This is a genomic window from Pseudonocardia sp., from assembly GCF_050246655.1.
Classification (GTDB): Bacteria; Actinomycetota; Actinomycetes; order Mycobacteriales; family Pseudonocardiaceae; genus Pseudonocardia.
In genome coordinates this window covers 1-99071 of record NZ_JBFWVQ010000010.1, presented here as the reverse complement: position 1 = coordinate 99071, position 99071 = coordinate 1, and the positions used below count along the sequence as shown (strand labels likewise).

Below are 99071 nucleotides of genomic sequence, written 5' to 3'. Positions count from 1 at the left end.
CGCGCCGAGCGGCCTGTCACCGGCGTCGCACCGAGCGGATGATCGTTGCGGTGCTCGTCGGCCATGGTCATCTGCGTACTCCTCACGTCAAGAGGATCTTGTTACACAGACCATCTGACAGGCCCTCGACCTGATCATCGGTGACGGTGCGCGGACGCCCCGGGCGCGGCTCGTCCAGCAATCCTTCCAGCCGCTGATCCAGGAACCGGTCGCGCCATCGACGGGCCGTGCCCACCTCGACCCCGACCTTCGCCGCGACCGCCGTGTTGCCCAGACCCTCCGCAGCGGCCAGCACGATCCGAGACCGCACCGCCACCGCATTCGCACTCCTCGCGCGACGCGTCCAGGCCGTGAGCTGGGCTCGTTCCTCATCTGACAAGACCACTGCCGGAGCAACAGGATGCGGCACCGACCAAACCTACACGGCTACAACAGAATTATTGACTCACGACACTAGCTGGCGAGCACCTCACCAAGCATGGCTGCCCGCAGCCGTGCGCGTGCGCTCCTCCGCGGTGGGCCACAGGTGCGCGTACGTGTTGAGGGTGACGGTCGCGCTGGAGTGCCCCGGCGAGCGCTGGACCGCCACCACGTCGCAGCCCGCGGCGATCAGCCCGGACGGGTAGAAGTACCGCAGGTCGTGCAGCTTGATCGTCGGGTACTTCGCGAGGTGCGAGCCCTCCGCCCAAGTAGCCCACAGTGTTCGGGTGCGGCGGGTTGCCGTTCTCGCCGTGAACATCCACCGGCCGGGCGCCCCGGCCGCGGAGGCGCGCGATGTGCCCGCGGACGATCGTGACCAGGCCGTCGGTGAGGTAGATGGTCCGCTCGCTGCCGTACTTGGCTGCGCGGACCTCGACGCCGCCGCCGGGCTCGCGCTGGACCTGGCGGTGAACGACGAGCCTGCGGTCGTCGAGATCGAAGTCCCCGACCTTGACGGCGGCGACCTCGCCGATCCGGAGCCCTCGAGGGCGGCCAGCACGACGAACGTGTGGAAGTCGCTGTCGGCGGAGTCAAGGCGGCGCCTGCGGCGCGGGCCCGCTTCCGTCTTCGCGCACTATCGCCTCCGGCCCGTGCGCAGGCCGGGCGGCCTCAAGCCGTGCGCGCTGAAATCTCGGACGATGGTAACGTGATTCGCGACTACGTCTCGCTGCGGCGCCAGGCCTCGTCCGCCGAGGGGTCCTTGAAGCGCCTCATCTCTGATGTCTTAGCAATAAGAGCGTCAACCCATGCTTTGGTTGCCGCTCGACTCTCTCCGCTGTGCCGTGGCAGTTTGTGAATTCGCATCATAGATGCTCTGGGCGTATCCTGAGTCCCCAGGCAGATCCCCACCGGGACGTTAACGGCAGAACATCCTTGAAGCAGCAGCTTATTGTTGAGAACGGCAACGAAGTCGGGTTCGATCACGACCTCAATACCATTGAGCATGAATCGGCCCTGGTCGATTACTACGCGGTTGGGCACCTCGAAGCTCATGCCGACGAGGAACTTGCCGTGATCTTCGCGGATCTCCAAGCGTCTGCCGGTGAGGCGGATGTCCCATGGTGACGTTGAGTAAACTAGTGCATTGTTCGCAATTCGAAGTGCCTGCTCGTTGAACTCATTAAACAGGTTGAGATGCAGGAGCAGGTGGCCGTCGCCTAGAACGAAGCCCAGCATGGGGACGTCGTCAATGACGAGCGCGGCCGTTGAGGTTCCGTACCCGGCGTCCTTCGTCGTGAAGGTGCATCCGCCAATACTTATCTCGCACTCCGTGCCCGAGTAATGAAGGGTGTAAGGCTTTGAGTGGCCCGTTCGGAGATTAAGCGGATTAGCGTTTGCTTCGGCCACCTTCTCGGGGGGTAACAGTTTCCCTGTCTTCTCGCGATGATGCTGATCGCAAAGTAGAGTGATTTCGTCCGCGACGTGACGCTTCACTGCTGCCCACTCAAGCATATGCTCATACTCGTATAGCGGCAATCCGCAGATGACGCATCCAAACCCACAGCGTTGCCGGACTTCACGCTGAATGGGGAGCGGAACCTTTCGCTGCTCAGGCTCCGGCTCAGTCTCATCTCTCATGGCCTACTGCTCTAACTAGTTCACTCAAGGACCGCGTCTTGCCCATGCCAGGTATGCATACCCCCGCACGCTGAGCACTGCACCACGTTGTTCTCGAACGTTGAGGTCTGGAACGACTCTGCGTCTGCGCTCATACTCGTTGGAACCAGCTCGCCCGTAATGGGGCATTTGATCATGATTCGTGCCATGAGTGGAGGTTACTCAGAGCGTGTGCAGCATGACTTGAGGGGGTTATGGGCCAGCTGTATGCAGTTGCGCCCTCGCCGGTAGATCCGGGTGAGGGCTGGCCGGACGTGAAGCTGTTGCGGCCCACCGTGCGTGGGCTGACACCGTTGCGGCGGAGCTCGTCCTCGACCGCCCTGACGAACTCCTCCTGATCCGGTCGCAGCCGCCCGCCGACACTCAAGAAGACCTCGTTCACACGCGCAGCATGGCCGGTCGCGGCCGGACGGTCACGGGCCGCGACCCGTGTCGCGCGGCCGGTCAGGCCCGCGGGATCCGCACGGTGACGTTCATCCCCGGCACGAGCGTCGTCCCGTCCCGGTCGGTGATCGCGATCCGCACGGGCACCACCTGGTCGATGCGGTCGAACACGGCCGTCGAGTTGTCCGGCGGGGTGCCGTCGACCGTGGCCGCGGTGCCGACCCCGATCTCCGCGACGACGCCGGCCAGCGAGCGGTCGGGGGCGGCGTCGGCGACGATCTCCACGGTCTCGCCGGCCCGGACGTCGCCGATGTCGTCCTCGTCGATGCGCGCGGTCACGTAGACCGCGGAGAGGTCGTAGACGACGGCGAGCCGGGCGCCCGCCTCGACGTGGGCGCCCTCGACGCCCTGGTTCATGACGACGGTGCCCGCCCCCGGGGCGCGCAGCACGACCTTCGGGCGCATCGAGCCTGCCATCTGGATGCGGCCGACGGCCTCGTCCTCGCGCACGGTCGCGCCGTCGGTGGCGCGCCAGTCCACGAGCGTGCCCGCCGTGGTGGCGACGATGGGCAGCTGCTCGCCGTCGACGGTCGCGTCGTCGGTGGTGACGTAGCGGTTGGTGTCGACGAGGTGCGCGGCCGCGAACACACCGACCACGAGGACCACCACGAGCGGGACGGCGCGGCGCCTGCGCCGCTGCGCCGGGGTGGGGTCCCCGGTGCGGCGGCGCAGCGTCATCGCCGCGAGCACGAGCGCGAGCAGCGCACCGCCTGCGACGACCGTGACGTCCCACAGGAACGTGCCGGTGATGAGCGAGGTGCTGCCGACCTCGTCGAGGGCGTCGATCGAGTAGGTCAGCGGCAGGACGTCGCTGACCGCCTGCAGCCAGCTCGCCATCTGCTCGCGCGGGACGAAGAGCCCCCCGAGCAGGATCTGCGGGATCACCACCACCGGCATGAACTGCACGGCCTGGAACTCGGTGGTCGCGAAGGCGCTCGCGAGCAGTCCGATCGCCATCCCGAGCACGGCACCGGCCACCGCGACCAGGCCGACGAGCAGCGGGTTGCCGGGCGTGGACAGGTCGAGCAGCAGGTAGGCGGTGAGGCAGGTGACGACGGCCTGCGCCGCGGCGGCCAGGGCGAAGGCGATGCCGTAGCCCAGCAGCAGGTCGAGCTTGGCCATCGGCGTGGTGAGCAACCGCTCCAGGGTGCCGCCGGTGCGCTCGCGCAGCATCGCGATGCTCGTGACGAGGAACATGGTGGTGAACGGGAAGATCCCGATCAGGGTGAGCGCGATCCCGTTGAACTGGGTCTGCGAGTCGAACATCGCGCTGGTGAGCGCGAGCAGCGCGCTCGGCACGACGAGCAGCATCGCGATCGTGCGGTGGTCCCCGCGCAGCTGCAGCAGGACGCGCCGGGCCGTCGCCGCGACGATGCGCGGGGTGAGGACGCGGGCGGGTGCTGGCGCCGGTCCGGACGGGACGGCGGCGCGGGGCTCGGGTCGCCCGGGCGCCGCGGGGGCGGTCGGCCGGGGCGCGGCGGGCGCGGTCACGGCGCCACCCCCGCGCGGGAGCCGCCGGCACCGGCGGCGCGGATGGTGCGGAGGAACGCCTCCTCGAGGTCGTCGGTGCCGGTGCGCGCCCGCAGCGCGTCCGGGGTGTCGTCCGCGACGAGGTGTCCCTCGCGCATCAGGACGAGCCGGTCGCACTGGCCCGCCTCGTCCATGACGTGGCTGGAGACGAGCAGCGTGGTGCCGCCGGCGGCGAGGGCGTGGAAGCGCTCCCACAGCTCGCGGCGCAGCACCGGGTCCAGCCCGACCGTCGGCTCGTCGAGCACCAGCAGCTCGGGCGCGGCGAGCAGGGCGCAGGCCAGCGACACCCGCGTGCGCTGGCCGCCGGAGAGCGTCGAGACGCGCTGCGTGGGGCGGTCGGCGAGGTCGACGTCGGCGAGCGCGCGGTCCGCGGCGGACGCCGGCACGCCGTAGACGGCGGCGAAGTAGCGGACGTTCTCCCGCACGGTGAGATCGCCGTAGACCGACGCGGCCTGCGTGACGTAGCCGACCCGGGCCCGCAGCGCGGCGGTCCCGGCGGGCTCGCCCAGCACCGCGACCGCGCCACCGTCGATCTGCTGCACGCCGACGACGCAGCGCATCAGCGTCGTCTTGCCGCAGCCGCTGGGGCCGAGCAGGCCTGTGACCCGCCCGGCGGGAGCGTCGAACGTGAGACCGTGCAGGATCCGCCGTCCGCCGAGGACGACGACCAGGTCTCGGACCGCGACCGCGTCGACCATGGCGACCCCCCTGTTCAACAGGTGATGAAATAATAGTCGCTGGTCGATGGATGGTGCTACTGGCGATACCCCTGGAGGAAGCGCCCGATCGTGGTGATCGCGGCGGTCAGCTCGTCCGCCTCGGGCAGCGTGACGATCCGGAAGTGGTCCGGGTCCGGCCAGTTGAAGCCGGTGCCCTGCACGACGTGGATCTTCTCGGCCAGCAGCAGGTCCAGCACGAACCGCTCGTCGTCGCGGATCGGGTGGACCTCGGGATCCAGCTGTGGGAACGCGTAGAGCGCGGCCGCGGGCTTCACGCACGAGACGCCCGGGATCGCGTTCAGCGCGCGCCAGGCCGCGTCCCGCTGCTCGCGCAGCCGGCCGCCCGGCGCGACCAGCGCGTCCAGGCTCGTGTCGGCGAGCGCCGCCTCGACGACGAACTGCGCCGGGCTGTTCGGGCACAGCCGCATCCCGGCGAGCATCGTGAGGCCCTCCAGGTAGTCCCGCGCGTGCTGGCGCGGCCCCGAGACGACCAGCCAGCCCGCCCGGAACCCGGCCACCCGATGGCTCTTCGAGAGCCCGCTCATCGTCAGGCAGAGCACGTCCGGAGCCAGCGCCGCGATGTGGTGGTGCTCGCCCTCGAAGACGATCCGGTCGTAGACCTCGTCGGCGAGGATCATGAGGTTGTGCCGGCGCGCCAGGTCGGCGATGCCCTCCAGCAGCTCGCGGGAGTACACCGCGCCGGTGGGGTTGTTCGGGTTGATGACGACGATCGCGCGCGTGCGGTCGGTGATCCGGGCGGCGATGTCGTCCAGGTCGGGCTGCCAGCCGTTCGACTCGTCGCAGCGGTAGTGCACGGCCGTGCCGCCCGCGAGCCGGGTGACGGCCGTCCACAGGGGGTAGTCCGGGCTGGGGACGAGCACCTGGTCGCCGGTGTCGACGAGCGCCTGGATCGCCATCCCCGCGAGCTCGGACACGCCGTTGCCGAGGTAGACGTCGTCCGCGTCCAGGTCGGCGACACCGCGCGCGGTGTAGCGGGCGACGAGCGCCTCGCGCGCCGGGCGGATGCCGCGCGAGTCGCTGTACCCGTGGGCCGTCGGCAACCTGCGGACCATCTCGTCGAGGATCGCGGCGGGCGCAGCGAAGCCGAACGCCGCCGGGTTGCCGATGTTGAGGCGCAGCACGCGGTGGCCCGCCGCCTCCAGCTCGTTGGCCCGGTCCACGACCGGGCCGCGGATCTCGTAACAGACCCCGGTGAGCTTGCTCGACTGACGGAACTCCACGCCCGCAGCGTACGGGGGCGACCCCGTCAGGAGCGTGCGGCGGCCTGCGCGTCGACCGCCGTGTCGATGGCCTTGTCGATGGCGGCGGCGAGTTCGACGTCCAGGCCGGTGACGCCGCCCGCCGAGTGCGTCGAGCAGCGGAAGTGCAGCGTGCGCCAGCGGATGTCGATGTCGGGATGGTGGTCGCGCTCCTCGGCGACCACCGCGACCCGGTCGACCACGGCGATCGCCGTCGGGAAGCTCGGCAGCTTCGCGGTACGGACGATGGCGTCGCCGTCGCGGCGCCACTGCGGCAGCTGTCCGAGGGCTTCGGTGATCGCGGCGTCGTCCAGCAGTGCGGCCATGCCGCCATCCTGCCGCGCCCGGGCCGCCATGGCAGCCCCGGGCGGCTGCCTAGGGTGATCGCGTGCCCGTGCTGCGCGCCGTGACCGACATCGACGCCCCGCCGCGGCTGGTGGCGGGCATCCTGCGGGACATGGACGCCGTCGCGGAGGGGCTCGGCAGGCTCGGCCACACCGCGCGGGCCCCGGCGCGGATGCTCGTCGCTGGCGACGAGGTGGCGTTCCGCGCGCGGCTGTGGCCGGGCGTCCGCGTCCCGCTGCGGACCCGCGTCACCGGCGTGTCGGCCGACGGGATGGTGTCCGAGCTGGTCCGGGGGCTGCTGGGTGGCCCGCTGCTGGCGCTGGAGCACCGCATCACCCTGCTGGCGCGCGGGGACGGTACGACGATGATCGACGAGCTGAGCTGGCGCGGGCTCCTCGGCGTCGCCGACCCCGCGGTGCGCCGCTTCGGAGCGCAGGCCCAACGTGCCCGCGCCGACGTGCTGCGCGCGCGGGCGGCTGCGGCGTGCCGTCCGCCGAACCGCGTGGTCGTCGGCACCGCACTCGTCCGCGACGGGCGGCTGCTCGCCGCGCAGCGGGCCGAACCGGCATCGCACGCCGGCCGCTGGGAGCTGCCCGGCGGCAGCGTCGAGCCGGGGGAGAGCGAGCCGGACGCGGTGGCGCGGGAGTGCCGCGAGGAGCTCGGGACGGACGTCGTCCCCGGGGCGCGGCTGGGTACGGACCTGCCGATCTCCGTGGGGCTGCTGCGGGTGTACGCGGCGACGCTCGCGCCCGGCGCACCGCCACCGCAGGCTCTGGAGCACGCCGAGCTGCGCTGGGTGGGCCCGGGCGGGATCGATGCGTTGCCGTGGCTGCCCGCCGACCGGGCGCTGCTGCCCGACCTCGCCGCGCTGCTGCGCGGGTGAGCTCACCGCCCCACTCATCGCTACGCCCGCTCGACGGCCGCGCGGAGCTGTGCGAGCACGGCCTGCGGGTGCTGCGCGAGGTGGTGCCATTCGCAGCGCAGCAGCGTCCAGCCCTCGCTCGCCGCCGGTGGCGCACCGGGCCGCCACGCCCAGCCCCGCACCGCGACGACCACCCGCGCGGGCGGGAGGAGGGCCGTGGCCCCGTCCCCGGGCGGGCCGGTGCACCACCCCGGCAGGCCGCTGCGGTGCAGCAGGCCGTCCAGCAGCGTGCGGGCCGCGGCGCCCGCCCGGTCGGCCGCCGCGTCGAGCAGCCTCCCGGCCGCCGCCGAGCCGTGGGCACCGAGCCGGCGCCGGTGCGCCGCGACCACGGCGGGGAACGCCACGTGCTCCTGCAGCGCCCGGTCGAGGAGGGGCGCTCCGCGCTCGCCCGCCTCCGCCGCGGCCTCCAGCACGGCCAGCGGCGCCGCCGCGACCGGCACGCCGCGCACGACGGTCCGGTCCGCCGCGGCGACACCGCGGCGGCGCACCCGCACGCCGGGGCGGGGCCGCGGCCGCCGCGCCCGCGGCACCGTCACGTCCACCGTGGCGGGCGCGACCGTCACGATCCCGTGCCACCACGCGGCGGCGCTCCCCGCCAGCACCGCCCCCTCCCCGGCCCAGTGCAGCGCCGCGCGGACCCGGGCCTCGTCGCCGAGGAGGTGCCCCGCGGCCAGGTAGACGCGTGGGTGCAGGGGCCGCCAGCGGCGGGTGCGCAGCCGGTGGTCGACGGCGTCGGGGGAGAGCCCGGCCGCGAGCGCCTGCGCCCGGGTGATCACCCCGGCCTGCCGGGCGAGCAGCATGTCCAGGGCGGTGGAGGGGACGGTGGAGGGGACGGCCGTGCGCGGCACGGCGAGCGGCGGAGCGGTCGGCATGACCCCACCGACGGATCCCGTAGCGTCCCGGTTCCGCCGAACCGGGAATCCGTCGCGATCGTGAACGAACCCTCCGGACCGGGCGTGACCTGCGCCACCGGCTACCGTGAAGTGTGAGCACTGCAGGTTCCCTGGTCGAGGCGGCACGAGAGGTGGCACGAGACGTGACCGACCCGCGCCGCCCCACCGAGGCGCGCCCCGAGCTGCGCAACATCGCCATCGTGGCGCACGTCGACCACGGCAAGACGACGCTGGTCGACGCCATGCTGCGCGCGTCGGGGGCGTTCGGGGCCCGCGCGGCGGTCGTCGACCGGGTGCTCGACTCCGGCGACCTGGAGCGCGAGAAGGGGATCACGATCCTCGCCAAGCACACCGCGATCACCTGGGACGCGATGACGGTCAACGTCGTCGACACGCCCGGGCACGCGGACTTCGGCGGCGAGGTGGAGCGCGGCCTGTCCATGGTGGACGGCGTCCTGCTGCTCGTGGACGCCTCGGAGGGCCCGCTGCCGCAGACGCGCTTCGTGCTGCGCAAGACGCTCACCGCCGGCCTGCCGGTCGTCCTCGTGGTGAACAAGACGGACCGGCCGGACGCCCGCATCGCCGAGGTCGTCGACGAGAGCCTGGAGCTGCTGCTGGAGCTCGCGGACGAGCTGGAGCTCGACGAGGCCCTGACGGCCCGGCTGCTGGATCTCCCGGTCGTCTACGCCAGCGGCCGCGCGGGCCGCTCGAGCCGCACCCGGCCCGCGGACGGCACCGTGCCGGAGGGGACGCTCCAGGACCTGTTCGACACGATCCGCGAGCACGTCCCGCCGCCGGCGGACGACCCCGCCGCCCCGCTGCAGGCCCACGTCACGAACCTGGACGCCACCAGCTTCCTCGGCCGCATCGCGCTGTGCCGGGTCCGGGCCGGGACGATCCGCCGCGGCCAGCAGGTGGCGTGGTGCCGCGCGGACGGCACCGTCACCCGCGTCAGGATCACCGAGCTGATGCGCACCGAGGCCCTCACCCGCGTCCCGGCCGAGGAGGCCGCCGCGGGCGACCTCGTGGCCGTCGCGGGGATCCCCGAGGTGACGATCGGCGACACCCTCGCCGACCCGGAGAACCCCGTCGCCCTGCCGCGCATCCACGTCGACGAGCCGGCCATCGCCGTCACCGTCGGGACGAACACCTCCCCGCTGGCCGGGCGCGACGAGCACCCCGGCACCAAGCTCACCGCACGGCTGGTCAAGGGCCGCCTGGACGCGGAGCTGGTGGGCAACGTCTCCCTGCGGGTGCTGCCCACCGCCCGGCCCGACGCCTGGGAGGTGCAGGGTCGTGGCGAGCTGGCCCTCGCGGTACTGGTGGAGACGATGCGCCGGGAGGGCTTCGAGCTCACCGTCGGCAAGCCCGAGGTCGTCACCCGCACGATCGACGGGCGGCTCCACGAGCCGTTCGAGCAGCTCTCGGTGGACGTCCCGGGCGAGCACCTCGGCGCCGTCACGCAGCTGCTCGCGGGCCGCAAGGGCGAGATGCGGCACATGGTGCACGGCGAGACCCGGGTCCGCCTGGACTACCGCGTGCCCAGCCGGGGGCTCATCGGCTTCCGCACCGAGTTCCTCACGATCACCCGGGGTGCGGGCATCGCGAGTCACGTCTTCGACGGCTACGGCCCGTGGGTGGGCGAGCTGCGCACGCGGCTGCGCGGGTCGCTGGTCGCGGACCGGCCGGGCCCGGTCACCGGGTACGCCGTGGACCAGCTCGCGGATCGCGGCGTCCTGTTCGTCGGGCCGGGCACCCAGGTCTACGGCGGCATGGTGATCGGCGAGTACACCCGCGGCGAGGACCTCGAGGTCAACATCACCCGGGAGAAGAAGCTCACCAACATGCGCTCGTCCACGGGGGACGAGCTGGTGAAGCTCACCCCGCCGACGATCCTCAACCTCGAGCAGGCGCTGGAGTTCTGCGCGCCGGACGAGTGCGTGGAGGTCACGCCGGACGCGGTGCGGGTGCGCAAGGTCGAGCTGGACCCCCACGCCCGCAGCCGCCAGCGCGCCCGCGCCCGGCAGGCCGGCTGAGGCGGCGCCCGTGCCCCGACGGCCGGTGTGGGCGGCCCCGCACGGCGGGGCGGCGGGTCCGCTCCGGGCCGGCGCGGGTGCTGCGGCGCCCGGTGCCGCACGGCGGCGTGCCCGGCTCGCCGCGCTGCTGCTCCTCGTCGTCACCGCACTGCTCGCGGCCTGCACCACCGGGCCCACCGCCCCCGAACCGCCCGTCCCCGAGCCGCCCGCAGGCGAGCCCGGGCAGCCGGTCGAGCCGAGCCAGCTCGTCGTCGCGGTCGACGACCTCGGTGCCGGGTTCAACCCGCACCTGCTCGCGCACCGCTCGCCGACCACCACCGCCGTGGCCTCGCTCGTGCTGCCGTCCGTGTTCCGGCCGGACGGCACCGGCGCACTCGAGCTGGACACCACCGTCGTGACCAGCGCCGAGGTCATCAGCCAGGACCCCTTCACGGTCAGCTACGAGATCGATCTGCGCGCCTCCTGGTCGACCAACGCCCCCATCGCCGCCGAGGACTTCGTCTACCTCTGGGAACGCATGCGCAGCGAGCCAGGGGTGGCGGACGCCGCCGGCTACCGGATGATCACCGACGTCCGGTCGCGCGCCGGCGGCAAGGCCGTGGACGTCGTGTTCAGCGAGCCGTACCCGGACTGGCGGCTGCTCTTCTCGGGACTCCTGCCCGCGCACATCCTCAAGGACGCCCCCGGCTCCTGGACCGGCGCGCTCACCGCCGGGTTGCCGGCGTCCGGGGGGCCGTTCCGGATCGTGACGGTCGACCGCGGCCGCGGCGAGATCGTGCTGGGCCGCAACGATCTCTACTGGGCCACCCCGACGACGCTGGACCAGCTGGTGTTCCGCCGCCTCGACCCGGCCGGCCTGCCGGGGGCGCTCGCCTCGGGTGACGCGGACGTGGCGCTGACCGGCGACGACACCGGGCTGCGGCAGTCACTGAGCGGGATCGTGCCCGCTCCGAGGGTGCAGCGCGCCCCGCAGCCGTCGGTCACCCAGCTCGCGCTGCGCACCGACGACGGGCCGCTCGCCGACGCCGGGGTGCGGCGGGCCGTCGCCGCGCTCGTCGACCACGAGGCGCTGCGCACCGCCGTCGCGCCGGACGCCCTGCCCGCGGACGCGTTCGGCCGGGCGCCGTCGCAGGCCGGGTACGCGGCCACCGCGCCGCCGCCACCGGACCCCGCGGAGATCACGCGGCTGCTCACGACCGCGGGCTGGACCCGCGGCGAGGACGGCTGGGCCGTCGACGGCGAACCGGTCGGGCTGGTCGTCGGCGCGGCCGCGGAATCGCCGACCGACGTGCGGATCGCGCAGCTCGTCGCGGCCCAGCTGCGGGCAGCGGGGCTCGGGGCCACCGTCGTCGCGCCGCCGGGCGTCGCGCTCTACGCGCAGCGGACGGTGCCCGCCACGGCTCCGACGACGGCTCCGACGGCTCCGACCACCCCGGTGACGACGGCCGCGCCCGATGCGGAGCCGCCCACCCCCACCCCGAGCGCCGCGGCGGTGCCGGAGGGCAGCGGCGCCGGGGTGCAGGTCGACATCACCGTGCTGTCGCGGCCCCTGGACGACACCCCGGGTCCCGAGCTGGCCGCCTCCTACCTGTGCCCGCCCGCGAGCGCGCTCGTCCCGGACCCGCCGGAGCCCCCCGGCGGCTCCTGCATCGCGCAGCTGCGACCGCTGTACGTGGCGCTCCTGGCCGGTGTCGGCGGCGACACGATCCGCGACCTCGTCGAGCGCGAGCTGTGGGCGCGGATGCCGGCGTTGCCGCTGTTCCAGCCCGTCACGCTGGTGGTGAGCACCCGGGCGGCGGACGCGGCCACCGGGATCGGCCCGGGCCCGCTCACCACCGGCCCGACCACCGGCGCGGAGCGCTGGGCCGAACCCGAGCGCTGAGGCGTCCGGGGGGTGTCCGGCGGCGTCCGCATAGGCTGTCCGCCGTGACGACCCGGACCGCGCGGCGCGTGCTGTTCGTCCACGCGCACCCGGACGACGAGTCGCTCGCCACGGGCGGCACCATCGCCCGGTACGCCGCCGATCCCACCACCTCCGTCACGCTCGTCACCTGCACGCTCGGCGAGGAGGGCGACGTGATCCCGCCCGAGCTGGCGCATCTCGCGGCCGGGGAGGCCGACCAGCTCGGCGGCTACCGCATCGCCGAGCTCGCCGCCGCCTGCGCCGCGCTGGGCCCGGTCGACCAGCGCTACCTCGGCGGGGCGGGCCGCTGGCGGGACACCGGGATGGCACTGGCCGGGCACGGGATACGCGCCGCGCTCCCCTCGACGCTGCACCCCCGCGCGTTCGCCTCGCCCGAGGCGTTCGATGCCCAGGTGACGGCGCTGCGCGAGATCCTCGACGAGGTGCGCCCGCAGGTCGTCGTCAGCTACGACGCGGCGGGTGGCTACGGCCACCCCGACCACGTGCGCGCCCACGATGTCACCGCGGCTGCCGTCGCTGCGTGCCCGCACGTCCGGAAGCGGTACGCCTGCGTGCGCGGCCGCGCGCAGCTCGACGCGGGCCTCGCCGCGCTCGCCACCGTGGCGGACCTGCCGTTTCGGCTGCCGGGGCCGGACGAGCTCCCGAGCGTCGACGACGCGCTGATCACCACCCGGGTCGAGGTCTCCGCATTCCACGGCCACCAGCTCGCCGCGATCCGCGCGCACGTCACGCAGGCCTGGGCGCACGACGGTCCGCCGCCCAGCTACGCGGTCAGCAACGGCGTCGCCCAGCCGATGCCCGACGACGAGGAGTACGTCCTGCTCGACGCCCCGCCCGGCGGTCCACCGGAGACCGACCTGTTCGCGGGTGTCGCGTGATCCTCCAGGACCCCGCCGAGCGCCCCGTCGAGCAGCGGGACCGGACCCGCGAGGTCTGGCTCGATCGGGTCGCCATCGGGGTGCTCGTCCTCGACGGGGTTCTGGTGGGCATCTTCGGGGCGCTGTTCAATCCCATCTTCTACGGCGCCGTGCCGCTGCCCATGGGCGCGATCCTCACGATCCTGATCCTGCCGTGGCTCGTGGCACGGGCCGCCGAGATCGACCCCCGGCGCTGGGTGGCCGCGGCACCGTTCCTGGCGTGGGCGGTGACGGTCGGGGTGCTCGGCGTCGTCGGCCCCGGTGGGGACGTCGTGCTGCCGGCGACATGGCAGTCCCTGCTGCTGTGTGCGGGCGGGCTCGTGGCCGGCTTCGTCGGCCTGCGGCGGGCCGGCGCGGAGGACTGGTGACCCGTGCTGGTCCGGGACGGGGTGATCCGGGGTACCGGAACGGGTAGAGCACGATCGTGACCACGACGCGCGGTACCCAGGGACCGATCAGCGACGCCGCCATGGCGGGGGCGCTGCGGACGTTCGTGCGCGCCACCCGGCCCGTCCTGGACGGGCTACGGGAGTCCGACCCGTTCGGGCTGCGGCAGCGGGTCGTCGCCGATCTGCCCGCCGGCACGGCCCGCGGGCTGGCGCAACGGCTCCTCGACTTCCTCGCCGCCGTCGAGGTGCCCGGCACCGCCGCGTGGGCGCAGATGGACCGGGCGCAGCGCGTGCACTGGTGGGTGCGCCGGGTGGGGCGGTTCACGACGGCGGTCGCCGCCGTCCCCGGGCTCGGCGGGGCGCTCGCGGCCAAGCTGCCGGTGGCGAAGGCCGTCGGCACCGCGGGCCAGGGCCTGCTGCTCGTCGCCGTCGCGGGGGAGTACGGCGTGCGCGAGGAGCGCCACCTGGTCGCGATGCTCGGCGCCGTGATGTTCGGCCGGGACCTCGACACGTCCCACGAGCTGACGGCCGCGGAGGAGTCGGCGGCCGAGGCGGGAGCCGCGGAGATCACCGCCCCGCTGCGCGGGCAGCGGCCCAGCCTGAAGCGGCTCGCCGGTGCGATGTGGTCGCTGGGCCGGGCGCTGTTCGCCGTCGAGGACGAGCTGGACAAGCGTCCACACGGCCGCTTCTACCACGGCATGCTCGCGATGGTCCCCGTGGTCGGGGCCTTCGGGAAGTACCTCGGGGAGTGGTCGGGGCTCAAGCGCGCCGCCCACCGGGCTGAGGAGTGGCTCGCCGCGCACCCTCAGGCGGCCGGCACGCGGTAGCGGTAGCGGTGGTGCTCGCGGCACCCGAGCCGGTCGTAGAACGCGCGGGCCTGCGTGTTGTGCAGCGCCACCTGCAGGACGGCCCAGCGCGCGCCGTGCCGGTCGCCCCATGCCGCCAGCGCGGCCGTGGCCGCCCGGGCGTTGCCGCGGAGCCGGGCGTCGGGAACCGTGACGAGACGGGACAGGTGCAGGTGGTCCTCCACCAGCGCGCCTCGGGCCGCCGCGAGACCCGGGACCAGGGCGAACACGGTCCGCAGCGGCGTTCGGGTGCGCTCGGTGGGGGCGGCCGTCGGCCCGCCGCCGAGGTCGGGCGGGGCCGGGTCGCCGGCGGTCGGGTCGAGGACGGCGTGCTCGGCGGGGAGCGGATCGCGGCCCAGCGCGAGGTGCCACCAGCGGGCGTCGGGGTGCTCGAGCAGCGTGACGGCGGGGGCCGGGTCGGCCGGGTCGGTGGCGGCCGGGTCGGCGAGGTCGGCCGGGTCGGCGAGGTCGGCGAGATCACCGACGAGCACCGCCACCTCCGCGCCCGCGGCGTGCCCGGCGTCGAGCACCCACCCCTCGTCCGCCGCCATCCGGTCCCACGGCGAGCCGATCGGCGCCTGCACCCGCGGCGCGATCCCGTGCTCCGCGGCGAACCTGCGCACCTCGGCGAGGGCCGCGGGAAGCGGCAGCCCGGGGTCGCCGACGGCGATCGCCGAGTTCGCCCGCCCGGTGAACCCGCCCGCGGCGCGCAACCGCCACGCACCCAGCGGCACGTCGACCGCGGCGGGCCAGGCGTCGGCGCACAACCCCTCGAGCCTGGCCACCGCCGCCCACGAGGCCCGTCGCGGCACCGGTGGCGGCACCAGCCGCACCGCCACCACCGCGGCCCGCGCCACCCGGACCGGTCCGTGGCGGGAGTGCACGATCACCGCGTCCGGGCCGCCGTCCGCGAGCTCCCCGACCGCGTCGCTGAACAGCGCTCGACCGTCGCGCTCGCCGACCTGGTGACGCAGCGTCACACGCCGCCCGACCCAGTCGGTGAGCTGCTGCACGTCACCCGCCCCGGCTCCCATCCTGTCCCGGCCGCGATACATACTTGTCCTCGTCTCGACCTTGCCGTGATGGAGGACCACCCGTGACGTACGTTATCGCCGAGCCCTGCGTCGACCTGCTCGACAAGGCGTGCATCGAGGAGTGTCCGGTGGACTGCATCTACGAGGGCGAGCGGATGCTGTTCATCCACCCGGACGAGTGCGTGGACTGCGGTGCGTGCGAGCCGGTGTGCCCCGTCGAGGCGATCTACTACGAGGACGACGTCCCCGACCAGTGGTCGGCCTACACCAAGGCGAACGTCGACTTCTTCGACGAGCTGGGCTCGCCGGGCGGGGCGTCGAAGGTCGGCAAGACGCCGAACGACCCGCAGTGGATCAAGAACCTGGCGCCCGTCGAGCACGATCACTGACCTGTCGCCCGATGTGAGCCGTACCCTCCCCGACTTCCCCTGGGATTCACTCGCCCCGGACGCGGCGATCGCCCGCGCACACCCGGACGGCATCGTCGACCTGTCGGTCGGCACCCCGGTGGACCCGGTGTCGGACTTCGTGCGCGCGGCTCTCGCCGGCCCCGCGGCGGCGGAGCCCGGCTACCCGACGACACACGGGCCCGCCTCGCTGCGCGAGGCGATCGCGGGGGCGTTGCGGCGGCGGTTCGGCGTCGTCACCGACCCCGCGGCGGTGCTCCCCACGATCGGCTCCAAGGAGCTTGTCGCGTGGCTGCCGACGCTGCTCGGGCTCGGGGCGGGCGATCTCGTCGTCATCCCCGAGCTCGCGTACCCCACCTACGAGGTGGGGGCGCGGCTCGCCGGTGCGGAGTGGGTGCGGGCGGACTCGACCGTCGCCCTCGGCCCGCGCCGTCCCCGGCTGGTGTGGCTGAACTCGCCGTCCAACCCCACCGGGCGCGTCCTGCCCGCCGCGCACCTGCGCAAGGTCGTGGACTGGGCGCGCGAGCGGGGCGCGGTGGTCGCGTCGGACGAGTGCTACCTGTCGCTCGCGGGCGGGACGGACGCCGTCTCCGTGCTGCATCCGGATGTCTGCGGCGGGTCCGCCGAGGGGCTGCTCGCGGTGCACTCGATGTCGAAGTCGTCGAACCTCGCCGGCTACCGAGCCGGGTTCGTCACCGGTGAGCCGGCGCTCGTCGCGTCGCTGCTCGAGGTGCGCAAGCACGCCGGGATGATGGTGCCGCGGCCCGTGCAGGCGGCGATGCAGGCCGCGGCGTCCGACGACACCCACGTCGCGGAGCAGGCGGCGGTCTACGCGCGGCGGCGCGCCGTCCTGTGGCCAGCCCTCGAAGCGGCGGGGCTGACGATCGAGCATTCCGAGGCGGGCCTCTACCTCTGGGCGACGGCGGGCCGACCCTCCCGTTTGACGGTGCGGGATCTCGCGACGCAGGGTGTCCTCGTGGCACCCGGAGACTTCTACGGCCCCGCGGGCGCGCGGCACGTGCGCGTCGCACTCACCGCCTCCGACGAGCGGATCGCCTCAGCAGCGGCGCGGCTGCGCCGGGCGTGACTCCCACCCCGCAGCGGCGCGGGGTCGGGCGGGGTGGCTCCGGCCGCACCCTGCCGGACGACCCCGTCGCCGGGCCTGCAGCCCGCACGGTGCGCCCGGCCGTCGTCCTGCTCGGCGTGCTCGCGCTCGCCGCGAACCTGCGCGCCGCGCTCGCCGGGTACCCGCCGCTGCTGGAGACGGTCCGCGCCGATCTCGGGTTGTCGGCGGCCGTCGCGGGGCTCGTCCAGGCGGGCGCGGTGCTCATGATGGCCGTCGGGTCGTTCGCGGGCTCCTCGGTCGACGCCCGCTTCGGCCGCGAGGCGGCGCTCGGCGGCGCGGTTGCGCTGGTGGGTGTGGGCAGCCTCGTGCGTGGCGTGCCGGTCGCGGCAACGCTCATCGGTGGCAGCCTTGTGATCGGCTTCGGGATCGGTGTGGCGGGGGTGCTGCTCACCGGGGTGGTGAAGGAGCACCTCGCCGCCCGCGCCGGGGCGGCCACCGGCGGCTACGTGGTGGCGATGATGGTCGGCGCCACGCTGTCGAGCGCGCTGGCCGTCCCGCTCGCGGTGCTGCTCGGCGGCTGGTCGTGGTCGCTCGCCGTGTGGTCCGTGCCGGCCGTGCTCGCGGCGGCGCTGTGGGCACCGATCGCGGCCCGCACGCACCGGCACGCGGCTGCCACCGCCGCGACGCCACCGGCCGGTAGCGTCGAGCGGGCCCCGCGGCGCGTCCGGCGGCTGCCCTGGAACGACCGTCTCGCCCGGCTCACGGCCTGCTACCAGGCCGGGACGTCGACGATGTTCTACGGGTGGCTCACCTGGCTCGCGCCGTACTACGACAGCCTGGGCTGGTCGGCGGAGCGCGCCGGACTGCTGCTCGCGGTGTGGAGCGTCGGGCAGATCCCGGCCGCGCTCCTCGTCCCCGCGCTGGCCGAGCGGCGGCGACGATGGCGGTTCTGGGCGTCACTCATGCTCGCGAGCGCCGCCGTCGGGACACTCGGCGCCCTGGTGGTCCCGCTGCCGCCGATCATCGGGCCGTGGATCTGGGCGCTCCTGATCAGTTTCGGTCTCGGGGCGGGCTTCCCGCTCGGGCTCGCGGTCATCGCCTGGCGCACACCCCATGGTGCCGCGAGCGCGGCGACCAGCGGTTTCGCGCTGGGCATCGGCTACACCGCCGCGGGCGTCGCACCGGTGGTGATGGGCGTGCTCGTGGATGTCAGCGGCTATCCGGCCGCGATCGCCGTCCTCCTGCTCGCCGCCGCGGTGCAGGCGGTGGCGATCTGGCGGATCGGGGACCGCCCGGCCTGAGCCGGTGCCGCCTAGAGTGCGCCGGCGCGCGTTCGGACGTGTTCCCAGGCGTCGTGCCACAGCCCCCGCATCTCGATCGCGCGTGCGTGCTCCCGCTCGACGAGGCGCCCGGCGACGAACACGACGTGCGCGTCGACCGCGCCGTCGCCGACGAGCAGCCCGTCGAGCAGGCGACGTACGCGATCCTCGGCCACGCAGGCGTCCTGGTGTTCCCCGAGGACCTCCTGCAGGTCCGCCGTGGCGGTGAGCAGCTGCTTCACCGACCTGGCCTGCTTGCGCCCCATGGCGGGCTCGACCAGCTCGCCGGTGTAGCGGACCCGCTTGCCGTCGATACGGAGCGCATGCAGCACCTCGTCCGGGGGATCGTCGCCCGCGCGCTCGACGGCCTTGGCGAGGCGGCGGACCTCCTTGCGGACCAGATCGATCAGCTCGGGCCTGCTCTGCGTGGCCGACGGCGTGGGCAGCGGCAGCCGGACCGCGTCCGCGAGCCGCTCCACGAGCGCCGTGTAGCGGGGCGCGTTCAGCGCGGCCAGCATCGTGATCCGCGCCTGCGCATGCTCCGTCTCCAGCCCGCCGACCAGCACCTCCGCAGCGGCCCGTTCCCGGTCGGGAAGCGCAGCGGCCTCGCCACGCAGCCGCAGGAGCATGACGTCCAGGTCCCGGACGGGACCCAGGGCACGGCCCAGCCAGCCGAGCTCGGCGCGCAGCCCGTCCGCCCACGCGGCGTCGAGCAGCGGCCGGGCCGCCTTGAGCGTCGCCCGCATGCGGCGCACCGACACCCGCATCTGGTGGAGCTCCTCGATGTCCGTGCCGTCCCGCGTGCCGGGGTCGTGGCGCAGCATCGCGCGCAGCCGGAGGTCCAGGGCCGCGCGCACGTGGTGAGGCGCAGGATCGCCCGGCTTGGCGATCACCGGCTCGGGCAGGTCGAGTGAGTCGACGGCGATCACGCGGACTCGCGGCGGCGTGGCGGTGGGCACGAGCGTCGAGGATAGGGCAGCCAGGGTGCCTGTTCGCTCGATCACGGGCGATCCGACGCCGGGTTCAGTCGTTGGCATGCAGCACACTGTTCAGCGCGATGCCGTGGCCCTGCCGCGGGCGCGCCTCGACCGCACCGGTGAGGGAGTGCCGGCGGAACAGCAGCCCGTTCTGGCCGGACAGCAACCGGGCCGACGTGACGGTTCCGTCCGGGACCGTCACCTTCGTCCCGGCCGTGACGTAGAGGCCGGCCTCGACGACGCAGTCGTCGCCGAGGGAGATCCCGATCCCCGCGTTGGCTCCGACGAGGCAGCGCCTGCCGATGGAGATGACCTCCTTGCCGCCGCCGGAGAGCGTGCCCATGATCGAGGCGCTGCCGCCGAGGTCGGACTCCTCCCCGACCACGACGCCCGCCGAGATGCGGCCCTCCACCATCGAGGCGCCGAGCGTGCCGGCGTTGTAGTTGACGAACCCCTCGTGCATCACGGTGGTGCCGCTGGCGAGATGGGCACCCAGCCGGACGCGGTCGGCGTCGGCGATACGGACCCCGCCGGGCACAACGTAGTCCACCATCCGCGGGAACTTGTCGACCCCGAAGACGGTGACCGGCCCGCGCGACCGCAGGCGCGCCCGGACCGTCTCGAAACCCGGTACCGCGCACGGGCCGGCGTTCGTCCACACCACGTTGGCGAGCAGCCCGAAGATGCCCTCCAGGTTCGCCTCGTGCGGCCGGATCAGCCGGTGGCTCAGCAGGTGCAGCCGGAGGTAGGCGTCGGGGGCGTCCTTGGGCGGGTCCGCGAGCGACTCGATCGCCGTCCGGACCACCGTGGTGCGCACTCCGCGGGTGGCATCCTCGCCGACGAGCCCGGCCAGGAGCGCGGACGTGTCCTCCGCGTCCGGACCGAGCGCGGGAGCCGGGTACCAGGTGTCGAGCACGACACCCGTGTCGGTGACGGTGGCCAGGCCGGTGCCGCTGGCCTCTTCGCGGCGCGGTGCGATGCTCACGGGACGACGCTATCCCGCTGCATCGCCGCGTCGTCGGCCTGGTTCTGGTGCCACCGGGCCGAACCCGGCCCGCGGGGGCGGTGAACGGCTGGTCGGTCGAGGTGTCGCGGACCGGAGGCGCGGCTTCGCGTCGGCCCTGCTGGGGGGCTGGTGGGCTGCGTTGGACGCCGGTGCGCTGCGTTGGGGTCCGCTGGGCTTCGCAGGGCGCCGGTGCGCTTCGCAGGGGTTGTCCGCGGGCTTCGCAGGGTGCGGGTGCGCTTCGCAGGGGCTGCGGCGTCTGCGAACCGTGCCGAGTCTCTGCGAGGCTGGGGTGGGCTGGGCCACGGAAGAGGTCGGAGGTGTCCTGCGGGGCCTGCCGGTGGGCCGACCGATCAGGTGGGGGCGGGAGCATGGCGCGATGCGCCTGGCGATGGGCGGGCCCGCCAGCGCGCCGCCGGTGTCCGGGCCGCTGGACCGCCGCACGGTGACCGGGCTGCGGCCCCGCCGACCGAGCCGCTGCCCCGCCGTCCGGGCCGCTGGCACCGCCGACCGAGCCGCCGCCGGCCGCCCGCCGCCCGGGCCGCTGCACCGCCGTACGGTGCCCGGCCGCTGCACCGGCCGCACGGTGACCGGGCTGCGGCACCGCCGACCGAGCCGCCCGCCGCCCCGCCGATCGGGCGCCCAACGCCCGTGCACCGGCCCGGCCACGCCCCGGCGTACCGTCGACGCCCGTGATCACGCTCGACCTCACCGCCGATCCCGTGGCGCTCACGGCGGCGCTCGTGGACGTCCCGTCGGTGTCGGGCGAGGAGGCACGGCTGGCCGGTGCGCTCGAGGCGGCGCTGCGTGAGCAGGCGCCGCACCTGGAGGTCGCGCGGTCGGGCGCGGCGGTCCTGGCCCGCACGCACCTGGGGCGGGATCGGCGGGTGCTCCTCGCGGGCCACCTGGACACGGTCCCGATCGCGGATAACCTCCCGAGCCGGCGCGACGGCGACCGGCTCTACGGGTGCGGGACGTCGGACATGAAGGCGGGGAACGCGGTCATCGCCCACCTCGCGACGACGCTGCCCGCCCCGCGCCACGACCTGACCCTGGTGTTCTACGACTGCGAGGAGATCGAGGCGGCCCGCAACGGTCTCGGCCGCATCGAGCGGGAGCTGCCCGAGTGGCTGCGCGCGGACCTCGCGATCCTCGGCGAGCCGACGAACGGGGCGGTCGAGGCGGGCTGCCAGGGGACGCTGCGCGCGGAGATCCGCACGACGGGCAGGCGGGCCCATTCCGCGCGATCGTGGCTGGGCCACAACGCCATCCACCGCGCGGCGCCGGTGCTGGAGCGCCTCGGCCGGTACGAGCCGCGCGACGTCGACATCGACGGCTGCGTCTACCGCGAGGGCCTGCAGGCCGTGCGGATCGCCGGGGGTGTGGCGGGGAACGTCGTCCCGGACGAGTGCGTCGTCACCGTCAACTTCCGCTTCGCCCCGGATCGCGACGCCGCGGCCGCGGAGGCGCACGTCCGGGAGGTCTTCGACGGGTTCGACCCGGTCGTCACGGACCTGGCGCCGGGCGCGCTGCCCGGCCTCGCCGCACCGGCGGCCCGGGAGTTCCTCGCGGCCACGGGCGCGTCACCGTCGGCGAAGTACGGCTGGACGGACGTCTCGCGCTTCGCCGCGCTCGGCATCCCCGCGCTGAACTACGGCCCGGGCGACCCGAACCTCGCCCACACCCGCGAGGAGCACGTCGACGTCGCGCGGATCACCGAGGCGGCGGAGGTGCTGCGGCGCTTCCTCGCCTGATCGCGGTCACCGCCGAGCCCGCCCCTACCCTGGCGCCATGACCTCACTCCCGCCCCGTCGGGGCGAGAAGCAGCGCGGCCCGGTGGTGCTGCGCGGCGAGCGACGACACGAAACCACCACCACGGACCAGCGGCTACTGGACTCACGCGGGCCGTCCGACTGGGTCCACACCGACCCGTGGCGGGTCATGCGCATCCAGGCCGAGTTCGTCGAGGGCTTCGGCGTGCTCGCCGAGCTCCCCCGTGCCGTCACCGTCTTCGGCTCGGCCCGCACCCCCCGCGACCATCTCGAGTACGCCCAGGGCCGCGCGCTGGGCACGGCTCTCGCCGAGGCCGGGTTCGCCGTCATCACCGGCGGCGGGCCCGGCGTGATGGAGGCCGCGAACAAGGGCTGCTCGGAGGCGGGTGGGCTGTCGGTCGGGCTGGGCATCGAGCTGCCGTTCGAGCAGGGCCTCAACGAGTACGTGGACGTCGGCATCAACTTCCGCTACTTCTTCGTCCGCAAGACGATGTTCGTGAAGTACTCCCAGGCGTTCGTGTGCCTGCCCGGCGGCTTCGGGACGATGGACGAGCTGTTCGAGGCGCTCACCCTAGTGCAGACGAAGAAGGTGACGAAGTTCCCGGTCGTCCTGCTGGGCAGCGACTACTGGGGCGGGCTCTACGACTGGATCGCCAAGAGCATGCTCGACGGCGGCAAGATCGGCGAGAACGACGTCGGGCTGCTGCACGTCACCGACGACGTCGACGACGCGGTGGAGGTCGTCCACGCCGCGTACCGGGCTTGGGAGGCGGCGCACTGAGGCCCGGGGGTGCCGCGGGGCTCGCGGTGTGCGTGTACTGCGGATCGATCGAACCGGTCGATCCGCGCTTCCTGAAGCTGGCCGCGGATGTGGGCCGGGGCATCGCGGCGCGCGGCTGGCAGCTCGTGTCCGGGGGCGGCCGCCGTTCGATGATGGGCGCGGTCGCGGTGGCGGCGCGGGCGGGCGGGGCGCGCACGACGGGGGTCATCCCCGGGTCGATGGTCGAGCGCGAATGGGCCGACCACGACTCCGACGAGCTGCTCGTCACCGAGTCGATGCGCGACCGCAAGGCCGTCATGGAGACCCACGCCGACGCGTTCCTCGCGCTGCCGGGAGGCGTCGGCACGTGCGAGGAGCTGTTCGAGGTGTGGACGTCGGGCTACCTCGGCCTGCACGCCAAGCCGGTGGTCGTGCTCGACCCGGGCGATCACTACGGGGGGCTGCTCGACTGGGTGCGTGGGCTGCGCGACGCGGGCTTCGTCGAGCAGGCCGCGCTGGACCGGCTCGTGGTCACGCGGGAGGTGGACGAGGCGCTCGACGCGTGCGCCGCGCCGGTCCCCGAGCCGCGGTACCGGCCGTGACGTCCGCGCGCACACCGTGGCTGCCTGCTGCGACGGCGCCGCGTCCCCTGCTGCGCTTCCGGGGCCGGATCCCCGCCCAGGACCGGGCCCTGGTCATGGCGATCGTCAACCGGACGCCGGACTCGTTCTACGACCGTGGCGCCACCTACGCCGCAGGGGCCGCTCTGGAGCGCGTCGACCAGGCCGTCGCCGAGGGCGCGGACATCCTCGACGTCGGCGGGGTGAAGGCGGGGCCGGGAGCGGTGGTCGACCCGGTCGAGGAGATCCGCCGCACCGTCCCCTTCGTGGCAGCGGTCCGTGCCCGCCACCCGAACGTGGTCATCAGCATCGACACGTGGCGCGCGGAGGTGGGCCGGCTGGCCGTCGCGGAGGGCGCGGACCTGCTCAACGACACCTGGGCGGGCGCGGACCCGAAGCTCGCGGACGTCGCCGCAGAGGCGGGGGCGGGGATCGTCTGCTCGCACACCGGCGGCGCGACGCCGCGAACGCGGCCCCATCGGGTGCGCTACGCGGACGTGGTGGCGGACGTGATCGCCGAGACGGTCGGGCAGGCCGAACGGCTCGTCGCGCTCGGTGTCCCCCGCGAGGGAATCGTCATCGACCCGACCCACGACTTCGGAAAGAACACCTGGCACGGCCTGGAACTCCTCCGCCGATGTGACGAACTCGTTTCCACGGGATGGCCTGTGTTAATGGCGTTGTCGAACAAAGATTTCATTGGCGAAACATTAGGAGCGAGCTTGACCGAACGGCTCGAAGGTACGCTCGCGGCCACCGCGATCGCGGCGGGTGCAGGGGCACGGATCTTCAGAGCGCACGAGGTCGGGGCCACCCGCCGCGCGGTCGACATGGTCGCCGCGATCGTGGGCACCCGGAATCCGTCGCACACCGTTCGAGCACTCGCCTGAACGTGGAGAAGTGAACGGCAACGGCGCCGGGATGATCGACTCACGACTGGGAGGATCGATGGACCCCGCTATCGAGGACTGGTTCGCCCGCCGTACCTGGCAGACGCCGACGTGGACGGTTCCCGAGCTCGTCGCCGCCAAGAGGGGCCGCGACGTCTCGATCGTGCTCCCCGCGCTGGACGAGGAGGACACGGTCGGTGCGATCGTCGAGGCGATCATCCCCCTGACCACCGGCCCGGCGCCGCTGGTCGACGAGCTCGTCCTCATGGACTCCGGCTCGACGGACCGCACCTGCGAGATCGCCGCGGCGGCGGGGGCCCGGGTCGTCCTGCGCAGCGACGTGCTCCCGCACATGGAACCCGTCCCGGGCAAGGGCGAGGTCCTGTGGCGCTCGCTGGCCGCCACGACCGGCGACATCATCTGCTACCTGGACTCGGACCTGGTCGACTTCGACCCGGGCTTCGTCCCCGCGCTGCTCGGCCCGCTGCTCACCGAGCCGGGTGTGGAGCTGGTGAAGGGCTTCTACCGCCGCCCGCTTCGCCTGGAGACCTCGGACTCGGCCGAGACGTGGGGCGACAACGGCGGCGGTCGGGTCACCGAGCTCGTCGCGCGGCCGCTGCTGTCGGCGGTCTGCCCGGACCTCGGCGCCGTCGTCCAGCCGCTGGGCGGCGAGTACGCCGCCACGCGCGAACTGCTCGAATCGGTGCCGTTCGCCTCCGGCTACGGGGTGGAGATCGGCCTGCTGCTCGACACCCACTCCCGCTCGGGGGTGGAAGCGATCGCCCAGGTCAACCTCGGTGTGCGCAAGCACCGCAACCGCTCGCTGCTCCAGCTGGGGGTCATGGCCCGCCAGATCCTGTCCGTCGCACTCGCCCGCGGCTGCGTCGACGGGTTGTCCATCGACTCCGGGGCGGGGCTCACCCAGTTCGTGCAGGTCGGCGGCGAGTGGCTGCCGACGTCCACGGCGACGCGGACGGGCGAGCGCCCGCCGATGCGTGACGTGCTCGGACGCACCCGCGTGGCCTGAGCCCCGCCACGTCCGCCCCGGAAGTTGTCGGGGCGGTCGTGTATTCATGGCCTGTGGGCACCGCGCTGATCTACCTGCTGGTGGTGGTCGCCGTGGCGGCGCTCGTGTTCGCCGTGGCGGCCACGGTCTTCGGGCGAGGTGAGCAGCTCGCCCCACTGCCCCCGGGCGCTACGCCCACCCGGCTGCCTGTCGACGCCGTCACCGGGCGGGACGTGCGTGAGCTCTGCTTCCAGCAGGCACTGCGCGGCTACCGGATGGACGAGGTCGACTGGGCGCTCGGGCGGCTGGCCGACGAGCTCGACCGCGTCGTCGCGGAACGCGACGAGCTGCAGGCGCGGATCACGGCACTGCGCGCCCCCGCCTCTCGGGCCCGGACGGGCGAGCCGGAGGACCGGGCGTGACGGGGGTCGAGCTGGCGGTTCCGGTCGAGGTCGGGGTCCCGGCCGAGGTCCTCTGGCGCGCGGTCACGGACTGGGAGCGCCAGGGCGAGTGGATGCTCGCCACCACGGTGCGGCGCACCGGCGGCGACGGGCGCGCGCCCGGCTCGACGTGGAAGGCCGCCACGGGGGTGGGCCCGCTCGCGGTGGTCGACACGATCGAGCTGGTGGAACTGGTCGAGGGCGGCCCGTGGCGGGCCACGGTGCGGCACACCGGGAAGGTGGTCCGCGGGGACGGGATCTTCATCGTCGAGGCGCTGGGGCCGTCGCGGTCGCGGTTCACGGTCGTCGAGCGGCTGGACCTGCCCTGCGGGGTCCTCGGGCGCGCCTGCTGGGTCGCCGTCCGGCCGATCAGCCGGCTGGGCCTGGAGATCTCGCTGCGCAGGCTGGCCCGCCGGGTCGAGGCGGAGTACGCGGGCCGTGGGTGAGGCCGTCGAGCGCGTCCGCTGTGCCTGGGCCGGTTCGGCACCGGAGTACGTCGCGTACCACGACGACGAGTGGGGCCGCCCGCTGCGCGGGGTCACGGCGATGTTCGAGCGGATCAGCCTGGAGGCGTTCCAGTCGGGCCTCTCGTGGCTCGTGATCCTGCGCAAGCGGCCGTCCTTCCGCGCGGCGTTCGCCGGGTTCGACCCGGCAGCGGTCGCCGCGTTCGGCGAGCGGGACGTGACCCGCCTGCTCGCGGACGCCGGCATCGTCCGCAACCGCGCCAAGATCGAGGCGACCGTCCACAACGCGCGCGCCGTGCTCGACCTGGACGTCCCGCTCGACGACCTGCTGTGGTCGTTCGCACCCGCGGAGCACCCGCGTCCGGTGACGCTCGCCGACGTCCCCGCCGTCACGCCCGAGTCGACGGCGATGGCGCGCGAGCTGAAACGCCGCGGGTTCCGGTTCGTGGGCCCGACCACGTGCTACGCGCTCATGCAGGCCGCCGGCCTGGTCGACGACCACGTCGCCGGGTGCTGGCGCGCACGACGCTGACCGTCCGCAGCGGACGCGCGCGGCAGGACGCACGCCGTACCCCGATCGGCGTCGCGACACGCGCCGCGATCGCTCCGGTGTCACGTGTGGCGGACCGATGAGGAAAGATGTTGGGAAGACCAAACATCCCGCCGAGCGCTCTCCCCGGCGCACCGGCACCGGACCACTGTGATCGTGGAAGGAGCACACCATGGCGGCGATGAAGCCTCGCACGGGCGACGGGCCCCTCGAGGTGACCAAGGAAGGCCGGGGCATCGTGATGCGTGTCCCGCTGGAGGGCGGCGGCCGGCTCGTGGTCGAGATGTCCGCGGAGGAGGCCAGCGACCTGGGCGACGCCCTCAAGGCCGCGGCGAGCTGAACCACCCGCAGCGGCGGAGCGCGCGCAGGAGGGTCAGCCCACGAGCGAACGGTAGATCTGCACCGTGCGCTCCGCGGCCTGTGCCCAGCTGAACTCCCGCTCGGCGCGCTCCCGGCCGGCCGCCCCCATGGCGGCGGCGCGCCCGGGATCGGCGAGCAGCGCGTTCACCGCGGCTGCGATGCCGTCACGGAACTCGTCGACGGCGTCCTCGTCGTAGTGCACGAGCAGGCCCGTGGTGGAGTCGGCGACCACCTCGGGGATGCCGCCCACGTCCGAGGCGACGACGGCCGTGCCGCAGGCCATCGCCTCGAGGTTGACGATCCCGAGCGGCTCGTACACCGACGGGCAGACGAACACGGTGGCGGCCGAGAGCAGTTGCCGCAGCTCCGCGGTGTCGATCATCCGGCTCACCCAGACGACGCCGGGCCGCGCGGCCGACAGCTCGGCGACGTCGCGCTCGGTCTCGGCGGCGATCTCCGGCGTGTCGGGTGCGCCGGCGCAGAGCACCACCTGAGCCTTGTCGCTGATCGAGTGCGCGGCCGCGACGAGATGGCCGAGGCCCTTCTGCCGCGTGATGCGGCCCACGAACACGACGATCGGGTGGTCCGGGTCGACGCCGAGCCCGCGCACCAGGTCGCGTCCGTCGTCGGGCCGGAAGGCGCGGGTGTCGATGCCGTTGTGCACCACGTGCACGCGCTCCGGATCCAGCGCCGGATAGCAGTCGAGCACGTCGGCGCGCATGCCCGCGCTCACCGCGATGACGGCGTCCGCGGCCTCATAGGCGGTGCGCTCCACCCAGGACGACAGCCGGTAGCCGCCGCCCAGCTGCTCCGCCTTCCAGGGGCGGCGCGGCTCCAGCGAGTGCGCCGTCACGACGTGCGGCACGTCGTGGAGCACCTTCGCGAGGTGCCCGGCCAGGTTCGCGTACCAGGTGTGGGAGTGCGCGAGCTGCACACCGCCCAGCGTGGCGACCATGCCGAGATCGACGCCGAGGGTCTGCAGGGCCGGGTTGGCGTCCGCGAGCCGCTCCGGCGTGCGGTGCGCCCAGACGTGCGGCGCGGGCTCCCCGCGGGCGTCGAGGCGCGGCTCGCCGAAGCAGTGGACGTCGACGTCGACCAGCGCTCGCAGCGCCGGGACGAGGGCGCCGACGTGGACGCCCGCGCCCCCGTAGACCTCGGGCGGGTACTCGCGGGTCAGCACTCCGATGCGCACGCCGACAGACCGTAGGCCTTCCTCCGGCGACACACGAGACCCGTGCTCGTACCGGTTGGATTCGTGCGTTCGGCGCCACTAGGGTTCGGTCGTGTGACCGGCGTACGGCTCTCGCCCGCAACGCCCCGCGCACTGGCGTCCAACGTGCTCGGCATCGTCCTCGCGGGCGGTGAGGGCAAGCGGCTCTGGCCGCTGACCGCGGACCGGGCGAAGCCCGCCGTGCCGTTCGGGGGCAACTACCGACTGATCGACTTCGTCCTGTCGAACCTCGTGAACGCGGGGCTCACCCGCATCTGCGTGCTCACCCAGTACAAGTCCCACTCGCTGGACCGGCACATCTCGACCACGTGGCGCCTGTCGAGCGTGCTCGGGCAGTACATCACCACGGTCCCGGCGCAGCAGCGGCTCGGGCGGCGCTGGTACACCGGCAGCGCGGACGCGATCTACCAGAGCCTCAACCTCGTCTACGACGAGCGGCCGGACTACATCGCGGTCTTCGGCGCGGACCACGTCTACCGCATGGACCCGGGCCAGATGCTGCTCCAGCACGTGGAGTCCGGCGTCGGGGCCACGGTGGCGGGCATCCGGGTGCCGCGCGCGGAGGCCAAGGCGTTCGGGTGCATCTCCACCGACGAGAACGGCCGCATCGTGGACTTCCTGGAGAAGCCCTCGGATCCGCCCGCCGTGCCCGACGACCCGGACGTCACGTTCGCGTCGATGGGCAACTACATGTTCACCACCGACGTCCTGCTGGACGCCCTGCGCTCGGACGCCGAGGACGGCGACTCCGACCACGACATGGGCGGCGACATCATCCCGCGCCTGGTGCGCGAGGGGAACGCGGCGGTCTACGACTTCGCGGACAACGTGGTGCCCGGCGCCACGGACCGCGACTCCGGCTACTGGCGTGACGTCGGCACCGTCGACGCCTACTACGAGGCGCACAACGACCTGTGGTCGGTGCACCCGGTCTTCAACCTCTACAACGACCGCTGGCCGATCCGCACGGCGGCCGCTCCGCTCCCGCCTGCGAAGTTCGTGCAGGGCGGCATTGCGCAGGACTCCATCGTCGGCGCCGGGACGATCATCTCCGGCGCGATCGTGCGCCGGTCGGTGATCAGCCCGAACGTGATGGTGCAGGCCGACGCCGAGGTGTCGGACTCGGTGATCCTTCCCGGGGTGCGCATCGGGCGCGGCGCGGTCGTGCGCGGGGCGATCCTGGACAAGAACGTCGTGGTGCCCGACGGCGCGCTCGTCGGGGTCGATCTCGCGATGGACCGGGCCCGCTACACCGTGAGCACCGGGGGAGTCGTGGTGATCGGGAAGGGGGCCACCGCCCTGTAGCCGCGGCGGCCGAGGACGGTCAGGGTCGAGGTCAGTGCCCGTCCGCGGTCGACCAGCCGTGCCGCGGTGTGTTCGCCGCGGCGAGCAGCCCGTCACCGAGCGGCAGCAGGACCGGGACCAGCCGCTCGTCCTCGCGCAGCCGGCGCCCCACCTCGCGCACGGCGCGCGTGTCGGCGTCCTCGGCGGCGGGGTCCGCGACCCGGCCGCCCTGCAGCGCCCCGTGCAGCACCACGACGCCGCCGGGACGCAGGAGCCGTACGGCCTCGTCGAGGTAGCGGGGGTACTCGGCGGGGACGGCGTCGACGACCACCAGGTCGTACCCGCCGTCGGTGAGCCGGGGCAGGACCTCCAGCCCGAGCCCGTTGATCAGGCGGAGGCGGCCCGGCCCGTGCCCGGCCTCCCCGAACGCCTGCCGGGCGCTGCGCTGGCGCTCCGGGTCGACGTCGATCGAGGTGAGCACGCCGTCGGGTGCCATCCCGCGCAGCAGCCACAGCCCGCTCACGCCGACCCCCGTGCCGATCTCGACGACCGCCCTGGCCCCGACCGTCGCGGCCAGGAAGCACAGCCCGGCGCCCGCGCCCGGAGCGACCGGCCGGCAGCCGGTCTCGCGCGCGCGTGCGCGGGTGGCGAGCAACACGTCGTCCTCGGTGAGATAGCCCTCCACGTGGTCGCGGACGAGCCCGTTCTCGACGGGGACGGAGACGGCGGAGCCGGTCATGCGCACGAGGCTACTGCGCCGGTCGGAGGCCCAGGCGCGGCGAGCGGGCGTGTCGCGGCGTAATCAGGCCCACGTGCCCCTGAGCGCCCCCGGAGGGGATTCACAGGCTCCTCTCAGGCGCTTCTCACTCCTCGTTCACAGGAGTGGCCCACTCTCAGACGGGAACACACGGGAACACGAGCAGGAGGCTCGACGTTGACCGCTCGACGCGGCCTGCACTGGAGGAGCCGACCCCGATGACCAAAGCCCGGCCGATCCCGGACGGCGGCACCGTGCTGCCCGGCGAGGGGGCGGAGTGGGTCCCGCCGAGCTGGGACGAGATCGTGCGCGAGCACGCCGACCGCGTCTACCGGCTGGCGTACCGCCTCACCGGCAACCAGCACGACGCCGAGGACCTCACCCAGGAGACGTTCGTGCGGGTGTTCCGCTCGCTGGCGTCCTACCGGCCCGGCACCTTCGAGGGCTGGCTGCACCGCATCACCACCAACCTCTTCCTCGACATGGTCCGCCGCCGCGCCCGCGTGCGGATGGAGGCGCTGCCCGAGGACTCCGACCGGATCCCGGGCTCCGGCCCCGAGCCCGAGCAGGTCTTCTCCGACACCCACCTGGACCCCGATCTGCAGGCCGCCCTGCACGAGCTCGCGCCGGAGTTCCGCGCCGCCGTCGTGCTGTGCGACGTCGAGGGGCTGTCCTACGAGGAGATCGGCGCGACCCTGGGCGTGAAGCTCGGTACCGTGCGGAGCAGGATCCACCGGGGCCGCGCCGCCCTGCGGACCGCACTCGAGCGCAACCGGGCGGCGCGCACCGGGAACGACGGGCGACGAGAGCTGGAGGCGATCGGCAGATGACGGCTCCGCGTCGGCGTTTCGAAGTGGTCGCCCCGGACTGGGGGCAGACGCATCTGACGTCCGATGCCGTGGTCGCGTTCGTGGACGACGAGCTGAGCACGGCGGCCCACGGCCGCGCCCTGCGTCACCTGGAGTCCTGCCCGGGCTGTGCCTCGGACGTCGCCGAGCAGCGCCAGGCCCGCTCCGCGCTGCGCTCGGCGCGCGGACCGGAGCTCTCCTCCGCGCTGCTGAACGCGCTGCGTTCCATCCCGCGCGACACCGAGCTGCCCGCTCCGCCCGCCGGGCTCGCGGTCGACCCGGACGGCCATTTCGTGCAGCCGCTGCGGCCCGCCCGAGAAGCGCTGCCCACCGACGTGTCCGCCCGCACGGTCCGCTCCGGACCACAGATCCCCGGTCCGGTCCGGTCCGGCCGGGCGTCGCGGCGATGGGGTGCTGGGCTCACCGCCACGGGGATCGCGCTCGGCGCGCTGGCCCTCACGGGCGCGGTGATGCCGGCGGACTCGCCGGTGCGCGGCGTGTTCGGCGGCCCCGTGCTGGACTCCGGATCCACCGCCACGCGGTTGCAGGCCGCTCCCTCGCCCGTGGTGGGGCAGATCCGGCCCGCCGCGGTTCCGTTCGGGCGCGGCGGCGTCGCCAGGGGTGGGGGCGCTGCGGCCGGGCAGCCGGGCGACCCGGGCACCGAACGCGTGCTGCGCCAGCTCGACGCCCTGCCCGGCGCGCACCCGACGGCTCGCTGACCGCACCCGTCCGGGTCGTGCGCGCGCACGCGAACTTCACCCCGCGTGCGGCACCCTGGGAGGTGCCGGACGTGCCCGGCACGCCTGCGAGGAGGAGTTCGCGCCGACCATGAGCGACGACGCGCCCGGCCCGGTGCCCGGGACGGACGAGACCGGCACCGCCGCGGCGGGCGTGCCACCCCGCCTCGCGCCGCGCCCGCTGGAACGCCCGGCCGTCGACCCGGATGCCGAGGCGGCGTTCGGCCGCCCGGCGGGCACGGACGGCGGGTTCCAGCCCGCCGCCTTCCGCGCGGCGCCCGCCCCCGCGGGACCGCCGCCCCCGACAGCGCTCGCGTACGCGTTCGGCCGCCCCGACGGCGTGTCCGTGCCGCTGCAGCGCCCGCCGTCGAACGGCACGCGCACCGCGCGGCCCGACGACGAACCCCTGTGGGCCGACGGCTCCGACGGTGCCGCCACCGCCGACCCGTGGCGCGACCCCGCCAGCCACGCCGGCCTCGCCCCGCCCGTCCCCGAGCAGGCGAGCGCCCCTCCCGACGCGTCCGAGGGTGCCCGGCTCAGCACGCGCGAGCTGCTGTTCGGGCGCCGGGTGCAGCCTAGGGCGCTGGTCACCCTGGGCCTGATCGCCCTGCTCATCGGGGCGGCGGGCGGTGTTGTCGGGCGGGTCACCGCGGAGGGCGCAGCCGCACTGACCGAGCCGGACGCGACGATCACCCAGGCCACCGAGGCCAAGGAGCGACCACCCGGCTCGGTGGCCGACATCGCAGCACGCACCGTCCCGGCGGTGGTCTCGCTGGAGCTGCGGGTCGGCGACGAGGGCGGCACCGGCTCGGGGGTCGTGATCGACCCCGCGGGCTACGTGCTCACCAACAACCACGTGGTCGCGCCCGTCGCGGAGGTGCCGGACGCGCAGCTGGAGGCGATCTTCCACGACGGCACGCGCGCGAAGGCGACGATCGTCGGCCGCGATCCCAAGACCGACCTCGCCGTCGTCAAGGTCGCGGTGGCCAACCCGGTCGTGGCCCAGATCGGCTCGTCCTCCTCGCTGGCGGTCGGGGACGCGGTGCTCGCGATCGGGTCACCGCTCGGCCTCGTCGGCACCGTCACCACCGGCATCGTCAGCGCGCTGGACCGGCCCGTCCCGCTGGACGGCGGCGAGACCGACACCAACGCCGTCATCGACGCGATCCAGACCGACGCCGCGATCAACCCGGGCAACTCCGGTGGGCCGCTGGTCGACTCGACGGGAGCCGTCGTCGGCATCAACACCGCCATCCGCAGCATCGGCGGCGGCGGGGGCGAGGGCGGTTCGATCGGACTCGGTTTCGCGATCCCGATCGACGACGCCCGCCGGATCGCCGAGGAGCTGATCCGCGCGGGCTCGGTGAAGCACGCCGAGCTGGGGGTCAACGCCCGGTCCGTCGCCGACGACACCACGGATGGCGCGCAGGTGCAGAACGTCCGCCAGGGTGGTGCTGCTGCAGCGGCCGGCATCGTCGAGGGCGACGTGATCACGAGGGTCGGGGACCGGCAGATCGCCGGGGCCGACGAGCTCATCGTCGCGGTGCGGGAGCGGCGGCCGGGGGAGTCCGTGCCGATCGACCTGATCCGCGACGGCAGGCCGCTGACGATCACGGTCGTGCTGGGCTCGGACTGAGCGCAGGCCGATCGGCACCGGGAAGTAGGCTGGGAGCGTGTTCGAGTCCGTCGGATGGGGTGAACTGCTGGTCCTGATAGTCGCCGGCCTGTTCATCCTGGGCCCGGAGCGGCTGCCGGAGGCGGCCGGGTGGCTGGGCCGCACGATCCGCCAGGTGAAGGGCTTCGCCGCCGGCGCGCGCGACCAGCTCCGCGGCGAGTTCGGGCCCGAGTTCGACGAGCTGCGCAAGCCCCTGGACGAGCTGCGCGGCCTGCGCAACTTCAACCCGGGCAACGTCGTGCGCCGCACGCTGTTCGACGACGACGGCCCTCCGGTCAAGCCGAACGGGTACGCCCCTCCGCCCGGTGGCGGCAATGGCGGCAGCACTGGCGGCGCTGGCGGCAGCACTGGCGGCACCGTCCCCCGCCACCCCGCGGCCGGAGCGTCCGGCCCGTCCGCGCAGCAGCCGCTGGCCCCGAACGAGCGTCCGCCGCTGGACCCCGACGCCACATAGGCCCGCGTCGCGGGTGTCCGGTCGCGTCCATTCCATTCGCTTTACCTCCAAGTGGAGGTGGTGAGACCTGTGTCACGTTCGTACGCTCCGCGCATCCCACCCGCGGAAAGGATGCCCATGGCCGCCGCCACCGCCCCGTCACCAGCACGAATGCATCGCGTCGCCATCGCGAGCGCGACCGGCACGACGATCGAGTTCTACGACTTCTTCATCTACGGCACGGCGGCGGCTCTGGTGTTCGGGAAGGTGTTCTTCCCCGCACTCGGGCCGGCCGCGGGGACGATCGCCGCGTTCGCGACCGCCGGCGTCGCATTCATCGCCCGGCCGTTCGGCGCCATCCTGTTCGGCCATTTCGGCGACCGGATCGGTCGCAAGGGCACGCTGGTCGCGACCCTGTTGCTCATGGGCCTGTCGACGGTCGCCATCGGGCTGCTGCCGACCGCGGCGACCATCGGCATCGCCGCACCGATCCTGCTGATCGTGTTGCGGGTGTTCCAGGGCCTCGCGGTCGGGGGCGAGTGGGCGGGTGCGGTGCTGCTCACCGCCGTGTACGCCCCGCCCATGCGCCGTGGCCTGTACGCGCTGTTCCCGCTGCTCGGCCCGTCGCTGGCGTTCGCGCTGGCCAGCGCGACGTTCCTGATCACGGCGCTCACCATGAGCGACGAGTCGTTCCTCGCCTACGGCTGGCGCATCCCGTTCGTGGCGAGCCTGATCCTGATCGCGGTCGGGCTGTACGTCCGGCTCTCCATCGAGGAGACCCCGGTGTTCCGCGCGGCGGCGCAGAACAAGGCGCTGGCGCACAACCCGCTCCTCGATGCGCTGCGGGCGCAGACCAAGGAGGTCCTGCTCGCGGGCGGTGCGCTGACCATGCTGTTCGCGTTCTTCTACGTCGGCGTCACCTTCCTCACCAGCTACGGGACCACCCAGCTCGGGCTCAGCCGGCCGACCGTGCTGTCGATCGGCATCCTCGGCGGCGCCGTCATGGCGGTGTGCACGATCCTCTCGGCCATCTACTCCGACCGGGTCGGTCGCCGCAAGCTGATCATCGCCGGCAACGCGGCGGCGATCGTGGCGGCGCTGTTGCTGTTCCCGATCCTCGACATCGGGACGCCCTGGTCGTTCGCGCTCGGCCTGTCCATCGTGATGGGCCTGGTCGGCGTGGCGTACGGCCCGGCGGGCGCCTACCTGCCGGAGATCTTCGCGACCCGCTACCGCTACACCGGTGCGGGCATGGGCTACAACCTCGCGGGCATCCTCGGCGGGGCCGTCACGCCGTTCCTGGCGGCGGCGCTCGTGCAGAACTACGGCAGCTTCGCGATCGGGATCTACCTCGCGGCGATGGGCCTGCTCAGCCTGCTCTGTGTGCTCGCGCTGCATGAGACGAAGGACGTGGAGCTGCACGAGGCGGAGGCGGTCGCCTCGGGCTGACGGAGCACGACCGGACGGCCCCCTCGCCGCGGCGAGGGGGCCGTCGGGCAGCGTGGGATCAGCGCCGCACGGGTGAGATGTTGAGCGACATCCCCGCGAGCCCGCGGGCCCGGGTGGTGAGCTTGTCGGCCACCGCCGCGAGCGCCCGCGCGGACGCGGAGTCCGGCTCGGCCAGCACGATCGGCGTGCCGCCGTCGCCGCATTCCCGAAGCTGCGGCTCCAGCGGCACCTGCCCGAGCAGCGGGACGGGCGCGCCGAGCGTGCGACTGAGCGAGTCCGCCACCGTCTGCCCGCCGCCCGCGCCGAACACCTCCATGCGGGAGCCGTCGGGCAGCTCGAGCCAGGACATGTTCTCGACGACACCCGCGAGCCGCTGGCGTGTCTGCGCGGCGATCGAGCCCGCGCGCTCGGCGACCTCGGCCGCGGCCGTCTGCGGGGTGGTGACGACGAGCAGCTCGGCGTTGGGGATCAGCTGGGCGGTGGAGATCGCGATGTCGCCGGTGCCCGGCGGCAGGTCGAGCAGCAGGACGTCCAGGTCGCCCCAGTACACGTCGGCAAGGAACTGCTGCAGAGCGCGGTGCAGCATCGGGCCGCGCCAGACGACGGCGTCGTTGCCCGCGGTGAACATGCCGATGGAGATGACCTTCACGCCGTGCGCCTGCGGCGGCATGATCATGTTCTCGACCTTGGTGGGCCGCGCGGTGGCGCCGAGCATGCGGGGCACGCTGTGGCCGTAGATGTCGGCGTCCACGACGCCGACCGACAGCCCCCGCGCCGCCATCGCCGCGGCGAGGTTGACCGTCACCGAGGACTTGCCGACGCCGCCCTTGCCCGACGCGACGCAGTACACGCGCGTCAACGAGCCGGGCTGGGCGAACGGGATGACCGGGTCCGCGGAATCCCCGCGGAGGCTGCGTCGCAGCTCGGTGCGCTGCTCGTCGCTCATGACGTCCAGCTCGACCTGAACGCCGGTGATCCCCGCGACCTTCGACACCGCCTCGGTGACGCGCGCCGTGATCGTCTCCCGCATCGGGCAGCCCGCGACCGTGAGGTAGACGCCCACGTGTGCGAGTCCCTCCGGGGACACGGCCACGTGTTTGACCATGCCCAGGTCGGTGATCGGCTTGTGGATCTCGGGATCCTGGACCGTGTGCAGCGCGGCCCGAACGGCCTGTTCGACGGTGGACCGGTCGGTGCTGGTGGACATCACTCCATGCTACGTACGCGTGGCGTGTCGAGCCGTTCGGCCAGCTTCTCCAGCTCACCGCGCAGGTAGTCGCGCGTCGCCACCTCCCCGACGGCCAGCCGGAGCGCCGCCAGCTCGCGGGCGAGGTACTCGGTGTCGGCCTTCGTGCGTTCGGCGCGCGCCCGGTCCTCCTCCAGGGCGACGCGGTCGCGGTCGTCCTGCCGGTTCTGCGCGAGCAGGATCAGCGGCGCGGCGTAGGCGGCCTGCGTGGAGAACGCCAGGTTGAGCAGGATGAACGGGTACGGGTCCCACGCGTAGCTCATCGCCGCGATGTTGAGAACGATCCACGCGATGACGACCACCGTCTGGATCGCCAGGAAGCGGCCGGTGCCGAGGAACCGTGCGATGCGTTCGGAGAGCCGCGCGAACCCGTCCGGGTCCACCTCGAAGCGGCGGCGCCCGATGAGCGGCTGGTCCAGCCGCCTGCTGCGGGGGACGAGTTCAGGCATCGCTGGTCTCCGGCTTCTCAGCGCTCTCAGCGGGGTGGGCGCCGTTGGGCGACGGCTCGTCGTGCAGGTGGTCGCGCCAGTCCGGGGGGAGCATGTGGTCGAGGAGGTCGTCCACGCCGACGGCGCCGAGCAGGTGGTCCTCGTCGTCCACGACGGGCGCGGCGACCAGGTTGTAGGCCGCGAAGAAGCGCGTGATCTCGCTCAGCGGCGCATTCGGGCCCAGCCGCCCCAGCTCGTTGTCGATCACGCCCGCGACCAGCGCGAACGGAGCCTCGCGCAGCAGCCTCTGGGTGTGCGCGCAGCCGAGGTAGCGCCCGGTCGGGGTCTGGGTGGGCGGGCGGCAGACGAACACCATGCTCGCGAGCGCCGGCACGATGTCGGGGTTGCGGACGTGGGCGAGGGCCTCGGCCACCGTGGCGTCCGGGCGCAGCACGATCGGCTCCGGGGTCATGAGGCCGCCCGCGGTGAACGCCTCGTAGCGCAGCAGCCGGCGCACCGGGGCGGACTCGGCGGGCTCCATGAGGGCGAGGAGCCGGTCGGACTCGACGTCGGGCAGCTCGCCGAGCAGGTCCGCGGCGTCGTCGGGGGACATGGCCTCGAGGATGTCCGCGGCGCGCTCTGCGGAGAGGTGGGCGAGAAGCGCGCGCTGGTCGGACTCCGACAGCTCCTCGAAGACGTCGGCGAGGCGCTCGTCATCGAGGGAGTCGACGACCTCGTACTGGCGTTTGCGAGGCAGCTGCGCGAGAGCTGCTGCGACGTCGGCGGGCCGCATCGTCTCCAGGACCGACAGCAACCCCGCGGTGCCCTGGCGGTCGGTCAGGGAGAGTCCCTCGACGGACGTCCACGAGACGACGTGCACCTGCCCGCGCCGTGTCAGCCGCGACCGGCGGGTGCGCACCGCCAGGCGTCCCACGATCCAGTCCCGGGTGCGGGTGGGCTCGATCGCGGCGTCCACGACGACGGCCTCCTCACCCGACGCGCGCAGGCGGACGCGCGCGTCGAGCATCTGGCCGATCACCAGCGTCTCGTTGGGGCGCACCTGGAACCCGCGCAGGCTGACCGACCCCGTCGCGAGCGTCACCGCGCCCGGGTCGATCGCGGTGACCCGCAGCATCGGCACGAAGATCCGCCGCCGCGTGGCGAGCTCCACCACGAGGCCCAGCACCCGCGGCGGGCTCGCGTCCACCCGCAGCCCGGCGACCAGGTCGCGGATCTTGCCGATCCGCTCGCCGTCGGGCCCGAACACGGCGAGGCCCTCCAGCCGCGCGACGTAGACCCGCTCGGTGCTCATGGGACGACTCTAGGCCGCGACCCCCGCAGGTTCCCCGGCCGACGGGGCGGGGTCCGGGTCGGGCAGGACCCACGCGACGTCGACCTCCTCGCCCGCCGTGCCGGCGGTGTCCCAGGCGCCGCTGCGCCGCAGCGTGTGCAGGGTGGCGGTGGCGAGCCGGTCGAGGTGCGCGCGCAGCTCGGCGTCGCCGGGCGCGCCGGGCAGCCGCGCGGCCAGCCGGTCGCGGATCGCGGCCGCCCGCGCGACGAGCGCCGTGAGGTCCGCGGATCGGTCGGCCGTTGCGGCCGCCGCGAGGCCGTCCGCGATCACGTCCCGGATCTGGTGGGTCTCGCCGCGGGCGTCCGGGGCGACCATCTGCCGCCACGCGCGGCTCTTGTGCCGGTACTGCAGCATCGCCATGACGGCCTCGTGCCGGGTGAGGTCGGCGTCGCGCAGCGGTGTGCCGGGCCGGGCCGCGGCGCGCCCTCGGGCGAGGCAGCGGGCCAGGGACACCGCCGACGCCCAGCCGCTGTTGAGGCCGCGCCCGGGCCAGAAGTGGATCGCGTTGGCGGCGTCGCCGAGCAGGAAGCCGTACGTCCCGGGGAGCAGCTCCGCGCTGAATCGCGACCGGGCCGCCATGTCGAGGCGGAAGCCCGTGGCCGCGCCGACGTCGTCTTCGGCGATGTCGAACAGCCGCAGGCCGTCGCGCACGCGGGCCCACAGCGCGGACCCCGCCACCAGCGCCGGGAGCAGCAGCGCGCCGTGTACGTCGCAGCGGAACCGGTCGCCGCCTGCGCGCTCCAGCACGCACGGGGTGTGCCGCAGGCACGGCGCGAGCACTCTGCGGACCGGGTCGACCGCGACGAGCTCGCGCGCCTCGGCGCGGGTGAGCCGCATGTTGAGGTATCCGTCGCCGTCCACCGTGTTGAGCAGGAAGCGGTTCTGGGCGACCGTGAGCAGCACCGCGGCCGGGTCGGGCAGCCGGGAGCGGACGCGCAGCCCGAGCACCACGTCGCGGACCTGCTCGCCGCGCAGGGAGTACGGCGCGGGATCGGCGGCCCCGAAGCGGTCGGCGAAGTGCTCGCGCGTGGCCGAGCGGGCTCCTTCGCAGATCGCGAGCACGTGGGAGCCGCTGGTGGTGGCGGGATCGAACTCGCCGGGGACGAGCCGGATCCGGGACGCCGCGTGTGCCAGTTCCAGCAGCCGGTCCTCCACGTGGGCGATCCGGACGTTGCGCGGGCGCAGGCCGTCGACGGAGTCCGCGCCCGCGGGCCACATCTCGCTCCAGGCTCCCGGCGTGAACAGGTGCTCGCACACCGCGGGCGGCAGCGCGCGGAACTGGCGGCTCTGCACCGTGACGACCTGGCGCCGCCGCGCGTTGCCCTCGGCCACGGTCCGCCACCGGACCCCGCACCCGTCGCGCACCCACCGCGTGTCGTGCACCGTGATCGCGACGCGTGACCCCAGGAGGTGCTCCAGGGTGAGCGCGAACGCCAGTCCCACCGGCCCGCCCCCGGACACCGTCACCCGCAGCACGTCCACCTCGCCCACCCCACGCCCACCTCCGCTCCTGATCCGGGTCCGACCGGTTGTACGGGCCGCGGCGGGCGCAGGTTCACCGCCGGTCCGCGGGCGTACGGTGCGCACGTGCTGCGCTACGACGTCGTCGACGTGTTCACCGACCGCGCCTACGCGGGCAACCCCCTCGCCGTCGTCCACGGCGCGGAGGGCCTGCCCACCGCGGCGATGCAGGCGATCGCCGCCGAGTTCCACCTCTCGGAGACCGCGTTCCCGCTGCCGCCCACCACCGACGAGGCCGACTACCGGGTGCGGATCTTCACCCCGGCCCGCGAGCTGCCGTTCGCGGGGCACCCGAGCGTCGGCACGGCCTGGGTGCTGGCCCGCGACCGGGTGATCTCCTACGGCGAGGTCGTGCAGGAGTGCGGCGCGGGCCTGCTGCCGGTGGCGGTGGACTCCGTGGGGGCGGGGGTGCGCGGGGGGACACCGGAGATCGGGCCACGGCGCGACGGGTGCGAGCTCGCCGCCACGGTCGGGCTCACCGCCGACGATCTCGACCCGGACGTCGTGCCCGGGATCGCCGCCGCCGGCATCCCGTTCGCGTTCCTGCCCGTGCGGGCGCCCGCCGTCGCCGTCGCCCGGCCCGACGACGCCGCGGTCGCCGCCGCGACCGCGGACACCACGGGGCTCGGGGTGGTCGCCCTCGCCCCGGGCACGGCCCACCTGCGGATGTTCGGCCCCCAGGTCGGGGTGCCCGAGGACCCGGCCACCGGGTCCGCGGCCGTCGCGCTCGGGGTGTTCCTCGTCGACCGCGGCGTGCTGCCGGCCGACGGCACCTCCACCGTGACGATCGCGCAGGGTGCGGAGATGGGCAGGCCGTCGCGGCTGGAGGTCACGGTGACCGCCCGCGGCGGGGTGGCCGTCGAGACGATGGTGCAGGGGCAGGTCGTGCCGATCGCGCGGGGCGATCTCCTCACCCTCCCCTGAGTGTTCGAGATACCAATCACCTCGGCCGACGCTGAGGCGGGTGGCGTGCCAGCATCGTCGCCGACTCCTTAGCCGCAGACGGAGCCAAAGACGGAGAGGTCTGATGAGCACCAACCGCAACCGTGCCCGCCGTTCCTGCCTGGCAGTCCCGGGATCGAGCCAGAAGTTCATCGACAAGGCCCGCGGGCTGCCCGCGGACCAGGTCTTCCTCGACCTGGAGGACGCCTGCGCGCCGCTGGCCAAGCCGGGTGCCCGCAAGACCATCGTCGAGGCACTGAACGAGGGCGGCTGGGGCGAGAAGATCCGGGTCGTGCGCGTCAACGACTGGACCACGGAGTGGACCTACCGCGACGTCACCGAGGTCGTGGAGGGCGCGGGCGCGCACCTGGACGCGATCATGCTGCCGAAGGTGCAGACGGCCGAGCAGGTCGTCGCCCTTGACCTCCTGCTCACCCAGATCGAGCGGACGATGGGCTACGAGGTCGGCCGGATCGGCATCGAGGCGCAGATCGAGAACGCCCTCGGCCTGACGAACGTCAACGCGATCGCGACGGCGTCCCCGCGCGTCGAGACGATCATCTTCGGCCCGGCCGACTTCATGGCGTCGATCAACATGAAGTCGCTGGTCGTGGGGGAGCAGCCGCCCGGCTACGACGTGGGGGACGCCTACCACCACATCCTCATGTCGATCCTCATGGCGGCCCGCGCCCACGACAAGCAGGCCATCGACGGCCCGTACCTGCAGATCCGCGACGTGGACGGGTTCCGCCGCGTCGCAGGCCGCTCCGCCGCACTCGGGTTCGACGGCAAGTGGGTGCTGCACCCCGGCCAGATCGACGCCGCGAACGAGACGTTCTCCCCAGCGCAGTCGGACTACGACCACGCGGAGAACATCCTCGACGCCTACGACTGGTACACCTCCGAGGCCGGCGGCAAGCGCGGCGCGGCCATGATCGGTGACGAGATGATCGACGAGGCGTCGCGGAAGATGGCGCTGGTCATCGCCGGCAAGGGCCGCGCGGCCGGCATGGAGCGTGGCGAGCGCTGGACGCCGCCGGAGTCCTGAGGCGGGGCCGCGCCACCCGCGGTCGCCGGGCGCGTGCAGCCCTTCGTGCGCCGTGCAGACGTTCCGCCGTCCGCACGGTGACCCGGGGTGTGCACGGCGGCCACCGTCGGCCTGCGCCGTCAGATGGCGGGTCGGGGGGCGGGCGCGGTGAGAGGCTTCACAACCGAACGGGGAGGTACCCGCCGGTAGACGCGGGGGATACTCCGACGAACTGCCCAGCGCCGGGAGAGCCCCGGCCGCGCGACCCACGGAGGCGTCGATGGCACGGCTCGCCCAGACCGCCGGTCTCACGGACATCCAGCAGGAGATCCTCGCGACCGTCAAGACGTTCGTGGACAAGGAGATCCTGCCCCACGCGACCGCGCTGGAGCACGACGACACCTACCCGCAGGACATCGTCGACGGCATGAAGGAGATGGGCCTCTTCGGGCTCACCATCCCCGAGGAGTACGGCGGTCTCGGCGAGTCCCTGCTCACCTACGCCCTGGTCGTCGAGCAGATCGCGCGCGGCTGGATGAGCGTCTCCGGCGTGATCAACACCCACTTCATCGTGGCGTACATGATCACCCAGCACGGCACCGAGGAACAGAAGCAGCACTACCTGCCGCAGATGGCGGCGGGCGAGGTGCGCGGCTCGTTCTCGATGTCGGAGCCGGACCTGGGCTCGGACGTGGCCGCGATCAAGACGAAGGCCGTGCAGGACGGCGACGAGTGGGTCATCGACGGCGCCAAGATGTGGCTCACCAACGGCGGCACCTCGAACCTCACGGCGGTGCTCGTGCGCACCGACGAGGGCCGGCCGAAGCCCTACCAGAACCTCACCTGTTTCCTGGTCGACAAGCCCGTGGGCTACGGCGAGGTGGCGCCGGGGCTGACCGTCCCCGGCAAGATCGACAAGATGGGCTACAAGGGCGTCGACACCACGGAGATGGTCTTCTCCGGCCACCGGATCGCCGGCACGCAGATCCTCGGCGGCCTGCGCGGCGGCGGGTTCGCCCAGATGATGGACGGCGTCGAGGTCGGCCGGGTGAACGTCGCGGCGCGGGCCTGCGGCATCTCGATCCGCGCGTTCGAGCTGGCGATCGAGTACGCGCAGCAGCGCTCGACGTTCGGCAAGCCGATCGCGCAGCACCAGGCGATCGCGTTCAAGCTCGCCGAGATGGCCACGAAGGTCGAGGCCGCCCACCTGATGATGGTCAACGCGGCGCGCCTGAAGGACTCGGGCGACCGGAACGACGTCGAGGCCGGCATGGCGAAGCTGATCGCGAGCGAGTACTGCGCGGAGGTCACGCAGGAGTCGTTCCGCATCCACGGCGGCTACGGCTACTCGAAGGAGTACGAGATCGAGCGGCTCATGCGCGAGGCGCCGTTCCTGCTGATCGGCGAGGGCACCTCCGAGATCCAGAAGACGATCATCAGTCGCGGCCTGCTGCGCGAGTACAAGCTGTGACGAACCTGGCGAATCTCTGAGAAACCCCGGACGCCAGGGGCGCTCCGGGTGGGGGCTTGACACAATGGGTTGCGAGCCCTTTACCCGCGAGAACGCGAGGAGGTCTGATGACCGCACCGTTCGGCGGGCCCGCGCGTTCCGCCCCCGGCCTGCCCAACCTGCCCACGCCGCCCACCGGATGGCCGGTGGGCTCGTACGCGACCTACGCCGAGGCCCAGCGCGCGGTGGACTATCTCGCCGACGAGGACTTCCCGGTCCGCGACGTGACGATCGTCGGGGTCGACCTGATGCTCGTGGAGCGGGTCATCGGCAGGCTCACCTGGGGCCGGGTGCTCATGTCGGGCGCGGCCTCGGGTGCGTGGCTGGGTCTCTTCGTCGGCCTCGTGATGGCGCTCGTGAGCCCCGGGGCGTCCAGTGTGGCCGCCATCCTGGTCCCGCTCGCCATCGGTGTGCTGTTCGGGATGGTGTTCGCCGCCGTGGGCTACGGCACGAGCCGCGGCCGGAGGGACTTCACCTCCGCCAGCCAGATGGTGGCGGGCCGTTACGACGTTCTGTGCCAGCCCCGCAACGCCGAACGCGCGCGCGAGATGCTCGGCAAGCTCGCGATGGGGACCTCCTGACGCACGGCCTGACGTACGGGCTGGCGTACGGGCGATGGCGCGCATGCGCCACTATTCCGCGGTGACCTCTCGCGAGTCGGAGCCCGCCACCTCGGACGCGGCGGCGAACGTGGGCGGAGACCGGGTGGGCGACAAGGTGGGCGGCAACGTGGGCGGCGGTGTCGTGCAGGCGTTCGACGCCCACGCGCGCAGCTACGACAAGCTCGTGGCGGCGAACCCCGGGTACCACGACCACCTGCGGCTCACGACCCGGCGCATGGGCCTTCCGGACCGGGGTGCGGGGCTGCGGTTGCTCGATCTCGGCTGCGGCACGGGCGCGTCCACGGCGGCGCTGCTGGACGCGGCTCCGGAGGCCGAGGTCGTCGCGGTGGACGCCTCGCAGGAGATGCTCGCCCAGGCGCGGCGCAAGGTCTGGCCGCCGCGGGTGCGGTTCGTGTACGCGAACGCCGAGAACCTCGGCGACAAGGTCGAGGGGCCCTTCGACGGCATCCTCGCCGCCTACCTGCTGCGCAACCTCACCGACCGCGACGGCGCCCTGCGGATCTTCCACGACCTGCTCGCGCCCGGCGCGCCGTTGGCCCTGCACGAGTACTCGGTGCGCGACTCGCTGCGCGCGCGCTTCATGTGGACGTCGGTGTGCTGGACCGTGATCATCCCGATGGGGCGCGTCCGGGCGGGCAGCGCCGATCTCTACCGCTACCTGTGGCGCAGCGTGCGCGGGTTCGACGGGGTCACGGCGCTGTGCTCCCGGATGGGCGACGCGGGATTCGTCGACCTGCGGGTGCAGACGTTCCCCGGCTGGCAGCACGGCATCGTCCACACCTTCCTGGGCCGCCGCCCCGGCGGCCCGCCCCCGGGCACGGACGGCGAGGCCGCCACGCCACCGGAGGGCCTGCCCGCCGCGGAGGGGCAGGCCCCGGCCGACGAGGACGACTAGCGGGTGCGCACCGCGTAGCGCCGCTCGGCGTAGGCGAGGTCGTCGCGCCACAGCCGCCGCGCCGCGGAGGCCATCAACGGGCGCAGCAGGCCGCCGACGCGGCGGACGTGCGCGAACCCGGGCCGCGGCGAGTAGGCCACCGCCGCCTCGATCACGGCGGTGCGCGGCAGCCCGTCCGGGCCGGGACGCAGCGGCGTCGCGTGGGTCTCGACGACGCTGCCCGCACCGTCGCCGTCCAGGATCTCCATCGTGATCGTTCGGGGATCGGGGCAGGTGAACTCGGCGACCACGGGGACCCCGAGGCGGCGCCCGACGGTGTAGGCGACCTCGACGAGGAAGCGGTCCTCGACGGGATCGCAGTCGACCGCGGGTGCCGACAGGACCCGCAGGTTCGCGAACGCGTACGGATGGAACCAGGCACCGTGCCACGGGTCCAGCCGGTTCGCGAGCACGTCCTCCGGTTCGCAGCGGCCGACCATCGTCGCCACGGCCGCGACCGCGACGCCAGCGGGCGGGCGCGGGCCGAGTACGGGCGCGTCGGTGGGTGGGCCGTCGTCGCCTGCGGCGAGCCGCGCGCCGTCCAGCCGCACCCAGGCGAGGACGCCGTCGTCGTGGGCGGGGTGGGTGCGCCAGTTCGGACGGCCCTCAGGACCCAGCGCGAGCCCGTGCCAGCGGCAGACGAGCCGGCCGCCGTGCACCGCGGCGTCGCACAGGGGGGCGCCGAGGTGCGGGCACGCGCCGGGGCCGACGTGCAGCACGCCGTCCCGGCCGCGCCACGCAACGAGCTCCCGGCCTGCGACGACCCGCCCGAACGCCTTCCCGGGACGGATCTCCCGGCTCGCGGCGAGCACGAACCAGCCGCCCGACGGCCGTGCCAGCGCCCGCGCGAGCGCCGCGGAGATGACCGCGGGCCGGCACTCGCGCCACGTCGGATCCTGGTCGGTCCATGCGGGCCGGCGCAGCCGACGCAGGGGGTTGACCGGGCGGTCCGCGTTCACGATCTCCAGGCTATCGCGGGCGTCACAGCCACTGGTTGCGGCGGAACACCCGGAACAGCACGGCGCAGACGGTGGCGATGACGAGCAGCACCACCGGATATCCGTACTTCCAGTGCAGCTCGGGCATGGCGTCGAAGTTCATGCCGTAGATGCCGGCGATCATCGTCGGCACCGAGATCATCGCCGCGTACGACGTGATCTTGCGCATGTCGTTGTTCTGCCGCATCGTGATCTTCGCGAGCACGGCGTTGACCAGCGTCGTCAGGAGCTCGTCGAAGCCGCCCACCCGCTCGGTGACGGTGACGAGGTGGTCGTCGACGTCACGGAAGTAGGAGCGCACCTCGTGCGGGACGAGCGCGCTGTAGCCCTCGGTGAGCTTGCGCAGCGGCGGGCCGAGCGGGACGACGGCCCGGCGCAGGTCCAGGACCTCGCGCTTCATGACGTAGATCTGCTCGGCGTCCGTCGTCGAGCGCGGGGTGAAGACGCGGGCCTCCATCTCGTCGATGTCGTCCTCGATGGCCTCCACGACCTCGAGGTAGGTGTCGACGATGCGGTCCGCGATGGCGTGCAGGACGGCGGCGGGCCCGAGAGCCAGCTGTTCGGGGTCGCCCTCCAGCTTGCTGCGCACGTCGTGCAGCCCGTTGTGATCGCCGTGGCGGACGGTGACGACGAAGTCCGGGCCGAGGAAGACCATGACCTCGCCGGTCTCGACGAGCTCGTGCTCCGCGGTCGGTTGGGCCTGCCCGACGTAACAGACCGTCTTGAGCACCATGAACAGCATGTCTTCGTAGCGCTCCAGCTTGGGGCGCTGGTGGGCCTGGACGGCGTCCTCCACGGCGAGCTCGTGCAGGTCGAACACCTCGGCGATACCGGTGATCTGGTCGTCGGTGGGCTCGTGCATGCCGATCCACACGAACCCGTCACCCCGGCGGCGCACCTCGGCGAGCGCGCGGTCGTGGGTCCATCGCCCCGGCAGCCGGTGACCGTCCACGTAGACGGCGCAGTCCACGATGTAGGCCGAGATCGGCACCCGCAGCTTGGGCAGCAGCGGCTCCGAGCGGTTGGCGGAGCGGCGCGATCCGGCCGCGCGGATGGAGGAGAGTGCGGACACGGCGGAACCTCCGTGATCGGGACGCTCCCGGGCGCCTGGCCCGGGGACGTGAAGCGTGGAGCACGCGTCCCGACCGGATCCGCCGCTAGGCGGTCACCGTGGCGAGGACGCGGCAGGTACTGCAACCGGGTGCCTCGGGCACCGCGCACACCTCCTCGAATCACAGTTCGCGACCCGGACAGGCGTCCGGGCCGCGGGATAGATTACCCCGTCCGGTCGTTATGTCGGTTGTGGAGGCGGGAACGTTGCAGTTCGGGCGCTACTACGAGGAGTTCGAGGTCGGTGCGGTCTACAAGCACTGGCCGGGCAAGACGGTGACGGAGTACGACGACCACCTGTTCTGCCTGCTCACCATGAACCACCACCCGCTGCACATGGACGCGCACTACGCGGAGGAGACCACCGACTTCAAGCGCAACGTCGTCGTCGGCAACTACATCTACTCGCTGCTCCTCGGGATGTCGGTGCCGGACGTCTCGGGCAAGGCGATCGCGAACCTCGAGGTCGAGTCGCTCAAGCACACCAAGCCGACCTTCCACGGCGACACCATCTACGGCGAGACCGAGGTCCTGGACAAGACGCCGTCGAGGTCGAAGGACGACCGCGGCGTCGTCTACGTGGAGACGCGCGGCTACAAGCAGGACGGCACCGTCGTGTGCACGTTCCGGCGCAAGGTGATGGTGCCGAGGTACTCCTACGGCGAGGCCAGGGGCGGCGAGCAGCCCGGCCGCCCGGAGCCGCGGGTCTGACCCGTCGACAACGACGTTGCGCTGATCAACAAGCCCTGTCGATCAGCGCAGTGTCGTTCTCGACGGTCACCGGGGGAGCGCGTCCCACCTCGCCAGGACGTCGCGCAGCCCGTCGACGAGCGGGAGCGTGTCGAGGTCGGCGGCCGAGCACCAGCGGGCGTCGGCGGCGTCGTCGCCCGCCCGCAGGTCGCCGCCGGTGACCGCGCAGCGGTAGTCCGCGATGTCGTACGGCCCCCGACGCACGCGCCCGACGAGCGGGCCCGGCCGCACCGCCAGCCCGGTCTCCTCGGCCATCTCCCGGACGAGCGCCGCCGCGTCGTCCTCGCCCGGCTCCACCCGGCCGCCGGGCAGCGACCACAGGCCCCGGCCCGGGTCGTGCGCCCGCCGGATCAGGAGGATCCTGCCCTGCGCGTCGTAGGCGAGCCCACCCACACAGGGCACCGCCGCGTCGCGGGGATCACCGGGCCGTGTCATCGCCTATCACGGTACGTCCCCGGCACGGTGGGTATCGTGATCGCCACGCGTCCGGTACAACAGTGCGGGTACCGTGTCGGTCTGGAGCTCCCGTATGAAGAAGGTGGGCGTCGGTGAAGCTCAGCAAGCTGATCGGGGTGGCCCTGATCCTGCTCGTCATCTGGTTCATCGTCACGTCGCCCACCGTGGCGGCCAACACGGTCGAGAGCATCGGTGCCACGCTGGGCCGGTGGGCCACCAACGTGACGAGCTTCTTCACCCAGATCGTCACGTGAGGTAGTCGCCGTGCTCGCCCCCCGGGAGATCGACGAGTATCTGTTGCCCTCGGAGCGCAGGGTCATCCGGGTGCGCCAGCACTGGGCGGTGATGTTGCGGGACATCGTCGAGACGGCCCTTTTCCTCATCCTGCTCATCATCGCCCAGGCCTACCTCAGCGGCGGCAACAGCGTCTTCATCGACAACCTCGTGTTCTACCTCGGCCTGATCGCCCTATTCCGGCTCACCATCAGGGTCATCATGTGGTGGGTGGAGCGCATCGTCATCACGAACAAGCGGGTGATGATCTCGAAGGGGGTCCTCACCCACAACGTGGGCATGATGCCGCTGGGCAAGGTCACCGACCTCACGTTCCGCCGCACCTTCATGGGCCGCATCCTCAACTACGGAACGATGATCGTCGAGTCGGCGGGCCAGATCCAGGCGCTGAACAAGGTCCGCTACATGCCGCGCCCCGAGGAGATCTACGAGGCGCTCTCCGAGCTGATCTTCGGGGAGAAGGGGCGCACCCGCGCCAGCGGCATGCTCGCCAAGAGCAGCTGGCGCCGGCGTTTCTGATCGGGGACCCGGCCGGAGGTTAGCCTGGGCCGTGCCCATCCCCCGGATCGATCTCCACACCCACTCCACGGCCTCCGACGGCACGGACTCACCCGCCGGCGTCGTGGCCGTCGCGGCGGCCGCGGGCCTGGACGTCCTCGCGCTCACCGACCACGACACCACCGGCGGCTGGGACGAGGCCGCGGCGGCGCTCCCGGCGGGGATGCAGCTGGTGCGGGGCGCCGAGTTCTCCTGCGTGAGCCCGTGCGGCCGCCCCGGTGAGCGGGACGTGTCGGTGCACCTGCTGGGCTACCTGTTCGATCCCGGGCACGCCGCGATCGTCGCGGAGCAGGCCCGGTTGCGCGAGGAGCGGGTGCACCGGCTCCGGGGGATGATCGCCAAGATGGCGGCGGACGGCTACCCGGTCGACGTCGAGACGGTGTTCTCCTTCCTGCCGGACGGCGCGGCGGCGGGACGACCGCACCTCGCGCGGGCGCTGGTGGCCGGGGGCGTCGTGGAGTCGGTGAGCGAGGCGTTCGCGACGCTGCTCTACACGGGCAGTCCGTACTACGTGCCGAAGTCGGACACCCCGGTGCGTACCGCGATCGAGATGGTGCGTGCCGCGGGCGGCGTCGCGGTGTTCGCCCACCCCCTGGCGCGCCGGCGGGGCCGGGTCGTCGAGCCGTCGGTCATCGTCGAGCTCGCGTCGACCGGGCTCGCGGGCGTCGAGGTCGACCATCCCGACCACGTGCCGGAGGACCGGGCGCTGCTGCGCGCCCTGGCCGCCGATGTCGACCTCGTCGTCACCGGCTCCAGCGACTACCACGGCACCAACAAGCCCACCCCGATCGGCGCGGAGACCACCGCGCCCGCGGCGTTCGAGGAGCTGGTCTCCCGCGCGGCCGGGGTGCCCGTGCTCGCGGGCTAGGGTCCAGTCCCGGCCGTGTGCGAGCGCCGACCATCCTTGATCAGCCCGACGGCCGCAGCGCCACCAGCTCGGACCCGCGCTGCTCCAGCAGCATCTCCCCGCTCGTGGCCAGCATGACGGGCGCGCTCGGGTCCGGCCGCGTGACCGGGACGGTCCGCAGCACCCGCCCGGTGGCCGGGTCCACCACGTCGAGCCCCTCGCGCACCGGGACGAGCAGTTCTCCCGCGTAGCGGACGCCCGGTCCGAGGGTGCCGGGCAAGGTCCACTGCGGGGTGAGGTCGACGGCGCCGAGCGCGACCGTCTGCGCGCCGGTCCACCAGAAGGAGCGGGCGTCGTCCGAGGTCAGGGGGACCGGACCACCACCGAGGTCGGGGGCGAGGTCGGCGGCCGGTTCGTCGGCGCTGCCCAGCCCGACCGTCGCGACCGTGGCGCCGCTCGCGTCGAGCAGCAGGAGCCGCGGTGGCGCCGGCATCGCCACCGCAGTGCGTTCCGCCGACACCGCCACCACGACGGCCCCGGTGCCGGGCAGCGGTAGCGAGAACTGCGCGCTGGGTATCTCGGCACCGTCCGGGCCGTCCGAGGCGAGAACCGTGATCCGGTCCGACGGCTCCCCGGGGCAGCGCTCCACGACCGCCAGGTGCTGGAGGTCGAGGCGCGACGACCCGTAGCGGCAGCCGGTCCGCGGCTGCTGGCCCGGCTGCTCGGGCGCGGGCACGTCGCCGTACTCGAGGGTGCGCACGAGGTCGGGCGAGCGCAGCACCTCCATGTGGTCCGCGCCGGTGATCGCCGCCCGCTCGCCCGCGGTCTGCAGCGACGCCCCCGGCCGGGAGTCGCTCGTGCGCTGGGCCGCCCGGGCACCCGTGTCCGGGACCAGCGTGGTCAGCTCGCTGCACCACGCCTCGGGATCCGCGTCGTCCTCGTTGCGGTAGAGCGCGAACACCCGCCCACCGCCGTCCGCAGTGGGGAAGCCTGCGGCGGCCGAGCAGAGCGGGACGTCGCGGGTGTAGCTCCACGCCGCGGCGCCGGTCCGTGGATCGCGCCCGACGACGCTGCCGCCGTCCGCCGTCACGACGGCCGGGCCTGCCGCGAGCGGTACCCGGGTGGCACCGCTGCGCTCGCTCCAGGCCGGGACGAACCGCTGCGGCACCGACGACGGCTCCGGCGAGCCGGCCAGCGGCACGGTGGCGACGACCGACGTGGTGCCGGACTCGGGGCTGCGCATCCACAGCAGGACGGCGGCGCCGAGGGTGATCACCAGCAGGAGCGCGATCGCGACGAGATCACCCCGGCGACGCCGTTCCGCCCGGATCCTCGCCACCCGCCGCCGTACCGCCTTCCGATCGCCGGCCCCGGCGTGCGCCCTGCCGCCGCGCGGGGGCGCGATGCCGTGCCTGTCGGCGCCCGCCGCCGGTGCGGCGGTCGCCGGGGTATGCAGGCTAGCTGGCTGCGGCGTCCGGCGCGGCGGTCGACCCCGCCTCCAGGGTCTCGACGGCACCCGCCCCGTCCGCGGCACCGCGGCCCCGGCGGCGCGCACCGCCCCGGCGACGGCGGCGACGCGGAGCGCCCTCCTCGCCGCCGGTCTCCGGCCCGGCGCCCGACCGGACCGCCGACACGACACCGGCATCCGACGGCGTGCTCTCCGCGGCCGCTCCGGCCTCGGTGGTCGCAGCCGTGACTGCCGTGTCGGTGGGCGCATCGGCCACACCGGCGTCCGCCCCGTCGACGGCGACGCCGCCCCGGCTGCGCACGCGCGCGCGGCTGCGCTGCGACCGTGCCGGCGCCTCCTCGGCGGCCGGCTGGGACGCGCGCCCGGCGGGCTTCTCGCCGCGCCTGCGGTTGCGCTTGCGCCCGCCCTGGTCGCCCTCGTGGTCGACCCACTCGGCGTCCAGCCCGGCACGGGTGCGCTGCGCGCGCGGGAGCCTGCCCGTGACCTCGGTGGGGATGTCCAGGTCGGTGAACAGGTGCTCCGACGTGGAGTAGGTCTCCACGGGCACGTCGATGGCCAGGCCCAGCTCGTCGCTCACGAGCTTCCAGCGCGGGATCTCGTCCCAGTCCACGAGCGTGACGGCCACGCCCTCCTTGCCCGCCCGGCCGGTGCGCCCGATGCGGTGCACGTAGGTCTTGGAGTCCTCGGGGCACTGGTAGTTGATGACGTGGGTGACGTCGATGACGTCGATGCCGCGGGCCGCGACGTCCGTGGCGACGAGGACGTCCACCTTGCCGGACCGGAACGCCCGCAGCGCCTGCTCGCGGGCGCCCTGGCCGAGGTCGCCGTGCACGGCGGCGGCCGCGAAGCCGCGCTCGACGAGGTCGTCCGCCACGCGCTGCACGGTGCGCTTGGTGCGGGCGAAGATCATCGTCAGGCCGCGCTCCCGGGCCTGCAGCACCTTGGCGAGCAGCTCGACCTTGTCCATGGCGTGCGCCCGGTAGACGACCTGGCGCGTGCGCTCGTGGATGGAGCCCTGGTCGCTCTCCTCGGCGCGGATGTGCGTGGGCCGGGTGAGGAACGCCCTGGCCAGGGCGATGATCGGGCCCGGCATCGTGGCCGAGAACAGCATCGTCTGGCGCTCTTCGGGCAGCATCCGCAGGATCTTCTCGACATCCGGCAGGAAGCCGAGGTCCAGCATCTCGTCGGCCTCGTCCAGCACCAGCGCCTCGACGCGGCCGAGGACGAGGTGGCGCTGCTCGGCGAGGTCCAGCAGCCTCCCGGGGGTGCCCACGACGATGTCCACACCCTTGCGCAGGGCCGTGACCTGGGGCTCGTAGGCGCGGCCGCCGTAGATGGCGGTGACGCGCACGCCCAGGTGGCGGCCCGCGTCGGAGATGTCCTTCGCGACCTGCACGCACAGCTCGCGGGTGGGGACGACGACGAGCGCCTGCGGCACGTCGCGGCTGCGGTCGGCGGCGCGCCCGTCGTCCCAGCCGTCCGCGGTGGCGGCGGGCTTCTCCGCGGGCGGGGTGATCCGCTGCAGCAGCGGGACGCCGAAGCCCAGCGTCTTGCCGGTGCCCGTGCGGGCCTGGCCGATGACGTCCTCGCCGGCCAGGGCGAGGGGCAGGGTGAGCTCCTGGATCGCGAACGTGCGCTCGATGCCGGCCTCGGCGAGCGCGCGGACGATCTCGGGGCGGACGCCCAGCTCGGCGAAGGTGGGGGAGTCGGGACGCACGGGGGCGCCCGCCTGTAGCGGGTGCGCGTCCTCCGTTCCCTCCAGGTCGCTCGCGAGCGGTGCGTCGTTCGGGGTTTCGGTCGGGACGGACAGGGTGATCGCCTCTCTCCGCGCACAGGGCCGGTCGCGGTTCGTCGACCGCCGGCGCGCTGCGATGAGCGGGAAACCGCGCTCGGGCGGGAGAACCGACGAGGCGCTGTACGCACCATGTCGTGTGCGGTGCGGTGGTCCTCCGTCCCGGTGACCCGGGGTGACGGAGCCGGCCGTCCGCGGCAGGGACACGCGACTGCACGTGTCGCACGCGATGATACCCGGTCACCGGCCTCGGTGCCCATCCGCCGCGGTGCGCGGAGTGTGATGCGTCCGGTGTTCCTGGTCACCTGGGCAGGAGCGGCGGATAGGCTCGCCCCGTGGGGCTAGCGGGAACCACCGGGACGAGCGTGGGCGCGTCGGACCGGGCGGTCGTCGATCTTCTCGGGGTGCTCGCGTACGGCGAGCTGTCGGCCTTCGACCGGCTCTCCGAGGACGCCCGGTCCGCGCCGACGCTGGCGGGCCGGGCGGCGCTGTCGCGGATGGCCGCCGCGGAGATCGGCCACTACGGCCTGCTGGAGGAGCACCTCGCGGGGATGGGCGTCGGCGTCGAGGAGGCGATGTCCCCCTTCGTCGCGCCGCTGGACGCCTACCACGCCCACACCAAGCCCCACACGTGGCTGGAGTCGCTGGTCAAGGCCTACGTCGGGGACGGGCTGGCCGCGGACTTCTACCGCGAGATCGCGGGCTGGCTCTCCGGGCCGACGGCCGATCTGGTGCGCGTCGTGCTCGCCGACACCGGCCACTCCGCGTTCGCCGAGCGCGAGGTGCGCGCGGTGGTCGCGGAGAACCGGGAGGTGCGCGACCGCCTGGCCCTGTGGGGCAGGCGGCTGCTCGGCGAGGCCGTCACCCAGGCCCAGTACATCGTGGCGCAGCGCGACGAGCTGGCGGACTTCATCGTCTCGGGCTCGGGCGACCTCGCGGGCATCGCGACGCTGATCAAGCGGGCGCAGTTCACCCACGGCAAGCGCATGGCGAGCCTGGGCCTGAAGGGCTGAACGGTCCGGCGGGTTCGCTCACGGCGCACCGGCCGGGGCGTCCCGGGCGGCGCCGCTGGACTACCGTTGCGTCCGCAGGCTCTCGATGGAGCGACCCAGTACGACCAGGAGGTTCCCCCGTGGAGGTCAAGATCGGCATCGCCGAGAGCGGACGCGAGCTCGTGGTGTCCAGCGACCAGCCCGCGGACGAGGTGGCGAAGCTGGTCGAGGAGTCGTTCACCAGCAAGGACGGGCTGCTTCGGCTCACCGACGAGAAGGGGCGCCGGTTCGTCGTGCGCTCCGACCAGATCGCCTACGTCGAGATCGCGCCGGAGGACGTCCGCAAGGTCGGCTTCGCGGTCGGCTGACCGGCGCGGCGGGCCCGCAGTGCCGCGACCGCGGCTCGGGTCTCCTCGGCGACCAGGTCGGCGTTGATCTGCGCCCCGGCCGCGGCACCCGCGGCCGCCGCCGCTCCGACCTGGGCCACCGGGTCCGTGACGTTGCCCGCCGCCCACACCCCGGGGACGGCGGTCCGCCCGGCCGGGTCGACCGGCAGGTGGGTGCCGATCCCGCTCGGGTGCTCGACGGCGTCGAGCCCGAGCCCGGCGAGGAACTCCGTGCGCACCCGGGTCCGGGAGGCGACGGCGAGGGCGTCGCGGTGCACCGCCCGCCCGTCGCGCAGGCGCACACCGGTGAGGCGGTCGGCCTCGACGAGCACCTCCGCCACCTCGCCGTGGATCACCTCGATGTCGCGCGCCGCGAGCTCCTCGGCCTCCTCGTCGGTCGGCGGCCGGTCGTGGGCGAGGTAGACGACGTCCTTGCTGAGCTGGCGGAACAGCAGCGCCTGGTGCATCGCCAGGGGCCCGGTGGCCAGCACGCCGATCGCCCGGTCGCGCACCTCCCAGCCGTGGCAGTAGGGGCAGTGCAGCACGTCGCGACCCCACCGCTCGCGCAGGCCGGGCACGTCGGGCAGCTCGTCGACCAGCCCGCCCGCCACGAGCAGGCGCCGCGCGCGCACCGTCGTGGAGTCGGCGAGCGTGACGGTGAAGCCGTCACCGGCGCGGGTCGCCGCGGTGACGGTCCCCTCGCGGATGCGGCCGCCGTAGCCGCGCACCTCCTCGCGGCCCCGCCGGAGCAGCTCGGCAGGCGGCGTCCCCTCCCGGCCGAGGAGCCCGTGCACGCCCTCCGCCGGTGCGTTGCGCGGCACCCCCGCGTCCACGACGAGGACGGATCGGCGGGACCGGGCGAGCATCAGCGCGCCGTTCAGGCCGGCCGCCCCGCCACCGACGACCAGCACGTCCACCTGTTCTGTCATGTCGACCACCTCCGGGTGCCACCGTGCGCCCACACCGCCTCCACTGGCAACATTCGTTGCCGCTATGGCAACATCGCTCGCATGGACTCCGATCTCGAGGACGCCGTCGCCGCGGCCGGGCCCCGCCTGCGTGCGCTGCGGCGCCGCCACGACGTCACGCTGGAGGAGCTCGCGGCGCGCACCGGGATCTCGAAGAGCACGCTGTCGCGCCTGGAGTCCGGCGGGCGCCGCCCGACGCTGGAGCTCCTGCTCCCGCTGGCCCGCGCGTACGGCGTCACGCTGGACGAGCTCGTCGCCGCGCCGCCCACGGGCGATCCGCGGGTGCACCTGCGCCCGGTCGTCCGGGACCGGATGACGATGGTGCCGCTCAGCCGCCGCGCGGGCGGCATCCAGGCATACAAGATCGTGATGCCGGCCGGCCCGCCCGCCGAGCCCGACCCGCGCACCCACGAGGGCTACGAATGGCTGTACGTGCTCGACGGCCGCCTGCGGATGGTCCTCGGTGAGCACGACGTGGTGCTCGTGCCGGGCGAGGCCGCGGAGTTCGACACGCGGGTCCCGCACTGGTTCGGTCCCGCGGACGGTGGCCCCGTCGAGTTCCTCAGCCTCTTCGGTCGCCAGGGGGAGCGCGCCCACCTGCGGGCCCGGCCGCGCGACCCGTAGACAGGGCCGGTCAGCCGGCGAGGTCGGGCTCGGCGACCGCGTAGGGCGGTGTGCCGACCCCGGTGACGCGGTAGCGGCCCCACGGATCGCGGTCGCCGATGCGTGCGGCGGCCCGGCCGGTCGGGGTCGTGAGCACTGCATCGGTGGTCTGGTCCGGCAGCGTCGCGCCACCGTCGAGGGTCAGGCGGCCGTACCAGTGCAGGCGACCGTCCTGGGGTTCGTGGCGGGCGTCGAGCAGGGCACGTGCGGACAGCTGCGAGCCGCCGACGTGCAGCACGGCGGGCCCGGCGTAGCCGTCCTCATCAGACATCGCCGTCCCCTTCCGGGTCGAGGCCGGCGAGCCCGGCGAGGCCGCCCCAGATGAGCGCAGTGAGGTGGTCGGTGAGCGCGGCGCGGGTGATCGTGCGCCGCTCCAGCCACCAGTCCCCGGCGCTCTGCACCATCCCGACGAGACCCTGGGCCCACGCTTCTGCGCCGCTCGCGTCGCGCCCCGTCTGGCCGAGCCGCTCCCGGATGAGGCTCGCGAGGATGGCCGCGATCCGCTGGCGCACGTCCTCGGCGATCTCCTCCCCCATGGACGCCTCGATCGGGTGGTGCACGACGAACCGCCAGAGCTCGGGCTCGGCCTCGATGCCGGCGAGGAACGCGTCGACGGCGGCGCGGATCTGCTCGACCGGCGGGCGCTGCAGCAGCAGCTCGGGGGCGATGCGTGTGAACAGCAGCGCGGCGGCCTGCTCCCCGACGGCGCGCTGGAGGTCGGCACGGTCGGTGAAGTGGCGGTAGAGGACGGGCTTGGTGATGCCGGCCGCCGCGGCGATCTCGGCGACCGAGACGCCCGGGCCGTGGGCGCGCACCGCGTCCATCGCGGCCCGGACCATCTCCGCCCGCCGCTGTGCCCGGCGCTGCTCGCGCTCCACCTTGACAGGACTCGTCACGTGCGGCATGTTACCACGGGTAACAGTTACTGCTGGTAACAGGAAGTGCCGAAGGAGGATCCCACGATGGCGACCCGGACCGTCAACGACCGCGAGGCCACCGCGGCACGGTTGCTCCAGTCCTCCCTCGACCACTCCTACGAGCCCGCCATCGACATCGACTGGGCGGCCCCGCTCGTCGAGGGCCTGTGGGGGCTGCCGGAGCGGCGTTCGTCCCTCTACGGCACCGAGCTGTGGGAGGGGCTGACCGAGGAGCAGCGGCGCACCCTCACCTTCCACGAGGTGTGCAGCATCGCGCGCATCGGGCTGTGGTTCGAGATCATCCTCATGCAGATGCTGCTGCGCTACGCCTACGACCGCGATCCGCGCCGCGCCCACATCCAGTACGCCCTCACCGAGATCGCCGACGAGTGCCGGCACTCGACGATGTTCGCGAAGATGTGCTCGGCCTACGGCGTGCCGGACTACGCACCCCGGCCGCTCACCCACGAGCTGGGCAGGCTGTTCAAGACCATCGGGTACGGCCCGGCGATGTTCGGCGGCACGCTGTTCGTCGAGGAGATCCTCGACCAGATGCAGCGCGAGTGCATGCGCGACGAGACGGTGCAGCCGCTCACCCGCATGGTCAACAAGATCCACGTGACCGAGGAGGCCCGGCACGTCCGGTACGCCCGCGAGGAGCTGCTGCGGATCATGCCGAAGACCGACCGCAAGCAGAAGATGATCGCGCGCTTCCTCCTCGCGCGGATCGCCTACCTCGTGGCGCGCAACCTCGTGCACCCCGACGTCTACGCCGCGGTGGGCATCGACCCGAAGGCGGGCCACCGCGCCGCGCTGGCCAACCCGCACTGGCAGGAGACCCTGCGCTGGTCGGCCCGCAAGCTCGTGCCGTTCCTGCGCGAGCAGGAGCTGATCGGCGGCACGTGGGAGTTCCTCTGGCGGCGGGGCTACCTTGTCTGAGGAGGTGTCTGAGCACGTGTCCGAGCAGCGCATACTCACCTCGGACGGCGTCGAGCTGCACGCCGCGGTCGACGGGAACGGCCCGGTCACCGTCGTACTGGCCCACGGCTGGACCCTCGACACCCGCATCTGGGACCCCGTGGCCCGCCGCATCGCGGGATCCGCCCGGGTCGTCACCTACGACCACCGCGGCCACGGCCGTTCGGGTGCCGCACCCACCGGCACGATGACGCTGGAACGCCTCGCCGACGACCTCGCGACGGTGATCGTCGAGACCGCGCCCGAGGGCCCCGTGGTGCTCGGCGGGCACTCGATGGGGGGCATGGCCGCCATGGCGCTCGCCGAGCGCCATCCGGGCCTGGTGTCGCGCGTGCGCGGGCTCGCGCTCGTGTCGACCGCCAGCGGTGGCCTCGCCGGGCACTCCCTCGGCCTGCGGCCCCGCGCGGCGGCCGCCGTACGGGTGGTGGAGAGGCGGCTCTACGCCTCGAGCCGGTGGGAGCGGCGCTCCGCGCTCGGCAGCCCGCGCGCCCTCGCACCCGCGCTGCGCTGGCTCCTGCTCGGGCCCGACGCGGACACCACCGCGCGGCGGCTCACCTACGCGGCCGTCGCGAGCTGCCGCCCCCTGACGGTGTCGGGCTTCCGGCCCACCCTGGAGGCCCACGAGCGCGACGCCGCGCTGGCCGCGTTCGCGGACGTCCCCACCGTGGTGCTGGTGGGGAGCAGGGACCGGCTCACCCCGGTCTCGTCGGCCCGGCGGATCGCCGCCGCGCTGCCGTCGGCGGGACTGACGATCTACCCCGGCGCAGGCCACATGCTCCCCGTGGAGCGGGTGGCGGCCGTGGCGGCGCACCTGTCCGCCCTCGTCGCCGGGGCCACGCGAGTGGCGGACCGCGCCGGTTAGCCCGTCGGAGGCGTCTCGCCGAGCTCGTGCACCAGCGGGAATCCGGCGAGCCCCCGCCACGCGAGGCTCGCCATCAGCGCCACCGCGTCGTCGCGGGGCACCTCCTGCCGGGAGTCCAGCCAGTACTGCGCGGCGACCTGCGAGAGCCCGACCAGCCCGACGGCGAGCAGCCGGGCGCGGCCACCGTCCAGCCCCGCGTCCGTGGTGACGGCATCGGCGACCATGTCGATGCAGCGGTTCAGGGCGGTGGACACGACGGCGGCCGCCTCGGGCTCGCCGCGCAGGTCCGACTCGAAGACCAGGCGGTAGGCGCCGCCCTCGCCCGCGACGAAGTCGAAGTAGGCGGAAACGGCGCCGTGCACGCGCTCCTGGTTGTCCGTGGAGTGCGTGATCGCCTCGCGCACGCGCGCCACCAGCTCGTCCGCGTAGGTGGTGAGCAGCGCCCGGTAGAGCTCCAGCTTGCCAGGGAAGTGCTGGTAGAGCACCGGCTTGCTCACGCCGGCGCGCTCGGCGATGTCGTCCATCGCCGCGGAGTGATAGCCCTGCTCGGCGAACACGTCCCGGGCCGCCAGCAGCAGCTGGGCGCGACGCGCACCGCGGGACAACCGCGTGCCGCGCAGCGGAGCCTCCGTCATCCACGTTCCCCTTTCCGCCGCACGACGCCGGACCGGGACCAGATCCTACCCGGCGGTAGGCGGTGTGACCGTCACGAGCGTGAACTCGGCGGTACGAACCGTGTCGCCGTGGCGGAAGTCCAGGAAAAGGCGGTAGGTGCCCGACGAGGGCGTCTCGGCCGTGAACGCGATCAGCGGGCCCGCCCGGTCCTCCGGGCGCGGTGCGGTCGCGGTGTCGGGATGCACATGCAGGTACGCGAGATCGTCGGCCCGCAGCACGACCAGGTGGCCGAACGCGCCCAGGTACGGCTCCAGGTCGGTGACCGGGTCGCCGTCCCTGCTGATGGTTGCGACCAGCTGCGTGGCCTCGCCGCCGGTCAGGTCGCCCTGAAGCGTCACCTCGTAGCCGTCCACCGTTGCGGTGCGTGACGGCTCCGGCGACGGTGCGGGCTCGAACTCGCCGGGCACGAACAGGTCCGTGCCCAGGGTGAGCGCGGGTCCGCCGGTGGGGAGGAAATCCGCGAACACGCGGTAGACGCCCGCGACGGGCAGCGTGAGCGGCGTGCGCCAGGTGCCGTCCGGGTCCAGCTCGGGGTGCAGGTGCTGGAAGCCGGTGGCGTCGCGGCGCACGAGGACCAGGTGCATCCGCTTCTCGTGCTCGACGTCGAAAGCCGTGACGGGGGCACCGTCCGGGCCGGTGATCCGCAACGCCAGCTCGCCGGGGACGCCTGCGCGGAAGCTGCGCTGCGCGACGGCGAGCGTGTAGCCGGCGTCGGTGACCGCGAGCCCGCCGACCGCACCGCCGCCGCCCGGGGTGGGGCCGCCGTCGTGGCCGTGCGTCCCGGACTCCGCCGTCCCGACCGGTGCCGGGACGGGCGCCGCGGCGCCCGCGAGACCGCCCGCGATCCAGGCGAGACCGAAGAGCAGGGCGAGGGCGCCCGCGTACGCGGCGACCCTGACGGCGATCGGCACCCGCCCATCCTCCCTGACGGGGGGATCCGCCGATCGGTCGATCCACCCGCGGCCCGGGCGGTCGGCGGGCGCTGCATCCGGACGGTGACGGTGGCGGCCGTACCCCGGATGGGGGTAACAAGTCGTCTCGTGTCCCTCGAGTTGTCACTTCCCGTTCGGCGCGGCATCACCCGGCAGGTGCCGCGGCCAGCGCTCGTCGAGGCCGCCGCACTGCCCGAGCGCGACGACCACCAGCAGCCGTGGCCGGGTCGCGAGGTCACCGCGGGTGGCGTGACGCTGCACGTGCGCGAGACCCCCGGTCCGCACGGGCACGAGGCCGTCTACGTGCACGGGCTGTCGGGTTCCGCGACGAACTGGACCGATCTCGCGGCGCTGCTGCGCACCCGGGCGTCCGGCACGGCGGTGGACCTGCCGGGGTTCGGCCGGTCGCGCCCGCTGGCGTCACGGGACTACTCGCCCGCCGCGCACGCCGACGCCCTGCTGTGCTTCCTCGCGGGCCGCGGACGTCCCGTGCACCTGCTCGGCAACTCCCTCGGTGGCGCGATCGCGCTCACGGTGGCGGCGCGGCGTCCCGAACTGGTGCGCACGCTCACCCTCGTCTCGCCCGCGATGCCGGACCGGCGCCCGGACCCGCGCCGGCTCTCGGACCCGCGGATCGCCCTGGCGTTCCTGCCCGGCCGGATCGGGCGGCGGGCCCGGGCCGGGCTGGCCGCCGTCGACCCGCGGGAGCGCGCCGAGCAGATGGTGCGCGTCTGCTTCGGCGACCCCGCGCTGGCGCTGCCGCACCGGCTCGACGAGGCAGCAGCGGAGCACCGCTCGCGGGCCCGCCTGGAGTGGGCGGTCGAGGCGCTGGAGCGCACGACGATCGGGATGCTCGCGAGCTGGTGGATCGGGGAGTCGCTGTGGAGCGTGGCGGCCCGCGTCCAGGCGCCGACGCTCGTGATCTGGGGCGGGCGGGACCGGCTGGTCTCGCCACGCCTCGCGCCGCGCACCGCGGCGGTGATCCCGCGTTCGCGGCTGCTGGTCCTGCCCGAGGCGGGACACGTCGCCCAGATCGAGACGCCCGTGGACGTCGCGAGGGCGGTCGCCGCACTGTGGGAGGACGGTTCCGACTGGTGAGACAGGGTGGAAGGATGCCGGGAAGAGCAGAGGCGTTCCCGGCGTTGGCACCGGCGGGACCCGCAACGAACCCCGCAACGAACCGAGGAGTGACATGGCGCTTCCGCCGCTCGTGGAGCCGGCCGCCGAGCTGACCAAGGAAGAGGTGCAGCGCTACAGCCGCCACCTCATCATCCCGGACGTGGGGATGGCCGGTCAGAAGCGGCTGAAGAACGCGAAGGTGCTGGTCGTCGGGGCGGGCGGGCTGGGCAGCCCGGCGCTGCTGTACCTCGCCGCGGCCGGTGTGGGCACGCTCGGCATCGTCGAGTTCGACGTGGTCGACGAGTCGAACCTGCAGCGTCAGGTCATCCACTTCCAGTCCGACGTCGGCCGCCCGAAGGCCGAGTCGGCGCGCGACAAGATCACCGAGATCAACCCGTTCGTGCAGGTGAACCTGCACCAGGGCCGGCTGGACTCGTCCAACGTGCTGGACGTCTTCCGCGACTACGACCTCATCCTGGACGGCACCGACAACTTCGCCACCCGGTACCTGGTGAACGACGCCGCGGTGCTGCTCGGCAAGCCCTACGTCTGGGGCTCGATCTTCCGGTTCGAGGGTCAGGCCTCCGTCTTCTGGGAGGACGCCCCGAACGGCCAGGGCCTCAACTACCGCGACCTCTACCCCGAGCCCCCGCCGCCCGGGATGGTGCCCTCCTGCGCCGAGGGTGGCGTGCTGGGCGTGCTCTGCGCCTCCATCGGCTCGATCATGGTGAACGAGGCGATCAAGCTGATCACCGGCATCGGCGAGCCGCTCCTGGGCAGGCTGATGGTCTACGACGCCCTGGAGATGAGCTACCGCACGATCAGGATCCGCAAGGACCCGAACGCGACGAAGGTCACCGAGCTGATCGACTACGACGCGTTCTGCGGCGTGGTCTCCGACGAGGCGCAGGAGGCGGCCGCCGGGCACACGATCACGGCCACGGAGCTCAAGGAGATGATGGACGCGGGCAAGGACTTCGCGCTCATCGATGTCCGCGAGCAGAACGAGTACGAGATCGTCTCGATCCCCGGGGCCGTGCTCATCCCCAAGGACCGGATCCTGTCCGGCGAGGCACTCGCGGAGATCCCGCAGGACCGGCCGGTGGTGCTGCACTGCAAGTCCGGGGCCCGTTCGGCGGACGCGCTGGCCGCGCTGCACAGGGCCGGGTTCCGCGACGCCGTGCACGTGGGCGGCGGGGTCCTCGCCTGGGCGAAGCAGGTGGATCCGTCCCTGCCGACGTACTGAGATCAACTGAGAGACCTACTGAGCGGAAGACGCCGCGGTTGCTCCATTCCCGACATGCGGGCCGTCGTCGATCGTGACACGGTGGGGTGATGGGGTCGGGACGTCCGAACGGAGTGAACGCCACGGCCGCCGCGCTTCTGGGTCTCCTGCACGACGGCCCGATGACCGGTGGCCAGCTCGTCGCCGCCGCGGTGGCGCGGTTCGGGGCGTTCTTCACCGTGACCCGCAGCCAGGTCTACCGCGAGCTGCCCGCGCTCGCGGAGGCCGGGTTGCTGGAGCTCGGTGAGCAGGGGCCGCGCGCGTCGCAGCAGTTCGTCATCACGCCCGCGGGCCGGAAGGCCTTCATGCAGTGGCTGGCCGAGGGCGGGGGCGTCGAGGGGTTGCGCAGCCCGCTGGTGCTGCGGCTGCTGCATGCCGAGGCGCTGACGCCGGACCAGCGCGTCGAGCTGGTGGACGGGGCGCGTGCGGTGGTGGTGGGCAGGCTGTCCGAGGCGCGGGCCAGGGCGCGCGCCGAGAAGGACCCGTACCGCAAGGCGGTGGCGGACTTCACGGTGGCGCACACGCGCGCGATGGTGAAGCTGCTCGACGCGATCCCCACGAAGGACTGACGCTTCGCGGACGTACGCTGGAGCGTTGTGAACCCCGACGTCGCCGCCGAGCTCAAGGACATCTCCGCCACCCTGGAGAGCATCGAGGCGGTCCTCGACCCGCAGCGGCTGCGCGCCGAGATCGCGCAGCTCTCGGAGGAGGCCGGACGGCCCGATCTGTGGGACGACGTCGAGGCCGCCCAGAAGGTCACCAGCCGCCTGTCGCACGCCCAGGGCGAGCTGCGCCGCATCGAGGACCTGCGCCGCAGGCTCGACGACCTCCCCGTGCTCTACGAGCTCGCCGAGGAGGAGGGCGGTGCCGAGGGCGCCGCCGCGACCGCGGACGCCGACGCGGAGCGCGCGAAGCTGCACGAGGAGATCTCCGCGCTGGAGGTCCGCACCCTGCTCTCGGGCGAGTACGACCCGAGGGAGGCGCTGGTCACCATCCGCGCCGAGGCGGGCGGGGTGGACGCCGCGGACTTCGCCGAGATGCTTCTGCGGATGTACCTGCGCTGGGCCGAGCGCCACGGCTACGCCACCGACGTCTACGACACCTCCTACGCCGAGGAGGCGGGGATCAAGTCGGCGACGTTCCAGGTCCACGCCCCGTTCGCGTACGGCACCCTGTCGGTCGAGCAGGGCACGCACCGGCTGGTGCGCATCTCGCCGTTCGACAACCAGGGCCGCCGCCAGACGTCGTTCGCGGGTGTGGAGGTCACGCCGGTGGTCGAGTCGACCGACCACGTCGACATCGACGAGAAGGACCTGCGCGTCGACGTCTACCGCTCGTCGGGGCCGGGCGGGCAGGGCGTCAACACCACGGACTCCGCGGTGCGCCTCACGCACCTCCCGACCGGCATCGTCGTGTCCTGCCAGAACGAGCGCTCGCAGCTGCAGAACAAGGCCTCGGCGATGATGGTCCTGCAGGCCAAGCTGCTGGAACGCCGCCGGCAGGAGGAGCAGGCGAAGATGGACGCGCTGAAGGACACCGGCTCGTCCTGGGGCAACCAGATGCGTTCCTACGTGCTGCACCCGTACCAGATGGTGAAGGACCTGCGCACCGAGCACGAGGTGGGCAACCCGGGCGCGGTGCTGGACGGCGAGATCGACGGCTTCATCGAGGCGGCGATCCGGTGGCGCCGCCAGCAGCAGGCCGCCGCGAGCTGATCCGCGCGCTCGCGAGGCTACCCTCGCCTCATCGACCGCGAACCCGCTCGCCCGCTCGCCAGGATCGCCCGTCTGGGCGCGGCCCTCTCCGCGCTCACGCTGGTGCTCGTGCAGGGAACGTCGCTGGTCAGCACCCTCGTACTGGCCCGGCTGCTGTCGCCGGAGGAGGTCGGGACGTACGCGGCGGGGACGGTCCTCGCGGGGTTCCTCACCGTGTTCGCCGAGGGGGGCCTGCGCGCCGCGCTGATCCAGCGTGAGGCCGGGCCGTCGGGTTCGGTCGAGGACGCGGCGGACACCGTGTTCTGGGCGACGGCGGCGACCGGCGTCGGAATGAGCCTGCTGGCGCTCGCGGCCTCGCCCGTGGTGGCGGCGGTGTTCCGTAGCCCGCAGGCGGGGGAGATCGCCGCCGTCACCGCCGGGATGCTCGCCCTGCACGGGCTCACGAACGTGCCGGACGGGCTGATGCAGCGCCGGTTCAACTTCCGGCGCAGGCTGATCGTCGATCCGTTGCGTTCGGTCGTCTTCGGCGTCGTGACGATCGGGTGCGCGGCCGCGGGCATGGGCGTGTACGCGCTGGTGGTCGGCAACTACGCCTCGCTGGTGTCCTGGGTGCTCGGGACGTGGCTGCTCGCCAGATGGTGGCCCGGGCGCGGCCGGGCGTCGTACCGGCTGTGGCGGGAGATGGCGCACTTCGCCTACCCGCTGGTGATCCAGAACGTGGTGCGCAACGTGCGCGGCTCGGCGCAGACGGCGCTGATCGGGCGCGGGCTGGGGGAAGCGGCGCTGGGCCAGTACCGCTACGGGCGACGCCTGGGGGAGCTGCCGGGCACCGCCGTCGTCGAGATCGGCTCCTACGTGCTGTTCCCGGCGTTCTCGCGGCTGGCGGGGGAGCCGGCGCGGTTCCGGCGGGCGTTCCTGCGGACGCTGCGCTGGGTCTGGTTCGGTGCGGCGCCGGTGACGATGCTCGTGGTGGCGCTGGGCGAGCCCGCCGCCGTCGTGCTGCTGGGGGAGCGATGGCGGCTCGCGGGCGAGTTCATGGTCGCGATGGCGGGCTACGGCGCGGGCGTGGCCGTGCAGTCGGTGGCGCTGGAGGTCATCCGCGGATCGGGTCGCTCGACGCTGCTCAACCGGGTCTCGGCGGCGCAGCTGGTGCTCGGCGTGGGCCTGGTGTTCGCGGTGCTGCCGTACGGGCTGGTGGCGGTGGGCCTGGCGATCTCGCTGTCGCAGATCCTCGTCGCCGCGCTGGTGGTGAGCCTCGCCCGGTCCGTCCTGCCGTTCACGATGCGGGAGCTCGCGGCCCGGCTCGTCCCGCCTGCGGCGGCCGCCCTGGTGGCGCTCGCGCTCGTCGGGCCGCTGGAGTGGTTCGTCGGCCGCGCGGCAGAGCGGGGTACTGTGGCGGGGCTCGCGATCCTCGCCGGCGAGACACTGCTCTTCGGTGCGGTCTACCTCGGCGTCATGAGGCTCGTGGACGCGGCCGCCGTCGGAGAGCTGGTGGGCGGCGTCCGGCGGCTGCTGCGGCGGCGTTCGTCGGGCGGTGACAACGCGGGCGGTGACGGCGCGGACGTAGCACGGTGACAGTAGTTAATCTACCCTTACCCTGGCCTCACCACGGTATGTGACCATGGGTAAAGTGCTCTTTGAGCCTCGACGGCTGCTGTGGGCTGTGTTTCATTCGAAGGGGTCAAGACGCTGAGGATCCTCACGTACGGAAACGAGCAGCGGTTCGCGGTCCCCACCCCACGCGGCACCATGCGGGTGCACCTGCTGCCCGCCGACGACGCTGCGCTCGCCGCTCCCTTCTGGGCCGTGATCGAGCAGCGCCAGGAGGTGCACCGCCCTGCTGTCAGCTGGGCGTGGACGTCGGCGTGGCTGCGGCACTTCGGCGACACCGTGAACGCCCGCTTCGCGCTGGTCGAGCGCCGGGGCGAGCCGGTGGCCGCCGCCCTGCTCACGGTGTCGTCGCGCTCGCGGCTGGGTGCTCGCAAGCTCCACCTCGGCACGGCAGGCGAGCCCGCGGGCGAGGGCGTCTACGTCGAGTACAACGACGTGCTGTGCGCTCCGTCGGACCGTACCGACGTGGTGCACACGCTGCTGCACGCCATCCGCGAGGAACCCGGCTGGGACGAGCTGGACCTGCCGGGCATGCGGCCGGAGGCGGCGACGGCCATCGCGCGTGCGCTGCCGGCACGACAGACGCCGCAGGCCTCGTGGACGATGCGCCTGCAGCCCGACCAGCCGGTGCTGGACTCCCTGAAGAGCCCGGTCCGCCGTCTCGTGCGCCAGGCGCGGGAGAGCCTCGACCCCGGGCCGGCGGAGCTCGTGCGCGATATCACCCTTGCGGGTGAGGTCATGGACGAGATGGCGCTGCTGCACCAGGTTCGCTGGGAGGCCGCCGGCAAGCCCGGAGTGCTCGCCGGAAAGCGCCTGCGCCACTTTCTCGACGACCTCGTGCAGGAGTGGCTGCCGTCCGGCAGGCTCATGCTGCACCGGCTGCCGGACCCGTCGGGCAAGGCGCTCGGGTGCGTCATCGGCTTCGTCGAGGACGGGCGCTTCCTCTACTACCAGGCCGGGTTCCAGCGGTTCCCGGACAACCGCAAGCGTGCCGGGCTGCTCTGCCACGTCGAGTTCGCCGAGACGTGCCGCCGCCTCGGGATGCGGGAGTACGAGTTCCTCGCGGGCGACGCGCGCTACAAGCGCCAGCTCTCCGGGGACGAGGCGAACACGCTCTACTGGAGCACCTGGCGGCGGCCGTCGCTGCGCAACTCGGCGCTCGACGTCGCCCGGACGGTGCGCGACACCGCGCGCCGCGTCAGCCAGTAGGCGACCCCGCGGCGGGTCGGCCGGGACCGGTGGCCCGCGACGGCTACCGTGCGCGGCGTGATCCGCCTGGACCGTGTCACGAAGGTGTACCCGACGTCGACGCGCCCCGCCCTCGACGACGTCACCATGCGGGTCGCGCGCGGGGAGTTCGTGTTCCTCATCGGGCCGTCCGGCTCGGGCAAGTCGACGTTCCTGCGGCTGCTGCTGCGCGAGGAGCTGCCGACGAGGGGGCGGATCACGGTGGCCGGCATGGACGTCACGGCGCTCCCGCGGCGGCGGGTGCCGCGGCTGCGCCAGCACATCGGGTGCGTGTTCCAGGACTTCCGGCTGCTCGCGAACCGGACCGTGGCGGGCAACGTCGCGTTCGCCTGCGAGGTGCTCGGGCGGCGGCGGGCCGCGATCGACCGGGAGGTGCCCGAGGTGCTGGAGCTGGTGGGGCTCGAGGGCAAGGCTCTCCGGATGCCCCACGAGCTCTCCGGCGGCGAGCAGCAGCGCGTGGCGATCGCGCGCGCCGTCGTCAACAAGCCGGTCGTGCTGCTGGCCGACGAGCCCACGGGCAACCTCGACCCCGACACCAGCCAGGACCTCATGTTGCTGCTGGAGCGGATCAACCGCACCGGGACGACGGTCGTCATGGCCACCCACGACAACTCGATCGTGGACTCGCAGCGCAGGCGCGTGGTGGAGCTCGACGACGGCAGGGTCACCCGCGACGAGGCCCGCGGGGTCTACGGGGCGGCGCGGTAGCCGTGGGCCACCACCTCGTGGGGGAGTCACTCGTGGGGGAGTCATGAGAGCCGACGTCGTCGTCCGTGAGGTCGCCACCGGCCTGCGGCGCAACCTGACCATGACGGTGGCCATGCTGCTCACGACGGCGATCTCGCTCGGCCTGGTCGGCACGGGCCTGCTGGCGGTGCGCGTCATCGACCGCACCGAGGAGCTCTACAGCGCACGCGTCGAGGTGCAGGTCGCCCTCACCTCGGACCTGTCGGCCCGCGACACGGACTGCAGCCAGCCCGCGTGCGCGGCGCTCCACCAGCGCCTGGCGGCCGTGCCGGGCGTGGAGGCGGTGCGGTTCGTCAACCAGCAGCAGGCCTACGAGCGCTACAAGGAGCTGTTCGCCGGGCAGGCGCTGGCCGATCTCGCCGAGCCCGGGACGCTGCCCGCCTCGCTGCGCGTCAAGCTGCGCGAGGACCTGCAGGGGCCCGCGGGTGCGGCCGCCGTCCGCGCCGCGGTGGACGGCCAGGTGGGCGTGCGCACCGTCGTGGACCAGCGCGAGACGGTCGGGACGCTCTTCGACTTCCTGGCCGGTGTCCGCAACGTCACGTTCGCGCTCGCGCTCACCCAGGCCGTCGCGGCGGTGTTGCTGATCTCCAACGCGGTGCAGGTGTCGGCGTTCACCCGGCGCACGGAGGTCGGCGTGATGCGGCTGGTCGGCGCCACCCGCTGGTTCACCCAGCTGCCGTTCCTCGTCGAGGCCGTGGTGACAGGCGTGGCGGGGGCGCTGCTGGCCTCGGTCGCACTCGTCGTGGCGAAGTTCCTCCTGGTCGACGACCTGCTGGCCGGCAACGTCGGCACCAGCGTCGTCCCACCGGTGCAGCTCGCGGACGTGCTGTGGGTCGCGCCGATCCTCGTGCTGCTCGGCGCCGGGGTCGCCGCGCTCACCGGCTACGTCACGCTGCGACTTTACGTGCGCTTGTAGGAGTATTTACCTTCCGGGTGAAAGGAAGGGGTGAGGTGTGCTCGACATCAGCGTGACGACATGGCTCGTGACGATCGGGGTGATCGTCGCGCTGCTGGCGTTCGACCTGGTCCTGGCGGCGATGCGGCCCCACCGCGTCGGGTTCGGCGAGGCCACGGCGTGGTCGCTGTTCTACATCGGGGTGGCCGTCGTGTTCGGCATGTGGTTCTGGTGGGCCTACGGGGGGCAGGCCGGCACGGAGTACTTCGCCGGCTACATCGTCGAGAAGAGCCTGTCGGTCGACAACCTGTTCGTCTTCGTGATCATCATGTCGACGTTCGCGGTGCCCGAGGAGCACCAGCACAAGGTGCTGACGTTCGGCATCGTGCTCGCCCTGATCATGCGGGCGATCTTCATCATGCTCGGCGCCACGCTGCTGTCGCTGTTCTCGTTCATGTTCCTGGTCTTCGGGCTGCTGCTGATCTACACGGCGGTCCAGCTCTTCCGCCACCGTGACGAGGACCCGGACGTCGAGGACAACGGCGTGGTCAAGGTCGCCCGCCGCGTCCTGCCGGTGACCGAGGCCTACGATGGCGGCAGGCTCGTCACCCGCGTCGACGGCCGCCGCGTCGTCACGCCGCTGTTCGTCGTGCTCCTCGCGATCGGCAGCGTCGACCTGCTGTTCGCGCTGGACTCGATCCCCGCGGTCTTCGGCGTCACCCAGGAGGCCTACATCGTCCTCGCCGCCAACGCGTTCGCCCTGCTCGGCCTGCGCGCGTTGTTCTTCCTGGTCAAGGGCCTGCTGGACCGGCTGGTGTACCTGTCGACGGGGCTCTCGATCATCCTCGCGTTCATCGGTGTCAAGCTGATCCTGCACTGGGCCCACGTCGCCATCGACGAGAGCGTCCCGGAGATCCCGACCACGGTGAGCCTGGCCGTCATCGTCGGCATCCTGGTGATCGTCACCGTCGCCAGCCTGATCAAGACCCGCGGCAAGCCCGACCTCAAGGCCCACGCCGGATCGCTGCGGGCGCGGAAGACGCAGAAGTCGCCGTCGGAGTCCGACGAGCGCACGTAGGCTTGCTCGGTGGCGAAGGAGAAGGGGCGCACCGTCATCGCGCAGAACCGCAAGGCCCGGCACGACTACACGATCCTCGACACCTACGAGGCGGGCATCGCCCTCGTGGGCACCGAGGTGAAGAGCCTGCGGCTGGGCCGCGCCTCGCTGGTCGACGCGTACGCCACCGTGGACGACGGCGAGGTGTGGCTGCGCGGGCTGCACATCCCCGAGTACACCCACGGCACCTGGACCAACCACGAACCGCGCCGCACCCGCAAGCTCCTGCTCCATCGCGGCGAGATCGAGCGCCTCATCGGCAAGATCCGCGAGGGCGGTCTCACGCTGGTGCCGCTGTCGCTGTACTTCTCCGACGGCAAGGTCAAGTGCGAGATCGCCCTGGCCAAAGGCAAGAAGAGCTACGACAAGCGCGCCGATCTCGCCCGCCGCGACGCGGACCGCGAGGTCGCCCGGGCCTACGGACGCGCCGCCAAGGGCCGCGCCCGGAGCATGCGGTGACGGCCACCGAGCCGCGCACCGAGGAGGGCTCCGCGTCGCGCCGGCTGCGCATCCCCTGGGCCCTGATCGTGCCCCCGGCGGCCCTGTTCACCCTCGCCGTCACGTGGAGCCTGCGCCTCGGGCCGGTGCTCGTCGTGATCGTCGCGCTGGTGCTCGGCGGGGCCGTGCTCGCCGCGGTGCACCACGCCGAGGTCGTCGCGCACCGGGTCGGTGAGCCGTTCGGGTCGCTGGTGCTCGCCGTCGCCGTCACGGTGATCGAGGTGGCACTGATCGTGAGCCTCATGGTGTCCGGCGGGCCCGAGACGGCCTCGCTCGCCCGGGACACCGTCTTCGCCGCCGTGATGATCACGGCGAACGGCATCGTCGGGCTCGCGCTCCTGCTCGGGGCCCTGCGCTACGGGCTCACCCTGTTCAACGCCGAGGGCAGCGGTGCCGCGCTCGCCACCGTCACCACCCTCGCGACGCTCTGCCTCGTGCTGCCCACGTTCACCACCAGCCTTCCGGGCCCGGAGTTCTCCCCGGGGCAGCTCGTGTTCGCCGCGCTCGCCTCGCTCACCCTGTACGTCGCGTTCGTGCTCACGCAGACCGTCCGGCACCGGGACTTCTTCCTGCCCGTCGGCCCCGACGGGGACACCGAGCGCCCGATCGGCGACGAGGAGCACGCCCCGCCGCCGGGTACGCGCACCGCACTGGTCAGCGTCGGGCTGCTGCTCGTCGCGCTGGTCGCCGTCGTCGGGCTGGCGAAGGTCGAGTCGCCCGCCATCGAGGGCGCCGTCGTCGCCGGCGGGCTGCCGCAGTCGTTCGTCGGCGTCGTGATCGCCCTGCTCGTGCTGCTGCCCGAGACGCTCGCCGCCGCCCGCGCGGCCCGTCGCGGCCGCATCCAGATCAGCCTGAACCTCGCCTACGGCTCCGCCATGGCGAGCATCGGCCTCACCATCCCGACGATCGCGGTGGCCTCCATCTGGCTGGACGGCCCGCTCGTCCTCGGCCTCGGGCCCACGCAGATGGTGCTGCTCGCGCTCACCGTCGTCGTCGGGATGCTCACCGTCGTACCGGGACGGGCGACGCGCCTGCAGGGCACCGTGCACCTGGTGCTGCTGGCAGCGTTCCTGTTCCTCGCGATCAGCCCGTGACCCTGCCCGCGGCACCGCGGTCGGACGCGGACGTGGCGCGGTTCGTCGGGGACCTCGGCCTGCCCGGGATCGTCGACGCGCACGTCCACTTCCTGCCCGAGCGCGTCATGGCCAAGGTGTGGGCGTACTTCGACGAGGCCCACGAGCACTACGGCGTCGGCTGGCCGGTGCGCTACCGCACGCCCGAGCCGGATCGCGTCGCCACGCTGGCCGCGCTCGGGGTACGCACGTTCGCGCCGCTGGTGTACCCGCACAAGCCGGGGATGGGCCGCTGGCTCACCGAGTGGGCGCTGGACTTCGCCGCGCGCACCCCCGGTGCCCTACCCACGGCCACCCTCTACCCGGAGCCGGACGTCGCCGACTACCTCGGCGCGGCGCTCGCCGCGGGTGCCCGGGCGGTGAAGGTGCACGTCCAGGTGGGGGCGTTCGACCCGCGCGACCCGCTGCTCACCCCGGCCTGGGGCCTGCTCGCGGACGCGGGCGTGCCCGCGATCGTGCACTGCGGGCACGGGCCGATCCCCGGGCACCACACCGGCCTGGACGTGTTCGCCGAGGTCCTCGGGGCCCATCCGCGGCTCACGGCGGTGCTCGCCCACGCCGGGATGCCGGACTTCGGCGAGGCCATCGCGCTCGTGGAGCGCTTCGACGGCGTGTACCTCGACACGACGATGGTGGGCACCGCGTTCAGCGAGCGGATCGCGCCGCTCCCGGCGGACTGGGCCGCCCGGCTGGCCGCGATCCCCGGGCGGGTCGCGTTCGGCAGCGACTTCCCCAACATCCCCTACGACTACGTGGAGCAGGTGCGCGCCGTCGCCGCGTGGGCGAGCGCCGACAAGCGGCTGGGCGCGGCGTTCCTGCGCGCGGTGCTGCACGACACGCCGGCCCGGCTGCTGGGACTCGCGGATCGGGGATGATCCCGCGGGCCCGTGGCGTTACCCTGTGCGGGCCCGCCGACCGGCGGGAGAAGGGGGTGAACGGTTTCGACTCCGGATGCAGATCGAGGGGAAGCGTGCCGAGGAAGGCGACGATGATCTCGTGAACCATGCGTCGCAACACAACAAGTGCCGCTGACAAGCGCACTGACTTCGCCCTCGCCGCCTGAGCGAGTTAGAAGTCTGTCGGACCGGGTGCGTTCCCGACCCGGAGCCCGGCATCAGCTAGGGGACTCACCCTCACCGCCCGGTCGCGGGGCGGGTGGGGACATCACACAGCGACTGGGATCGTCACACCGGCCCGTCCGCGGGACCGGGGGATCCGAGTAGAGGCGTAGCGGACTGCGCACGGAGAAGCCCTCGTGAAGTGACGGAGGACCCGGGTTCGATTCCCGGCACCTCCACTGGTTGATCATAAACACCCAGGTCGTTGACCTGGGTGTTTGTGTTGGAGGGATGCGGGCTGCGTTGCCTGCAGTGTTCATACCTGAGTATGCTTGCGAGTATGAGCAGTGAGCGGGTGACGGTGTCGCTTCCCGATGACCTGCGTAGGGCCGCGCAGCGCATCGCGGAGGAGCGGGGTACGTCGTTCTCGTCGGTCGTTGCGGAAGCGTTGACCGGCTGGATGCGCGGTCGTCTGGTCGATGCCTGGCTTGCTGACCATCAGGCGGCGCATGGCGCGTTCGACGAGGACGAGTTGCGGGCGCTCGCTGCGGATGCCGGGGTGCCCTATGTGGGTCCGGGCCGGGCAGGCGACTCAGCGGCGTGAACCTGGTCCTGGATGCGGGCGCGTTGATCGGTGTCGATCGGGATGACCGTCGGACGGCTGGGTTGATCGAGTTGGGTCGGCGCAGTGGGGCCGAGTTGGTGACATCTGCGCCGGTGGTGGCGCAGGCATGGCGCGGCTCGGCCCGGCAGGCGAGGTTGGCGCGGCTGCTGGCGATGATCGATGTTCGCGCGGTCCATCTCGGTGATGCGCGGGCCGCTGGCGAGTTGTTGGCCGCGACGCGTACCGCTGACGTGGTCGACGCTTTGCTTGCGGTGGTTGCGGTTCCCGGTGATCAGGTGCTGACGAGCGATCCCGGCGATCTCAGGTTGCTCCTTGGTGAACGCGGCATGCCGGTGACGGTCGTCACCGTATGAGACCGCATTTCGGCTGGACAGCGATGTGCGGGGGTGTGCGAGTAAGCGACAAGCACCTCCACGCCGACCCCCAGGTCGGTGGCCGCACCGTGACCCTGCGCCGGTTGCGGGCGGGGGGGGAGATGGGCTGAGCCCCCGTCCCGCGCAACGAGCGGCGCGTTCGTCCAACTCAGTTGGACGAACGCGCCGCTCGTGCACGAGGTGATCAGGCCGCCGACCGGACCGTTCACCTACCCGGCCCGTCGCGCTGCGGCGGCGCCGTGGATGTCGGCGACGTTGTCGTCGGAGAAGAACTCGGCCGGTGACATCACCCCGGCGTTGACCCGCAGGAAGGCGTTCATCGCGTCGGGGTTGCCGTGCACCGCCTCGAGCAGGTGCGCCAGCTCGGGCGGCGGCGGCTCGAGGAGCGCGAGCTGCGTGGTGAACTCGTACATCGGAAGGACGTGCCGGTCCCGGGTGGACCGGTAGCGGGCCATCGTGTCGTCGAAGGGACGGTCCCGGACAACGCCTGGTGCAACGCGGTCGTGCACAGCTCGGCGTCCCGGAAGGCGTCGGTGATTCCCTGGGCGGTGATGAAGTCCTTGGTGTAGCCGGCATCGCCGACCAGCGCCCAGCCGGGGCCGAAGGGCGTGCGGAAGAAGTTCGGCACGGCGGTGCCGACGAGGCGGGCCTCGCGGCGGGCGGCCCGGATCCGTTCGGCGAACGGTGGTACCAGGTCGAAGATCCGCAGGTAGTTGCCTTCGATGTCGGCCTTGTTGGCCTCGAACTCCGTGTACCGCCAACCGCCGATGACCAGCGTCAGGTCGTCGTTGGTCGGGATCACCCCGAACCCGCGCCCGCGGTCCGGGCGGAGGTAGACCTCGAAGCGTCCGTCGGTCGGCAACCCGCTGAAGTAGGTGTAGTAGCTGCACTGCAGTCGGGGCTTGTCGTGGTAGCGGTCGGGCCGCACCGCCTGCGCGACGAGGGAGCGTACGCCGTCGGCCCCGACGACGACGCGGGCGTGTTCGGCGACGGTCGCACCGGCGCGGCCGCGGCCGCGGATGCCGGTCACGCGGCCGTCGGAGACGACGACGTCGGTGACGGTGAAGCCCTCCCGCACCTCGGCTCCGGCCTCGGCCGCCGCGTCCACGAGGATCTTGTCCAGCACCGTGCGTCGCGGGGCGTACGCCACCGGTGTTTCGGCGGTCCCGGGCGAGCCGACGATCGTGAACGGGCCGACGTCGAGCGAGTAGGTGCCGATCGGTGGGCATCCGGTCGCGGTGATCCGGTCGAGCAGGCCCCAGCGCCGCAGCGCCGCCACGCCCGGTGGGTGGACGAGGTGCGTCGAGATGGTGTCGCTGGGAAACGTCGCCCGGTCCACGACCAGGACGCGGTAGCCCGCCCTGGCCAGCAACATCGCGGTCGGGGATCCCGCGCAGCGCGCTCCCACCACGATGACGTCGTAGCTGCTCCGGCTCATCTCCGGCTCCTGGTCAGTAGGGTCCGGCACCAGGATGTGGACGCGGGGGCGCGGGTGTATCGGGGAGATCCCCTATCCGCCGGCTGGTTTGTGCCGGGTGACGTAGGCCGCCGCCTCGGCGCGGTTGCGCAGCCCGAGCTTGGCCAGCGCGTTGCCGACGTGGTGCTCGACGGTCTTGCGGGTGATGAACAGCCGCTCGCCGATCTCGGCGTTGGACAACCCGGCGCTGACCAGTTCGAGGACCTCGGCCTCCCGCTTCGTCAGCGCGCCGGCGCCCTTGGGGCCGGTCCGGACGGGCGCACCCAGCGACCGCAACAGCGCTGCGGCCACGTCGGCGTGCCGGGCGGCGTCGAGCCGCTCGAATCCCTCCAGCGCGGCCTTCGCGGCGGCGACGGCGACGTCGGGTGAGCCTTCCGCCAGCGCTCGCGCCAGCTCCAGCCGCGTGATCGCCACCTCCATCGGGAGCTGGGCGCGAGTGAAGCCTTCCAGCGCCGAGTGGAGGCAGGTCCGGGCGTCGCCGTGCCCCTTGCCGACGCACACGCGTCCCCTGGCCAGCGCGGCGGCCGCCGCGAGGTACGGCCCGGGCTGTGCCTCGGCGAGGCGGCCCAGGCGCTCCGCGGCCCGTTCGGCGCCGTCGAGGTCGCCCTCGGCGAGATGGACGTCGACGAGCAGCGCGAGCAGCGGGCCGATCATGGTCGTCTCGCCGACACGGGGCACCGGGCCTTCCGAACCGGCGGTGAACCGCTCCAGCAGATCCCGGGCCAGCGCCGTCTCACCGTGGGCCAGATGCAGGGCGGCAACCGCGCGTGCCGCATCCGGGTGGGTGTCGAGGCCGTCGAGGAGCTGGGCGGCCTCCTCCAGCCGCCCCTGGCGCAGGCGCAGGTCCGCCAGCCTGATCACCGCCGCGGTGCGCGGCATGCCGACGTCGAACAGCCGGGTGGACTCGACGAGCTGAGCCTCCGCCTCGTCCCAGCGTCCGGCCGCGGTCAGGATGCCGCCGTAGTGGGCGCGACAGAAGGCGCCGGCGACGTCGTGGCGCCGCATGAGCCCCGCTGCCCTGCGCATCCACTGGTCGGCCCGCGGGACGTCGTTGACCAGCTCGCACGCCCAGAAGAACAGGCAGAAGACCGAGTCCACGGTGGCGGCCTCGTCCAGCTCGCCGGCACAGGCCGCAGCCAGCGCCTCGTCGATCAGGACGAGCCCTCGTTCGGTACGACCGGTCAGGAGGAACACACCACCGAGACACACCAGCGCCTCGAACTCGACATCGGGATCGCCCAGCCGGCGCCCGATCGTGATCGCGTCGCGCAGCAGGACCTCCCGCACGGCGGGGTCCGATTCAGCGAACGCCTGCAGAATCAGCGTCCAGCCCTGCTCGGGGCTGTCCTCGCCGATCTCGGTGAGGATGCTGCGGGCCCGCCCGAGCCATCCGCTCTGGACGGCCCAGTCGCCGAGCACGTTGCCGGCGATCCACGCCACGGTGCGGGCCGCGCGGCCCGCGGCTGTGAACTGGCGCTCCCGACGGTAGGCGAGATAGGCCCGCTCGTAGCAGCCGGCGGCGGCGGCGTACTCCCGCGCCAGATACCGTGCCTTGCCTAGGGCTTCCAGCGTCGCCCCCCGACTCGCCGTCGGCGGCGTCGCCCCCACGCGCAGCCGCCACGCCTTCGGGAAACCCCGGCGAGCTCACCGCCCGATGATGGCACGACTCCGCCGCGCACCAGGCGGGCCAGGGATGGGTATACCCACCGGCGCGGATAGGAAGTTCCACCGACGCGGGGCGCGGCCGGGCGCTCCTACCGTTCTCGCAGGTCGGATGGCCCGACCGGACGAGAACGGAGTGCACCATGACCACGTCGGTCGTCGACAACGGTGTGAACGTCGAGGCCCTGCTCGGGGCCCGGGACGCGTTCGCCGACGCCCCGCAGATCGCCCGCTTCCAGTGGCGCTCCCAGGTGTCCTGGGCCCACGGCACGCACAGCCGCGCCGAGGTCGAGTCCTTCCACGGGTTCGGCGAGGAGCAGCGCCACCACACGAGCTTCCACTTCGACATCGACCACCCGACGCAGTTCGCCGCGCTGGACAACGGGATCACCCCTGTGGAGTACGTCCTCGTCGCGCTCGGCGGCTGCCTCACCGCGGGCGTCGCCGCCATCGCGCAGCAGCGCGGGATCCAGCTGCGTTCGGTGCAGGCCGACGTCAGCGCCGAGATGGACCTGCACGGCATCCTCGGCGCGGACCCGGACGTCCGCAACGGGTTCAGCGACGTGCGCGTCCAGTTCCGGATCGACGCCGACGCCACGCCCGCCGAGATCGCGGGGCTGGTCGCGCAGTCGCAGAAGCGTTCGGCGGTCTACGACATCCTCACCAACCCCACGGCCGTCACCGTGACCGTCGCCTGACGGGGCCGGCCGGGTCGACCGAGGAGGCGATCGTCATGCAGCGCACGAGCACCGTGGTCGTCGGGGCCGGGCAGTGCGGCCTGGCCGCCAGCCGCTGCCTCACCGAGCGCGGCGTCGACCACGTCGTCCTCGAGCGGGGCGAGGTGGCGCAGGCGTGGCGCACCCAGCGATGGGACTCGCTGCGGCTGCTGACCCCGAACTGGATGACCCGGCTGCCGGGCTTCGCCTACGCGGGCGACGACCCGGACGGTTACCTGGGGGCCCCGGAGGTGGCCCGGTTCCTCGCCGACTACGCGGCCTGGTGCGGCGCGCCGGTGCTCCCTGGCACGACTGTGACGTCGGTCCGTCCCGGTGGCCGGGGCTACGTGGTGCGGACCGATCGGGGTGTCTGGGACACCGAGTCGGTCGTCGTCGCGACCGGTGGCGCCGCCGTGCCGGTCGTGCCGGACCTGCCCGTGCCCGCGCGGGTCCACACGGTCACCGCCACGGGCTACCGCAACCCCGGCGAGCTGCCACCCGGTGGCGTGCTCGTCGTGGGTGCGTCCGCCAGCGGCGTCCAGATCGCCGACGAGCTGGCCGCGTCGGGACGGTCGGTGACCCTGGCCGTCGGGGAGCACGTGCGGATGCCACGGACCTACCGGGGCCGCGACGTCCTCTGGTGGATGGACGCGTCGGGTGTGCTCGACGAGCGCTACGACGCCGTGCCGGACCTCGTCCGGGCGCGGGCCCTGCCGTCCATGCAGCTCGCGGGCTCGCCCCGGCGGGCGACGCTCGACCTCACCGTGGTGGGCCGGCGCGGGGTGGAGATCGTGGGCCGGTTCGCCGGGGTGCGGGGCGACACGGCGCAGTTCTCCGGTTCGCTGCCCAACGTCTGCGCGCTGGCCGACCTCAAGCTGGGGCGGCTGCTCGACACGCTCGACGCCTGGGCGCGGCGCACCGGCACCGACGCCGGACCGCCGCAACGGTTCGCGCCGACCCGGCTGCCCGCGCGGCCCGCGCTGTCGGCGCGGGTGGGCCCGGGCGGGATCGAGACGATCGTGTGGGCGACCGGCCTGCGGCCCGCCCTGTCCTTCCTCGACGCCGGCGTGCTCGACCGGCGGGGGCGCCCCGTGCACGAGGGGGGCGTCACCGCCGCCCCGGGGCTCTACCTGATGGGCCTGCCGTTGCTGCGCCGCCGCCGCTCGACGCTCATCGACGGGGCCGCGGCCGACGCCCGCGACCTCGTCGGACACCTGATCACCCACCTGGATGCGCTCGCCAGCAGGCGGGCGAGCTGAGGGGAGCCACCCATGCCGATACCGTCACCCACTCCACCGACGGCCCGCTCCGCCGCGGCCCTGGCCGCCGACACGGCCGCCAGGGTGGCCCGGCGCGACCCGCAGCGGCTCGCCGCGGCCCTGACCCCGACGGCACGGTTGCGCGCGCTGCTCCCCGGCGGCCCCGTCGAGGCGCACGGCCGGGAGAACGTCGCGGCCTGCCTGTGCGCGATGTTCGCCGACTTCGACAGCGTCGAGGTCGTGGCGGCGAGCGGCGAGCCCGTCGCGGACCGCCACCTGATCCACTACCGCCTCCTCCTGCGCCGCCCGCCGGTCCGCTGGGTCTGCACCCAGACCGCGATCTGCCGGGTCGTCGAGGACCGCCTGGCGGTGGTCGACCTGCTCTGCTCCGGCTTCCGGGAGATCGAGGACGATGACGACGTGCCCGCGCCATCCGGCGCTCGACTCGTGGGGTGACCACGACCGGGACGACCCGTTCCCGCTGTTCGCACAGGTGCGCTCCGCCGCACCCGTGCACGAGGTGCGGCTCGCCGACGGCCACGCCGCCTGGCTGGTCCTCGGCCACGAGGAGGCCAGGGCCGCACTGAACGACCCGCGGCTGTCCAAGGACATGAACGCGGCCCTGGCCCGCAGCGGCGAGGTCGTCGCCGAGGGCCTGCCGGGCCCGGCGCTGGCCCGCCACATGCTCGCCGTCGACCCGCCCGACCACACCCGGCTGCGCCGCCTGGCGATGCCGGCGTTCTCGAAGCGGCGCGTCGCGGCACTGGAGCCGCGCGTGCGGTCGCTCGTCGGCGAGCTGCTCGCCGTCCTGCAGGACCGCGGGCGTGCCGACCGGCCGGTCGACCTGGTCTCCGGCTTCGCGTTCCCGCTGCCGTTCACGGTGATCTGCGAGCTGCTCGGCGTCCCCGAGCCGGACCGCGCGGACCTCGGGCGCTGGTTTCGCACCCTGCTCGCCCCGTACCCGGGGCCGCAGCCGCCCGGCGAGGCCGTCGCCGCGTCGGACGCCATCGTCGGCTATCTCACCGCGCTGCTCGCCCGCAAGCGCGCGAGGCCGGGCGAGGACGTGGTGACCGATCTCGTGGTCGCCGCCGACCGCGACGGCGCGCTCACCGAGCAGGAGATGCTCTCCACGATCTTCCAGCTGGTCGTGGCCGGGCACGACACGACGACGAGCCTGCTCGGCAACGCGACGGTCGCGCTGCTGCGCCATCCCCGCCAGCGGGACGCGGTGGTCGCCGATCCGGGGTTGCTGCCCGCCGCGATCGAGGAGTGCCTGCGCTTCGACCCACCCGTGCCGCACTCGACCTTCCGCTACACGACCGAGGATGTCGCCATCGGCGGGACCGTCATCCCCGCCTTCGCCCAGGTCGTCGTGTCGCTCGCGGCGGCGAACCGGGACCCGGCGCGCTTCCGCGACGCGGAGGCGTTCGACATCCGTCGGGCCGAGCGCAACCACATCGCCATGGGCCACGGCATCCACCACTGCCTGGGCGCGCCGCTGGCCCGGATGCAGGCGCGGATCGCGCTGGGCGCGCTGCACGGCCGCTTCCCCCGGATGCGGCTGGCCGTCGAGCCGCAGGAGCTGCGCTGGGGACACGGCGACGGGCTGGTGCTGCGCGGGCTCTCCGAGCTGCCGGTGCTGCTCGGCGCACCCCACACCGGACGGGAGGCGTTCAGCCGGTGAGTCCGAGCCGGCGGGCCACCGCCACCGCCTCGCCGCGGGAGCGGGCGTCGAGCTTGCCGAGGATCGCCGAGACGTGGTGGTCGGCGGTCCGCCGTGAGATGACCAGCCGGGCGGCGATCTCGGCGTTGCTCAGCCCTTCGGCGAGCAGGACCAGCACCTCGAGCTGGCGGTCGGTGAGCCCGGCGCGGTCGGTGCGGGTCGCCGCCGAGCTCGCGCGCGGCACCCCGGCCGTGCCGCGTTCGCGCAGCCAGCCGCGCACGAGCGCCGCGACGGCGCGGGCGCCCAGCCCGTCGAGCAGGGGCAGGGCGGCCAGCAGCGCGCCGGAGGAACCGTCGTCGCACAGCGCGAGTGCCCGCTCGTAGGGCTGCCCCTGCGCCGGTTCCGGCGGTCCAGCGAACGCATCTCGCCCGGCGCCGGCGGGCGCCAGCAGCCCGGCCCGGCGAAGCCGCCCCGCCCAGCGGAGCAGCTGCCCGCCACTCGCCCCCGGCAGCCCTACCAGGACCGCGACGCCCGAGCCGGCGAGGCGGGGATCCGGCCGGCGGGTGATCCACGCCTGCTCGGCCAGGGCCGCCGCGGCCGCCGCGCGCAGCGCCGGCACCGCGAGCCGGCCGGCGAGCTCCCACAGCTCGTCGAGGTGCGGGTTGTCCGCGGGCGCCTCCCGGCGCGCGACGAGCAGGCCGAGCACGAGGTGCGCCCACAACCGCCCCAGCGGGAGGTCGCCCGCGGCGATCACGGCCAGGGCGTCCCGCTCCGCCTCCGGCCAGCGGCCCTGCAGCAGCCGCAGCCGTGCAAGAGTCCCCCGCTGCCACATGCCGCAGATCGGGACGCCGCGCTCCTGGCTCACCCGCAGCGCGTCGGAGAGGATGTCCTCGGCGTCGCCGAGCCGGCCCTGCTCCACGTCGAGGTGGGCCAGCAGGCTCATGGGCGTGGTCGCGAGCTCGTCGAGGCGCAGCCGCAGCCCGGTGTCGCTCGCCGCCAGCAGCTCCGTCCGTGCCTGCAGGTCGCCACCCAGCAGGCGCAACACGGCCAGGCTGACCGAGGCCATGCTGCGCAGCGCGGCGTCGTCCAGCTCGTCCGCGATGCGCCGCGCCTCCTCGCCCGCCTGCCGCGCCAGCTCCACGTCACCCACCTGTGCGGCCAGGTACGCCCGGTGGGCCAGCGCGTACCCGAGCTCCCGGGGCGCCTCCGCACCGGCCAGGAGGCTGACGGCGGCCCGGTCCTGACGCTCGGCCGCCGCCCGGTCCGCGGCGTACCACTCGAAGACCGACAGCGTGCGGTGTGCCGAACCGACCGCCACGACGTCGTCGCGGCCGCGGTGCAGCTCCAGCGCCTGCTCCAGCACGGTGATCGCCTGGGCCAGCCGGTCGGTGAGGTACAGCTCGTGGGCCAGGCGCTCCAGGAGCGCGGCGCGCCCGGCCGGGTCGGCGTCGCCGGTGTGGCGGAGGGCGCGCTCGTAGAACGCGACGGCTTCGCGGTGCGCCCCCGAGCGGGCGGCCTCGGCCGCCGCCGCCGGGGCGTAGCGCAGGATTCGCGGCACGTCGCCGGCCGCGGCCGCGTGGTGGGCGAGCACGCTCGGGTCCGCGCCGATCCGCTCCAGCGCCAGGATCATCGTGGCGTGCAGCGCGGGCCCCACCCCCGGCGGGACGGCATCCAACACCGCCGAGCGCGCGATCTCGTGCCGGAACGCGACCCCGTCGCCGCGCAGTTCCAGGAGTCCCGTGCCGGCGAGGATCTCGACGTCGGGTAGCGGCACGTCCAACGCCGCGAGCAGCTCGCCCCGCACCCCGTCGGGGGCGCAGGACAGTAGCTCCAGCGCGCGCCTGGCGGCCGGGGTGAGCAGTGCCGTACGAGCGACGACGGCGTCGCGCACGGTGTCCGGCAGCGGGGAGTCCGGCTGGGCGAGGATCTGGCTGACGAAGAACGGGTTGCCCCCGGTGCGGCCGTGCACCGCGGCGGCGTCGAGGCGGTGGCCCTCGACGAGCTCCGTGACGGCTGCGCGACTCAGCGGGGCGAGCTGCAGCCGTTGTGTGTCCGGGCCGGAGACGAGGTCGCCCAGGACGGGCGTCAGCGGATGCGCGGGCCCGCCGCCGTCGCGGTAGGAGAGCACCAGCAGCACCGGGAGCGTGGCGATCCGGCGGCCGAGGAACCGGACGAGGTCGAGCGTCGCCTCGTCGGCCCAGTGCAGGTCCTCCACGACGAGGGCCCGGGCCGGGGTGCGCAGCGCCTCGAGGACGGTGGCGAACAGCTCGTGCTGCGGGGTCGCCGCGCCCAGCGCCGCCGTGACGCTCCCGCCGAGCTCGCCGGCGACGTCGCGCAGCGGGCCGAGCGGGCGCGGGGTGCTCAGCGAGTCGCACAGGCCCCAGAGCGTGGCGACGGGGGCCTGCTCGGCGAACGCCCGCAGCAGCACGGTCTTGCCGATCCCTGCCTCACCGGCGACCAGCACGAGCCGTCCACGCCCGTCCGCGGCCTGCGCCGCCCGATCGAGCAGGACCTCCAAGGGGTGGGCGCGCTCCATCAGCCGCACGGGAGCGGAGTGTATGGGCCCGCGCCCGGGCCGGGCGACCGTTCCCGCAGGTGAAGCCGGTCCGGGTCAGTCGCCCACGATCCGCCGCTGCGCGGCCGCGCCGAAGTAGTCGCCGCCCTTGCGGCGCACGTCGTCGGTGCCCCAGGAGCGGCGGTGCGGTACGGGCACCATCCGGGGGATGTGCTTGCGGCAGTGCACGTAGGCCTCCTCGACCTCGACGACGACCCACCGCTCGGGCGCACGTCCCGGGGTGGTGGGCGCCGGCAGGTCGGGGTGCAGGGTGCGCAGCTCGACGTCCTCGGCGATCCGGGCCCGCCCGTTGACGTGCAGGCCGATGAGATCGTGCACGAAATCGATCATGAGCAGGCCTACGCGCGGGTTCTCACTGATGTTGCCCAGGCTCGCGTGGACCCCGTTGCCGCGGTACTCGGGGTAGGCGAGGTGGTGCTCGTCGAGGACGTGGACGAATCCCGGCGGCCCGGCGCGCAGGCTCGCGTCGCACTCGCCGTTGCCGTCCGCGCTGGCCACGAACAGCATCTCCATGCGGCCGACGAACTCCACCATCGAGGGGAGCAGGCGGTCGCGGACCTGGTCGGCGTAGAAGCGGTCGGCGCGTTCCGTCGTGCCGTACGCGCACTGGAGGAGGTGCTCCCCGGCCGAGCCCGGCCGGTTCGTGCGGGTTCCGGTCAGGGAGTCGTCGAGAGTCACGGACGCCAACCGTGGCGAACTGAACTCGGAAAGTCACCGCTCGTCGTTCACCGACACCCGCTTGGCGCAACAGTATCCATCGGGTCGGCCAGCAGCCGCCCCGTCCGGGCGATCCGGCGCCTTCCGTCGTTCGGCACACGCGTATCGCCCTCGCTCAATGGTATAGGGCCGTCCTTGCCGGCCTGGCGACGGGGCGGCGTCACGCGGACGACCTTCGGCGCAGTACCAGCTCGGCCACGGCGAGGTTGGGCACCCAGCACAGGAACGGCACCAGCACGTACGCGGCGGCGAAGCCGCCGAGCAGCGGGATCAGCACGAGCAGCCACAGCCGCAGGGTCACCGCCGCGTACGTCATCGCGAAGGTGCGCAGCATCCAGCGGCGGTGCGCGACGACATCGCGCCGCCGGATCGCCCGCAGCCCCGAGAGCGCGAACCCCATCCAGAGCACCGCGAGCAGGCCGAACCCCGCCGTACCGACCGGGCCCGCCACCGTGAACCAGGCGAGCAGGAAGCCCGCGGTGCCCGCCACGGCGATCGACGCCAGCACGACGCGGCCGCTCACCCGGTGCAGCCGTGGGAACCGCGCACGCACCCGGGACGAGAGCTGGACGGGGGAGAGCAGCAGCGCCAGACCGCCGAGGAGGACGTGGGCGGCGAGGGCGGCGCGCACCCAGCCGGGCCGGGGCGCGTAGTTCGCGGCGATCTCACCGCCGTTCGCGGCCAGCTCCCGCAGCGGGTGCAGGAGATAGGGCAGCGGGGCGAACACGGCGATGGCCAGCGCGGACAGCGCGAGCCACCAGAGCCCGGCAGCGCGCACCCGAGGTGCCGCCGGCGGCCCGGTCGGCGGGACGGTACGGGCGGCGGGCATGCCGGTCAGCCCGTCCCGCGGGCCCGGCCGGCCCCGGCGCGGATCCGGCGGGCGAACGCGCCGGCCTGGTCCATCGCCTCTGACGCCTCCGGCAGGAACGACCAGAAGAGGTGGAAGTCGTGGGTGGTCACCGGGTACAGCTCGAACTGCACGTCCACACCGTGGGCCCGCGCGTGTTCCACGATCCGCTGCGCGTCCCGGCCGAGGACGTCGCCCGTCCCGGCCTGCACCAGCATCGGCGGGTACCCGGTGAGGTCGGCGTCCAGGGCGTTGACGAGCTCGTCGTGCGGTGAGGTCTCGCCCAGGTACGCCGCGGCGAACGCCCGAAGCTGCGTCATCCCGATCGCAGGCTGCGGTTCGGCGGGCAGGTCGATGTCCTCCTCGTAGGACAGGTCGATCCCGGGGCACAGCAGCATCGTCCCGCCCGGGAGGGGCAGGCCCTGCCGCACCAGGGAGGTCACCAGCGACAGGACGAGCCCGCCGCCCGCCGAGTCGCCCGCCACGACGATCTCGCCCGGCGGCACGCCCGCGTCGAGCATCCACACGTAGGTGCGCAGGACGTCCTCGAGCGCAGCGGGGAACGGGTGCTCGGGCGCGAGCCGGTAGTCCGGCACCACCACGCACGCGCCCGCGGTGGCGGCGAGCGCCCCGGCGAGATGGCGGTAGCCGAACGCCGAACCCATGACGAAGCCGCCGCCGTGCAGGAGCAGCACCGACGGGACGAGCTCGGCACGGGGCGCGAGGAGCAGGCACGGCACGCCGCCCGCGATGACGGGGCGCGTCGTGATCGTGTCGGGCGGGGCGAAGCGACCGTGCAGCTCCTCGCCCGCGTCGCGGAGCATCTGCAGGTCCGGGCCCGCTGCCGTGAGGTCGTTGATCGGCTCCCACACCGCGGCGAGGCGCCTTTCGAGGTCCCCGCCCACCGACCGGGTGGCGTGCACCGCGTCGTCGAGATCGGCCAAGAGCCGCCGCGCCCGTTCCAGCAGGGCGTCCCCGGCGAGGGTGAGCTCGACGCGGTGGGTGGTGCGGCGCAGCAGGTCGCAGCCGAGGAGCCGCTCCAGGGCCCGGATCTGGCGGGAGAGAGCCGGCTGCGACACGTACAGCCGCGCCGCGGCGCGCCCGAAGTTGAGCTCTTCGGCGACCGCCACGAACGCCCGCAGGTGGCGCAGCTCGATGGCGTCCGGTGCGGGGGGTAGCACGAGCACGCGGCTGCGCACGGTGGCTGTGCCGTCGGCGCCGTCCGTGCCGTCCGTGCCGTCCGTGCCGTCTGTGCCGTCCTCGTCGGGAGTGCCGGTCATGGCGACCATCATCGCGGGCCGGGCCCCGGGATGGTGATGCGTAGCGTGCACGACGGCCATGCGTGATCGGCCTTTCCCTTCGCGCCCCCGGGCACGCGACCGTCGGTGCATGCCGCCCTTCCTGCCCCGCGCCGCCGACATCCTGCTGCGCCCGCCCGCGCCGCGGGCCCGCCTGTACTGGCCGCGGTCGCCTGCGTCACCGTCGGCGGACCGGCGCCCCGGGCTCGTGGTCCTGTTCACCGCGCCCTGCGACGGCGGGCTCGCCGGCCCGCTGTCGCGTGCCCTGGACGCGCTCGTGCTCGCCGCGGCGGCGGCGCACGTCGTCGAGGCGCACGCCGCGCTCGCCTGGGCGGCCGACCACGCCGTCGAGATCGGGGCGGATCCCGCGCGGGTGGCCGTCGTCGGCCACGGTCCGGGCGCGGCGCTCGCCGAACGGGTGGCCGCGCTCGCCGCGGGCGAGGGCTGGCCTCCGTTGCGGGCCGTGGTGGCGATCCGCCCCGGCGAGCCGGTGGCCGCCGACGCCGTGGCGGCGGCGCTGAAGGACCGGTGGGCCGGATGACCGATCTCGACGAGCGCGCCTTCACGGCCCTGGTCGGGGCCCACCGCCGCGCGCTGTACCGGCACTGCCGGCGGATGCTGCGCTCTCCGGAGCGCGCCGAGGACGCCGTCCAGGAGACGCTGCTGCGGGCGTGGCGGGCCCGCGACGGTTTCGCGGGACGGGCGAGCGCCCGGACGTGGCTCTACCGGATCGCCACCAACACCTGCCTCGACGAGCTGCGCCGCGACCGGCCCGCCGTCGCCCTCGACGAGGCCGCCGCGCTGCCCGTGCCGTCCGACCAGGAGCCGGACGCGGTCGCGGAGGCGGGCGACGCGCTCGCGACGGCGCTGGGCGGAGCCATGGGCGTGCTGCCGGGGCGCCAGCGGGCCGTGCTCGTCCTGCGCGGCATCCTCGACGTCCCCGCCTCCGAGACGGCCCGGCTGCTCGACACGACCCCGGCGGCCGTGAACAGCGCGCTCCAGCGCGCGCGGGCACGGCTCGCGGACGCCTGGCCGGTGGCCGCGGCACCGGGTCCCGCCCCGGACTATGCGGCTGCGCTGCGCCACCACGACGTCGCGCGGGTGATCGCTCTCGCCAGGGCCGACGCCGCGGCCGTCGCGGCGTGACCGGCAGCACTGCCCCGCGGTGCGCGCGGCGGTGTGAGCGGTGTGAACAATGGGGTGATGGCCGGGAAGCAGCACGATCTCGTCGTCTTCGGCGCCACGGGCTACGTCGGCGCCCTGACCGCGGAGTACCTCGCGCGACACTGCCCGGCGGGGGCGCGGATCGCGCTCGCCGGGCGTTCCAAGGAGAAGCTGGAGTCGGTGCGGGCGGGGTTGCCCGGCGCTGCGGCGGACTGGCCGCTCGTGGTCGCGGACAGTGCCGATCCCGCGGCACTCGCCGAGCTGGCCGGGTCGGCGACCGCGGTCGCGACGACGGTCGGCCCGTACACCCGCTACGGGATGCCGCTGGTGGAGGCGTGCGCGCGGGCCGGGACCCACTACGCCGACCTCACCGGCGAGGTGCTCTTCGTCCGGGAGGCCATCGACCGGTTCGACGCCGTGGCCGTCGGATCCGGCGCCCGGATCGTGCACTCCTGCGGCTACGACTCGATCCCGTCCGATCTCGGGGTGCTGATGCTGCACCGGCGCGCGCTCGCCGACGGTGCGGGCGGGCTGCGGGACGTCCAGCTCGTCGCGACGGCGCGCGGCGGTCTCAGCGGCGGCACGATCGACTCGATGCGCAGCCAGATCGAGCAGGTCGCCCGGCAACCGGGTGCGCGGCGCATCCTGGGCGACCCGCATTCGCTCAGCCCGAACCGCGCGGCCGAGCCCGCGCCGACCCAGCCGCGGGACATGGTCACGCCCGCGCGCACCCCGGACGGGCGCTGGACGGCCACGTTCATCATGGCCCCGTACAACACCCGGATCGTGCGGCGCAGCAACGCGCTGGAGGAGTGGGCGTACGGGCGGTCGCTGCGCTACGGCGAGGTGATGGGCACCGGGCGGGGCCCGCTGGGCGCCGCCACCGCCGTCGGGGTGACGGCGGGGCTCGCCGGGTTCTTCGCGGCGTTCTCGCTGCCGCGGATCCGCCCGCTGCTCGACCGCGTCCTGCCCGCGCCGGGCACCGGCCCGAGCGCCGAGGCCCGGGCCAAGGGCTGGTTCCGCTCGGTGCTGGACGCGACCACGGAGGGCGGCCGCCGCTACCGTGCCACCGTCGCGGGTCCGGGCGATCCGGGCTACGCCGCCACCGCCGTCATGCTGGGGGAGAGCGGCCTCGCCCTGGCCCTGGACGAGCTCCCGGACCGCGCGGGCTCGCTCACCCCGGCCACCGGGATCGGGGACGTCCTGATCGAGCGGCTGCGCGCCGCCGGGCACACCTACGAGGTCACGGAGCGGCGCTGATGCGATGAAGACATCCCACGCTGCGATCTTGTCAAGCGGCGCGGGCGGCGGGGGTCGATGAGGTTGTGGGAAAGGCGGTGGCTTCGTCGTACTGAGTGCGGGTGGCGAGGCAGTGGTGCAGGCAGCCCAGGAGCCGGTTGAACAGGTTGCGTTGCGCGGCGACGTGCCGGTCCCCGGCGGATTTGCGTCGGTCGTAGTGCCCGCGGGCTCCGGGTGAGGCCGTCAGAGCGGCGAAGGTCCAGACGTAGCCGACCGAGGCCAGACGCTGGTTCTTGACCCGCCGGTGCGTCACCGCGGTGGTCTTGCCGCTGGCCCGGGTCACCGGGGCGCCGCCGGCGTAGGCCTTGAGGCCTCGCGCGTCGGTGAACCGGGCGCGGTCGTCGCCGATCTCGGCCAGGACGCGTGCGCCGGTCAGCGCGGCGAGCCCGGGCATGCTGGTGATGATGGCCGCGTCGGGATGCTCGGCGAAGGCTTCGGTGGCGGCGTCGGCGAGGTCTTCGGCGTTGCCGCAGGCGGTGTCGAGCTGGCGCAGCAGGGCCAGGGCCTGTCGCCCGAAGGCCTCCTCCACCAGGGGCGGGTGGTGCAGGTAGTCGGCGCGCAGTATCTGCTGGAGTCGGATGGCTTCCGCGTCGAGGCCGCGCTGCAGCCCGGCCCGGCGCAGCAGCGCCCGTAGCTGGAACAGGGTCAGCCGGGCGGCCGCGCAAGGAGTGGGGGCGGTGGCCAGCAGGGCGCGGGCCTCGGGGCGCAGCAGCCCGCCACGCTTGGTGGCGAACGCCAGCAGGATGGCCGGGTAATACTCGCGCAGCAGCGAGCGCAGCTTGTTGTGCGCATGGGTCCGTGCCCAGACCGCGTCCTGTTGCGCGCGGGCGAGCACCGCGATCGCCTGCGCCAACTCGGAGTCGGCGGGCAGCGGGCGGTGCGCGGCCAGGTCGGTGCGCAGGATGTTGGCCAACACCAGCGCGTCACCGGCGTCGGACTTGCGCCGGGACACCGAGTGCCGGTCCCGATACCGGGACACCGACATCGGGTTGATCGGGAACACCGGGCGTCCAGTGGCGCGCAGGCAGGCCACCAACAGGCCGTGGCTGGTTTCGATCGCCACCGGGATCGGTGTGTCCGGATCATCGCCGGCCTCGACCAGCAGCTGCAGCAGCGCGGCGAACCCGGCGGCGTCGTCGCCGATCCGCCGCTCGGCCAGCAGGGTGCCGTCCTGGTCGACCAGCGCGATGTTGTGATGGTCCTCGGCCCAGTCGATGCCGCAGAACACCGCCCCAAGATCCTCCTGTCCCTCGTCGATGGTGCCGGTCCCGGCGCAGAGAAGACACCCGGCCCGGGGTTGGAGCCTGTTGCAGGGCACGCGCGCTCCCTAATGGCAGGGCTCCAGTGGCCCGACATCCCACCAGCCGTTCGTGACCCCAGCACACCGCCACGGCCCTCGGTCTGTCGCGGAGCTCCACGGCTCCCTCGACGGTCAAGAAGTGACCCGTGCCGGCGGCTCGAACCACGACCAACATCAGCAGCCAGCCCCGCGGCCACCGACGCGACACGCCGTCGGCCGCAGCGGCGGTGCCCGCGCCGCCGGTCTCATTCGAAGGCTCGAGGCCTGATCCTGAAGCAGGCGTGCCGCGGCACCGCCGGATCCCCGGTCACGCTGCGGCCGTCTTCATCAAGCGCTCACAACGCCGGAGCGGGGAAGGCATCAGCCTGACCGGGAAACACCGGCTTGCCTGCCCATTAAGGAGCGGGGCCTCCGCTCCTCGTGCCTCTCGGCTCATGCTCGAGATGCTTCACGTCAACCGATTCGGGAGGCCCCTGTGAACGAAGCATACGAGGGCAAGCAGATCGTCGGGATGGATCTGCATCGGCGGCGGTCGGTGCTGGTGCGGATGACCGAGACCGGTGAGCATCTGGAGACGGTGCGGATCGCGAATGACCCGGACTACCTGGCGCAGGTGATGGCCGCGCGGGGGAGTCCCCGGAGGTCGTGCTGGAGGCCACCTATGGGTGGTACTGGGCCGCGGACACCCTGGCCGAGCTGGGCGCGAACGTGCGCCTGGCGCACCCGCTGGGGGTGAAGATGTTCTCCTACCGGCGGGTGGAGAACGACGAGCGCGACGCCGCGGACCTGGCCGACCTGCTGCGGATGGGCCGGCTGCCCGAGGCGTGGATCGCCCCGCCGACCACCCGCGAGCTGCGCGGCTGGGTGCGGCATCGGGGCAAGCTGGTCGGGCTGCGCTCCAGCCTCGAGTGCCAGATCCATGCGGTACTCGCCGGCGCCGGGATCCGGGTCTCGATGAGCGACCTGTTCGGTTCGGGCGGGCAACGACTGCTTGCGACCTGTCCGCTGGCGACCGAGTCACGATCGCGGGTCGACTCACTGCTGCGGCTGATCACCGTCGTGGATGTGGAGATCGACACTTTCGCCCGGCTGGTCGCCGGGCGGCTGCGCGCCCACCCCGGCTACCGGGCGATCCAGACGATCCCCGGGATCGGGCCGATCCTGGCCGCGGTGTTCGTCGCCGAGATCGGCGACATCGGCCGGTTCCCCGGCCCGGCGCAGCTGGCCTCCTGGGCCGGGCTGACCCCGAAACACCACGAGTCCGACACCACCGTGCATCGTGGTCGGATCACCAAGCAGGGCTCCCGACTGGTCCGGTGGGCCGTGGTCGAGGCCGTGCAACGCCTACCGGCGCACACCCACCTCGGCGCGGTCCGCGGCCGGGTCGGCGCCCGCCGCGGCCGCAACATCGGCATCGTCGCCGCCGCCCGCGAGCTGACCGAGCTGGTCTTCTACGGGCTGCGCGACGGCACCATCCGCCGGCCGAACACCCCGGCGCGAACGCCGACGGCATGAGCCCGGCGCCCGCGGCGGTTGGGTGCAGGTCGGCACAGTTCGGCGCAGTCATGCCCCCCGGTCCGCGGCGTGGTCGCCCCGTCTGATTGACCTCGCCGACCGCGACCTGTCGCAGCACTCCATGCCACCAGCGAAGGGATGACCGACAGCCCTCGGGGCCTGTCCCCAGCCGGGGACACCTGGGCGCTGGAGCGTGCACCCGACCACGAGCACCCGACACCCGCGGAGCCAACACGATCATTTCTCGGTCCTGAAACAGCGTGCGCCGTCCGCCGCCGGCGTCAAGGACCTCCGGCCGCTGACGCGGTCGACCCTGACGGGCCCGATCCTTGACCCCGACGCCTCACCCCGGCACGCCCACATACAGACGGAGAAGAACAACGAAAAGATCAAGAACAAGAACTGGGGTTTGACCGGCCCCGCTCCTTCAGGGATGACTGTGAGGGTGGTCAAGCCGGTCCGGTGGTGTTGGGCTGGTGTTGATGGCAGTGGATGTGACTCTTGGCTTGACTGGCGTGATGCCTTCGAGCGGACTTGTCCGCCTGCTGTTGTCGGACCGGCCCGGCCGGAGTGACTGGCTTGATCAGGAGCTGGTTCGAGCCGAGGACGACGTCAACCGCGTGATCACCGAGATGGACATCGTCGACGAGCGCGCCGCCGACGCGGTCGAGGATCTCACCGAGGGAAGATGTCGCGGCTCCCCACCTACGCGAGGTCGCCGCGGCCGAGCTGCCGCAGAAGGGACGAGGAGGTCCTCCGGGTGCCGACGGCTGACGAGACGGCGGATGCTCTCGCTGCGCTGGCCCGGCTCTCGCCGAGATCAACGCCCGGGCCGCGTACGACCAACGAGCCGAGGCTGAGCACCGCGTCGAGCAGCTCTCCCGCTGGCACAGCGACGACCAGGCCGCCGAAGCCACCGAAGGGCGTGGCCTGGAGGCGGCGCTCACGCGCGAGTTGAGTGATGGTCGTCGGTTCGGCCTGCCGACCGGGACGGCGTTCGTGGTGCGGCAGCAGTCGTCCCAGACCTCAGTACGGATCGCCTCGGTCGTCTCCCGTACCCCGCGACCGAAGTCGTTGTGGGCCACCGCATCGGTTTCGTCGGCGCGTCCAGGTTGTGCTTATCGCCCAGCCGCAGCGGACTCTGTTGCCGTTCCGGCAACCTGCGAGCATGGTGCGGACGACGCCGATACGAGCGATCCGGTGGCCGGGTGTCGGAAAATGAAACGCGGGCTCAGTGAGTGGGTCGTATATTGTACCAGGAGTCATGTCGCCACTCCCTGCGACATGACCGATACGTCTCGAGACAGCTGTCCGACCGGGGATCGGAATGGAGCGCCGGCGTGACGATCTTCTTGAGCTATGCCCGGACGGACGAGCCTGTCGTCAAGACGCTGGCCCGCGCGTTCGAGGCGGCCCGGCGGGAGGTCTGGTACGACCACGACCTCAACGGTGGCGACATCTGGTGGCCGACGATCCTGGAGCACATCCGCGAGAGCCAGGTCTTCCTGTTCGCGCTCTCGGACAGCTCGCTCAAGTCGCGAGCTTGCCTCGAAGAGCTTGACTACGCGGAAAAGCTGGGTCTCCCGATCCTTCCAGTACGTGTCGGCCCGGTAGCGACCCAGCAGACGAACCCGCTGGCCGGAATGCAGTTCGTCCAGTTCCGGGTGGACGACGCCGTCAGCGGGTCCGAGGTGCTGGCTGCCGCCGACCGCGCCGCCGCCCGCTGCCCGCCGTTGCCCGTGCCGCTCCCCTCGGAACCGCCCATTCCGTTCGCCTACCTCCAACAGATCACCCACCAGATCAACGCAGCCGAGCTCAGCCCGCAGGCCCAGTTGGACGTGATCGCCGAGCTGCGAAAGGCGATCGCCGAGGAGACGGACAAGTCCGTCCGGGAGGAGATCGTGGCGATCCTCAACACGCTCTTGGGCAAGCCCTGGCGAACTATGGCCGCGGGCGCCGAGATTCAGTACACCATCGCCGCCTACCGGGCTATGGAGGCGGAGATCGCCCGTTTGGTTGACGCCCCCCCCGAGGAGATACACCAGGTCGACGGGCCGGAGCATCCCCGGGCAGACGACTCGGCTGGCACAGATCCGGATCCGAACCTCGACCCGGCTCCCGACCCGCGTCCAAGTCCAGACTCCGATGCGCCTGACCCGGCCCAGGATCCAGAGGCGATCTTCCGCGGGCGAGTCGAGGAGATCGCGGCGCAGCGCCTTGGTGCGGAGACCGAACGGAACATTGCGCGGGACCGGGTGGAGTCGCCAGAGGAGATCTTCGCCCGGCGAACAGAGGAAGTCTTCGGCCAGCTCCGAGCAGGCGCTGCCGTGCGGCAGGCTAGGGGGACGACAACTCCCCGCAACTCAGAGAACGACCAGTCGCTCGCTTTCCCCGGCGTCCGCCAGCCTCAGGCTGCGTGGGTGTCGGCGTCGCCAGGCATAGTCACTGAAGCGGGCGCAGCGCGCAGACACCGCGAGCCCACGGGGGACAGCGGTTCGGGCGGATCCGAGAACACGGCCGCACACGGCGAACCGGCCAACCGCGACGCACCGGCGGAGCGCGCCGTGAAGCAGGAGCCGCCCAGGTCGGCGGAACCGGTCGACCCGGCGCCGCCGACTCGTCGCAGTCTGGCCGTCGCGGCTCTGCTGCTGTCCCTCCTGGGCGCGCTTGCCGCGGTGTCTGCGTCGGCCTCCCTCGTCGTGCCGTTCGCCGTCTCCGCCGCGACGGCAGTGGTCGCGCTGCGCTTCTCGGCCGAGGTCGGTCGCCGATGTGCCATGAGCGACGTCCGCGGGGCGCACAGTGCCTCGCATACCGCAATGGTGTGGGCGATGGTCGCGCTCACCTTGATCGGGGCGGTGGTGGGCATCGTTGGGCTGCTCGCCGTCACGAGCCCGGGCAGTATCGGGTGACGGCCCGATGGCAACCAGCACCCGCCTCGCTGCGACACCGATCGTGGCCTTCGCCATTGCGTTCGTCGTGATGCTCGCGCTCGGCCAGCTCATTCCGTCATCCTCGGAGTCGTCGCCGCGGCCGGCCGACTCGCCGCCACCGAACCTCGCCGAGCCCTGGCTCGCGGAACCGGCACCCGCGCCGCCCACCGCCCCGCCACCGGAAGCCGAGGACAAGGTGGTTCCCTCCCCGGCCCCGGCGAAGCCCGGCGAGACCCGGGAAACCACGATCGGGCCGCTCGTAGCGGGCACGCCGCCTCGCGAGTCCGAGCTGCGGCCGCAAGTCTGGCCCGGCGATGCGCCCGACCAGGTGCACGTCTGCGTCCAGGTGCCCACCGAATGGCAGATCAAGGATCAGGACTGGAGACCGGCCGGAGGGCGGGTGTACTGCCGCGATGCCGCGTCCGGCGAATCGCTGACCCTCACCCTGGTGGCGGCATGAGGGCTGTCGGCGGCCGGACGGTCGCGGACTGGTTCCTGCTGATCCGGGTCGCCGTGGCGGGTCTGACAGGTGGTCTCGCCGCGGTCGCGGTGCTGTGGGTGATCAAGGACGGTATAGCCCGTCCGACGTTGGTTCTGCTCCTGGTCGTGCTGGTGGCCCTGCTCATTCTGTTCGCATTCGCGGCGCTGCTGTCCGACCGGCACGGGCCCACACGTCCCGACAACGGGGCACCGGCAGCGCCGCACCCCGACTGGCCGGGACGGACTCCTCTGGCGCACGACGGATACCCGCCCGATCCCGCGGCGCGCTCCGCGCCCCCAGCCCTGCCGACCACGCACCCCCCGCTTCCGGAGTTCACGCCACCGCCGCCTCTCCCAGAGCGGCGAGCGTCGCGGTTCAGCCTCGAGGAGCACCCGGTCCCCGCCGCCCAGCCGAGCGGCGCGGCCGTCCGCCGAATCGTCCAGTGCCCGCGATGCGGCGACTTCCGGGTGCAGCTGGGCCGGCAGACCGAGACGTTCTCGTTCGCTTGTCGCCGGTGCGCCCACGCGTGGGAGTGGACGCCGGGGAGCCCGTGGCCCGCGACCGTGGTCCGCCCGCCGGGGGCAGAGCGCGGGCTCCCGACCGGCCCGACCACCCCCAGGAGGTACCCGTGAACAGCCACTACACCCAGGAGTTCGCGCGCGCGACGCCCGGCTGCATCATCATCCTGGTCGACCGGTCCGAATCGATGGGGATGCCGTGGGCTGGGTCCGCCGGGCTGACCCTCGCCGAGGGCGCGGCGATAGCTATCAACAAGACCCTATTCCAGCTGTGCGTCAGGTCGACGAAGGAGGCTGGCCAGCCGCTGCGACCGTACTTCTACATCGGTATCTACGGATACGGGCTGTGCCCGAGCGCGGGTGGTGAGGGTGTCGAGTCCGCGCTTCCGGGGCCACTCGCGCAGCGGGCCATCGTGCCGCTGCCTGAGCTGGCCGACAGCCCGATCGACGTCCGCCCAAACCCCTCCACGGACGCGATGCCCGGCCGGGGGCGCCTGCCCGTGTGGTACGAGCCCGCGCACGGCTTCCGGACGCCGATGTGCGCCGCCATGCATCTGGCAGGTTCGCATGCGACCGAGTGGGCGAAGGTCTTCCCCAAGTCGTTCCCGCCGATCTTCATCAACATCACCGATGGGCTGGTGACGGACAGTCCGCACCGGGGTCTCGATCTGGCTGGCTGGGCGGCTCGCCTCACCTCGATCGAGACCGGGAACGGGCGGGCGCTGCTCCTCAACGCCTTCCTTTCGGCCAGCCAGGCGCCCATTACCGCCTTCCCGGCGCGCCCGGAGAACCTGCCCGAGCCCGGACCGGAGCTGTTCGCGATCAGTAGTGAGCTGCCCGAGACCATGATCCGCAACGCCCTGACGGCACATGTCGAGCTCGAGCCAAAGGCCCGTGGCTTCGTCTTCAACGCCGACCTCGCGATGCTCGTGAAGTTCCTCGAGATCGGCACCAAGTTCGAGGTGAGTCATGGCTGACCGGGCCGCGGCCGTCGAGCTCGTCGCGTTCTCCGCCCCGAAGATCGGCTCGCCGGAGTCGGAGTGGGAGGACGGCGCGGGGTACGACCGGGGCGACCCGTGCAGGGGGCGTCCCGCCCGGCTGATCGTGGTCGACGGGGCTACCGAGGCCTACGACGCGATCCGCTGGGTGGGGCAGCTCGTCGGCTCGTTCGTCGGGCTCGAAGGCAGCGCGCCCGTCCTGGATGGGGCTGGGCTGGATGCGTGGTTCGGGCTGATGCAACAGCGGTGGGCGGAGACGCCCCGTGAGTTCGCGAGCATCTTCGAGGAGCACAAGTTCCACGAGTCCGGCTCGTTTGCGACATTCCTCGGGTGCGAGGTGCGTGGGCTCGGCGGACCGGAGCCGCACTGGGTCGGGGCGGCCCTCGGCGACGCCGTGCTGTTCCAGGTTCGCGGCGACATGGTCGTCGAGCAGTTCCCTCAGCTCGCGGCGGATGGCTTCGGCACGACGCCAGAGGGGGTGTTCACCCGCCCCTCCGAGAGGGACCGCATGCGTGCCGCGGTCGAAATGGCCAGCGCCCGGCTGCAGCTCGGCGACCACCTACTGCTCGCGACGGACGGGCTCGCCCAGTGGATAGTCCGGGCCTCGGGAGCCGACGACCCCCATTGGCGTGAGCTCGTCAGCGTCGAGCATCCGCAGACGTTCCGCGATGTGGTCGACGACCTGCGCCGGGCGGGCGCGATGAAGAACGACGACGTCACGCTGCTGCGGGCGCAGATCACCCCCGCCGACGCCGGAGTGCTGGTGGTGTGCTCGTGAGCGCCTACCCGACCGTTGAGGACTATGTCGCCGCTGCGGAAGAGCCGGACCGCACCTTCCGGAATCTGTCCCTGCGCCAGGCGGTATTTGCGTTGCACCCGCGCTGGCACATCCCAGCGCCGGCCTCCGGCAACGCGGCGGTGGTCTTCAAAGCCAGCGTGGACCACACGGACCAGGCTCTGCGCTTCTTCATCAAGGAGGACGCCTCGAACGGCGAGCGGTACGCCGCGCTGGCACGTCACTTCGCCATGCACCAGCTGCTGGACTGCGTCGCCAGCATGCGATGGATCGACGACGCCGTGGAGATCAACGGACGGACATGGCCGATGGTCCAGATGGAATGGATCGAGGGACGCACGCTGGAGGTCCACGTCGGAGATCTCGCCAAGCGCAGTGACGTGGGCGCACTACACCAGCTGGCCGGACAGTGGCGTGACCGGGTGGGGCGGCTGCAGGACGCCGAGTTCGGACACGGCGACCTGCAGCACGGCAACGTCCTGGTGGAGGCCGAGTCCTCTGCACTGCGCCTGGTGGACTTTGACGGGGCGTGGATTCCGGACTTCGCCGAGTGGCCGCCACCCGTCGAGACGGGTCAACCGAACTACCAGCGAACCGGCCGCATCTGGGGCCGCTGGATGGACACGTTCCCCGGCCTGGTGATCTACACCGGCCTGCTCGGGCTGTCGCGGCGTCCCGACGCTTGGCGCGCGCTGCACACCGGGGAGAACCTCCTGTTGTCCGCCGACGACTTCGTGCGCCCGGGCGAGACCGAGGCCTGGAAGCTGCTCGACAGCATCGAGGACCCCGAAGTCGCGCACGTCGTGGCCCGGCTGCGGAGCTGCTGCGTCGCCGGATGGAGCGCCGACGGTCCGCTTGAGGAGCTGCTCGGCCGCGAGCACGTCTCCCGTCCCCTCCGCACGGAGACCCGCACACCGCCCTTGTTCCAGCTGCCGCCCGGCGGCCCACGGGACGACTGGTGGATCACTGCGGAGCCCATCCCAATGGCGGAAGCAGGGAATCGGCAAGTATCGACACCCGACCCGGACGACGACCGCCCGCTGTTCCCTGGCGTGTCGACGTCGACCGGATCTGCCAGCGAGGCGCCGAAAGACGGGCACCGCCCCACGACGGGGTCCGCCACGTCGAGGCCGGGCTCCGACAGGAAGCCAGCTGCGACGGCGCTAGTCGCGCTGGCCGCGATCGTGCTGGTCGTTTGCCTCATCCTCGCCGCGGGTGGGGAAAGCGGTGCGGCTGTGACCGTCCTACTGATCGGGGGCCTGGTTACCGTCCTCGTCGCGCGATCGCATACGAGACGCTGAATCGCCGTGCTCTGCCCGGGCACGACACTTGCGCCGGCCCGGGGTTCAGGGCGGCCGGTGTCAGTCGGGGTCGCGCCGGTGCGGAGTTCATCCGACCGCGCCGACGAAGAGGAGGCGGTTCGCGACCTGCGCAGGCGCTGTCGGTCAAACTGCCCGACGAGTCGGTCGTCCGGCTGGCCGCCGCGATCACGGCCGAGCACCGGATGTCCTACGCGGACGCGTCCGCCACTGCGATCGCGCACGACGGCGTCCTCTGGACCGGCGATCCGAGCTGATCGTCGCAGGTGCGGTGGCGCACGCGCGACCTGCGCGAATAGCGGGCGATCAGCCGGCCGGGATCTCCGACACGTGCGCCGACACGATCCGCCAGCCCGCGTCGAACCGCACCCACACCTGGGTCTGGCGGCCTTCGGCGAGCCCGTCCGGGTAGCCGAAGACGGTCGTGACCACGGCGGTGCGGTCGTCGACGGCCAGCACCTGCGTGTCGTGCAGCACCCGCC

The 99071-nt window shown here is 73.3% G+C and carries 100 protein-coding genes, 1 other RNA gene and 1 pseudogene; 67 read left to right on the top strand and 35 right to left on the bottom strand.

Annotation, left to right across the window (positions count from 1 at the left end):
- Window positions 1-82: 82 nt before the first annotated feature.
- Together AB7J25_RS06040 and AB7J25_RS06035 are read right to left on the bottom strand one after the other, a co-directional pair.
- Window positions 83-310: a helix-turn-helix domain-containing protein gene (locus AB7J25_RS06040; RefSeq protein WP_428505916.1), complete on the bottom strand. Its 228-nt coding sequence runs from the start codon at window positions 308-310 to the stop codon at window positions 83-85.
- Between the two features lie 159 nt (window positions 311-469).
- Window positions 470-739, bottom strand: coding sequence for a hypothetical protein (locus AB7J25_RS06035; protein ID WP_428505894.1), 270 nt, complete (start codon window positions 737-739; stop codon window positions 470-472).
- Between AB7J25_RS06035 and AB7J25_RS06030 the strand changes: the two genes are divergently transcribed.
- Window positions 732-1130 carry a hypothetical protein gene (locus AB7J25_RS06030; RefSeq protein ID WP_428505892.1) on the top strand — a complete coding sequence of 133 codons (399 nt, stop codon included), beginning with the start codon at window positions 732-734 and terminating at the stop codon, window positions 1128-1130. The two genes, AB7J25_RS06035 and AB7J25_RS06030, sit on opposite strands and share 8 nt — an antisense overlap.
- A gap of 7 nt (window positions 1131-1137) precedes the next feature.
- Here the strand turns inward: AB7J25_RS06030 and AB7J25_RS06025 are convergent, their stop codons facing one another.
- The 5 genes from AB7J25_RS06025 to AB7J25_RS06005 all read right to left on the bottom strand — a co-directional run bounded on the left by AB7J25_RS06025 (window position 1138) and on the right by AB7J25_RS06005 (window position 6375).
- Complete coding sequence (locus tag AB7J25_RS06025; protein WP_428505890.1) at window positions 1138-2058, bottom strand: hypothetical protein; 921 nt, start codon at window positions 2056-2058, stop codon at window positions 1138-1140.
- Between the two features lie 483 nt (window positions 2059-2541).
- Window positions 2542-4032, bottom strand: a complete 1491-nt coding sequence (locus AB7J25_RS06020) for an ABC transporter permease (protein ID WP_428505888.1) — start codon at window positions 4030-4032, stop codon at window positions 2542-2544.
- On the bottom strand, window positions 4029-4787 hold the full coding sequence (locus AB7J25_RS06015; protein WP_428505886.1) for an ABC transporter ATP-binding protein: 759 nt from the start codon (window positions 4785-4787) through the stop codon (window positions 4029-4031). Before AB7J25_RS06015 ends, AB7J25_RS06020 begins: the two co-directional genes overlap by 4 nt.
- A 38-nt stretch (window positions 4788-4825) precedes the next feature.
- Window positions 4826-6031, bottom strand: coding sequence for a pyridoxal phosphate-dependent aminotransferase (locus tag AB7J25_RS06010; protein ID WP_428505884.1), 1206 nt, complete (start codon window positions 6029-6031; stop codon window positions 4826-4828).
- A 26-nt stretch (window positions 6032-6057) separates the two neighbouring features.
- Window positions 6058-6375 carry a 4a-hydroxytetrahydrobiopterin dehydratase gene (locus tag AB7J25_RS06005; protein WP_428505882.1) on the bottom strand — a complete coding sequence of 106 codons (318 nt, stop codon included), beginning with the start codon at window positions 6373-6375 and terminating at the stop codon, window positions 6058-6060.
- Window positions 6376-6437: 62 nt separating this feature from the next.
- Between AB7J25_RS06005 and AB7J25_RS06000 the strand changes: the two genes are divergently transcribed.
- Window positions 6438-7277 carry an NUDIX domain-containing protein gene (locus tag AB7J25_RS06000; RefSeq protein ID WP_428505880.1) on the top strand — a complete coding sequence of 280 codons (840 nt, stop codon included), beginning with the start codon at window positions 6438-6440 and terminating at the stop codon, window positions 7275-7277.
- A 20-nt stretch (window positions 7278-7297) separates the two neighbouring features.
- Here AB7J25_RS06000 and AB7J25_RS05995 read toward each other — a convergent pair whose 3' ends face one another.
- Window positions 7298-8188, bottom strand: coding sequence for a hypothetical protein (locus tag AB7J25_RS05995; RefSeq protein WP_428505878.1), 891 nt, complete (start codon window positions 8186-8188; stop codon window positions 7298-7300).
- Between the two features lie 164 nt (window positions 8189-8352).
- Between AB7J25_RS05995 and typA the strand changes: the two genes are divergently transcribed.
- The 5 genes from typA to AB7J25_RS05970 are packed head-to-tail and all read left to right on the top strand — an operon-like array spanning window position 8353 to window position 14302.
- Window positions 8353-10245 carry a translational GTPase TypA gene (gene typA, locus AB7J25_RS05990; protein WP_428505876.1) on the top strand — a complete coding sequence of 631 codons (1893 nt, stop codon included), beginning with the start codon at window positions 8353-8355 and terminating at the stop codon, window positions 10243-10245.
- Between the two features lie 10 nt (window positions 10246-10255).
- Window positions 10256-12127, top strand: a complete 1872-nt coding sequence (locus AB7J25_RS05985; protein WP_428505874.1) for an ABC transporter family substrate-binding protein — start codon at window positions 10256-10258, stop codon at window positions 12125-12127.
- A gap of 44 nt (window positions 12128-12171) precedes the next feature.
- Entirely contained in the window at window positions 12172-13047 is an 876-nt protein-coding gene (gene mshB, locus AB7J25_RS05980) for an N-acetyl-1-D-myo-inositol-2-amino-2-deoxy-alpha-D-glucopyranoside deacetylase (RefSeq protein WP_428505871.1), read from the top strand.
- Window positions 13044-13454, top strand: coding sequence for a hypothetical protein (locus AB7J25_RS05975; protein WP_428505869.1), 411 nt, complete (start codon window positions 13044-13046; stop codon window positions 13452-13454). The genes mshB and AB7J25_RS05975 overlap by 4 nt, the downstream gene beginning before the upstream one ends.
- Before the next feature lie 56 nt (window positions 13455-13510).
- Window positions 13511-14302 (top strand): hypothetical protein, encoded by a 792-nt coding sequence (locus tag AB7J25_RS05970; RefSeq protein ID WP_428505867.1) that lies wholly within the window; start codon window positions 13511-13513, stop codon window positions 14300-14302.
- Here the strand turns inward: AB7J25_RS05970 and AB7J25_RS05965 are convergent.
- Window positions 14281-15333, bottom strand: a complete 1053-nt coding sequence (locus tag AB7J25_RS05965; protein WP_428505865.1) for a GNAT family N-acetyltransferase — start codon at window positions 15331-15333, stop codon at window positions 14281-14283. The two genes, AB7J25_RS05970 and AB7J25_RS05965, sit on opposite strands and share 22 nt — an antisense overlap.
- Before the next feature lie 83 nt (window positions 15334-15416).
- Between AB7J25_RS05965 and fdxA the strand changes: the two genes are divergently transcribed.
- Genes fdxA through AB7J25_RS05950 form a run of 3 tightly spaced genes read left to right on the top strand, consistent with a single transcriptional unit; the run spans window position 15417 to window position 18128 of the window.
- Window positions 15417-15743, top strand: a complete 327-nt coding sequence (gene fdxA / locus AB7J25_RS05960; RefSeq protein WP_428505862.1) for a ferredoxin — start codon at window positions 15417-15419, stop codon at window positions 15741-15743.
- A gap of 13 nt (window positions 15744-15756) precedes the next feature.
- Window positions 15757-16848, top strand: a complete 1092-nt coding sequence (gene dapC / locus AB7J25_RS05955) for a succinyldiaminopimelate transaminase (protein ID WP_428505860.1) — start codon at window positions 15757-15759, stop codon at window positions 16846-16848.
- Complete coding sequence (locus tag AB7J25_RS05950) at window positions 16845-18128, top strand: CynX/NimT family MFS transporter (protein WP_428505858.1); 1284 nt, start codon at window positions 16845-16847, stop codon at window positions 18126-18128. Before dapC ends, AB7J25_RS05950 begins: the two co-directional genes overlap by 4 nt.
- An 11-nt stretch (window positions 18129-18139) precedes the next feature.
- Here the strand turns inward: AB7J25_RS05950 and AB7J25_RS05945 are convergent, their stop codons facing one another.
- Together AB7J25_RS05945 and dapD are read right to left on the bottom strand one after the other, a co-directional pair.
- Window positions 18140-19105 (bottom strand): CHAD domain-containing protein, encoded by a 966-nt coding sequence (locus tag AB7J25_RS05945; protein WP_428505855.1) that lies wholly within the window; start codon window positions 19103-19105, stop codon window positions 18140-18142.
- Window positions 19106-19169: 64 nt separating this feature from the next.
- Window positions 19170-20108 (bottom strand): 2,3,4,5-tetrahydropyridine-2,6-dicarboxylate N-succinyltransferase, encoded by a 939-nt coding sequence (dapD, locus tag AB7J25_RS05940; RefSeq protein WP_428505853.1) that lies wholly within the window; start codon window positions 20106-20108, stop codon window positions 19170-19172.
- A gap of 710 nt (window positions 20109-20818) precedes the next feature.
- On the opposite strand from dapD, the gene dapE reads away from it, so the two are divergent.
- From dapE to AB7J25_RS05895, 9 genes are all read left to right on the top strand, one after another.
- Window positions 20819-21880: a succinyl-diaminopimelate desuccinylase gene (gene dapE, locus AB7J25_RS05935; RefSeq protein WP_428505850.1), complete on the top strand. Its 1062-nt coding sequence runs from the start codon at window positions 20819-20821 to the stop codon at window positions 21878-21880.
- A 37-nt stretch (window positions 21881-21917) separates the two neighbouring features.
- Window positions 21918-22679: a TIGR00730 family Rossman fold protein gene (locus tag AB7J25_RS05930; RefSeq protein WP_428505848.1), complete on the top strand. Its 762-nt coding sequence runs from the start codon at window positions 21918-21920 to the stop codon at window positions 22677-22679.
- Between the two features lie 32 nt (window positions 22680-22711).
- Complete coding sequence (locus AB7J25_RS05925) at window positions 22712-23260, top strand: TIGR00730 family Rossman fold protein (protein ID WP_428505845.1); 549 nt, start codon at window positions 22712-22714, stop codon at window positions 23258-23260.
- Between the two features lie 95 nt (window positions 23261-23355).
- The gene (gene folP / locus AB7J25_RS05920; RefSeq protein ID WP_428505914.1) at window positions 23356-24168 is read left to right on the top strand and encodes a dihydropteroate synthase; all 813 of its coding nucleotides are present in this window, start codon (window positions 23356-23358) and stop codon (window positions 24166-24168) included.
- A 58-nt stretch (window positions 24169-24226) separates the two neighbouring features.
- The gene (locus AB7J25_RS05915; RefSeq protein ID WP_428505843.1) at window positions 24227-25195 is read left to right on the top strand and encodes a glucosyl-3-phosphoglycerate synthase; all 969 of its coding nucleotides are present in this window, start codon (window positions 24227-24229) and stop codon (window positions 25193-25195) included.
- 53 nt (window positions 25196-25248) lie between these two features.
- Complete coding sequence (locus tag AB7J25_RS05910; protein ID WP_428505841.1) at window positions 25249-25596, top strand: DivIVA domain-containing protein; 348 nt, start codon at window positions 25249-25251, stop codon at window positions 25594-25596.
- Complete coding sequence (locus AB7J25_RS05905; protein WP_428505839.1) at window positions 25593-26060, top strand: SRPBCC family protein; 468 nt, start codon at window positions 25593-25595, stop codon at window positions 26058-26060. The genes AB7J25_RS05910 and AB7J25_RS05905 overlap by 4 nt, the downstream gene beginning before the upstream one ends.
- A complete protein-coding gene (locus AB7J25_RS05900; protein WP_428505837.1) occupies window positions 26053-26610 on the top strand; it encodes a DNA-3-methyladenine glycosylase I in 558 nt (185 codons plus the stop codon). Before AB7J25_RS05905 ends, AB7J25_RS05900 begins: the two co-directional genes overlap by 8 nt.
- Before the next feature lie 190 nt (window positions 26611-26800).
- A complete protein-coding gene (locus AB7J25_RS05895) occupies window positions 26801-26968 on the top strand; it encodes a DUF3117 domain-containing protein (protein WP_428505835.1) in 168 nt (55 codons plus the stop codon).
- Between the two features lie 33 nt (window positions 26969-27001).
- On the opposite strand, the gene glgA is transcribed toward AB7J25_RS05895, so the two are convergent.
- Entirely contained in the window at window positions 27002-28180 is a 1179-nt protein-coding gene (gene glgA, locus AB7J25_RS05890) for a glycogen synthase (protein ID WP_428505833.1), read from the bottom strand.
- 93 nt (window positions 28181-28273) lie between these two features.
- On the opposite strand from glgA, the gene glgC reads away from it, so the two are divergent.
- Window positions 28274-29524 (top strand): glucose-1-phosphate adenylyltransferase, encoded by a 1251-nt coding sequence (gene glgC, locus AB7J25_RS05885; protein ID WP_428505831.1) that lies wholly within the window; start codon window positions 28274-28276, stop codon window positions 29522-29524.
- A gap of 31 nt (window positions 29525-29555) precedes the next feature.
- Here the strand turns inward: glgC and AB7J25_RS05880 are convergent, their stop codons facing one another.
- On the bottom strand, window positions 29556-30242 hold the full coding sequence (locus tag AB7J25_RS05880; RefSeq protein ID WP_428505829.1) for an O-methyltransferase: 687 nt from the start codon (window positions 30240-30242) through the stop codon (window positions 29556-29558).
- Window positions 30243-30478: 236 nt separating this feature from the next.
- Between AB7J25_RS05880 and sigE the strand changes: the two genes are divergently transcribed.
- The 5 genes from sigE to AB7J25_RS05855 all read left to right on the top strand — a co-directional run bounded on the left by sigE (window position 30479) and on the right by AB7J25_RS05855 (window position 35402).
- Window positions 30479-31090 (top strand): RNA polymerase sigma factor SigE, encoded by a 612-nt coding sequence (sigE, locus tag AB7J25_RS05875; protein ID WP_428505827.1) that lies wholly within the window; start codon window positions 30479-30481, stop codon window positions 31088-31090.
- Window positions 31087-31827: an anti-sigma factor family protein gene (locus tag AB7J25_RS05870; protein ID WP_428505825.1), complete on the top strand. Its 741-nt coding sequence runs from the start codon at window positions 31087-31089 to the stop codon at window positions 31825-31827. The genes sigE and AB7J25_RS05870 overlap by 4 nt, the downstream gene beginning before the upstream one ends.
- A gap of 109 nt (window positions 31828-31936) precedes the next feature.
- On the top strand, window positions 31937-33481 hold the full coding sequence (locus AB7J25_RS05865) for a S1C family serine protease (protein WP_428505823.1): 1545 nt from the start codon (window positions 31937-31939) through the stop codon (window positions 33479-33481).
- A gap of 37 nt (window positions 33482-33518) precedes the next feature.
- Window positions 33519-33974 (top strand): Sec-independent protein translocase protein TatB, encoded by a 456-nt coding sequence (tatB, locus tag AB7J25_RS05860; protein WP_428505821.1) that lies wholly within the window; start codon window positions 33519-33521, stop codon window positions 33972-33974.
- 117 nt (window positions 33975-34091) lie between these two features.
- On the top strand, window positions 34092-35402 hold the full coding sequence (locus AB7J25_RS05855; RefSeq protein WP_428505819.1) for an MFS transporter: 1311 nt from the start codon (window positions 34092-34094) through the stop codon (window positions 35400-35402).
- Between the two features lie 58 nt (window positions 35403-35460).
- Here the strand turns inward: AB7J25_RS05855 and AB7J25_RS05850 are convergent, their stop codons facing one another.
- The 4 genes from AB7J25_RS05850 to AB7J25_RS05835 are packed head-to-tail and all read right to left on the bottom strand — an operon-like array spanning window position 35461 to window position 39918.
- Window positions 35461-36609, bottom strand: coding sequence for an Mrp/NBP35 family ATP-binding protein (locus AB7J25_RS05850; protein WP_428505817.1), 1149 nt, complete (start codon window positions 36607-36609; stop codon window positions 35461-35463).
- Window positions 36609-37097, bottom strand: coding sequence for a DUF1003 domain-containing protein (locus tag AB7J25_RS05845; protein WP_428505815.1), 489 nt, complete (start codon window positions 37095-37097; stop codon window positions 36609-36611). The genes AB7J25_RS05850 and AB7J25_RS05845 overlap by 1 nt, the downstream gene beginning before the upstream one ends.
- Window positions 37090-38388, bottom strand: a complete 1299-nt coding sequence (locus tag AB7J25_RS05840) for a magnesium transporter MgtE N-terminal domain-containing protein (RefSeq protein ID WP_428505813.1) — start codon at window positions 38386-38388, stop codon at window positions 37090-37092. The genes AB7J25_RS05845 and AB7J25_RS05840 overlap by 8 nt, the downstream gene beginning before the upstream one ends.
- A gap of 9 nt (window positions 38389-38397) precedes the next feature.
- On the bottom strand, window positions 38398-39918 hold the full coding sequence (locus tag AB7J25_RS05835; protein ID WP_428505811.1) for a hypothetical protein: 1521 nt from the start codon (window positions 39916-39918) through the stop codon (window positions 38398-38400).
- Between the two features lie 96 nt (window positions 39919-40014).
- Between AB7J25_RS05835 and AB7J25_RS05830 the strand changes: the two genes are divergently transcribed.
- The 5 genes from AB7J25_RS05830 to AB7J25_RS05810 all read left to right on the top strand — a co-directional run bounded on the left by AB7J25_RS05830 (window position 40015) and on the right by AB7J25_RS05810 (window position 44945).
- Window positions 40015-40872 (top strand): PhzF family phenazine biosynthesis protein, encoded by an 858-nt coding sequence (locus AB7J25_RS05830; RefSeq protein WP_428505809.1) that lies wholly within the window; start codon window positions 40015-40017, stop codon window positions 40870-40872.
- Window positions 40873-40975: 103 nt separating this feature from the next.
- Complete coding sequence (locus AB7J25_RS05825) at window positions 40976-41938, top strand: HpcH/HpaI aldolase/citrate lyase family protein (protein WP_428505807.1); 963 nt, start codon at window positions 40976-40978, stop codon at window positions 41936-41938.
- Window positions 41939-42197: 259 nt separating this feature from the next.
- Window positions 42198-43388: an acyl-CoA dehydrogenase family protein gene (locus AB7J25_RS05820; protein WP_428505805.1), complete on the top strand. Its 1191-nt coding sequence runs from the start codon at window positions 42198-42200 to the stop codon at window positions 43386-43388.
- Between the two features lie 107 nt (window positions 43389-43495).
- Window positions 43496-44008, top strand: coding sequence for a general stress protein (locus AB7J25_RS05815; RefSeq protein WP_428505803.1), 513 nt, complete (start codon window positions 43496-43498; stop codon window positions 44006-44008).
- Window positions 44009-44132: 124 nt separating this feature from the next.
- Window positions 44133-44945 carry a class I SAM-dependent methyltransferase gene (locus AB7J25_RS05810; RefSeq protein WP_428505912.1) on the top strand — a complete coding sequence of 271 codons (813 nt, stop codon included), beginning with the start codon at window positions 44133-44135 and terminating at the stop codon, window positions 44943-44945.
- Here the strand turns inward: AB7J25_RS05810 and AB7J25_RS05805 are convergent.
- Window positions 44942-45943, bottom strand: a complete 1002-nt coding sequence (locus AB7J25_RS05805; protein ID WP_428505801.1) for a DUF5914 domain-containing protein — start codon at window positions 45941-45943, stop codon at window positions 44942-44944. The two genes, AB7J25_RS05810 and AB7J25_RS05805, sit on opposite strands and share 4 nt — an antisense overlap.
- A gap of 22 nt (window positions 45944-45965) precedes the next feature.
- A complete protein-coding gene (gene corA / locus AB7J25_RS05800) occupies window positions 45966-46991 on the bottom strand; it encodes a magnesium/cobalt transporter CorA (RefSeq protein ID WP_428505910.1) in 1026 nt (341 codons plus the stop codon).
- A 308-nt stretch (window positions 46992-47299) separates the two neighbouring features.
- Between corA and AB7J25_RS05795 the strand changes: the two genes are divergently transcribed.
- Window positions 47300-47803, top strand: coding sequence for a MaoC family dehydratase (locus AB7J25_RS05795; RefSeq protein ID WP_428505799.1), 504 nt, complete (start codon window positions 47300-47302; stop codon window positions 47801-47803).
- Between the two features lie 66 nt (window positions 47804-47869).
- On the opposite strand, the gene AB7J25_RS05790 is transcribed toward AB7J25_RS05795, so the two are convergent.
- Window positions 47870-48277 carry an NUDIX hydrolase gene (locus AB7J25_RS05790; protein WP_428505797.1) on the bottom strand — a complete coding sequence of 136 codons (408 nt, stop codon included), beginning with the start codon at window positions 48275-48277 and terminating at the stop codon, window positions 47870-47872.
- 113 nt (window positions 48278-48390) lie between these two features.
- Here AB7J25_RS05790 and AB7J25_RS05785 point away from each other — a divergent pair, with 113 nt between their 5' ends.
- Genes AB7J25_RS05785 through AB7J25_RS05775 form a run of 3 tightly spaced genes read left to right on the top strand, consistent with a single transcriptional unit; the run spans window position 48391 to window position 50018 of the window.
- Complete coding sequence (locus tag AB7J25_RS05785; protein ID WP_428505795.1) at window positions 48391-48552, top strand: hypothetical protein; 162 nt, start codon at window positions 48391-48393, stop codon at window positions 48550-48552.
- A 10-nt stretch (window positions 48553-48562) separates the two neighbouring features.
- Window positions 48563-49111 carry a PH domain-containing protein gene (locus tag AB7J25_RS05780; protein WP_428505793.1) on the top strand — a complete coding sequence of 183 codons (549 nt, stop codon included), beginning with the start codon at window positions 48563-48565 and terminating at the stop codon, window positions 49109-49111.
- Between the two features lie 37 nt (window positions 49112-49148).
- On the top strand, window positions 49149-50018 hold the full coding sequence (locus AB7J25_RS05775) for a PHP domain-containing protein (protein WP_428505908.1): 870 nt from the start codon (window positions 49149-49151) through the stop codon (window positions 50016-50018).
- A gap of 40 nt (window positions 50019-50058) precedes the next feature.
- On the opposite strand, the gene AB7J25_RS05770 is transcribed toward AB7J25_RS05775, so the two are convergent.
- Window positions 50059-51336 carry an Rv3212 family protein gene (locus AB7J25_RS05770; protein WP_428505791.1) on the bottom strand — a complete coding sequence of 426 codons (1278 nt, stop codon included), beginning with the start codon at window positions 51334-51336 and terminating at the stop codon, window positions 50059-50061.
- A gap of 118 nt (window positions 51337-51454) precedes the next feature.
- Window positions 51455-53182 (bottom strand): DEAD/DEAH box helicase, encoded by a 1728-nt coding sequence (locus AB7J25_RS05765; RefSeq protein WP_428505789.1) that lies wholly within the window; start codon window positions 53180-53182, stop codon window positions 51455-51457.
- A gap of 410 nt (window positions 53183-53592) precedes the next feature.
- Between AB7J25_RS05765 and AB7J25_RS05760 the strand changes: the two genes are divergently transcribed.
- Window positions 53593-54270, top strand: a complete 678-nt coding sequence (locus AB7J25_RS05760; protein ID WP_428505787.1) for a ferritin-like fold-containing protein — start codon at window positions 53593-53595, stop codon at window positions 54268-54270.
- Window positions 54271-54389: 119 nt separating this feature from the next.
- Window positions 54390-54617 (top strand): DUF3107 domain-containing protein, encoded by a 228-nt coding sequence (locus AB7J25_RS05755; protein WP_428505785.1) that lies wholly within the window; start codon window positions 54390-54392, stop codon window positions 54615-54617.
- On the opposite strand, the gene AB7J25_RS05750 is transcribed toward AB7J25_RS05755, so the two are convergent.
- A complete protein-coding gene (locus AB7J25_RS05750) occupies window positions 54563-55564 on the bottom strand; it encodes an NAD(P)/FAD-dependent oxidoreductase (RefSeq protein ID WP_428505783.1) in 1002 nt (333 codons plus the stop codon). The genes AB7J25_RS05755 and AB7J25_RS05750 overlap by 55 nt on opposite strands.
- An 81-nt stretch (window positions 55565-55645) precedes the next feature.
- Here AB7J25_RS05750 and AB7J25_RS05745 point away from each other — a divergent pair, with 81 nt between their 5' ends.
- Window positions 55646-56227, top strand: a complete 582-nt coding sequence (locus tag AB7J25_RS05745) for a helix-turn-helix domain-containing protein (protein WP_428505781.1) — start codon at window positions 55646-55648, stop codon at window positions 56225-56227.
- 10 nt (window positions 56228-56237) lie between these two features.
- Here AB7J25_RS05745 and AB7J25_RS05740 read toward each other — a convergent pair whose 3' ends face one another.
- Window positions 56238-56537 (bottom strand): DUF4873 domain-containing protein, encoded by a 300-nt coding sequence (locus tag AB7J25_RS05740; RefSeq protein ID WP_428505779.1) that lies wholly within the window; start codon window positions 56535-56537, stop codon window positions 56238-56240.
- Window positions 56530-57162, bottom strand: a complete 633-nt coding sequence (locus AB7J25_RS05735) for a TetR family transcriptional regulator (protein WP_428505777.1) — start codon at window positions 57160-57162, stop codon at window positions 56530-56532. The genes AB7J25_RS05740 and AB7J25_RS05735 overlap by 8 nt, the downstream gene beginning before the upstream one ends.
- Before the next feature lie 66 nt (window positions 57163-57228).
- Between AB7J25_RS05735 and AB7J25_RS05730 the strand changes: the two genes are divergently transcribed.
- Window positions 57229-58122: an AurF N-oxygenase family protein gene (locus AB7J25_RS05730; protein ID WP_428505775.1), complete on the top strand. Its 894-nt coding sequence runs from the start codon at window positions 57229-57231 to the stop codon at window positions 58120-58122.
- A gap of 4 nt (window positions 58123-58126) precedes the next feature.
- On the top strand, window positions 58127-59023 hold the full coding sequence (locus tag AB7J25_RS05725; protein ID WP_428505773.1) for an alpha/beta fold hydrolase: 897 nt from the start codon (window positions 58127-58129) through the stop codon (window positions 59021-59023).
- Here AB7J25_RS05725 and AB7J25_RS05720 read toward each other — a convergent pair.
- Together AB7J25_RS05720 and AB7J25_RS05715 are read right to left on the bottom strand one after the other, a co-directional pair.
- A complete protein-coding gene (locus AB7J25_RS05720; RefSeq protein WP_428505771.1) occupies window positions 59020-59658 on the bottom strand; it encodes a TetR/AcrR family transcriptional regulator in 639 nt (212 codons plus the stop codon). The genes AB7J25_RS05725 and AB7J25_RS05720 overlap by 4 nt on opposite strands.
- 45 nt (window positions 59659-59703) lie before the next feature.
- Window positions 59704-60609: a hypothetical protein gene (locus AB7J25_RS05715; RefSeq protein ID WP_428505769.1), complete on the bottom strand. Its 906-nt coding sequence runs from the start codon at window positions 60607-60609 to the stop codon at window positions 59704-59706.
- Between the two features lie 177 nt (window positions 60610-60786).
- Here AB7J25_RS05715 and AB7J25_RS05710 point away from each other — a divergent pair, with 177 nt between their 5' ends.
- From AB7J25_RS05710 to AB7J25_RS05640, 15 genes are all read left to right on the top strand, one after another.
- Complete coding sequence (locus AB7J25_RS05710; RefSeq protein ID WP_428505767.1) at window positions 60787-61728, top strand: alpha/beta fold hydrolase; 942 nt, start codon at window positions 60787-60789, stop codon at window positions 61726-61728.
- A 94-nt stretch (window positions 61729-61822) separates the two neighbouring features.
- Window positions 61823-62995 carry an adenylyltransferase/sulfurtransferase MoeZ gene (gene moeZ, locus AB7J25_RS05705; RefSeq protein WP_428505765.1) on the top strand — a complete coding sequence of 391 codons (1173 nt, stop codon included), beginning with the start codon at window positions 61823-61825 and terminating at the stop codon, window positions 62993-62995.
- Window positions 62996-63084: 89 nt separating this feature from the next.
- Window positions 63085-63603 (top strand): PadR family transcriptional regulator, encoded by a 519-nt coding sequence (locus AB7J25_RS05700; protein WP_428505763.1) that lies wholly within the window; start codon window positions 63085-63087, stop codon window positions 63601-63603.
- 27 nt (window positions 63604-63630) lie between these two features.
- Window positions 63631-64749 carry a peptide chain release factor 2 gene (gene prfB / locus AB7J25_RS05695; RefSeq protein ID WP_428505761.1) on the top strand — a complete coding sequence of 373 codons (1119 nt, stop codon included), beginning with the start codon at window positions 63631-63633 and terminating at the stop codon, window positions 64747-64749.
- A gap of 30 nt (window positions 64750-64779) precedes the next feature.
- Window positions 64780-66324, top strand: a complete 1545-nt coding sequence (locus AB7J25_RS05690) for a lipopolysaccharide biosynthesis protein (RefSeq protein WP_428505906.1) — start codon at window positions 64780-64782, stop codon at window positions 66322-66324.
- 180 nt (window positions 66325-66504) lie between these two features.
- Window positions 66505-67569 (top strand): GNAT family N-acetyltransferase, encoded by a 1065-nt coding sequence (locus AB7J25_RS05685; RefSeq protein ID WP_428505758.1) that lies wholly within the window; start codon window positions 66505-66507, stop codon window positions 67567-67569.
- Window positions 67570-67626: 57 nt separating this feature from the next.
- Window positions 67627-68316, top strand: coding sequence for a cell division ATP-binding protein FtsE (gene ftsE, locus AB7J25_RS05680; RefSeq protein ID WP_428505756.1), 690 nt, complete (start codon window positions 67627-67629; stop codon window positions 68314-68316).
- A gap of 43 nt (window positions 68317-68359) precedes the next feature.
- The gene (gene ftsX / locus AB7J25_RS05675; RefSeq protein ID WP_428505753.1) at window positions 68360-69271 is read left to right on the top strand and encodes a permease-like cell division protein FtsX; all 912 of its coding nucleotides are present in this window, start codon (window positions 68360-68362) and stop codon (window positions 69269-69271) included.
- A 37-nt stretch (window positions 69272-69308) separates the two neighbouring features.
- Window positions 69309-70328 carry a TerC family protein gene (locus tag AB7J25_RS05670; RefSeq protein ID WP_428505751.1) on the top strand — a complete coding sequence of 340 codons (1020 nt, stop codon included), beginning with the start codon at window positions 69309-69311 and terminating at the stop codon, window positions 70326-70328.
- Window positions 70329-70337: 9 nt separating this feature from the next.
- Window positions 70338-70826, top strand: a complete 489-nt coding sequence (gene smpB, locus AB7J25_RS05665; RefSeq protein WP_428505749.1) for an SsrA-binding protein SmpB — start codon at window positions 70338-70340, stop codon at window positions 70824-70826.
- Window positions 70827-70909: 83 nt separating this feature from the next.
- Entirely contained in the window at window positions 70910-71959 is a 1050-nt protein-coding gene (locus AB7J25_RS05660; RefSeq protein WP_428505904.1) for a calcium:proton antiporter, read from the top strand.
- A 2-nt stretch (window positions 71960-71961) separates the two neighbouring features.
- Window positions 71962-72873: an amidohydrolase family protein gene (locus AB7J25_RS05655; RefSeq protein ID WP_428505902.1), complete on the top strand. Its 912-nt coding sequence runs from the start codon at window positions 71962-71964 to the stop codon at window positions 72871-72873.
- Window positions 72874-72925: 52 nt separating this feature from the next.
- Window positions 72926-73298: a transfer-messenger RNA gene (ssrA, locus tag AB7J25_RS05650) on the top strand.
- A 98-nt stretch (window positions 73299-73396) separates the two neighbouring features.
- Window positions 73397-73660: a ribbon-helix-helix domain-containing protein gene (locus tag AB7J25_RS05645; protein ID WP_428505747.1), complete on the top strand. Its 264-nt coding sequence runs from the start codon at window positions 73397-73399 to the stop codon at window positions 73658-73660.
- Window positions 73657-74034 carry a hypothetical protein gene (locus tag AB7J25_RS05640; protein ID WP_428505745.1) on the top strand — a complete coding sequence of 126 codons (378 nt, stop codon included), beginning with the start codon at window positions 73657-73659 and terminating at the stop codon, window positions 74032-74034. Before AB7J25_RS05645 ends, AB7J25_RS05640 begins: the two co-directional genes overlap by 4 nt.
- 337 nt (window positions 74035-74371) lie before the next feature.
- Here AB7J25_RS05640 and AB7J25_RS05635 read toward each other — a convergent pair whose 3' ends face one another.
- Together AB7J25_RS05635 and AB7J25_RS05630 are read right to left on the bottom strand one after the other, a co-directional pair.
- Window positions 74372-75493, bottom strand: a complete 1122-nt coding sequence (locus AB7J25_RS05635) for an NAD(P)/FAD-dependent oxidoreductase (RefSeq protein ID WP_428505743.1) — start codon at window positions 75491-75493, stop codon at window positions 74372-74374.
- A gap of 72 nt (window positions 75494-75565) precedes the next feature.
- On the bottom strand, window positions 75566-77140 hold the full coding sequence (locus AB7J25_RS05630; RefSeq protein WP_428505741.1) for a helix-turn-helix transcriptional regulator: 1575 nt from the start codon (window positions 77138-77140) through the stop codon (window positions 75566-75568).
- A gap of 197 nt (window positions 77141-77337) precedes the next feature.
- Here AB7J25_RS05630 and AB7J25_RS05625 point away from each other — a divergent pair, with 197 nt between their 5' ends.
- Genes AB7J25_RS05625 through AB7J25_RS05610 form a run of 4 tightly spaced genes read left to right on the top strand, consistent with a single transcriptional unit; the run spans window position 77338 to window position 80853 of the window.
- Complete coding sequence (locus AB7J25_RS05625) at window positions 77338-77892, top strand: OsmC family protein (RefSeq protein ID WP_428505739.1); 555 nt, start codon at window positions 77338-77340, stop codon at window positions 77890-77892.
- Between the two features lie 35 nt (window positions 77893-77927).
- A complete protein-coding gene (locus AB7J25_RS05620) occupies window positions 77928-79169 on the top strand; it encodes an NAD(P)-binding domain-containing protein (RefSeq protein WP_428505737.1) in 1242 nt (413 codons plus the stop codon).
- A 12-nt stretch (window positions 79170-79181) separates the two neighbouring features.
- Window positions 79182-79625, top strand: coding sequence for a nuclear transport factor 2 family protein (locus AB7J25_RS05615; protein WP_428505735.1), 444 nt, complete (start codon window positions 79182-79184; stop codon window positions 79623-79625).
- Entirely contained in the window at window positions 79582-80853 is a 1272-nt protein-coding gene (locus AB7J25_RS05610) for a cytochrome P450 family protein (RefSeq protein ID WP_428505733.1), read from the top strand. The genes AB7J25_RS05615 and AB7J25_RS05610 overlap by 44 nt, the downstream gene beginning before the upstream one ends.
- Here AB7J25_RS05610 and AB7J25_RS05605 read toward each other — a convergent pair.
- The 4 genes from AB7J25_RS05605 to AB7J25_RS05590 form a co-directional block, all read right to left on the bottom strand.
- Entirely contained in the window at window positions 80843-83368 is a 2526-nt protein-coding gene (locus AB7J25_RS05605; RefSeq protein WP_428505900.1) for an ATP-binding protein, read from the bottom strand. The genes AB7J25_RS05610 and AB7J25_RS05605 overlap by 11 nt on opposite strands.
- Before the next feature lie 75 nt (window positions 83369-83443).
- Window positions 83444-84085, bottom strand: coding sequence for a pyridoxamine 5'-phosphate oxidase family protein (locus AB7J25_RS05600; protein ID WP_428505731.1), 642 nt, complete (start codon window positions 84083-84085; stop codon window positions 83444-83446).
- A 199-nt stretch (window positions 84086-84284) separates the two neighbouring features.
- Window positions 84285-84953, bottom strand: coding sequence for a DUF2306 domain-containing protein (locus AB7J25_RS05595; protein ID WP_428505729.1), 669 nt, complete (start codon window positions 84951-84953; stop codon window positions 84285-84287).
- Between the two features lie 5 nt (window positions 84954-84958).
- Complete coding sequence (locus AB7J25_RS05590; RefSeq protein ID WP_428505727.1) at window positions 84959-86251, bottom strand: alpha/beta hydrolase fold domain-containing protein; 1293 nt, start codon at window positions 86249-86251, stop codon at window positions 84959-84961.
- Between the two features lie 109 nt (window positions 86252-86360).
- Here AB7J25_RS05590 and AB7J25_RS05585 point away from each other — a divergent pair, with 109 nt between their 5' ends.
- From AB7J25_RS05585 to AB7J25_RS05575, 3 genes are read left to right on the top strand one after another with little or no spacing between them, the layout of a single operon-like run.
- The gene (locus AB7J25_RS05585) at window positions 86361-86810 is read left to right on the top strand and encodes an alpha/beta hydrolase fold domain-containing protein (RefSeq protein ID WP_428505725.1); all 450 of its coding nucleotides are present in this window, start codon (window positions 86361-86363) and stop codon (window positions 86808-86810) included.
- Window positions 86807-87415 (top strand): sigma-70 family RNA polymerase sigma factor, encoded by a 609-nt coding sequence (locus AB7J25_RS05580; RefSeq protein WP_428505723.1) that lies wholly within the window; start codon window positions 86807-86809, stop codon window positions 87413-87415. The genes AB7J25_RS05585 and AB7J25_RS05580 overlap by 4 nt, the downstream gene beginning before the upstream one ends.
- 57 nt (window positions 87416-87472) lie before the next feature.
- A complete protein-coding gene (locus AB7J25_RS05575) occupies window positions 87473-88693 on the top strand; it encodes a saccharopine dehydrogenase family protein (protein WP_428505721.1) in 1221 nt (406 codons plus the stop codon).
- A 31-nt stretch (window positions 88694-88724) separates the two neighbouring features.
- Here the strand turns inward: AB7J25_RS05575 and AB7J25_RS05570 are convergent, their stop codons facing one another.
- Complete coding sequence (locus tag AB7J25_RS05570) at window positions 88725-89990, bottom strand: IS110 family transposase (RefSeq protein ID WP_428505898.1); 1266 nt, start codon at window positions 89988-89990, stop codon at window positions 88725-88727.
- A gap of 678 nt (window positions 89991-90668) precedes the next feature.
- Between AB7J25_RS05570 and AB7J25_RS05565 the strand changes: the two are divergent.
- The 6 genes and pseudogenes from AB7J25_RS05565 to AB7J25_RS05540 form a co-directional block, all read left to right on the top strand.
- Window positions 90669-91547: pseudogene (locus AB7J25_RS05565) on the top strand (IS110 family transposase); the annotation flags it as partial.
- A gap of 1340 nt (window positions 91548-92887) precedes the next feature.
- Window positions 92888-94456, top strand: coding sequence for a TIR domain-containing protein (locus tag AB7J25_RS05560; RefSeq protein WP_428505719.1), 1569 nt, complete (start codon window positions 92888-92890; stop codon window positions 94454-94456).
- Window positions 94457-94463: 7 nt separating this feature from the next.
- A complete protein-coding gene (locus AB7J25_RS05555) occupies window positions 94464-94937 on the top strand; it encodes a hypothetical protein (protein ID WP_428505717.1) in 474 nt (157 codons plus the stop codon).
- A 649-nt stretch (window positions 94938-95586) separates the two neighbouring features.
- A complete protein-coding gene (locus AB7J25_RS05550; RefSeq protein WP_428505715.1) occupies window positions 95587-96453 on the top strand; it encodes a hypothetical protein in 867 nt (288 codons plus the stop codon).
- A complete protein-coding gene (locus AB7J25_RS05545; RefSeq protein WP_428505713.1) occupies window positions 96446-97252 on the top strand; it encodes a hypothetical protein in 807 nt (268 codons plus the stop codon). The genes AB7J25_RS05550 and AB7J25_RS05545 overlap by 8 nt, the downstream gene beginning before the upstream one ends.
- A complete protein-coding gene (locus AB7J25_RS05540; RefSeq protein WP_428505711.1) occupies window positions 97249-98571 on the top strand; it encodes a hypothetical protein in 1323 nt (440 codons plus the stop codon). Before AB7J25_RS05545 ends, AB7J25_RS05540 begins: the two co-directional genes overlap by 4 nt.
- Window positions 98572-98895: 324 nt before the next feature.
- Here AB7J25_RS05540 and AB7J25_RS05535 read toward each other — a convergent pair whose 3' ends face one another.
- Window positions 98896-99066, bottom strand: coding sequence for an AtzH-like domain-containing protein (locus tag AB7J25_RS05535; RefSeq protein WP_428505896.1), 171 nt, complete (start codon window positions 99064-99066; stop codon window positions 98896-98898).
- Window positions 99067-99071 lie beyond the last annotated feature (5 nt).

Coding starts and splice junctions, on each gene's coding strand:
- AB7J25_RS05865 (WP_428505823.1), top strand. CDS start 31,937: ATGAGCGACGACGCGCCCGGCCCGGTGCCCGGGACGGACGAGACCGGC.
- AB7J25_RS05590 (WP_428505727.1), bottom strand. CDS start 86,251: ATGACCGGCACTCCCGACGAGGACGGCACAGACGGCACGGACGGCACG.
- AB7J25_RS05825 (WP_428505807.1), top strand. CDS start 40,976: ATGAGCACCAACCGCAACCGTGCCCGCCGTTCCTGCCTGGCAGTCCCG.
- ftsX (WP_428505753.1), top strand. CDS start 68,360: ATGAGAGCCGACGTCGTCGTCCGTGAGGTCGCCACCGGCCTGCGGCGC.
- moeZ (WP_428505765.1), top strand. CDS start 61,823: ATGGCGCTTCCGCCGCTCGTGGAGCCGGCCGCCGAGCTGACCAAGGAA.
- AB7J25_RS05595 (WP_428505729.1), bottom strand. CDS start 84,953: ATGCCCGCCGCCCGTACCGTCCCGCCGACCGGGCCGCCGGCGGCACCT.
- AB7J25_RS05700 (WP_428505763.1), top strand. CDS start 63,085: ATGGGGTCGGGACGTCCGAACGGAGTGAACGCCACGGCCGCCGCGCTT.
- AB7J25_RS05615 (WP_428505735.1), top strand. CDS start 79,182: ATGCCGATACCGTCACCCACTCCACCGACGGCCCGCTCCGCCGCGGCC.
- AB7J25_RS05815 (WP_428505803.1), top strand. CDS start 43,496: ATGACCGCACCGTTCGGCGGGCCCGCGCGTTCCGCCCCCGGCCTGCCC.
- AB7J25_RS05750 (WP_428505783.1), bottom strand. CDS start 55,564: ATGACAGAACAGGTGGACGTGCTGGTCGTCGGTGGCGGGGCGGCCGGC.
- AB7J25_RS06035 (WP_428505894.1), bottom strand. CDS start 739: ATGTTCACGGCGAGAACGGCAACCCGCCGCACCCGAACACTGTGGGCT.
- AB7J25_RS05730 (WP_428505775.1), top strand. CDS start 57,229: ATGGCGACCCGGACCGTCAACGACCGCGAGGCCACCGCGGCACGGTTG.
- AB7J25_RS05555 (WP_428505717.1), top strand. CDS start 94,464: ATGGCAACCAGCACCCGCCTCGCTGCGACACCGATCGTGGCCTTCGCC.
- AB7J25_RS05575 (WP_428505721.1), top strand. CDS start 87,473: ATGGCCGGGAAGCAGCACGATCTCGTCGTCTTCGGCGCCACGGGCTAC.
- AB7J25_RS05930 (WP_428505848.1), top strand. CDS start 21,918: ATGACCTCACTCCCGCCCCGTCGGGGCGAGAAGCAGCGCGGCCCGGTG.
- AB7J25_RS05845 (WP_428505815.1), bottom strand. CDS start 37,097: ATGCCTGAACTCGTCCCCCGCAGCAGGCGGCTGGACCAGCCGCTCATC.
- AB7J25_RS05855 (WP_428505819.1), top strand. CDS start 34,092: ATGGCCGCCGCCACCGCCCCGTCACCAGCACGAATGCATCGCGTCGCC.
- AB7J25_RS05580 (WP_428505723.1), top strand. CDS start 86,807: ATGACCGATCTCGACGAGCGCGCCTTCACGGCCCTGGTCGGGGCCCAC.
- AB7J25_RS05895 (WP_428505835.1), top strand. CDS start 26,801: ATGGCGGCGATGAAGCCTCGCACGGGCGACGGGCCCCTCGAGGTGACC.
- AB7J25_RS05605 (WP_428505900.1), bottom strand. CDS start 83,368: ATGGAGCGCGCCCACCCCTTGGAGGTCCTGCTCGATCGGGCGGCGCAG.
- AB7J25_RS05840 (WP_428505813.1), bottom strand. CDS start 38,388: ATGAGCACCGAGCGGGTCTACGTCGCGCGGCTGGAGGGCCTCGCCGTG.
- AB7J25_RS05745 (WP_428505781.1), top strand. CDS start 55,646: ATGGACTCCGATCTCGAGGACGCCGTCGCCGCGGCCGGGCCCCGCCTG.
- AB7J25_RS05610 (WP_428505733.1), top strand. CDS start 79,582: ATGACGACGTGCCCGCGCCATCCGGCGCTCGACTCGTGGGGTGACCAC.
- AB7J25_RS05820 (WP_428505805.1), top strand. CDS start 42,198: ATGGCACGGCTCGCCCAGACCGCCGGTCTCACGGACATCCAGCAGGAG.
- AB7J25_RS05995 (WP_428505878.1), bottom strand. CDS start 8,188: ATGCCGACCGCTCCGCCGCTCGCCGTGCCGCGCACGGCCGTCCCCTCC.
- AB7J25_RS05880 (WP_428505829.1), bottom strand. CDS start 30,242: ATGACCGGCTCCGCCGTCTCCGTCCCCGTCGAGAACGGGCTCGTCCGC.
- AB7J25_RS06005 (WP_428505882.1), bottom strand. CDS start 6,375: ATGGCCGCACTGCTGGACGACGCCGCGATCACCGAAGCCCTCGGACAG.
- AB7J25_RS05850 (WP_428505817.1), bottom strand. CDS start 36,609: ATGTCCACCAGCACCGACCGGTCCACCGTCGAACAGGCCGTTCGGGCC.
- AB7J25_RS05620 (WP_428505737.1), top strand. CDS start 77,928: ATGCAGCGCACGAGCACCGTGGTCGTCGGGGCCGGGCAGTGCGGCCTG.
- AB7J25_RS05740 (WP_428505779.1), bottom strand. CDS start 56,537: ATGTCTGATGAGGACGGCTACGCCGGGCCCGCCGTGCTGCACGTCGGC.
- AB7J25_RS05545 (WP_428505713.1), top strand. CDS start 96,446: ATGGCTGACCGGGCCGCGGCCGTCGAGCTCGTCGCGTTCTCCGCCCCG.
- AB7J25_RS05720 (WP_428505771.1), bottom strand. CDS start 59,658: ATGACGGAGGCTCCGCTGCGCGGCACGCGGTTGTCCCGCGGTGCGCGT.
- AB7J25_RS05915 (WP_428505843.1), top strand. CDS start 24,227: ATGGACCCCGCTATCGAGGACTGGTTCGCCCGCCGTACCTGGCAGACG.
- AB7J25_RS05625 (WP_428505739.1), top strand. CDS start 77,338: ATGACCACGTCGGTCGTCGACAACGGTGTGAACGTCGAGGCCCTGCTC.
- AB7J25_RS05585 (WP_428505725.1), top strand. CDS start 86,361: ATGCCGCCCTTCCTGCCCCGCGCCGCCGACATCCTGCTGCGCCCGCCC.
- folP (WP_428505914.1), top strand. CDS start 23,356: ATGGCGATCGTCAACCGGACGCCGGACTCGTTCTACGACCGTGGCGCC.
- sigE (WP_428505827.1), top strand. CDS start 30,479: ATGACCAAAGCCCGGCCGATCCCGGACGGCGGCACCGTGCTGCCCGGC.
- AB7J25_RS05790 (WP_428505797.1), bottom strand. CDS start 48,277: ATGACACGGCCCGGTGATCCCCGCGACGCGGCGGTGCCCTGTGTGGGT.
- AB7J25_RS06025 (WP_428505890.1), bottom strand. CDS start 2,058: ATGAGAGATGAGACTGAGCCGGAGCCTGAGCAGCGAAAGGTTCCGCTC.
- AB7J25_RS05635 (WP_428505743.1), bottom strand. CDS start 75,493: ATGAGCCGGAGCAGCTACGACGTCATCGTGGTGGGAGCGCGCTGCGCG.
- AB7J25_RS05645 (WP_428505747.1), top strand. CDS start 73,397: ATGAGCAGTGAGCGGGTGACGGTGTCGCTTCCCGATGACCTGCGTAGG.
- AB7J25_RS05870 (WP_428505825.1), top strand. CDS start 31,087: ATGACGGCTCCGCGTCGGCGTTTCGAAGTGGTCGCCCCGGACTGGGGG.